The sequence below is a fragment of the Streptomyces sp. NBC_01016 genome (assembly GCF_026341035.1).
Taxonomy (GTDB): Bacteria; Actinomycetota; Actinomycetes; order Streptomycetales; family Streptomycetaceae; genus Streptomyces.
On the sequence record NZ_JAPEOQ010000002.1, the window covers coordinates 2,338,409 to 2,453,751 of the forward strand.

At 68.2% G+C, this 115,343-nt stretch carries 82 protein-coding genes and 9 pseudogenes (1 of these 91 cut by a window edge); 39 read left to right on the forward strand and 52 right to left on the reverse strand.

What is annotated here, in order from left to right; translation table 11 throughout:
* Positions 1-473 precede the first annotated feature (473 nt).
* Both OG746_RS37440 and OG746_RS37445 read left to right on the forward strand, forming a co-directional pair.
* Positions 474-935: a hypothetical protein gene (locus tag OG746_RS37440; RefSeq protein WP_266722884.1), complete on the forward strand. Its 462-nt coding sequence runs from the start codon at positions 474-476 to the stop codon at positions 933-935.
* Positions 936-992: 57 nt separating this feature from the next.
* Positions 993-1,643, forward strand: a complete 651-nt coding sequence (locus OG746_RS37445) for a prepilin peptidase (protein ID WP_266722886.1) — start codon at positions 993-995, stop codon at positions 1,641-1,643.
* A gap of 60 nt (positions 1,644-1,703) precedes the next feature.
* Here the strand turns inward: OG746_RS37445 and OG746_RS37450 are convergent, their stop codons facing one another.
* Complete coding sequence (locus OG746_RS37450) at positions 1,704-2,333, reverse strand: SMI1/KNR4 family protein (RefSeq protein WP_266722888.1); 630 nt, start codon at positions 2,331-2,333, stop codon at positions 1,704-1,706.
* Between the two features lie 200 nt (positions 2,334-2,533).
* On the reverse strand, positions 2,534-3,139 hold the full coding sequence (locus OG746_RS37455) for a TetR/AcrR family transcriptional regulator (RefSeq protein ID WP_266722890.1): 606 nt from the start codon (positions 3,137-3,139) through the stop codon (positions 2,534-2,536).
* A gap of 159 nt (positions 3,140-3,298) precedes the next feature.
* On the opposite strand from OG746_RS37455, the gene OG746_RS37460 reads away from it, so the two are divergent.
* The 3 genes and pseudogenes from OG746_RS37460 to OG746_RS37470 all read left to right on the forward strand — a co-directional run bounded on the left by OG746_RS37460 (position 3,299) and on the right by OG746_RS37470 (position 4,890).
* Complete coding sequence (locus tag OG746_RS37460; RefSeq protein WP_266722891.1) at positions 3,299-3,751, forward strand: iron chaperone; 453 nt, start codon at positions 3,299-3,301, stop codon at positions 3,749-3,751.
* Between the two features lie 225 nt (positions 3,752-3,976).
* A pseudogene (locus tag OG746_RS45705) lies at positions 3,977-4,149 on the forward strand (IS5/IS1182 family transposase); the annotation flags it as partial.
* 111 nt (positions 4,150-4,260) lie between these two features.
* Positions 4,261-4,890, forward strand: coding sequence for a DUF4291 domain-containing protein (locus tag OG746_RS37470; RefSeq protein ID WP_266722892.1), 630 nt, complete (start codon positions 4,261-4,263; stop codon positions 4,888-4,890).
* 101 nt (positions 4,891-4,991) lie between these two features.
* Here the strand turns inward: OG746_RS37470 and OG746_RS37475 are convergent, their stop codons facing one another.
* The gene (locus OG746_RS37475; RefSeq protein WP_266722894.1) at positions 4,992-5,798 is read right to left on the reverse strand and encodes a MarR family transcriptional regulator; all 807 of its coding nucleotides are present in this window, start codon (positions 5,796-5,798) and stop codon (positions 4,992-4,994) included.
* A 601-nt stretch (positions 5,799-6,399) separates the two neighbouring features.
* Between OG746_RS37475 and OG746_RS37480 the strand changes: the two genes are divergently transcribed.
* The 3 genes and pseudogenes from OG746_RS37480 to OG746_RS37490 all read left to right on the forward strand — a co-directional run bounded on the left by OG746_RS37480 (position 6,400) and on the right by OG746_RS37490 (position 8,638).
* The gene (locus OG746_RS37480; RefSeq protein ID WP_266722895.1) at positions 6,400-7,167 is read left to right on the forward strand and encodes a hypothetical protein; all 768 of its coding nucleotides are present in this window, start codon (positions 6,400-6,402) and stop codon (positions 7,165-7,167) included.
* 223 nt (positions 7,168-7,390) lie between these two features.
* Positions 7,391-8,243: pseudogene (locus OG746_RS37485) on the forward strand (IS5 family transposase).
* A complete protein-coding gene (locus OG746_RS37490; protein ID WP_266722897.1) occupies positions 8,240-8,638 on the forward strand; it encodes a hypothetical protein in 399 nt (132 codons plus the stop codon). Before OG746_RS37485 ends, OG746_RS37490 begins: the two are co-directional and overlap by 4 nt.
* Here OG746_RS37490 and OG746_RS37495 read toward each other — a convergent pair.
* Entirely contained in the window at positions 8,635-9,219 is a 585-nt protein-coding gene (locus tag OG746_RS37495; RefSeq protein ID WP_266722899.1) for a GNAT family N-acetyltransferase, read from the reverse strand. The genes OG746_RS37490 and OG746_RS37495 overlap by 4 nt on opposite strands.
* A 339-nt stretch (positions 9,220-9,558) precedes the next feature.
* Here OG746_RS37495 and OG746_RS37500 point away from each other — a divergent pair, with 339 nt between their 5' ends.
* Both OG746_RS37500 and OG746_RS37505 read left to right on the forward strand, forming a co-directional pair.
* Positions 9,559-10,395, forward strand: coding sequence for an IS5 family transposase (locus tag OG746_RS37500; protein ID WP_266725662.1), 837 nt, complete (start codon positions 9,559-9,561; stop codon positions 10,393-10,395).
* A gap of 37 nt (positions 10,396-10,432) precedes the next feature.
* Positions 10,433-11,851 (forward strand): ATP-dependent nuclease, encoded by a 1,419-nt coding sequence (locus tag OG746_RS37505; protein ID WP_266722901.1) that lies wholly within the window; start codon positions 10,433-10,435, stop codon positions 11,849-11,851.
* Positions 11,852-12,611: 760 nt separating this feature from the next.
* On the opposite strand, the gene OG746_RS37510 is transcribed toward OG746_RS37505, so the two are convergent.
* Both OG746_RS37510 and OG746_RS37515 read right to left on the reverse strand, forming a co-directional pair.
* On the reverse strand, positions 12,612-14,882 hold the full coding sequence (locus OG746_RS37510) for a GmrSD restriction endonuclease domain-containing protein (protein ID WP_266722903.1): 2,271 nt from the start codon (positions 14,880-14,882) through the stop codon (positions 12,612-12,614).
* A 607-nt stretch (positions 14,883-15,489) separates the two neighbouring features.
* Positions 15,490-16,098 (reverse strand): tellurium resistance protein, encoded by a 609-nt coding sequence (locus OG746_RS37515; RefSeq protein WP_266722905.1) that lies wholly within the window; start codon positions 16,096-16,098, stop codon positions 15,490-15,492.
* 230 nt (positions 16,099-16,328) lie between these two features.
* Here OG746_RS37515 and OG746_RS37520 point away from each other — a divergent pair, with 230 nt between their 5' ends.
* The 10 genes from OG746_RS37520 to OG746_RS37565 all read left to right on the forward strand — a co-directional run bounded on the left by OG746_RS37520 (position 16,329) and on the right by OG746_RS37565 (position 40,104).
* Entirely contained in the window at positions 16,329-17,735 is a 1,407-nt protein-coding gene (locus tag OG746_RS37520) for a hypothetical protein (protein WP_524540520.1), read from the forward strand.
* Positions 17,732-18,220, forward strand: a complete 489-nt coding sequence (locus OG746_RS37525) for a hypothetical protein (protein WP_266722908.1) — start codon at positions 17,732-17,734, stop codon at positions 18,218-18,220. Before OG746_RS37520 ends, OG746_RS37525 begins: the two co-directional genes overlap by 4 nt.
* A gap of 35 nt (positions 18,221-18,255) precedes the next feature.
* The gene (locus tag OG746_RS37530) at positions 18,256-18,930 is read left to right on the forward strand and encodes a vWA domain-containing protein (protein ID WP_266722910.1); all 675 of its coding nucleotides are present in this window, start codon (positions 18,256-18,258) and stop codon (positions 18,928-18,930) included.
* Positions 18,931-19,154: 224 nt separating this feature from the next.
* A complete protein-coding gene (locus OG746_RS37535) occupies positions 19,155-20,012 on the forward strand; it encodes a protein phosphatase 2C domain-containing protein (RefSeq protein WP_266722912.1) in 858 nt (285 codons plus the stop codon).
* Entirely contained in the window at positions 20,009-20,962 is a 954-nt protein-coding gene (locus OG746_RS37540) for a hypothetical protein (protein ID WP_266722914.1), read from the forward strand. The genes OG746_RS37535 and OG746_RS37540 overlap by 4 nt, the downstream gene beginning before the upstream one ends.
* A 140-nt stretch (positions 20,963-21,102) precedes the next feature.
* On the forward strand, positions 21,103-22,260 hold the full coding sequence (locus tag OG746_RS37545; protein ID WP_266725664.1) for a serine/threonine-protein kinase: 1,158 nt from the start codon (positions 21,103-21,105) through the stop codon (positions 22,258-22,260).
* Between the two features lie 138 nt (positions 22,261-22,398).
* Positions 22,399-25,560: a DEAD/DEAH box helicase gene (locus OG746_RS37550; protein ID WP_266722916.1), complete on the forward strand. Its 3,162-nt coding sequence runs from the start codon at positions 22,399-22,401 to the stop codon at positions 25,558-25,560.
* A 251-nt stretch (positions 25,561-25,811) separates the two neighbouring features.
* Positions 25,812-31,067 (forward strand): DNA methyltransferase family protein, encoded by a 5,256-nt coding sequence (locus OG746_RS37555; RefSeq protein WP_266722918.1) that lies wholly within the window; start codon positions 25,812-25,814, stop codon positions 31,065-31,067.
* A complete protein-coding gene (locus OG746_RS37560) occupies positions 31,064-37,795 on the forward strand; it encodes a DEAD/DEAH box helicase (RefSeq protein ID WP_266722920.1) in 6,732 nt (2,243 codons plus the stop codon). Before OG746_RS37555 ends, OG746_RS37560 begins: the two co-directional genes overlap by 4 nt.
* Complete coding sequence (locus tag OG746_RS37565) at positions 37,792-40,104, forward strand: UvrD-helicase domain-containing protein (RefSeq protein ID WP_266722922.1); 2,313 nt, start codon at positions 37,792-37,794, stop codon at positions 40,102-40,104. Before OG746_RS37560 ends, OG746_RS37565 begins: the two co-directional genes overlap by 4 nt.
* A 64-nt stretch (positions 40,105-40,168) precedes the next feature.
* On the opposite strand, the gene OG746_RS37570 is transcribed toward OG746_RS37565, so the two are convergent.
* The 5 genes and pseudogenes from OG746_RS37570 to OG746_RS37590 form a co-directional block, all read right to left on the reverse strand.
* Positions 40,169-40,570: a hypothetical protein gene (locus OG746_RS37570; RefSeq protein ID WP_266722924.1), complete on the reverse strand. Its 402-nt coding sequence runs from the start codon at positions 40,568-40,570 to the stop codon at positions 40,169-40,171.
* A 9-nt stretch (positions 40,571-40,579) separates the two neighbouring features.
* The gene (locus tag OG746_RS37575; protein ID WP_266722926.1) at positions 40,580-44,890 is read right to left on the reverse strand and encodes a putative T7SS-secreted protein; all 4,311 of its coding nucleotides are present in this window, start codon (positions 44,888-44,890) and stop codon (positions 40,580-40,582) included.
* Positions 44,887-45,327 carry a hypothetical protein gene (locus OG746_RS37580; protein WP_266722928.1) on the reverse strand — a complete coding sequence of 147 codons (441 nt, stop codon included), beginning with the start codon at positions 45,325-45,327 and terminating at the stop codon, positions 44,887-44,889. Before OG746_RS37580 ends, OG746_RS37575 begins: the two co-directional genes overlap by 4 nt.
* A complete protein-coding gene (locus tag OG746_RS37585) occupies positions 45,324-45,680 on the reverse strand; it encodes an SseB family protein (RefSeq protein WP_266722930.1) in 357 nt (118 codons plus the stop codon). Before OG746_RS37585 ends, OG746_RS37580 begins: the two co-directional genes overlap by 4 nt.
* Positions 45,681-45,777: 97 nt before the next feature.
* Positions 45,778-45,900 (reverse strand): annotated as a pseudogene (locus tag OG746_RS37590) (transposase); the annotation flags it as partial.
* Positions 45,901-45,926: 26 nt separating this feature from the next.
* On the opposite strand from OG746_RS37590, the gene OG746_RS37595 reads away from it, so the two are divergent.
* Complete coding sequence (locus tag OG746_RS37595; RefSeq protein ID WP_266722932.1) at positions 45,927-46,235, forward strand: hypothetical protein; 309 nt, start codon at positions 45,927-45,929, stop codon at positions 46,233-46,235.
* Between the two features lie 54 nt (positions 46,236-46,289).
* Here the strand turns inward: OG746_RS37595 and OG746_RS37600 are convergent, their stop codons facing one another.
* Positions 46,290-46,814, reverse strand: a complete 525-nt coding sequence (locus OG746_RS37600) for a hypothetical protein (protein WP_266722933.1) — start codon at positions 46,812-46,814, stop codon at positions 46,290-46,292.
* 265 nt (positions 46,815-47,079) lie between these two features.
* Here OG746_RS37600 and OG746_RS37605 point away from each other — a divergent pair, with 265 nt between their 5' ends.
* Positions 47,080-48,315, forward strand: coding sequence for a transposase (locus OG746_RS37605; protein ID WP_266722934.1), 1,236 nt, complete (start codon positions 47,080-47,082; stop codon positions 48,313-48,315).
* Between the two features lie 34 nt (positions 48,316-48,349).
* On the opposite strand, the gene OG746_RS37610 is transcribed toward OG746_RS37605, so the two are convergent.
* Positions 48,350-50,677 carry an NACHT domain-containing protein gene (locus OG746_RS37610; protein ID WP_266722935.1) on the reverse strand — a complete coding sequence of 776 codons (2,328 nt, stop codon included), beginning with the start codon at positions 50,675-50,677 and terminating at the stop codon, positions 48,350-48,352.
* Complete coding sequence (locus tag OG746_RS37615) at positions 50,670-51,623, reverse strand: DUF6801 domain-containing protein (RefSeq protein WP_323179733.1); 954 nt, start codon at positions 51,621-51,623, stop codon at positions 50,670-50,672. Before OG746_RS37615 ends, OG746_RS37610 begins: the two co-directional genes overlap by 8 nt.
* A 389-nt stretch (positions 51,624-52,012) precedes the next feature.
* On the opposite strand from OG746_RS37615, the gene OG746_RS37620 reads away from it, so the two are divergent.
* On the forward strand, positions 52,013-52,243 hold the full coding sequence (locus OG746_RS37620) for a hypothetical protein (RefSeq protein ID WP_266722938.1): 231 nt from the start codon (positions 52,013-52,015) through the stop codon (positions 52,241-52,243).
* A gap of 410 nt (positions 52,244-52,653) precedes the next feature.
* Here the strand turns inward: OG746_RS37620 and OG746_RS37625 are convergent, their stop codons facing one another.
* From OG746_RS37625 to OG746_RS37635, 3 genes are all read right to left on the reverse strand, one after another.
* A complete protein-coding gene (locus tag OG746_RS37625; RefSeq protein ID WP_266722940.1) occupies positions 52,654-53,754 on the reverse strand; it encodes an integrase core domain-containing protein in 1,101 nt (366 codons plus the stop codon).
* Positions 53,755-53,763: 9 nt separating this feature from the next.
* Positions 53,764-54,027, reverse strand: a complete 264-nt coding sequence (locus OG746_RS37630) for a hypothetical protein (protein ID WP_524540521.1) — start codon at positions 54,025-54,027, stop codon at positions 53,764-53,766.
* A gap of 112 nt (positions 54,028-54,139) precedes the next feature.
* Positions 54,140-56,290 (reverse strand): ATP-binding protein, encoded by a 2,151-nt coding sequence (locus OG746_RS37635; protein WP_266722942.1) that lies wholly within the window; start codon positions 56,288-56,290, stop codon positions 54,140-54,142.
* A gap of 212 nt (positions 56,291-56,502) precedes the next feature.
* Between OG746_RS37635 and OG746_RS37640 the strand changes: the two genes are divergently transcribed.
* Positions 56,503-56,631: a hypothetical protein gene (locus OG746_RS37640; RefSeq protein ID WP_266722944.1), complete on the forward strand. Its 129-nt coding sequence runs from the start codon at positions 56,503-56,505 to the stop codon at positions 56,629-56,631.
* A 177-nt stretch (positions 56,632-56,808) separates the two neighbouring features.
* Positions 56,809-57,019, forward strand: a pseudogene (locus OG746_RS37650) (transposase); the annotation flags it as partial.
* A gap of 137 nt (positions 57,020-57,156) precedes the next feature.
* Here the strand turns inward: OG746_RS37650 and OG746_RS37655 are convergent.
* Together OG746_RS37655 and OG746_RS37660 are read right to left on the reverse strand one after the other, a co-directional pair.
* Positions 57,157-58,251, reverse strand: coding sequence for an integrase core domain-containing protein (locus tag OG746_RS37655; RefSeq protein WP_266722946.1), 1,095 nt, complete (start codon positions 58,249-58,251; stop codon positions 57,157-57,159).
* A pseudogene (locus OG746_RS37660) lies at positions 58,227-58,668 on the reverse strand (transposase); the annotation flags it as partial. The gene OG746_RS37655 and the pseudogene OG746_RS37660, both read right to left, overlap by 25 nt.
* A gap of 121 nt (positions 58,669-58,789) precedes the next feature.
* Here OG746_RS37660 and OG746_RS37665 point away from each other — a divergent pair.
* Positions 58,790-61,777 (forward strand): AfsR/SARP family transcriptional regulator, encoded by a 2,988-nt coding sequence (locus tag OG746_RS37665; RefSeq protein ID WP_266722948.1) that lies wholly within the window; start codon positions 58,790-58,792, stop codon positions 61,775-61,777.
* Between the two features lie 191 nt (positions 61,778-61,968).
* Positions 61,969-62,574 (forward strand): hypothetical protein, encoded by a 606-nt coding sequence (locus tag OG746_RS37670; RefSeq protein ID WP_266725640.1) that lies wholly within the window; start codon positions 61,969-61,971, stop codon positions 62,572-62,574.
* A gap of 219 nt (positions 62,575-62,793) precedes the next feature.
* On the opposite strand, the gene OG746_RS37675 is transcribed toward OG746_RS37670, so the two are convergent.
* From OG746_RS37675 to OG746_RS37740, 14 genes and pseudogenes are all read right to left on the reverse strand, one after another.
* Entirely contained in the window at positions 62,794-63,894 is a 1,101-nt protein-coding gene (locus OG746_RS37675) for an integrase core domain-containing protein (RefSeq protein ID WP_266722950.1), read from the reverse strand.
* Between the two features lie 865 nt (positions 63,895-64,759).
* Complete coding sequence (locus OG746_RS37680) at positions 64,760-66,190, reverse strand: DUF6177 family protein (protein ID WP_266722952.1); 1,431 nt, start codon at positions 66,188-66,190, stop codon at positions 64,760-64,762.
* Positions 66,187-70,200: pseudogene (gene eccCa / locus OG746_RS37685) on the reverse strand (type VII secretion protein EccCa). The gene OG746_RS37680 and the pseudogene eccCa overlap by 4 nt, the downstream one beginning before the upstream one ends.
* A gap of 110 nt (positions 70,201-70,310) precedes the next feature.
* On the reverse strand, positions 70,311-71,561 hold the full coding sequence (locus OG746_RS37690) for a MinD/ParA family ATP-binding protein (RefSeq protein ID WP_266722953.1): 1,251 nt from the start codon (positions 71,559-71,561) through the stop codon (positions 70,311-70,313).
* 10 nt (positions 71,562-71,571) lie between these two features.
* Positions 71,572-72,906, reverse strand: coding sequence for a type VII secretion integral membrane protein EccD (gene eccD / locus OG746_RS37695; protein ID WP_266722954.1), 1,335 nt, complete (start codon positions 72,904-72,906; stop codon positions 71,572-71,574).
* A gap of 43 nt (positions 72,907-72,949) precedes the next feature.
* A complete protein-coding gene (locus OG746_RS37700; protein WP_266722956.1) occupies positions 72,950-73,252 on the reverse strand; it encodes a hypothetical protein in 303 nt (100 codons plus the stop codon).
* Positions 73,253-73,273: 21 nt separating this feature from the next.
* Positions 73,274-74,134, reverse strand: coding sequence for an immunity 49 family protein (locus OG746_RS37705; RefSeq protein ID WP_266722958.1), 861 nt, complete (start codon positions 74,132-74,134; stop codon positions 73,274-73,276).
* Between the two features lie 30 nt (positions 74,135-74,164).
* Positions 74,165-74,509, reverse strand: a complete 345-nt coding sequence (locus tag OG746_RS37710) for a hypothetical protein (RefSeq protein WP_266722959.1) — start codon at positions 74,507-74,509, stop codon at positions 74,165-74,167.
* Between the two features lie 415 nt (positions 74,510-74,924).
* Positions 74,925-75,458, reverse strand: coding sequence for a pentapeptide repeat-containing protein (locus tag OG746_RS37715; protein WP_266722961.1), 534 nt, complete (start codon positions 75,456-75,458; stop codon positions 74,925-74,927).
* 91 nt (positions 75,459-75,549) lie between these two features.
* Entirely contained in the window at positions 75,550-77,784 is a 2,235-nt protein-coding gene (locus OG746_RS37720; RefSeq protein ID WP_266722963.1) for a hypothetical protein, read from the reverse strand.
* Positions 77,785-77,786: 2 nt separating this feature from the next.
* A complete protein-coding gene (locus OG746_RS37725) occupies positions 77,787-78,209 on the reverse strand; it encodes a DUF6507 family protein (protein WP_266722965.1) in 423 nt (140 codons plus the stop codon).
* A 76-nt stretch (positions 78,210-78,285) separates the two neighbouring features.
* Positions 78,286-78,594: a pore-forming ESAT-6 family protein gene (locus tag OG746_RS37730; RefSeq protein ID WP_266722967.1), complete on the reverse strand. Its 309-nt coding sequence runs from the start codon at positions 78,592-78,594 to the stop codon at positions 78,286-78,288.
* Between the two features lie 22 nt (positions 78,595-78,616).
* A complete protein-coding gene (locus OG746_RS37735) occupies positions 78,617-78,946 on the reverse strand; it encodes a hypothetical protein (protein ID WP_266722969.1) in 330 nt (109 codons plus the stop codon).
* A gap of 383 nt (positions 78,947-79,329) precedes the next feature.
* Complete coding sequence (locus OG746_RS37740; protein WP_266722971.1) at positions 79,330-79,920, reverse strand: 5-formyltetrahydrofolate cyclo-ligase; 591 nt, start codon at positions 79,918-79,920, stop codon at positions 79,330-79,332.
* On the opposite strand from OG746_RS37740, the pseudogene OG746_RS37745 reads away from it, so the two are divergent.
* A pseudogene (locus OG746_RS37745) lies at positions 79,894-80,259 on the forward strand (transposase); the annotation flags it as partial. The gene OG746_RS37740 and the pseudogene OG746_RS37745 sit on opposite strands and share 27 nt — an antisense overlap.
* 136 nt (positions 80,260-80,395) lie before the next feature.
* Positions 80,396-80,854 (forward strand): SMI1/KNR4 family protein, encoded by a 459-nt coding sequence (locus OG746_RS37750; RefSeq protein WP_266722973.1) that lies wholly within the window; start codon positions 80,396-80,398, stop codon positions 80,852-80,854.
* A 428-nt stretch (positions 80,855-81,282) separates the two neighbouring features.
* On the opposite strand, the gene OG746_RS45710 is transcribed toward OG746_RS37750, so the two are convergent.
* The 3 genes from OG746_RS45710 to OG746_RS37765 all read right to left on the reverse strand — a co-directional run bounded on the left by OG746_RS45710 (position 81,283) and on the right by OG746_RS37765 (position 82,946).
* Positions 81,283-81,570, reverse strand: a complete 288-nt coding sequence (locus OG746_RS45710; RefSeq protein ID WP_524540522.1) for a hypothetical protein — start codon at positions 81,568-81,570, stop codon at positions 81,283-81,285.
* 309 nt (positions 81,571-81,879) lie between these two features.
* Positions 81,880-82,359 (reverse strand): hypothetical protein, encoded by a 480-nt coding sequence (locus OG746_RS37760; RefSeq protein WP_266722975.1) that lies wholly within the window; start codon positions 82,357-82,359, stop codon positions 81,880-81,882.
* Positions 82,353-82,946, reverse strand: coding sequence for a TIGR03086 family metal-binding protein (locus tag OG746_RS37765; RefSeq protein WP_266722977.1), 594 nt, complete (start codon positions 82,944-82,946; stop codon positions 82,353-82,355). The genes OG746_RS37760 and OG746_RS37765 overlap by 7 nt, the downstream gene beginning before the upstream one ends.
* 116 nt (positions 82,947-83,062) lie before the next feature.
* On the opposite strand from OG746_RS37765, the gene pdxR reads away from it, so the two are divergent.
* Positions 83,063-84,514 (forward strand): MocR-like pyridoxine biosynthesis transcription factor PdxR, encoded by a 1,452-nt coding sequence (gene pdxR / locus OG746_RS37770; protein WP_266722979.1) that lies wholly within the window; start codon positions 83,063-83,065, stop codon positions 84,512-84,514.
* Between the two features lie 100 nt (positions 84,515-84,614).
* On the opposite strand, the gene OG746_RS37775 is transcribed toward pdxR, so the two are convergent.
* Complete coding sequence (locus OG746_RS37775; protein WP_266722981.1) at positions 84,615-85,229, reverse strand: TetR/AcrR family transcriptional regulator; 615 nt, start codon at positions 85,227-85,229, stop codon at positions 84,615-84,617.
* Positions 85,230-85,395: 166 nt separating this feature from the next.
* On the opposite strand from OG746_RS37775, the gene OG746_RS37780 reads away from it, so the two are divergent.
* Positions 85,396-86,169: an SDR family NAD(P)-dependent oxidoreductase gene (locus tag OG746_RS37780; RefSeq protein WP_266722983.1), complete on the forward strand. Its 774-nt coding sequence runs from the start codon at positions 85,396-85,398 to the stop codon at positions 86,167-86,169.
* A gap of 219 nt (positions 86,170-86,388) precedes the next feature.
* Here OG746_RS37780 and OG746_RS37785 read toward each other — a convergent pair whose 3' ends face one another.
* The gene (locus tag OG746_RS37785; RefSeq protein WP_266722985.1) at positions 86,389-87,123 is read right to left on the reverse strand and encodes a dienelactone hydrolase family protein; all 735 of its coding nucleotides are present in this window, start codon (positions 87,121-87,123) and stop codon (positions 86,389-86,391) included.
* 625 nt (positions 87,124-87,748) lie between these two features.
* On the opposite strand from OG746_RS37785, the gene OG746_RS37790 reads away from it, so the two are divergent.
* From OG746_RS37790 to OG746_RS37800, 3 genes are all read left to right on the forward strand, one after another.
* Positions 87,749-88,201 carry a hypothetical protein gene (locus OG746_RS37790; RefSeq protein WP_266722987.1) on the forward strand — a complete coding sequence of 151 codons (453 nt, stop codon included), beginning with the start codon at positions 87,749-87,751 and terminating at the stop codon, positions 88,199-88,201.
* Positions 88,202-88,528: 327 nt separating this feature from the next.
* Complete coding sequence (locus OG746_RS37795; RefSeq protein ID WP_266722989.1) at positions 88,529-89,800, forward strand: VWA domain-containing protein; 1,272 nt, start codon at positions 88,529-88,531, stop codon at positions 89,798-89,800.
* Positions 89,800-90,579 (forward strand): hypothetical protein, encoded by a 780-nt coding sequence (locus tag OG746_RS37800; protein ID WP_266722991.1) that lies wholly within the window; start codon positions 89,800-89,802, stop codon positions 90,577-90,579. Before OG746_RS37795 ends, OG746_RS37800 begins: the two co-directional genes overlap by 1 nt.
* 105 nt (positions 90,580-90,684) lie before the next feature.
* Here OG746_RS37800 and OG746_RS37805 read toward each other — a convergent pair whose 3' ends face one another.
* The 5 genes from OG746_RS37805 to OG746_RS37825 are packed head-to-tail and all read right to left on the reverse strand — an operon-like array spanning position 90,685 to position 98,181.
* Positions 90,685-93,699: an alpha-mannosidase gene (locus OG746_RS37805; protein ID WP_266722993.1), complete on the reverse strand. Its 3,015-nt coding sequence runs from the start codon at positions 93,697-93,699 to the stop codon at positions 90,685-90,687.
* 46 nt (positions 93,700-93,745) lie between these two features.
* Entirely contained in the window at positions 93,746-95,065 is a 1,320-nt protein-coding gene (locus OG746_RS37810) for a sulfatase-like hydrolase/transferase (RefSeq protein ID WP_266722995.1), read from the reverse strand.
* Positions 95,062-95,967, reverse strand: coding sequence for a carbohydrate ABC transporter permease (locus OG746_RS37815; protein WP_266722997.1), 906 nt, complete (start codon positions 95,965-95,967; stop codon positions 95,062-95,064). The genes OG746_RS37810 and OG746_RS37815 overlap by 4 nt, the downstream gene beginning before the upstream one ends.
* Positions 95,964-96,887: a carbohydrate ABC transporter permease gene (locus OG746_RS37820; protein ID WP_266722999.1), complete on the reverse strand. Its 924-nt coding sequence runs from the start codon at positions 96,885-96,887 to the stop codon at positions 95,964-95,966. Before OG746_RS37820 ends, OG746_RS37815 begins: the two co-directional genes overlap by 4 nt.
* A gap of 7 nt (positions 96,888-96,894) precedes the next feature.
* On the reverse strand, positions 96,895-98,181 hold the full coding sequence (locus OG746_RS37825; RefSeq protein ID WP_266723001.1) for an ABC transporter substrate-binding protein: 1,287 nt from the start codon (positions 98,179-98,181) through the stop codon (positions 96,895-96,897).
* Between the two features lie 186 nt (positions 98,182-98,367).
* Here OG746_RS37825 and OG746_RS37830 point away from each other — a divergent pair, with 186 nt between their 5' ends.
* Complete coding sequence (locus OG746_RS37830; protein WP_266723003.1) at positions 98,368-99,585, forward strand: ROK family transcriptional regulator; 1,218 nt, start codon at positions 98,368-98,370, stop codon at positions 99,583-99,585.
* Positions 99,586-100,115: 530 nt separating this feature from the next.
* Here the strand turns inward: OG746_RS37830 and OG746_RS45475 are convergent.
* The 6 genes and pseudogenes from OG746_RS45475 to OG746_RS37855 form a co-directional block, all read right to left on the reverse strand.
* Positions 100,116-101,330 carry a YncE family protein gene (locus OG746_RS45475; protein WP_524540551.1) on the reverse strand — a complete coding sequence of 405 codons (1,215 nt, stop codon included), beginning with the start codon at positions 101,328-101,330 and terminating at the stop codon, positions 100,116-100,118.
* A pseudogene (locus OG746_RS45480) lies at positions 101,330-102,599 on the reverse strand (alkaline phosphatase family protein); the annotation flags it as partial. The gene OG746_RS45475 and the pseudogene OG746_RS45480, both read right to left, overlap by 1 nt.
* A 747-nt stretch (positions 102,600-103,346) precedes the next feature.
* Positions 103,347-104,438: pseudogene (locus OG746_RS37840) on the reverse strand (integrase core domain-containing protein).
* An 80-nt stretch (positions 104,439-104,518) separates the two neighbouring features.
* Positions 104,519-106,345, reverse strand: a complete 1,827-nt coding sequence (locus OG746_RS37845) for a TerD family protein (RefSeq protein WP_266723006.1) — start codon at positions 106,343-106,345, stop codon at positions 104,519-104,521.
* Positions 106,346-106,433: 88 nt separating this feature from the next.
* Positions 106,434-106,709 carry a hypothetical protein gene (locus OG746_RS37850; protein WP_266723007.1) on the reverse strand — a complete coding sequence of 92 codons (276 nt, stop codon included), beginning with the start codon at positions 106,707-106,709 and terminating at the stop codon, positions 106,434-106,436.
* Positions 106,710-106,713: 4 nt separating this feature from the next.
* Positions 106,714-106,842, reverse strand: coding sequence for a hypothetical protein (locus OG746_RS37855; protein WP_266723009.1), 129 nt, complete (start codon positions 106,840-106,842; stop codon positions 106,714-106,716).
* 342 nt (positions 106,843-107,184) lie between these two features.
* Here OG746_RS37855 and OG746_RS37860 point away from each other — a divergent pair, with 342 nt between their 5' ends.
* Positions 107,185-107,841, forward strand: a complete 657-nt coding sequence (locus OG746_RS37860) for an alpha/beta hydrolase (protein WP_266723011.1) — start codon at positions 107,185-107,187, stop codon at positions 107,839-107,841.
* 475 nt (positions 107,842-108,316) lie between these two features.
* Positions 108,317-108,796 (forward strand): SRPBCC family protein, encoded by a 480-nt coding sequence (locus OG746_RS37865; protein ID WP_266723013.1) that lies wholly within the window; start codon positions 108,317-108,319, stop codon positions 108,794-108,796.
* 612 nt (positions 108,797-109,408) lie between these two features.
* Here the strand turns inward: OG746_RS37865 and OG746_RS37870 are convergent.
* The 3 genes from OG746_RS37870 to OG746_RS37880 all read right to left on the reverse strand — a co-directional run bounded on the left by OG746_RS37870 (position 109,409) and on the right by OG746_RS37880 (position 113,300).
* Positions 109,409-109,765: a hypothetical protein gene (locus OG746_RS37870; RefSeq protein WP_266723015.1), complete on the reverse strand. Its 357-nt coding sequence runs from the start codon at positions 109,763-109,765 to the stop codon at positions 109,409-109,411.
* A 93-nt stretch (positions 109,766-109,858) separates the two neighbouring features.
* On the reverse strand, positions 109,859-110,866 hold the full coding sequence (locus tag OG746_RS37875) for a LacI family DNA-binding transcriptional regulator (RefSeq protein ID WP_266723017.1): 1,008 nt from the start codon (positions 110,864-110,866) through the stop codon (positions 109,859-109,861).
* Positions 110,850-113,300, reverse strand: coding sequence for a glycoside hydrolase family 3 N-terminal domain-containing protein (locus tag OG746_RS37880; protein WP_266723019.1), 2,451 nt, complete (start codon positions 113,298-113,300; stop codon positions 110,850-110,852). Before OG746_RS37880 ends, OG746_RS37875 begins: the two co-directional genes overlap by 17 nt.
* Before the next feature lie 247 nt (positions 113,301-113,547).
* Between OG746_RS37880 and OG746_RS37885 the strand changes: the two genes are divergently transcribed.
* Positions 113,548-114,891 carry an extracellular solute-binding protein gene (locus tag OG746_RS37885; RefSeq protein ID WP_266723021.1) on the forward strand — a complete coding sequence of 448 codons (1,344 nt, stop codon included), beginning with the start codon at positions 113,548-113,550 and terminating at the stop codon, positions 114,889-114,891.
* Positions 114,888-115,343 carry the 5' portion of a carbohydrate ABC transporter permease gene (locus tag OG746_RS37890; RefSeq protein WP_266723022.1) on the forward strand. The gene runs 447 nt beyond the window's last position, so the window shows 456 of its 903 coding nt (coding positions 1-456); its start codon is at positions 114,888-114,890; its stop codon lies beyond the right edge, outside the window. The genes OG746_RS37885 and OG746_RS37890 overlap by 4 nt, the downstream gene beginning before the upstream one ends.

Below are 115,343 nucleotides of genomic sequence, written 5' to 3' on the forward strand. Positions count from 1 at the left end.
CGACCGATGGGAGGGCGCCCGGCGGTCATCCACCTCAACGCACCGTCCCAGGGCCCGCACGCCGAGGGGATCCCCGCACTGTCTGGCCGGGCTGCGCGGCGGAGGCCGACGCCACGTCGCAGTTCGCCCCGTGATGTCGCGGCGGGAAGTCCGTCAACCGAGAGACGTGCGGCTGAAGTTGGCAACCGCCCGCGGGCGCCGTTGGGATCACCCGATGTGGTGGTCGCGCTGACGGCAGCGGTCGGCGGCCGGGCGGCGTGGACACAATCGCAGTGAGTCGTCCCTCCGCGGTGTTCTCGTCCCGCCGGGGCCGCACATGAAGGACAGGAAGGAGCGGACAACTGATCCTGCGTACCGCCCCGCCAGCGCGTCCCGGAAACGAACCTGCCTCGGCGTTCGTACCCTCGCCGACGCCACGCGTGCCGCCCCCTGGCCATGCCATGCCAACACCACTGCTGCGCACGGAGGCCGGGATGCCGCACTCCGCCGTTCACCGACCGTACCGACGCGACGTCCGCCGACTGCTCCTCGCGACCCGGCGCCTCCTCCAAGCAAACGAAGACGATGCCCACGGAGGACTCGCCGCTGTCCTGGCACAAGCTGCTGACAGTTTCGATGACGCCGACCCACTGCAGGCGCCGGCGTCGTGGATCGTCCGCGAGGCGGCGGCCCTCCTGCTGCGGCATGCGGATCCCGACGGGCCGACGCGGCTGACGGACCCGGACCTGCTGCGCCATCTCTCCGTCCTGGACGGCCTCGCTGTAAAGGCGCTCGTGCGGCTGCTCGACGACGTGACCACCACGCTTTCGGTGCGCCCGGTCATCGAACTGGCCCTGCCGGAACCACCTCAAAGAGACGCGACGGAACAGGGCCACGTGGAGCGCGGCGAGTCCGACCCTGACCGGTCGGGGGTGCAGCGTGGACGAGCAGGGTGAAGCGTCGGTAATCGGCCTGCGGTGCACCTCGCCGGTGACTGGGAAGCGGAGGTCGGCATGCTCGTGATCCTGGCAGGCGTGTACAGCCTCATCGCCGGGCTAGCGGCGCCCAGGGCGGTGGACTTCGCCACCGGCGGATCCAGCTCTGCGCAGTCGCCTGCACGGCGGGGGCCGGGCTATGGCCTGGGGAGCGGCGCGGTGTTGTGCGGGGTGTGTGCCAGTACGGCATACACGGTCGGCTGGCGCCCGGAGTTGGTGCTCTGGCTGGTGGTCGCTTGGCTACTCGTCGTGCTGGCGTGCGTCGATCTGGCGGTGCGCAGGCTGCCCGACGTGATCACGTTGCCGTTGGCGGCCCTGGTCGTTGCCGGCCTCGCGCTGGCCTCCCAACTCCCGCGGACTGGTGGCTCGTTCGGTGCCGCCATACTGGGCGGTGCCCTGTTGGCGGGCAGCTACTTCCTGCTGTTTCTGGCCGTGCCGGACGGGATCGGGTTCGGTGATGTGAAGACCGCGCTGACGACCGGCGCCATCGCGGGCTGGTATGGCTGGCACCCCTTCGTGGTCGGGGCGTTGACGGCGCCACTGCTGGGTGTGGGGTACGTGCTGGTGGTGCGGATGCGCCGTGCCGCCCAGGGCGCGGTGGCGTTCGCGTATGGCCCGTTCCTGGCCCTCGGGGCGTGGGTCGCGGTGCTGGTCGGGGCGGTCAGATAGCCGGTGATTGTCACGCGCACTACGCGGTAGCGCCGGTTCGTGGGCTTTGCCCCGCATGTCTCACCTGGCAAGCGGCCGCCACAATGCCCGCTCATCAGGATCAGTGGGTGTACCCCACGTCAGCGCTCCGTCGATCAACCCTGGCTTCGCGCCGGTGGCCAAGGACGGCACTTCGAGGACGTCGGCCATCTCCTCCAAGTAGCACGACAGTGACTCGAACTCCACAGCCCGCTCGGCGTACTTGCTCCACGACCACAGCTTCCCGGTTTCCGCATCCAGACAGAGGCCGAAGAGGCGATCTGTGTCTGAGCAGAACGGGACCCACGAAGCGCGCCACAGCAGAAACTCCTCACCTGGCTCACTGCGACGGTTATTCAACTCGTCCTCATGCTGCTGCATCTCCAGCATGCTCCGGTACTTTCGGATCACCGAATCGAACTTCATCGGCGCCCAGTTACCCAACAAGAACCGCACCCACGGGCCGGGCAGCACTCCCGAACAGTGGCGCCACAAGGCCCTGAGCCCCGCCGGGATACGCACGCCCAGTTCCTGCTGCAGGGCATCGATCTCTGCATCGGACGCTCCGGGAAGGAGCTTGTCCGTGGTCGCCGGAGCGTGCTGATGCAGCCACGACTGACTGGATACGGCGCCAGGCGTCAGCGACCTGGCGTTCCTCCATGGCTTGCGCATGCCGTATGTCATCACTCACGGCCGACACGTTATCCAGCGACACCGCTTGAGTAGCTGTATCTCTACCGCTCATGGGGTGTGCAGGTCGAAGGAGGGTCCTGGTTGAGTGGCCTTGCGGTGGAACACGCGTGCCCGCCTTGCGCGGGGACGGTGTTGTACGGCTGCGACCTGTCCGACCTTCAGATGGGGGCGGGACCGATTTACGCGGTCGAGGCTTCCCGGCCGGTTCCGTAGGCGGCCATGAACATATCCAGCAATCCGTCGACCGCCTCCTCGTCGATGGGGCGGGTCGACAGCAGGCTGCGGTAGTACAGCGTGCCGCACAGCACCTCGGCGGCGAACTCCAAATTCGCTTCCGCGATCAGTTCACCGGCGCGCTGGGCACGGACGATTCGATCGAGTGTGCTCTGCTCCACGGTGGCCAGGAACCGCTCGTGCAACGTCGCGCGCAGCCGGGAGTCGGCCTGAGCCTCGGCGATGACGGCGCGGTAGACGGGGCCGATCGGTGGGCCGGAGAGGGCGCGGCCCGAGCGGAGGAACTGCTCACGCAGATCCGCACGCACATTCCCGATGTCGCGGTAGTCCAGGTCGCTGGTCCACACGCGGCTGAGCGCGTCGAGCAGCAATGCGGGCATGGACGGCCAGCGTCGGTAGATCGTGTGTTTTCCGACCCCGGCCCGTCGGCCGACCGCCTCGATGCTCAGACCCGCGTAGCCGACCTCCGCAGCCAGATCGAGTGTTGCCTGCAGCAGCTCGTCGGTGCGCGCGGCGCCTCGGCGCCTCGGTGTGGCGGGCGTATTGGTCATGCCACCACCCTAACGGCACGAGGCGTGCCGTTGACAATGGCGCGGGCTGCGCGCCATAGTCACACTCGATCGGCACGGCCCGTGCCGATAGCGAGAGGGTGGCATGCCGCCCCGCGCGACCAAGTGCCGGCACGTCTGGCCTTCGCAGGGAGATCTCCTATGAGCAGCACCGAACTCAGCGCGCACGAGGGATTTACGGCCGAGGAACGAGCCGCAATGAAAGACCGTGCCCGCGAGTTGAAGACGGCTGCGCGCCGCAGCTCGCGTGCGGACGAGGCGGCGGAGGCGAAGCGGGACGTACTCGCGAAGATCGCCGAGATGCAGGACTCCGACCGGGTCATGGCTGAGCGCGTCCATGCCGTCATCACCGCCAGCGCCCCGACCCTCGCACCGAAGCTCTGGTACGGGATGCCCGCCTACGTGCTGGACGGCAAGGTGGTGTGCTTCTTCCAGAGCGCAGAGAAGTTCAAGGAGCGCTACGCGACGCTCGGGTTCAGCGACCAGGCGAAGCTGGACGAGGGCACTATGTGGGCGGCCGGTTTTGCCCTGACCGAGGTGACGGCCGAGGCGGAGGCTCGGATCGGTGCGCTGGTGAAGCAGGCGGTGAGCTAAGAAGCCGTATCTCAAATGACCATGGATGGTGCGGGGCGAACAGGCCTCCCGCCGGGGTGATCTTCCCGCTGTACACGCATGAAGGCTGACACCTCACGTTGTTATGCCGTCAAGGCTCCGGGAAGAGTCTTTCAAGCACGGCGCGGTCGTAGAGTCGCTGGTGCCACTGGTTGGCGTGGGTCCTGGGCTGGTGATCAGGGCGGGGGGCTCGGCCGGTCCCGCCACGGTCCTCGTCGGCGCAGGCCCGCCAAGCTCCACGCCGACAAGAGTTACGACTACGGTCACCTGCGGAAATGGCTGTCTCGTCGCGACAGCCGGCACCGCATCGCCCGCAAAGGCGTCGAAACCTCGCAGCGACTCGGCCGCACCGCTGGACCGTCGAACGCGCCATGGCCTGGCTGCCGGCTGCCGCAGACCCCACCGCCGCGACGAACGGAAGGCCGACCACTTCCTCGCCTGCCCCCTCATCTGCTGCCGCAGACTCGGTGGCCTCCCGTCGCGGTAATTCGATGGCGTGCGCGAAGACGTGTGATCAACCTGGTCCAGTGACAGAACCCAAGCACCGGATCCGAGCCCTGCACACGGATCGCACGATCACCGTCTACCAGGCGTACTCGCCGGTGATCGGTCTGGCGGCCGCCCGGGGCGGCCGTTTCCCAACGGAGTGGCAGCGGGACCGGATGACGTGGATCAAGCCGTCGTTCCTGTGGATGATGTACCGCTGCGGGTGGGGCAGCAATGAAGGCCAGGAGAGTGTCCTCGCAGTCGAGATCACCCGGGAGGGTTTCGAGTGGGCACTGCGACACGCCTGCCTGTCCCACTACGAGCATGGCCTCCACACCGACCGCGCCACGTGGAAGCGCCAGCTGAAGCGAGCCCCCGCCCGGGTGCAATGGGACCCCGAACGCGACCTGTACCTTCAGCCGCTTCCGCACCGATCCCTACAACTCGGTCTCACCGGCGAAGCCGCACATCTCTATGCCGACGAGTGGATCGTCTCCATAACCGATGTCACACCGCTGGCCCGCATGATCCACGCCCATGTACGAGCCGGAGAGCTGGACGTCGCCCGGCGACTCCTGCCGGGCGAACGTCCCTACCCAGTGATCGACGAGGCACTGGCCCACCTGCACCGATAGGTCGATACCGCCAAATGAGATGACGTTTAAACAGGTCGTGCACACGCAGGAGTTCGTTGGGGCGGGGCCCAAGGCCCCGCCCCAACGAGTCTTGTGATCCGTTAGGCGTCGGAGTTGGTGGTGGGTGCGGCGGGACGGGCGAGTCGATAGGTGCGCGGCCTGTCGCTGACCTGTTCGGCGATGTGCTGCTTGGTCAGTGTGACCAGGGCGTTGGCGATGGCGCCCGAGGACTTCTCGATGATGCGGCTGATCCGGGTGGCGGTGAACGCCTCTTCCGGGTGGGTCTGCAGGTGCTCGATCACCATCTGGCGTAGCCCGCCGGGCGCCAGCCGTCGCTTGCCGTCCGCTTCGGCGGGCGGAACAGGGGCACGACCGGTCGTCGTCGGCGCCAGCGGCTCGGCCGCAGATGCCTCCTTGCCGGGCTGTGCGGCGCTGCCCTCGTGAGCGTCATCGCTCACGGGCTCGCACTCGCGGGCGTCGCCGTCCACCTTCGAAACTGAAAGCGCCCCGAGGGCAGCAGAGTTGGTCGAGTGCGTGGAGTTCTCGGCCGGAACGAATTCCAGATCGATGCTCTCGTCGTGGGGCGCGGGGGCATCAACTGCGGATTCGTGGGTGGTGGCGGCCGGGTGCCAGCGGTCGGGAGTGCGTCCGGTGCCTGAGTGGCCGCCCCGCTTGCGCTCCGCCAGCCCGGCTTCCTCCAGGACGGCCAGGGCCTTGCCGGTGGTGGAGCGGCCCAGCCCAGCAGCGAGGGAGAGTTCGGCGGTGGTGGCTCCGTCGGGGTGGGCCGCCAGTTCGGCGTGGACGGCGGCGGGTGCGCCGCTCAGTGAGGGCAGTGGCTCGGGTGCGTGCGTCGGGGCGGGGTGCAGTACGTGTACCGAGGCGGTGGTGGGGGTTTGGGTGTCGGACATGGTGGGGCCTCAACTTCCGGCAATTCGATATGGGTTGGGTGAGGTCCCCGGCCGGGGTGCGGTGCGTGCGGCACCGCGGTGTCCGATCGGGTGCGTGCGCTGCGCGGAGATCCCGATCGGAGCCGGTCCGATGCCGGAGGGTTCACCGATGGTGAACCGCTCGGCAGTGGGCCGGTTCGACCATGGACGCTCCATGGGGTGTTGGCTGTCAAGCACAGTCGGGAAAGACTCTGTGCTGGTCAACCAGGCCGGGTGTGGCTCATGGACGCTTGTTGTGCGTGGCTCGAGAAGAGTGGCCGCTCGGCGTCGGTGGGAGTCCTGGCCTGCTGATTGAGATGTGCGTTCTGGTCGCTGTCTATGGAGCTGACGGCGGGATTCTCGAACAGCGGCACGAGTCTTGGCGTAAAGAGGAGTTGGGCATGACGCAACGGCACAACGTGATCTGGGGTGGCATCGACGTCGGGCAGAACCACCACTGGATGTTGATGCCGGTTCCGGGCAGGTGCGGAAGGGGCTGACGGTAGGCTCGATGCCCGCGTTCCCGACCCGGTCGGCGGCGCGCGGACGGGGGACGGCCCGCGAGCACTCAGGGAGCGGTGCAGTGGATGTACTGACGTTGGTGTCCGCGCTCGTGGCGCTGGCCGGCGCTGCCACGACGGCGGTGCTCGGCTACTGGACGCAGCGACGCCTGCGTCTTGTCGAACAGCGAAACCTGATGGACTCCTACGGGGCCTCGCTGGCCTGGGCCGCATACGACCTGCAGTCCAGGTTGTACAACATCCTGCGCGGCCATGAGACCGATCGCTCGCAGGGCCCGCATCACGGATTCGTGAGTTCCTTCCATGTGCAAGGCACGCCGAAGCAGCGGGAGTTCGTGCGCCGGAGCACTGTGTTCGTGCTCGCCGAGTACCTGGGGTGGGTGGAGATTCTCCGGCAGGACATCCAGTTCCTCGACCTCGGACAGTCACGGGCCAATCGGAACGCCGTAGAGATCATCTCGTCCATCAGCACCGCTCTGAACCGAACTGTTTCTGCGGGCGACGACATACTGCGTCTCTGGCGCGCCGAGCAACGGGCCATCGGAGAACTGATGGTGCACCCGCATGGAGAGCCAGGCCGTCGCAAGTGCCTGGGCTACGCCGAGTTCTGCGAGAAGCTCGAGGCTGATGACGTGTTCCGCCGGTGGTTCACTCCGCTCCTCGAGGACATCGACCGGCTCGCTGAGGACACCGCGCAGGCTGCACCCCGCCTCGCAGAGCTCCAGCAGAAACTCATCAACCTCATCGACGTGCTGGATCCGAAGGCAGAGCGATTCCCGCAGTTTCGTCAACGGACCAGCGCGGACCTGAGGGCCGGAAGGGGTGATTGAAACGCTTGCTCCAGGAGCCCAGTGCGGCCCCCGATCTGCTGGAGCTTCTGTTCGTCATGGTCGGTCAGTTGGTGTGAGCGGGCTCGGCCGCAACGCGTCCGAGGTGTGACTTCACTCCTGAGAGGTCGTTAAGTCCGATCTTCCTCAGTTCGTGATCGCTCGATCGTGGTACTGATCGTCGCGCAGGCCGCCTGCTAGGCATGTCCATGTTGAGATGCGAGGCATGGAGCGAGAGCCGTACCCGAGCGACTTAGCGAACAAGCAGTGGGCGTTGATCGAGCCGATGATCACGGCCTGGAAGCAGGACCGGGTGGCGCGGTCGGCGACCGGGGATCCCGGGGCCTGCGATCCGAGGGAGGTCGTGAATGCGATCTTCTATCAGAACCGGACGGGCTGCCAGTGGCGCTATCTGCCCCATGACTTCCCGGCCTGGTCGGCGGTTTTCTACTACTTCACGTTGTGGCGCGAGGAGGGGCTCGACCAGCGGATCCAGGGACTCCTGCGCTGCCAGGTGCGGGAGAAGGCCCGGCGATTAGGACCCGTCCCTCGTGATCATCGACACCCAGTCTGTCCGCGCGGCCGCGGGCGTCCCGAAGACCACGACGGGACTGGACGCCAACAAGAAGGTGTCGGGCCGCAAGCGGGGACTGGCCGTCGACGTACTGGGGCTGATCATCGGCGTCGTCGTGCTGGCCGCCTCCGCCCACGACAATGCCGCCGGCACCGCCCTGCTCGACCAGGCGGCCGAGCAATGTGGGATGCGCCTGGAGAAGGCCCTGGTGGACCAGGGCTTCAAGGACGAAGTGCTCATCCACGGCGCCCTGCTGGACATCGACGTCCAGGTCGTCCGCCGCAACCCGGACGACCAGGGCAAGGGCTTCGTCCCGCAGCCCAAGCGGTGGATTGTGGAGCAGGTCAACGGCACGTTGATGCTCCACCGGCGCCTGACCCGCGAGTACGACCACCGGCCCGACACCTCCGCCTCGCGCGTCTACTGGGCGTCCATCGCGAACATGGCCCGCCGCCTCACCACACCGAGTCCTGCCTGGCGCGACAGTCTCGGGCTGGCCGCGTGAACGTCATCGAGCTCCTGGCGGACCTCCAGGCCCAGCACGACGAGACCACGGCCCGGGCCGGTGAACTACGCGACCGGATCGAGCACTTGACCGCCACTCTGGCCGAGACCGAGGCCCGACTCGCGGACCTGGCCACCACCCGGAAGGTCATCGCCGAACTCGCCCCGGCCGGGACCGAGGCCGACCCACCCGAGACGAACACCGCCTACCAGGCCATCGTGAACGCCTTCAACCAGCACCCCGGCCAGGCATTCAGAGCCCGTGAGCTGCACGAACTCCTCGGCATGCTCACCGACGAGGCGACCGTCAACATCACCCGCAGCCGCCTCGGACGCCTCACACGCCAAGGCTTCCTCACCCAACCCGGACGAGGCCGCTACCAGAAAAGGACTTAACGCCGCACTTCACGGGCTGGAATCGTCACGGCCGTCGGCCGCCACTCTCGCCTGAGCAAACCGAACACCCACGAGTCGGAGACCTCGCCGTTCACCACGCAGTCCTCCCGCAACGTCCCTTCACGCACGAACCCGATCTTCTCCAGGACCCGGGCAGATGCCGCGTTGCGCGTATCGGCCTCGGCCTGAACTCGATTCAGGTCCAGCGTGTCGAATGCCCACTCCAGCACGGCGTGCGCGGCCTCCGTCGCGTAACCGTGGCCCCACATCGCATCGTCGAGGACGTAGCCCAACGACGCGCTGCGGTAGTCCTCGTCCCATTTGGTCAGACCACACCAGCCGACGAAGGCCCCGTCAGAAGCACGGTCGATGGCCACCCGCGCCCCGGTACCTTCGTCCGCCATCTTCCGGCACATCGCGATGAAACGCTCGGCGCGGGCAGGTTCGGTCCATGGCGGGGAGTCCCAGTAGCGCATCACGTAGGTGCTGCTGTGCAGCGCGAAGAGAAGGGCCGCATCAGCGTCGGTGAAGGGCCGAAGTCGCAGGCGAGCGGTGTGCAGTACGGGGGTGTCCAAAGTCATGCACACCATCTTGTGTTCTCACGCGCGAGCAGAACACCGAATATCCGATCCCGGTCCGGCCCTCACGCAACTAGAAACGGACTTAACGTCCTCTGAGAGGACGTTCGTGTCATTTACGTGATGGTTTGGGGTAGTTCTGTAGCGCCGGGATTAGCTGCATACAGGCAGAACAGGCGATTTGCGTCCGCGGCGTCGACGGGTGTGACCTTGCGATTCCCCCCGATAGCAGCCGATACCTCCTGTCCGGCTCGAAGAACCTGCCGAATACGGCTTTTGCCTCGCTCGATCGAGCGATATGCCCGGGTAGGGACCTCGTGCATGGGTATCCCCATGACCGCTTTGCAGCCGCGCCTGCCGTACCTGAGTGATCTCTCCGATGCCCGCTGGGCGTTGATGGAGCCGGCCTTGTCGGCCTGGCGGGCCGAGCGCCAGAAGACCTCGCTCAACCTCGGCGGCAAGGTCACTGACCTGCGAGAAGTCATGAACGCGATCCTCTTCCTTAACCGGACCGGCGTCCCCTGGCGCTACCTTCCGCACGACTTCCCGCCGCACACCACCGTATTCGGCTACTTCAGCGCCTGGAGTGCAGACGGCACCATCGAGAAACTCGGCCTCCATCTGCACCGGATGGTGCGTGAGCAGGCAGGACGCACCGCCGAACCCACCGCTTGCGTGATCGATGCGCAGAGCGTCAAGACCGCGACCAGCGTTCCCGCCGACACCCAGGGAACGGACGCCGGGAAGAAGATCGTGGGCCGCAAGCGCAGCATTGTGGTCGACACTCTCGGCCTGTTACTGCTGGTCATCGTGACCGCGGCCAGCGTCTCGGACAACGAGGCCGGCAAGCAGCTCCTCACTCAACTCGCCGCCGACCACCCCACGATCACCAAGGCGTGGGTCGACACCGGCTACAAGACCAAGGCCATCGAGCACGGCGCCGCCCTCGGCATCGACGTCGACGTAGTCCCGCGAAATGAGCAGGTCAAAGGCTTCTCCGTGATCGCCAGGCGCTGGGTAGTCGAGCGAAGTTTCGGATGGATCATGATGCACCGCCGGCTCGCCCGCGACTACGAGACCAAACCCGCACACTCCGAAAGCATGATCCGCATCGCGATGATCTCGACCCTCGCGAAACGAGCAACCGGCGAAACGCCCATAACCTGGCACAACCCGTGAACTATCCAGTTTTCAACTGGAACGTCCTCTCAGCGTCGTGACAAAGGGCGACGGCAGCGCGTCCGACGAACGGCTGGTTGAGGTGCGGGAGATCGAGTCGCGGATCCAGGACAACCTCCAGGAGTCCTTCCCTCGTGCCCGTGTGCGTCTCGACATCCCGCCACCGCGGCTGCGGTCCCTGTTGGACGAGGCGCAGATCGACGTCGACGACGGCATCAGCGGACCGTTCAAGACGAAGGGTGACGGCCTGCGCAGGTCGGTGGCGTTCGCGATGCTGCGTTCGTACGTGGACCTGAAGGCCAAGCGCCCGGCAAGGTCGTACACCGCTCAGCGGCCCAGCATCCTGCTGTTCGAGGAGCCCGAGGTCTTCCTGCACCCACAGGCGCAGCGCAAGCTCTTCGAGACCCTTGCCGCGTTCTCCGAGTTCAACGACGTGCTGGTCACCACGCACTCGTCGGCCTTCGTCCAGCCCGGGAAGCTGCGAACCTTCGTGAAGGTGGTCAAGGACCACGCTCGGCGGCCGCCCGCCAGCCGGACCTGCGTCGTCGACCTGGCCGACATGAACGCCCGCGACCAGTTCGAGATCATCACGCACGAGAACAACGAGGCGGCCTTCTTCGCCAATTCCGTGCTGCTCGTGGAGGGCCCCAGCGACCGCACCCTCGTCTCCCACATCGCGCGCACGCTCAGCCCGCAATGGGACTTCGACAAGCAAGGTGCCGCCATCGCCGTGGTCGAGGGCAAGGGAAGCATCGAGCGCTACCGGAAGTTCTTCCAACGGTTCGAGATGCGAGTCGCGGTCATGGCGGATCTGGATGTAGTCATTTCCGGGTTCGAGAAACTGGGCGCCAGCGCCGAGTGCCGCAAGTTGAAGGGCCGGGTCATGGACAAGGTCAAGCAGCTGGTGGCGGACGTGGACACCAATCCCTCCGACAAGAACAAGAAGGTGAAAGGGATCCGTACCAGCGGCAGCGCCCTTGAACTGTGGGAGCGTGCGCGACGCAAGAGCGAGCGGCACGCCCAGGGCCTGTGTACGTTCACGGAGTTGGACGCTGCGGTCACGGAGTTCTTCGCGCGCTCCGAGGAGGGCGCACAGCGAAGGACCCTGGAGAAGGCCGAGGACCCGGAACTGCGTCGGATGAAGGCCGATCTCCTGCGGATGCTCCGCCAAGAGGACATCTACGTGTGGGAACGCGGAGCCATCGAGGCCTACTACCCGGATCCTGAGGCGAACGAGTCCAAGAACAAGAACGACCGTGCCCGCCGGTTCTGTCAGCACTACACGACCGCCGAGGACATCCGTGGGCTTCCGGTCTTCAAGGCATCCGCCGAGTGCGAATTCGACCTCATCTTCCAGGCCTTCTTCAGGACATCGCAGGTGGACCCGGGAGAAGCGGATGTTCCCCGGCAGACCCCGGTAGACGGCCCCGGCGCCTCGGCCTCCATCCGCGATTGAGGGCGCGGCAACCGGTCGGCCAAGGGCGTTCCACGGCCGGGCGGAGGCCCGTGAATCACGCACACCTCCACCGTGAGCGGCCCCGTCTCCACCGCATCCATCGGATCGAACCGGAGAGCGGTCGGCCGGCGCCCAGTATCAGGTGTCTTCGTCGGGTGATGCGCAGCGAACCCCGTCCGACATCACAGGCAAAGCGCCGTCCCACTGTTCCCTACCGGCTCGCAGGCGTGCTGCTGCGGCTGTGTCGAGCCAGGTCTTGGGTGCCATTCGCCGGCCTCGCTGAGACGCGGGGTACGGAGTCGTGGAGGGCGCGCGGCATCGCCGGTGCAGCTCATGGCCAGAGTCCGCTGTATCTCAATTCCGACGTTAGGTTCGAGAACCGTTCCCTCGGTGCCACTGACAGCTGACGAGCCGACACCAATCTGCCCGCCCGTGCTTTGCCGGCGCAGGGCTTTGAGCTGCTCTGGGTTATGTAGAGGCCGCGGACTGCCCTGAGCCGGGTGGAGCCGAGCCGCTCGGTTTCACGCTGCAGGCGCTGCTCGCAGTGCGACTTCGATGGGCAGCACGTGGTCGAGCGCTGAGTAGGCGTTCCTCGTTGTGCCATGTGACCCGCTGGCATATCGCCCGTAGCTGTCGGCGACCGACCCGGCCCAGGTCCCGATCTCGGAGGTGACCCGCTCGATCATCGGAATGAGCGGTGCGTCCCGCGGTCGGCGTGCGGGAGTCCAGAGGTCTCGGGACGGCTCACAGGGTTCGTCCGCTACCCCCAGTGCTGCGTCTGGTAGTTGACCATGTCGTCGCCGTGGAGCTGCTTCGATGCGTTGCCGATGCGTACCCAGAACTCTGTCGCCGTCCGTCCGCCGTCCGGTTTGGCGAATACGGGTTTCCCGGAAGCCGCGACGGAGACGGCGCACACCTCGTTGCCGTCGACGGTTTCGTAGCGGATCCGCACGAGGCCGGCGGTCTGCTGGGAAAGGTTGGTGTCCAGAAGCTGCCGGAGCCAGAGTTCATAGCCGTCCTGGGTGCCCCGCGGTCCGAGGGTCTTCCAGTCCGAACCGAGACCGAGAACGTTTCCGTTGTCGTCGACACCGATGAGTAGAGCGCCGCCTTCGGCGTTCAGGAGGGCACACACGGTCTTGACGATGACGTGCTCAAGCTTGCGGTCGAGCTGTCCGGCCCTGATGCTCCATCGTGCCGTGGACTTGAACTCGACGGTCTGGGACTCGCCGGCTTCGATCAGGTCCGCGACTGTTGCAGAGGGTGAGTTGGGCCGGTCGTTCCAGAGGCGGCTGAATCCGTCGCGGATGACCTGGGCCATGAGCCCTCGGCGTCGTTCCAGGAAGGTGGTGTAGTCGAGCTGTTCCCAGCCGATGGGTAGCCCGTGCCAGTACGTCTGCTGTTTCAGTCGCTCAGGCCCCAGATCGCGGGTCATGGCTGCCCAGTAGTGGTGCGGGTTGTCGGCGCCGATCTTGACGTTCTCCGGCCAGTCCATGAACGCCATGTTGGCAATGGCATTGACCTGCCTGCCATGGGTGATGCCCTGGTTGGCCAGAAAGGATTTCGGGAACAAGTGGTGGCGCTCCACCGATCGTGGTGTGACCACGTCGGGTGTCATTACATCGCGGATCTTCAATCTGCTGAACAGCAGCTCGGCATCGAGCAGGTTGAGGGCGGCGTAGTACGCGTACAGCGCTGGGGACCGGGACGCGGACGTGTCCAGGCGGTTAGGTAGGGATATCTCCCAGTAGTCCCCGGTGAAATTTGAGCGCACCATCCGGTCGAGCTCTGCGCGGAAGGCGTCGGGGGAGCCGGGCTCAAGCGCGGCGATACGGGCCAGGTCGGCTTCTAGCTGGCTCTCTGGGGAGGTGGTGTATCGGCCGGTGGTGTGGGCCATGAAGAACCAGCGGCTGATGACGGCGCGCAGGGCGGGGTAGTCCAAGGCGAAGCGACGGCGTCCGATCAGCCACAGGATGTATGTGAAGATGACCGCGTTCTCCGACGTGATCATCCTGCGGCTCCGGAATCCTGCCGCGGTCAGGCACTTCAGGTACTCGTGCCAGTTGGTCAGGTCGATGACGTCCTCGTGGGCTTGCCGCAGGAGTTCGAACTGCGCCGTGCGACGCTCGGGACTCACGCTCCCGGTTTCCAGGTCCTTGCCGCGCAGCATGCTGTACACGTGTTGCAGTCGGCCGCGGTTGAAGGCGAGTCCTACCCCGACCCGCAGTAACTGGTCAGGGCTGGGTTCCAGGAACGGGTTCCTCGGGCAGGGGCCAGTCACGGTGGGGTCGACGGCAGCTCGGCAGAAGGCCTCCAGTTCGCGGCGGCCCTTCTCCCAGTGCACCGACATCAAGGTGAGGATGAAGTCGGCCTGGTTGAGTTTCACGCCTTCGGAGTTGATGCGGACGAAGACCTCCGCGACCTGTTCCTCGTCGGCGGTCGCTCCGAGTTCGATCACTTGGAAGCGGAAATCTCGAAGGTCGCGGACTCGGTCGACTCGCTCCTCCAGCAGGTCCTGCTCGCGGTCGCTGAGTTCGCTGTCCCTACCTTCGGCGAGGCGGTTCAAGAAGGTGCGCACGGTGGACTTGTAACTGCCGTTCCACAGCGCTGTGATGTCGGCGATGAACTCGGGGTCCTTCTCAATGGCTGCGTCTGTGACCTCGAACGTCTCGTCGGCTGGGCGAAATGCAAGGCGGATGCGCCGATTCTCGAACGTCTTGGTGATCACGTGCTCCCCGGTCAGCACAGCGAACAAGGACGTCAGACGCTGCTGTCCGTCGACGACCAGCAGTCGGGGGACGCGGTCGTTGTCGCGGCCGCCGATTTGCCGCGTCCCAACCTCGGCGCCGGTCTCCCAGAACATCAGCGTGCCGACTGGATAGCCCCGGTACATCGAGTCGAACAGGTCCCTGATCTTGGCAGTCGACCAGACGAACGGACGCTGGATGTCCGGGAGGGCGACGCTGCCGTGCTTGATCTCTTCGATCAAATGAGACAAGACGTAGCCGGTGTCTCGGTACAGTGTGGCCGCCATGCGCACTACCTCCAGTGACCGGAACGGGGACAACGCCATCATCCTGTGACGGCGGCCGTGTACTGCTTTCTATCAACTACCGCTTTATGTACGCCGGTTCTACGTCGAGTTGGAGATTCGACGCGATGACGGAGCTGACAGAACCATTGTGCCGCTGGGTGTGAAAGAGACGTTCTGCCGGTTGGTGCCGCGGACAGATCCTGGCCTCAGGACCGTACTGCAAGGCGGTACGCAAGCCTTGACCGCTGCCCACACACTCCGGACCACCCGATCTGCGAACGCCAAGGTTTCTGGACCTGACGGACTGTGTCTACGTCAGCACAGTGGTGCCGCCCCACGGCGACGCCTGTGATCAAGCGTCAATTGCACGGCGAACTATTGGCGCTGGGGATCAAGGCGGCTGCTTCCACGGTATGGGGATCCTGCGGGATGCCGGGATCGACCCGGCGCCCGAACGAAGTTACGCCGCAGCCGCTGAGCCGAGGCGTGGAACAACAGCGAACCCGGTTCAGGAGCGGTCTGTCGGCCATCGTGAAGATGGGCCGGGGGATCTCACTGGAGTCGGCGCCAGGCTGGGCCGCCGAATACTGCCCGTCGTGGCCGCTGCTCAACGAGCCGGTTTCCTCCCGTACCGCCACTCGAAGCCGAACCCGTATGCGGTATCGATCTGTTGCTGGTGTGTGCGGAACAGGTGGGGAGTGAACCACGCGACCTCCCGCCGCAGATCCAGGGACTTGTCTCCTGGCGTGAGCAGGGCGATTGCGCATGCGGTGGCGCCCTTCGGGGAGTCGTCGAGGTGAATGCGCCATTCGCCGTCCGGGGCGGTGACCGTGACCACTCCGCGTAGGTGGCGAAAGTCGACTGCCCCTTCGTAGACGTACACGTAGACGAGCAGCTTGGAGAACTTGCTCCGGTGCTCCAGGCTGACTCTCAGGGTCTCGCCGTCGGATGACGACCCACTGCGGTCGTCCTGGTCGAGGCTGACATAGGGCCACTCGGAGAGCGATCCGAAAGCCTCGCCCAGGGGTTGTATCGCGATGCCCAGGCCATCACGGGTCCGCACCAGGCAGCCGAGGTCGAGGTCCGCGTCGGAAGCCGCCGACCAGTTGAGGTTGACCTGCAGTGTTCCCCGGCTCGTGATCCGGGCTCCCGGGGTGGACCTGGTCAGCTCGACCGGGTGGCGTGCAGCGGCGCCTTCGTTCCGGGGTGCCTCCACCGTGCGTGGCGTTTCACGTGACCGCGACCGTGCTGCTCCTGGTCTCAGCTGGATGACCCCACGTTGCCGCCCGTCTCCGCTCATGCTCCGCCCCCGCCCGAACTCGCTATTCGTGTACACCACGCTGACTGATGGGAATGTGGTCTATTATTGCGCACTTGGTGAAGAACTCGTGAACTTCACTGATCGTGGATACAACGGGACGGCGCTCTGCCGGACCAGGGTGGGGTATGTCCGTGGGGGGACCTCTCGACAAGAAGGTGACGGCTCGTCACCTCGAAGATCTCGCGCAGGAGGGGGTGTTGGCGCCATGCGCTGACAGCCTGCGCGAGTTGGCCGACGCGCTCGACTCCGACGAGGAGGGTGCGCTCGACGCCTGGGCCGAACTGGACCTGATGCGGCACTTCGCCAGGGCCGAGTGCGTGGCAGTGCCAGAGCCCGACCGGCGGGTGCGGCATGCCGCCCTGCTCGACTGGGTCCTCGGAGGGCTGGTCTTTCTGCCACTGCTGTTCACATGGACCGGCCTGGCGAAAGCGTCCAACGCCTACGAGGCACTGACAGGCGTGGACCCCAAGGCGGCCGGGCGTCCGTTCCTCCAGCTGTGGCAGACCGGCTTCCAGGGGAACCTGAACGGCTTCTTCCGTTTCGGGCATGTGGCGGTCGCCGGTTCTGTCGCGCTCGGCGCGCTGCTCGGGCTCGTCCTCCTGCACGGGTGGCTGCGCCGGACCGTCGAGCGCCGTGAGGAGGAGGCGGAGGAGCGCACCCGTGCGACTCTCGCCCGCCTCGTACCCACTCTCACTCGCGCACAACTCCTGCTCAACGCGCACCGGTTCGCTTCGCCGCAGCGTTTTGCCGCCGAGCTGAATTCGGCTGCCGGCCGCCTCCAGCGCATGCACACGAAGGCCATCGCCACCCAGGAACTCCTGGTGCGTGCCGCCGAGTTGGTGGGCGAGACCGTGGACAGAGCGGATCGGCGCCTGGAGCAGGCCGACGTAGCCGTAAGGCCGCTGAAGGAACTACTCGCGGACATCGAGGCTTCGGTCACGAACAGCGGCACGACGATCAAGGCCGCGGTACGCGAACTCGACGCACCGCTCACAGAAGCCGGACGCCAGCTGACCGATGCGATCAGCGGGCAACGGAAGGCCCTGGACGAATCCTTCGAGGATCTCCGGACGGCCGGCAACGAGATGCGCGACGCCCTGGTCCGGACGACATCTCAACTGGAGGTGGCGATCACCGGCAGCGGGGACGGACTGCGCTCCACACTCACGGAGGCGGCCCAGCGGATCGAGGACTCGGTGACCGGACTGGCCGCGACCCAAAGAGAGTTCACCACCGGTCTCGAGGTCGTCTCCGATGTCAACGGCCGACTGATCACCGGACTTGGGAAAGCTGCCCAACGGACCGGCGACGCCGCAGACGCCTCGCGCGAAGCCATCAGCGGCGTCGCGGCGCGCAACCAGGAAGTGCGCGACGCAGCCGACCGATTCGCCATGGTGGCCGAGTCCCTGGAGCGCGCCGTCCTGGCGGCAGCGTCCGCTCGGACGCGTTCCGAGCAAGACGGGACGCTCACAGCGGAGACGGTGCATCAGGCCGAGGATGAGGCTCGGGTCGCGATCGGCCCCGGCCAATGAGCCGCGCTGCCCGTAGGGGCTTCCGGTTCAATCCGGTGCACCTCGCCGGCTGGCTCTTCGCGGACATGCTTCTTGTGCTGGCGCTGGTGTCCATGGGCGACCGGGGCGACCCGCTGGCCGCGACGGCGACGCGGCCGACGCCCGGTGCGACGTCCCCCTCCTCGCCGAAGCCGACTCCGACCGGCGCACGGTCCGTCGAACGCAAACCGGTGAAGATCGACGTCAGGACCGCCGACGGAGCCACCGACGCCATGGTGACTCAGCTCAAGGAGAAGACCGAGCGGTACGAGGGACGGACAGCGGCCTTCGTCATCACCTTCGGCAACGCCCCGGAGACCACGGCCGGCCAGGCCTACGCGAAAGAGATCAACAAGGCGCTGAAGGTCGCTCAGCCCGACATGTTCCGAGGCGCGACGACCCGCAATTTCTGGAGTGGCGGCCCGGCAGGCTCCGCTGACCTCGAGATCTACTTCTTCACCCGCTGACGGCCCGACCGGCCTGCTCATTCACTTGGAGTGTCATGCAAATCCTGCCCTTCTACCTGGTGTGCGACGAGTCCGCGTCGATGTCCGGTGAGGCCGTGGACACCATCAACAAGGCGCTGCCCGAGCTGCACCAGGAGATCAGTGAGAACCCGACCGTTGCGGACAAGACCAGGTTCGCGCTGATCGGCTTCTCGGACAAGGCGGCCGTGCTGCAGCCGCTCGCCGACCTGAGTGAGCTGACCTCGCTGCCGTCGCTTTCCGCAGGCGGAATGACCTCCTTCGACTCCGCTTTCCGGGTGCTGAAGGACTCCATCGAGAAGGACGTCACCGCACTGAAGGCAGAAGGGCACGAGGTCTACCGGCCGGTGGTGTTCTTCCTCTCCGACGGCCTGCCCACCGACTCCGATTGGGAGTGCGCCCTCGACACCTTGAAGGACCAGTCGAAGTTCCGTTACGCCCCGAAGATCATTGCGTTCGGTATCAGCGACGCCGACCCCGCGATCATCGCCCGTGTCGCCAACTTTCGGGCCTTCATGCAGAACAAGGACTCCGTCTCCCCGGCCTCCGCGTTGCGTGAGTTCGCCAAGAGCCTGACCCGGTCCATCGTGACGTCGGCGACCAGCATGGCCGCACAGGGCGACAGCGGATTCGACCTCCAAGTGGAGGAGAAGATCGCGGACTTCACCACTCTCTCCCTCGACAAGCTGTGAGCGAACCGATGCACGACACCGAGACGATCGGCCTCTCTCCCTACTCGGGATCGGCGCCAGCGCCCCCGGGGCCAGAGGAGGAGACACCGGCGGCGGAGCCCACGGCCGAGACGGAGCCGCTCCCGGCAACCGATTCCACCAGCCCCGGCCGCCCCGTTTCCGGCCTCGGGGCTCCCCCGCACACAGGGAAGCGCCCTCCGCGCTACCCGCCTCGTCCGCTGCGGATGCCGGCCCTGCACGACGGCGACGAATTCGCGGCGTTCACACCCCATGTCCTCCTGGACGGATGCGAAGAGGGACACCTCGTGGTGCGGGCCGCCTCCATACGCGGTGACTCGCACAACTGGGAGGGCACGTGCCGACAGGATGCGATGCTGGTCGCCCGGATCGGCCCGCCGGACGCGGAGATGCTGCTGCTTGCCGTGGCGGATGGGGTCGGATCGGCGGCGTACTCGCACATCGGCTCTTACCAGGTGTCTCGGGCAGTGGCCGTTCACCTGGGTCGTGACGCGGCAAGTCTGTTCAGCGCACTCCGTGCGGGAGACTCGGCGGAGCTCGGAGCCCTCGCCAACAAGGCCGTCGCTGCTGCGGTCACCGAGCTGCGGTCGAACTGGGAGAAGACGGCGGCCCGTGGCCACCGCGACTATGACGACGGCGACTACGCCACCACCCTGCACCTTCTGCTCGTCCCCACCGACCCCGCCGTCCGGGAACGGGTCCTGTTCGGGGTGGGCGACGGCGGTCTGTTCCTGCACCACGCCGGACAGTGGCTGCTGGGCGACACCTCCGAAGCCTCGGCCGACGGAATCCTCGATACCAAGACCGAGGCCCTGCCTCACGCCTATCGCAGCGTCAGGACCCGTCTGTTCCGGACCGTTCCGAGCGATGTCCTGCTCCTCGGCACGGACGGAATCACTAACCCCCTGACGCAGAAGGACCCTGAGTTCGCACGGATCCTTGCCGATGCCTGGTGCTCCGGCGAGATCCCCTCCATGTCCGACTTCCTGTGGCAGGCGCAGACACGCGCGATGTCCTACGACGACGACCGGACTGTGATCTGTCTGTGGGAGGAGTCAGCGTGACGGCCGTGGACGGCAGAGACGTCGAGCGTTCCTCGCTCGACCTCGGCGACCGGCTGAACAGCGGCGGCCAGGGCGACGTGTTCCCGGTCGGCGACGGAGCGCTTCTGTTCAAGGAGTACAAGGACCCCTCCGACGTCGATGGGGCCGCGCTCGCCGGCCTGGTCGACTTCCGGGAGGCGCTCGCGGCCACCGACCGGGAGCGGCTCGATGAACTGGCCGCCTGGCCGCTGTGCCGGGTCGTGCACGGTGGGCGGCCGGTGGGATTCCTGATGCAGCGCGCCCCGGAGAGCATGACCTGGGTGAACTCCGCCGGTAACAACCGACTGCTGGAGATGCAGTACCTGCTCAGAGAGGCGAAACCGGGCTGGAGGCAGGTAGTCCAGCCGTTGCCGCAGCAGCGCCGGGATCTCGCTTTGGCCTGCGCCGAGGCCATCACCTGGTTCCACTCCGCAGGCCTGGTGGTGGGGGACATCTCGCAGGCGAACACCCTCTGGTCGCTCGTCCCCGCCCCGGCGGTCTACTTCCTGGACTGCGATGGTTTCCGGCAGGTCGGCCGCAACCCGGTCCTGCCCCAGGCCGCGACCCCTGACTGGAACGACCCGCTCGCCGCGTCCACCGAGGCGACGGTGGACACTGACGCCTACAAGGCTGCGCTGATGGTGGTGCGGATCCTTGCCCGGGATGCCTACGTCCTGCCCACGCAGACGCCTTCGTTCGTCACGGGCTGTCTGGACGGCCGACGTGAGACGGCGGTGCGAGCTCTCTTCACCCAGGCGAAGGGCGCACAGGGAACGCGCCCCAAGCCCGCCGAGTGGCGAACGGCCCTGAGCGACCGCGGCGTGATCAAGTTGGCCGCCGTTACGCCCCGGAAGCGCCCTGCGATCGACCAATCCATGTTTGACGTCGTACGAGACAGAACACCTATCCACCTACCACGGCCCGGCGGATAGGCAGGGATTGGAGAGTCCGGGAAATTCACACCTCGGTGACCCGGCGCAACAACTTGTTGTATGTGCCAGAGGTTGCCAATATTTAACTCGTTCTCGGGACGGAGAACAGGGGGCTGGGGGGCCTTGTGTGTACATGGCTGGTGGGGGCAGGGCGGGGTGGCGCGCTGCCGGAGCGAATAGGGCCTTACGCTGTCGAGCGGCGCCTGGGGGCCGGAGGCATGGGAGAGGTCTACCTCGCCTACTCAGTCGCGGGCGATCCGGTCGCAGTGAAGGTGATTCGGCCCGACAAGATCGACCCGCATGCGCGTGCCCGGTTCGAGCGCGAGGCGTCGATCGCACGCACCCTCTCGGGCACGGGTCGGGTGGCCCGATTCGTCGATGCGGACCCGTTCGCCGAACAGCCGTGGCTGGCGACGGACTTCGTCCCCGGCCGGCCACTGGACGACCTCGTGAGAGAGCAGGGTCCCCTGTCCGAGGACCTGGTGGCGAGCCTGGGCGCGCTGCTGGCCGAGGGCCTCACAGCCGTGCACGCGACGGGTCTGGTGCACCGGGACTTGAAGCCGAAGAACGTGATGATCGGAGCCTTCGGCCCAGTGATCATCGACTTCGGACTCGGTTCCTTCCTCGACGTGTCCAAGGGATCCATGTCCATGGCCGGCACCATCATCGGCACGGTCGGCTCCATGCCTCCCGAACAGGCCTTGGGCGTAACCGAGGTGACGCCGGCGGCTGACGTCTACGGCTTGGGTGTGGTGCTTCTATACGCGGCGAGCGGGCATCAGCCGTACTCGGGGGAGGGGTGGCCGGCGGTGCTCGCACAGGTGGCGAATCCCGAATTGGAGCCCGATCTGTCCGGGCTGCCAGACGAGCTCGCCCCGGTCGTGAAGCCGATGCTGGCGCACCGGCCGGAGGAGCGCCCTCAGCTCGCGCAGGTGACGCGCCAGTGCGCCGATCTGCTGCACCGGCTGGGGACGAGCCCGGCCCGCGCCCGGCGAGCGCTGATCCAGCGGACGACGCCGCAGGACCATCCCACGGTGGTCCTGCCCCAGCCCGACCCGCGGATGCTGGACCGTCTCGATGACCTTGAGCAGCTCCTGCGGCAACAAGAGGATGGCGCGGAGGAACCCGCGGTCACGCCGTCGACATCGCACCCGGCATCCGCAGGCGGGACAGGGCCGGAGCCCGCAGAGGAGCCGCCGTCGCGGGTGCCCGGCCGCCCACCGGCCTCTCGTCGAGTCGCCGGCGAGCTGCGCAAACGCTATGCGAGGCGTCGCGAGCTCGCGTGGCCGAGTCGCTGAACCATTCCTGAGGCCCAGGTGGTTGTTCGCTCATGCCATGAGGCGGACCATGCGACGAAGACACCACCACGAGCAGGCGGCCGCCAGAACCGAGTAGCCAGTCCCAGACATGAGCACGCAGCCCGTGAGGAGTAGCCCGTGAGTACGGTGCGGCACCCCGAGACATCCGGTGTGGACCATGCCGGCCAGAGTCCGACGCACTCAGCCGGTACGAAACCGTCCTTCGCTCCCGGTGCTCAGGTGCGCATCCGGGACGAGCAGTGGCTGGTGAAGTCCGTCTCCGACTCTCGTGACGGGCTCATGGTCGAGGTCAGCGGGGTGTCCACGTTCGTACGAGGCACGGACGCCGTGTTCTACGAGGGGCTCGACGACATCAAGGTGCTGGACCCGCGCCGGACGCGGCTCATGTCCGACGGCTCGTCCCGGCATGCCAAGGCTCGCCTCTACCTGGAGGCGGTCATCCGTAAAACGGCGCTGCCGCAGACCGAACACGGCCTCGCGCTCGCCGGGTCCTTCCTCATGGACCGTCAGGAGTACCAACTGCGCCCGGCCGAGCTGGCATTATCCATGCGCAATCCGCAGCCTCGCATTCTGTTAGCGGACATGGTCGGCCTCGGGAAGACCCTCGAAATCGGCATCCTGCTCTCCGAGCTGATCCGCCGGGGCCGCGGTGAGCGCATCCTCGTCGTCACGCCGGCTCACGTCCTCGACCAGTTCCAACGTGAGCTGTGGACCAGATTCTCCCTGTCACTGGTACGCCTCGACTCGACCGGTATCCAGCGGATCCAGCAGGAGATACCCGCGGGCCGCAACCCGTTCGCGCACTTCAAGCGGGCCATCATCTCCGTCGACACGCTCAAGTCGGCCACGTATGCCCACCACTTGGAGAACATCACCTGGGATGCGGTCGTCATTGACGAGTCGCACAACCTCGTCAACAGGAACACCCGCAACAACCGGCTGGCCCGCCGTCTCGCCGAGCGCACCGACGCGCTCATCCTGGCCTCCGCCACCCCGCACAACGGTGAGGCCGAGTCCTTCGCCGAGCTCATACGCATGCTCGACCCCGCTGCGATCGCCGACCCCAAGAACTACAAGGTCGCCGACCTCGAGCACCTCTATATTCGGCGTACGAAGACCGACCGCGAAGTCAGCGACAGCCTCAAGGGTGAGAACTGGGCGGAGCGCGGCGACTCCCTGCCGGTGCCGGCCGCCGCCACCCCCAAGGAGGTCGCCGTTCTGGAGAAGCTCGCTGCCGAGTGGACTCCGGGCGACACGAACCGCTCGTCCATGTGCGCTGATCCGCTGGTGGCGTACAACTTCCTGAAGGCGTTCCTCTCCTCGCACGTAGCTTTGCGGAAGTCCGTTGCCAACCGCCGTACCTATCTTGACGATCCGAAGCGGGCCAGCGCCGCGGCGGACGACTCCAGCCGCCGAGCCGCCCTGACCGCCGAAAGCCGGGCTCTCACCGAACTCGAAATGCTTCTCGCGGACTTCACGGACGAGGACTCCGCCAAACTCGATGTGCTCGTGCACACCCTGACGGGCCTCGGCGTCGGGCCGGGCTCCGAGCGCCGCGTCGTCGTCTTCTCGGAACGCGTCGAGACCCTGAACTGGCTCGCCTTGGAGGTCCCAGCCCGTCTCGGCTTCGAGAAGAAGTCCGCCGGAAGCGACAGGACCAACGACCGGGCCCGCCCTTGGAAGACCTACGGCGGCGCCGTCGAGGTCATGCACGGAGACACCACCAACGACCAGCAGCAGAACGAGATTGTCGACCGCTTCGGCCGCGCCGACGAGCCTGTACGTCTCCTGTTCACCGGGGACATCGCCTCCGAGGGTGTCAACCTGCACCACCAGTGCCATGACCTCATCCACTACGACCTGCCCTGGTCTCTGATCCGCATCGAGCAGCGCAACGGGCGCATCGATCGCTACGGGCAGGGGACGAGCCCCGAGTTCCGCGCGCTGACCCTGACCGCCGACGTGCCCTGGCGGCGCGACGAGGAGAGCGGCGAGATGCTCACCCTCGACGACCGTCTTGTCGGCGCCCGCCTGCTGCGCCGCGAGGCCCGGGCCCATGAGATCGAGACCGGCGAGGGAAGCGCCGAGGCGGTCACCGGCCTGTACGACCACAAGAAGGAAGAGGATCGCCTCACGCGGGACCTCATCAGGGGCAGCACGGTCGGCGCGTCCATCAAGCAGTCCCACGAGGAGGCGGGCGGCGCGCTCGCCGACCTGCTGGGCCGGGTCAACGCCCTGATCGACGCCCCGACGAACGCCACGGCCACCACCGGTGCGCCCCCGGTGCCAGAGGCCGACGTACCGTACGTGTTCGCCGACACCAAGGCGTACTTCCAGGCCGCGATGGATCTCATCTACCCGCAGGCCGAACGCGAGGCACTCGACTGGCGGCCGGAGACGACTGGCGGTCGCATCGAGTTCACCCCGCCCGACGACCTGCAGTACCGCTTCCGCGAACTGCCCAAGTCGTACCTGGAACAGGAGAAGATCCTCACCACCCAGAAACACGACGGCACGCTGCGGATCACCTTCGACAAGGACTACGCCGCCGCACGCCTGAAGGCGGCCCGCGCCGCCAAGCAGCGCAGCAGCGGCGAGGAAACCACCTCACAGTGGCCGAACGTCAGTTACGTCTCCGACATCCACCCGGTCATGGACTGGGCGACGGACAAGGTGCTGGCCAAACTCAAGTACGACGAGGCGTTCGTCCTCGCGTACCGGCGCGACGGGGCGAAGGCCGCGCGCATCGACGCCGACCTGCCGACGGCGCTGACCGGGCCGGTCTACCTGCTCCAGGGCGCTTACTCGAACGCCGCGGGCAAGCCGACCGTCGTGGAGTGGATGGCGGTCACCGGCCTCGCTCAGAACAGCCCGCGTGTGTGGCGCATGGATTCGGCCTTCCTAGCTGCCTGCGGAGTCGGCCCAGAGATGCCGGGGCGCGACAAGCCTGTCGACCGTGACCTCCTCCAGTCGCTCGTCGCCCCGGCCGTCGACGAGGCGGAGCGGCACCTGCGTGAGCGCCGCTCCGTGTACGACAGGCAGGTAGACGCCTATCTCATCCCGTACGAGGAACGGGTGCGGGACTGGGAGCAGCACGCGCTGTTCGCCGTCGGAAATCAGCAGCGTCGCCGTGAGGAAGTCCAGGAAACTGCGGACCGCCGCCGCGACCTCGTTCGCCGTCTGCGCACGGCGGGCGACCCGATGCTGCGCGTGCTGGCGGTGCTCGAACCCCTCCACTCCTCCGACGCCGCTGAGCAGATAGAGGAGTCCGCGCGATGAGCTACGCCTACGACTCCTTCGCCAACCGCGGCGAATACCTCTCCGCGCACTACTTCAGCGAGGAGCTCGAGAACACCCTCAAGGGGAAGAAGGCTGGCGAGGAGGGTTTGTTCACCCTCTGGACCAACCGTGAGACCGACCCGCACGACGAGCGACTCACGCCACGCGAACTCCTGCCGAAGCTGCGGGGCGAGTACACGGCCACCGTGCGCCCGTACTTGGCTGCCCGTGCGCAGGACTCTCGGGACGGCGTGCCCGGCAGGACGTACGACGATGCCAGCGGCGAGTGGGCGCAGCGCATCACCGCCTGGCACACCGACGTCCTCGCCGCGCTCGGCTACAGGGGCCGCGCCGACCGGTCGGTCACGGTGCACAGCGCAGGCAAGGAGTACGAACTGCCCGTCGCCTGGCACGGCGACGGCATCGTGGCCCTCGACTGCGGCTGGGCTGCCGGTCTCGACGACGCCCTCGAATCCGATACCGCGGGCCGCCTCCTCCACCCGTTCAAGATCAGCGAAGGACCGATCGAGACGGGTGAGAGGCTTGCCGGCTGGCTCTTCCAGAGCGAACTCCACGAGCGCGGCGGCGAGCCACCCCGCTTCGTCCTGCTCCTGTTCGGCGGCGTTCTCGTCCTCGCCGACCGCAGCGCTTGGTCCGAAGGCCGCTATCTCGCCGCCGGTCTGGATGCCGCCCTCGCCCGCAACAACACGGCCAAGGGCGGCGAACTCGCCCTCTTCGCTGCCCTCTTCAGCCACGACATGCTCGCCCCGCGTGCCGACGGTAAGGGCCGCCGCATCGATGATCTGCTCAAGGCGTCCCGCGACAACGCCGTCGGCGTCAACTCCGAGCTGCGCAAGGGCCTCCAGCGTTCCGTCGAGATCATCGCCAACGAGGTCCTGGCCCGCCTGCGCGAGGCGGAGCTCACTCCGCGGGACATCGAGGACCTGACGAAGGGGCCGTTCGCCAAGCAGCTCACCCGCGAAACCCTGCGCTACCTCTACCGCATCCTCTTCCTCTTGTACGCCGAGGCCCGCCCCGAACTGGGCATCCTGCCCGCAGACGACTCCACGTACGAGGCCGGATACTCGGTCGCCCGCCTGCGTGAACTGGTCGCGCGCGAGCGGAAGCTGGTCGATGAGGAGAGCAGGCGCGGCTTCCACCTGTACGCGTCCCTCGACGTCCTTTTCAACAAGGTCAACTACGGTCACCGGCCGTACGGCACCGAAGCCGACGACTACAAGTCGGTTGACGAGCGCAGTGAGCAGCGGGGCCTGCGCTTTGAAGCGCTCCGCAGCGAACTCTTCGAGCCGAAGGCCATCACGCTCATCGGCTGCGGTGTCCGGGACCCGCGTCTAGAGGACTCCGAAGCGGACTCGAAGCGACTCGACCTTCGGCTGCGCAACGGGGCTCTGCACGAAGTGCTGCGTCTGCTCACCATGAAGGAAGCGGCGGCCAAGGGGCGTCAGGGCGGATTCATCTCGTACCGCAACCTCGATATTCCGCAACTTGGCGCCGTGTACGAAGGGTTGATGTCCTACACGGGCATCATCGCGGAGGAAGAGCTGGCCGAGGTCGCCAAGCCCGCCGTGAAGAAGAGTGATGGCAGACAGTACGGCGACCCGGAGAAGGGCTCCTGGCTGGTTCCGGCCGAGCGGCGCCGCCACTACTCAGAAAACACACACGTCGTGCATTCCGTGCAAGATGCCGAACTTCACGGCCTGCGCGGGCCGAAGAAGTACCCCAAGGGCACGTTCGTCTACCGGCTGGCAGGCCGCGACCGCGAGACCTCGGCGTCGTACTACACGCCCCGGTCGTTGACGGAGGTCACCGTTGAGCTCGCGCTGAAACACCGCATCACCGACGAGACACGAGCGAGTGAGTTGCTGAAGTACACCATCTGCGAGCCCGCGCTCGGCTCGGGCGCGTTCCTCAACGAAGCGATCAACCAGGTCGCCGCTGAGTACCTCAAGCGGAGGCAGAACGAGCTCGGCGTCAGCCTCGACGCGTCGCAGGCTCTGGACGCGCTCCAGAAGGTCAAGGCGTACATCGCGCTCCACAATGCGTACGGCATTGACCTCAATGCGACCGGTGTCGAGCTGGCGGAGGTCTCGCTCTGGCTGAACACGATGCATCCGGGGATGCGCGCGCCGTGGTTCGGCCTGCACCTGCGGCGTGGCAACTCGCTGATCGGAGCCAGACGTTGGGTGTACGAGGCGGACCGGTTGAAGAAGGAGCGGATGATCGGCGCGGTGACGCCGACGAAACTGCCGTTCCGAGCTGAGGGCGGTGGTGAGCAGCCCTTGCCGGACGGGGCGGTGCACCAGTTCCTGCTGCCCACGTCCGGGTGGGGTGCTGTGGCCGGCGCCAGCGGGGACGCGAAGAAGCTCGTCGAACAGCTGGCGGGTGAGCGGGTCGGTGCGCTGAAGTCATGGAAGCGGGGCATCGCCGCGAAGCCCAAGACGACGGGCGGCACGCGCAGTCAGCTGGCTCGGTTGCAGGCCGCGGCGCGGCGCGTCGAGTTCCTGTGGAAGCTCGTCGCGAAGCGCATGGAACTCAGCGAGCAGGAGATAGCGCGGACGATTGACGTGTGGGGCGTCGGCGGTACGGGGGAGGGGGAGGAGTACGCGTTTCTGCGTCGCGACAAGGAGAACGCGGACAACAGTGGCCTGCCCCTGACGAAGGAGCAGGTCTTCAAGGACCTCTTTGAGGCGGAGGGTTCCCCGTACTGGCGACTCAAGCAGGTCATGGACGCGTGGTGTGCGCTGTGGTTCTGGCCGCTGGAGAGGGTCGGACTGCTTGACGGCACGGACCCGGAGTATGCGCATGCGCCGGTGGTATCGGCGAAGGAGGGGACGGACCTGGACGAGCTGCTGTCGGTGGCGTCCGGGCGGGGCACATCGCAGACGCCTCCGCAGTATGTGGAGAGTCGGGCACTGTTCGCGGTGGACGGCGAGCAGATGTCCTTCGGGGATGCGACGAGTGACGGCGAAGGAGAGGACGAGTCCGGTCTCGTCGAGAAGACAGAGATCAAGAGGAAGCGACAGACAGGCGCCGGCGCGAGGATGGCCAAGGGGCCGGCCCACCGTCGCAGCCTCGTCCCGCTCACAGACATTGACGACTGGCTCGCCTTCCTCGAGTCCATGCTGGGCACGAAGGACGTGCAGGAGGGCACGATCGTGTCGTCCGTCGAATCGCTCAAGGAACTGAAGCACCTTGAGGAGCTGATCCAGACCCAGCCCGAGATGGACATGGACGACGGGCGGAAGGCGGTGGAGCAGCGGTACCCCTGGATGCGGGTGGTGCGCGACATCGCGGCGGAACAGGGTTTTCTGCACTGGGAGTTGGACTTTGCGGGAGTGTTCGCCAGTGGGGCGGGAGGCTTCGACCTTCAGGTGGGGAATCCGCCCTGGGTACGGCCTCGCTGGAACGAGTCCCTGGTGCTGGCGGAACGCGAGCCGTGGTTCGAGTTGGAGGAGCGGGCCTCCACTTCGGCGAAGGCAGAGCGCCGGGATGAGCTGCTGAAGTCGCCGGCTGCGGCCACGTACGTGCTGGGCGAGATCACGGACAACGTCGGGCAGGTCGCGTTCTACGGGGCGCCGCAGGTGTATCCGCTGCTGGAAGGTACACAGCCTGATCTGTACCGGGCCTTCATGTGCCAGGTGTGGGACCACGCTTCGGTATGCGGTACGACGGGATTCCTGCACTCGGATACGCACTTCACCGGGGACAAAGAGGGCGCGCTGCGGGGGGCGGCGTATCAGCGGTTGCGGATCCACGGGGATTTCGTGAACTCCGGGCAGCGGTTCTTTCCTGTCCCCGTGGGGCACGCCACGCACTTCGGCGTGCATGTCTATGGTCGCCCTCAGGCGATTTCCTTTGATCACCTTTCCTGGTTGGTCTCGGCAGACGCTCTGCGCTTCTCAGCGAGCCAAGACGGTTCGGGAGAGGCTCCGGGAATCCGCTACCAGAACGGGGAGTTCGACGAGCGCCCCCACCGGACGCGCGTCGTGCACGTCAACACGGAGCTGCTCACCGTGTGGAGGCGGCTGTTCGGTGACACGGGCCCGGTGGAGGAGGCACGCCTGCTGTTTCCGGTGAGTACGGCCGAGGCGTCCGCCATTGGAGCCTTGGCGAACTATCCACTGCGCCTTGCAGATTTCAAGCCGCAGATCACGCCCGGCTACCACGAGAGCGGGGCCAAGAAGGATCGCCTGATCGACTACAACCGGCCGGATCCGAACACGGGTGAACCCTACGAGCCGGAGCGTTGGCGCCACGTGATCCTCAAGGGAACGCAAATCAGCGTTGCCACACCCGTGTTCAAGCGGCATGACGCCAACTCCAACGCGGCCTTCGGCGTCGATCTGGTCTCACTGCCTTCGGATTTCGTACCGGACACCGAGTACGTGCGGGTGCCAGGACGTGCGCGGGAGTACCTCAAGGCGCAGGACCGATGGATCGATCACCAGGCGCTCGAACGGATTCGGGTGAACGACAAGGCGGCGGGGCGGGCACGTGCGCAGGTGGCAGAGGTGATGAGGATGCCGCCGACGGACGCTGATCTGGAGAAGGTGGATGCAGTGCTCGTGGCTGGAGCGCGAAAGCCGTATACGGCGTTCTGGCGAGTGGCTTGGCGGAGGATGATTTCGTCAAACTCCGAGCGAGCCCTTTTCGCTGCTCTGCTTCCGCCTGGTGCTGCGCATGTGAATGTTGTGTACTCGATGGCCATGAGCAGCGATCGGCATACGGCTCTCGTGGCCGGTTTCTGGTCGTCGCTTCCGTCTGACTACTTCCTTCGCATCACAGGACGCAGCGACTTGCTTGACCGGAGTGCTCGGACGATGCCAGCTCCGACCATGAACGGATGCCACCCTCTCGCCCCCGCCCTCCTCCTCCGAACCCTCCGCCTCAACTGCCTCACCACCGCCTACGCCGATCTCTGGCGGGACCTCTACGACCCAACTTGGTCGGCGTACGAGCCGTGGGCGCTCAACTGGCCGAGTATGAGCACCGAACTCCACTCCGTGACGCCGACCTGGCAACGCGACACGCCTCTCCGTACCGAGTACGCCCGTCGCGCCGCACTCGTCGAGATCGACGCCCTGGTCGCCGTCTGGCTCGGGATGGATGCGGATGCTCTGATCGCCGCGTACAAGGGGAGGTTTCCCGTGCTCCAGAAGTACGAGGCGGCCAGCTGGTTCGATGCCGAAGGGTGGAAGCTGGCAAGCAATGCCCGAACCATCGGCCAGCGTCAGACCAGGGAGACCTGGACTCAGTTCGAGGCCTATCGCGAAGCGGTCGGCGGTCCGTCTCCCGAAGGTGTGCTTCCCTCCAACGTCGCCGGGGCTCCCACCGTCACACCTCCCGACGGGTACACCGCCCCCTTCTACAAGGCCGACCGCGAACGCGAAATGCGTGCTGCCCACGCCGATTTCACGAAGCGCCTCGACGATGCCGTCGCCAAGGGGCTGTGGGATCCGGTCGCGATGGAGGTGCCGACCCGGTGAGGCCGACGCTCGAAGCGCAGGGGCTGAAGGAGAGTCTGCTCCAGTACCTGTCCACGACGTACGGGCTCGCCGACGAGGGAGCCCGTAAGGCGCTGCACATGTTCCTGGGGGACGAGAACACGGGCATGTTCCGTGGCCCGTATCTTCGCCTCCGCACCCCGTTCACGCGGGCCGATGACGGCTGGCAGCAGCACTTCGACTGGTGGCGCGGTGACGGCTGGACCCCGTACGCGCACCAGGCCCGCGTGTTCGCCCGCCTCACCACCAAGAACGACCACACTCCACAGCCGACGCTGGTCACCACGGGCACCGGCTCCGGCAAGACAGAATCCTTCCTGTATCCGGTCCTGGACCACTGCGCACGCGAGCAGGCGGCCGGGAACCACGGCGTCAAGGCGGTCTTCCTCTATCCGATGAACGCCCTGGCCACCGACCAGGCGGCCCGTGTCAACGAACTGCTTTGTGAGCAAGCAGAGTTGAGTGGTGTGCATGCCGGTCTCTACATCGGCGACAAGGCTGCGACACACTATGACCGTGTCTATACCCGCCGCCAGGACATGCAGTTGTCGCCGCCCGACATCCTGATCACGAACTACAAGATGCTCGACCTGCTTTTGCAGCGTGGCGCCGACGCACCGCTGTGGGAGGGCAGCGACATCCGGTACGTGGTCGTCGACGAGTTCCACAGCTACGACGGCGCCCAGGGCACCGATGTGGCGATGCTGTTACGGCGCCTGGCCGCCGCCGTCGGCGCGACACGGCCGGGCCGGCCGCTCGGCACGATCACACCAGTTGCCACCTCCGCGACGCTGGCCTCCGGCGCTGATGCCGACGGGGTGCGCCAACTGCTCTCCGTGGCCACGAACGTCTTCGGCGCCGATTTCACCGAGGACGCGATTGTCGGTGAAGACCGGCAGAGCGTCGAGGAGTTCATGCTCGACGACTCGATCCCGGACCCGAGGTTCCTGCCGGGTCAGGTCCCGTCCCCCGAGGCGCTCACCACGCTGCCGGACCCCGACGCAGACCCGGGAACACTGGCCGAACTCGCCGAGGCGGTCATCGGCCGACGCACCACCGACCCCGTCGCGCTGGGCGCCGCACTGAAGCGCAACCGACTCACGTATGCCGTTCTGACGGCCTTCGACGGCACGGCCCGGACGTACGACGAGATCCTGGACGTGATGCGCCGAGGCCTGGCCAAGAGCTGGGACGAGGCGGTCACCACCCGCCCGCACATTGCCGCCCTCGCGCTGACCCGTTTCGTTGCCCTGCTCTCTGCCGCCCGCGATCCGGATGCGCCTGCCGGGACGGTCCGGCCCCTCGTCCAGGTGGAGCTGCACCAGTGGGCGCGGTCCGTCACCCGCGTGCTGCGGGGCGTACTGCCGTGGCCACAGGCCGAGTTCGCCTGGGACAGTGACAGTGCGCAGGCCCGGAACCAGCAGCGTGCCACCCCCGACACCACCGCCTCCCGCGACGCGCGGCTGTTCCTTCCCGCCGTCTACTGCCGCGAGTGCGGCCGCTCCGGCTGGTCGATCCTCGCGCCCGAGTCGGACCTGGAGGAGCTCAGTCTCGAACCGCACAAGATCCGCCGGGCGTCCGTCACCGCAGACAAGGCGAAGATCCGCACACTGATCGCGGCCACCGACAACGAGGCCCGCGAGGGCAACGGCCGTTCGGCGATCGACCGTTCGCAGCAGAAGTCGCTGACCACGGGCGGTGCCGGCGTCCTCATGGTCCTCGACGGCTCGTCCGACAGGTTGCGCCTGCCGGATCCGGGCAGCGACTACGACGCCGAGGGAAGTCCTCGGCCCGCCACCGTCGACTCGGCGTTCGTCCTCGTTCAGCTGGGCGACACCGCCGAGCGCGCCGCCAAGGACGACTGGTGCCCGGCCTGCGGCACGCACAACACGATCCGCTTCCTCGGAACGGGCTCTGCCGCCCTTGCCGCCGCCTCTGTCACCCAGTTGTTCACCGGCGGGGAGATGGACAAGGCACAGCGTGAGACGAAGACGCTGATGTTCAATGACTCGGTGCAGGACGCCGCGCACCGGGCCGGGTTCGTCGCCTCCCGTTCGTACACCTTCTCCCTCCGGGCGCTGTTCACCAAGCATCTGAGCGAGCAGCGGCCCACCGATCTCCATGATCTGGTCGCCGACGTTGTCGAGGCCACCACCGATCGCGAGATCCTTGCCGCGGTCGTCCCGCCGGACCTGCACGACGACGGCGGCGTGGCACGCCTGCTGTCCGGGAAGGGGCGCGGAGGCGACAGGAAGACGTGGGATCTGATCGGTGAGCGGTTCGCGTTCGAGGCCGTGATGGAGTTTGGTCATCGGTCCCGCAACGGTCGCACCCTGGAGCTGACCCGTACGGCTGCCGCATGGGTGGATGTCCCCGACGCGCAGGCCGCCATCGAGATCGTCCGTGCCGTGTACGAGGAATCCGCGCGCCGCGGGCTGCCACTGACCGAGCACGACGACACCCGCTACCAGGCGTTCCTGCGTGGCCTGTTGGAGCGCCTGCGCATGCGAGGCGCGGTCGGCCACCGGTGGCTGGGCAACTTCCTCGACGAGGCGGGCACCAGCCGTTTCTTCATCTGGGGTGGGCGTCCGCGCGGAATGAAGGCCTTCCCGCGCGGTGTCTCCGCGCCGAGCTTCCTGCTCGCCAGGCCCAAGGCCAATAGCGAGTTCGACTTCGCGGCCGGGCGCCTTTCCTGGTACCAGACGTGGGCGCAACGCTGTCTGGATCTGACGCGCGAGCAGGCTGATGAGTTCTGGGTGCGGCTCCTGCCCCGGCTGGCCGATGCCGGGCTGCTTTCGGCGCGTACGCCGCGGGACACCGCGGCCCGACTGTACGGACTGCAGCCGGGCGCCGTCCGGCTCCAGCTCCTTGCCGACAAGGAGGTCAACGAGGCATACGTGCGCTGCCCCAAGTGCTTCTGGGAGCAGACCGTGCACCCCGGCCTCCTGGACCAGTACCACGATCAGCCCTGCCCGGCCTACAGGTGCTCCACCGGGCGTCTGATCGCCGGTGACCGGTGGCAGGAGATAGTCGACCGGCACGACCGTAATCGTAACTATCGCGAGGACTATTACCGCAGCCTCTACCGCCGCGCCGGCACCTACCAGATCATCACCGCCGAACACACCGGCCTGCTCTCGCGCTCATCGCGTGAACGCGTGGAGGAGGCGTTCCGCAAGGGCGAGGGATTCAACGACCCCAATGTGCTGTCCTGCACGCCCACTCTGGAGCTCGGCATCGACATCGGTGACCTGTCCGCCGTCGTGCTGGGGGCCATGCCACGCAGCCCCGCCAACTACGCGCAGCAGGCAGGCCGCGCCGGGCGGCGCACCGGCAATGCGTTCCTCCTGACCATTCCGGACCGCTCGCGCCGCGACCTGTACTACCTGGAGCGTCCGCGGGAGATGATCGACGGACGGATCGTGCCGCCGGGCTCGTACCTGTCGGCCATCGAGATCCTGCGCCGCCAGTACACCGCGCACCTCCTCGACCTCGCCGCGCGGGGACGCCTGTTACGAGAGGACGGCAAACCGCTCGCCCCCCTGCCGCGGCGAGTGGACGAGCTGTTCGGGCCCTCCGGATACCTCGCCGATTTCACCGACGCCGCTCTCGCAGGCGGCGAGGCACTCGCCACCGGATTCCTCGCGCTCTTCCCCACCGGTGTGAGCGAGATGGCGGCCGAGGAACTGAAGCGGTACGCGACGCGCGGCATCCGCAGCGCAGTGGAGAAGTCCGAGCGGGAGTGGGAGCGACAGAACCAGAAGCTGCGCGCCCGCATTCGCGAGATCCGATCCGCGATCGAGGAACTCAAGGACGGCGACGAGGAACAAGCGCGAACAAAGGCCGAGTTGGGCGCCGAGCTGGAGGCCACGGGGAAGAAGGGCGCCGCACGCCAGCGCCAACCCGCTCAGACCCTGCTGTGCGACATCGGACTCTTGCCCAACTACGCGCTCATCGACTCCACCACCTCCCTCATCGCCACCGTCTACTGGCCTGAGGGCACCAAGGGCGACGGGCGGGACGCGTTCAAGTCGAAGGCGTACACCTACGAGCGGCCGCGTGGCTTCGCCCTGTCCGAACTCGCCCCCGGTAACACCTTCTACGCCGAGGGCTACAAGCACCGCGTCACCGGCATCGACATACTGTCGGGCGACACACAGGACTGGCGACACTGGCGGTTCTGCCCCTCCTGCGGATACGTCCGCACCGAACACGCCGAGCGGGACATCTCGCCGTGCCCGCGCTGCGGCGATGACGCCATCGCCGACTCCGGCAGTCTGTGGCAGATCGTCCAGCCCACTGTTGTCACCGCCCGTGACAAGCGCGACGACGCGCGCATCGGCGACGAGAGCGACGACCGGGACCGCCGCTTCTACACGGTCATCGACATGGTCGACGTTCGGCCCGAGCACTTTGTGCAGGGCGCGTCCTGGCGGCACACGAGCCAGATCTTCGGTGTCGACTACACCAGGCGCGCGGTCATCCGCCGCGTCAACACCGGGCCGCTGCGTGTGGGGGCGCAGGAGGACAACCAGCTCGCCGGGAAGCGCGTGCGCATCGCGCCGTTCCAGGTGTGCACGAGTTGCGGTGCGGCCAGTGCCGACGGGCGGCCGGTCTTCGACGACGACCGCGACTCCGTCGACAATTCCGCCAACCGCCAGCGCGAGGTCAAGCATCACACCCCCTGGTGCCCGCACCGGCGCGGGGCCAGAAAGGTGCCGCAGGAACCGGTCCTGCTCGCCCACGAGTTGGAGACCGAGGCCCTGCGCGTCCTGCTGCCGGCGGCGACCGTCCTCGTCGAGGAGCGGATCCATTCCTTCCAGGCCGCGTTGCGCCTGGGCGTTGACGGGACCTTCGGTGGTGACCCGCAGCACCTGGCCACCACCCTCGCGACCATGCCGGACCAGGACACCGGCGAGAAGCGCAACTTCCTCGTCCTCTACGACCGTCTCCCGCACGGCACCGGATACCTCGACCGGCTGACCGACCCGACCGCCTTCCGCCAGGTCCTGGAGGACGCGCGGCGCATACTCGTCGAATGCCCCTGCAACGACGAAGGCCGCCCAGCCTGTCATCGCTGCCTGTACCGGTACACCGACGAGCGGCACTCCGAGAAGGTCACGCGCCTCTCCGCCCTGGAAATCCTCGACGAACTCCTCGGCACCGACACCGACGCCTGGTCCACCAAGTCCGTCACCAACACCGACCGGATCGGCCTTGACGGACAGGTCGAATCCGACCTCGAGGCCCGCTTCCTCAAAGCGCTGCGAGGCTGGGCGGGGCAGCGCGCCGACGTCGTGCTCGACGAGAGCGGCGACAACAGCGGCTATCTGCGCCTCGACGAAGCCGGTACGGTCCACGGCTGGCGTCTGACCGCCCAGCGAAACGAGGGCTTCACCCGCACCGACTTCACCTTTGAACGCACCGATGGACCGACACAGAAGATCACCGTCTATCTGGACGGTCACCGCTACCACGCCACCGCCCGGCACAACCGGTTGGCCGGGGACGCCCAGAAGCGCAACCAACTGCGGGCCTGCGGACGCGTCGTCTTCCAGCTCACCTGGGACGACCTCGACGCCTTCGAGCGGATGTCGGGCACGGCGGAGCGTGCGGCGGGACGCGAGACCGCCGAGTCGGTGTGGCCGCCGTACTCGTACAGCGCACAGGGCCTCGCCAAGCAGCTCTACGCCGAGCGCGGCGGAGACGACCTGGATGCCACGGCCTTCACCGACCCGATGAGCATGCTCCTCGCCTACCTGCGCAGCCCGGACGACGCGGCGTGGGGCATGCGGGCGTCGGCCGTCGTCGGCGGACTGCTCGGAACGGACCGAGAACTTCTGGTCGGCAGCGGCGACCGTGAGCAGAGCCGCGACACGCTCGGCACGCTCCTGGCGGCCTGGGGCGACACCGATGGCATCGACCCGGCGCCCGTGCAGGGCACCGGCACCCTCAACCTGTTCCAGGCCTGCGACCGCTCCCTGCTACCGTTCGCCCTCCTCGTGGACGCGGCCACCGGCCGATGGTCGGCGCTGGCCTGCCTGGACGACACCGACCATGAACAACTCGGCACCGCAGAGCACAAGTTGCGTTGGCGGTCCTGGCTGCAGTGGTCCAACATCCTGCAGTTCCTGACGTACGACTACGGGGACGGTGTCCAGCTGACCACATCCACCGCCGCCGACTTCGATACGGCTGTGCTCCGTGCGCTCGGCGGCGCAGGCGAACTCGAATCGCTGGTCGTACGGCACGGAGCCAGCGCCGACACCGGAAGCGTGGCCGCGCACCCGCCGACCGGTGAGCCCACAACCGACACGCATGTCGAATCGACCCTGCGCGACACATTGTGGGACCAGGAGATCCTCGAACTTCTCGACGAGGACGAGCCCGACGCCCCCCTCGCCCACCTTGCCCACCGCCTCGCCGACAGCGGGAAGAAGGCCCCGACGTACGGCTACGAACTCGGTGAACGAGGCTGGCTCGCCGACTTCGCATGGCATGACGCCGACCACGGGTTCGCCGTCATGGCGGACCCGTACGACCATGAGGACGAGGAGAGCCGAAAGACCTGGCAGGCCTACCGCGACGCAGGGTTCACCGTCCGCACCGCCGACGAGTGGCTCATCGACCTCAGTGCCCTCCTCGCCGGTCTCCCCGACGCCAACACCGGTTCCGCCACCGACACGAACGAACAGGGTGCCGCACGATGACCGCCCGCATGAGCCTCTATCAGAAGGCCGAGAACGAGCTCTACAAGATGGACTCGTCGGTCAAGACGAAATTCTACGACTTCTGCCACCGCTTCCGGATGGACCCCGATCACCCGAGCCTCGACCTCAAGCCGCTCAAGGGCGACGGCCGCATCTTCCGCGCGAAGATCGACCGCTCGCACCGCGCCCTGCTCGCCCGCGCGGGAGCCGGCACGGACGGCGTCCAGCAGTGGCTGATCCTCGCGGTTCGGCACCGCAAGGATGTCTACGAAGAACTCTCCGTCGCGATCAACCGGATCACCGGTGAGATCGAGTTCGTCGACCTCGGTGTTGTCGGCCAGAGCGTCCTACAGCGCGCGGGAGTCCGGCTCACACCCGCACCGGAGGAGCAGGCTCCGCAGGAGGCACGGCCGGAACCGGCCCTGGCCGCACCGGAGTCGGGGCCTATGGCGGCCGCTCCGCTCCTGACCGGCTACGACGCCGATGACCTGCGACGCCTCGGAGTCGCCGACGCCCTGATCGATGTGGCCCTGACGGTGTCCACCGATGCCGAACTCGACCACCTCATCGCCGGCGCACCCAGGTTGACCGCCGAAGTGCTCACCGGCCTTGGCTCCGGCATGAGCGTCGACGAGATCGAGCGCGAGATCACAGGACCCGCGGCCGCCGACCTCGAACCGGGCTTTGAGAACGACATGGCCGCGGCCCTCATCCGCACGCAGGTCACCACCGTCGACGACGACATCCGGAACGTCCTCGCAGAAGGCGACTTCCGCGCCTGGAAGGTCTACCTCCACCCGACCCAGCGCAAGGCGGTCGACCGGCACTACAACGGCCCTGCGCGGGTGAGCGGCGGCCCCGGCACCGGCAAGACCATCGTCGCTCTGCACCGGGTCGCCCGCCTCGCCGCCGCCCTCCCGGCCGGGTACGGGAAACAGATCCTGCTGACGACGTACACCAAGAACCTCACCGCCGACCTTCGCTCGCGTCTCACGTCGCTGATGGGCCCGTCACTGCTGGACCGCGTCGACATCAAGCACATCGACCAGCTTGCGCAGGGCGTCCTCAACGAGAATGTCGCCCCCGGCGCACAGCGCAGCCTGATCGCGGACGACAAGGCCAAGGAAGCTCTGGCAGCGATCCTGTTCGAGCACGGCGAGCAACGCTGGGACGTCGACTTCCTCTTCGACGAATGGGAACAGATCGTCCTCGGCCAGTCCCTCGGCACTCGTCAGGACTACTTCAAGGCCCGCCGCGCAGGCATGGGCAAGGCCCTGTCCCGCTCCGAACGCGCAGCCATCTGGAAGCTGGTCGATCAACTCACTCTGCGCCTGAACGCCATGGGCCGCGAGACATGGTCGCAAGCCGCAGAACGTGCCGCCCGCTACGAAATGGAGCGCGCACACAAGATCCGTTCCCGAGGCGAACGCAAAGAGGCCATCAGCGGCGGCGACCTGATCCACCTGGACGACAACAGCTCCGGCGTGCGCTACCTGCGCCACCGGTACCAGCACATTGTCGTCGACGAGGCTCAGGACCTCAGTCCCGCACACTGGAAGATGCTGCGCGCCATGGTCGCCGCGGAACCGGACGACCTGTTCATCGCAGGCGACACCCACCAGCGTATCTACGACCGACAGGTCACTCTCTCCACTGTCGGTATCAACATCCGTGGCCGCTCCTCGAAGCTGACCCTCAGCTACCGCACCACCCAGGAGATCCTCGATCAGGCCGCGAAAGTCGTCAGCGACGACTCCTACGACGACCTCGACGACGGCACCGACACACTCGACGGCTACCATTCCCTGCTTCGCGGCCCCGTGCCCGAGCTCGTCGCCTGCACCGACTGGACCGACGAGATCACCAAGCTCGCCGAGACGCTGAAGCAGTGGAAGGCGGAGATCACCGCGCCTTCCGAGGACGGCACCGTACGCGACGCCAGCGGCACCATGGCCGTCTGCGTTGCCGACAGTGAGATGGCGGGCCGTGTCGCTGCAGACCTGGAGATGAAACACAGCATCACCACAGCGATCCTCACCAAGGACGGCCCCCAGGGGGGCGGTGAGGTCCACATCGGCACGATGCATCGGTTCAAGGGCCTCGAATACCAGAAGCTTGCCGTCATCGGCGCCAGCGACGGAATTCTTCCGCGCAGTGCCCTCATCGAGAAGTATGTAGTGACCGACCCCAAGCGCTACGAACGCGAACTCAAGAAGAGTCGCAACCAGCTCTTTGTGGCAACGACGCGTGCCCGCGATGCCCTACGCGTCTCCTGGCATGGCAAGCCGAGTCCGTTCCTGCCGGGGTAGCAGGTGACGTGAACGCGGCCACGCGGTCAGTCGAAACGGCTGCTCTCTCCAGGAGCGGATGGCTTCAGGGGGCCCCGGCGCCACGCTCTGGCTCGTTGGTGCCACTGTCGGGAGTCATCAGCAAGGTAAGGCGCCGGATCAGCGCCTCGGCGTCTCTTGCGGAGAGTCCGGTTCGAGTCTCGAATTCGGACCTGCCCAAGTGGTGAAGCGTCGTCGTGGCCGCCGAAAGCGTCTTCAGGAACGTGTCTGCCTGGACCGCGAGGGATTGAGGCGAGGCGACGGATTGCATCCTTTTGGCTTTGCGGATTGCGCGTACATCGTCGACGAGTGCGCGCGCGTCAGCGATGACTCGGGCATCGTCGATGATGTACGACGCCTGGACAACCTCCTTGAGGACGTGGAAGAGGATGCTTCCCTCGCCAGTGGAGAGGTCCAGGGTCGGCCCGCCGCGAACGTTGATTTGCATGGGTGTCAGCTACTCCAGGTCTTCAAAGTATGTGTGTCCCTCCTGGGGTGTGAAAACGGAGCCTCCGTGAGGACTACCGGGGTCCTCAATAACGACGGCTCCAGTGTCTGGGTCCCAGTAGGCCGTTCTTCCGCTGTTCAGCCCGTATCGCGTCTCGACCCCGTCGATGTCACCTTCAAGGACGTTGGAGACGTAATTTGCCAGCTTGTCTTGGGGGATGTTCTTGACGTGATGATCCAGTGCGCCGTCGCTGAATCTCTCGTTTGCGTGCTGCGCAATGCTATTCGCCTCAGGCAGCGGGTCTTCGCACTTGAGGCCCAAGGCATCGATCCACGCGAGTGGATTGGCGACGTACGCGTGGTGATTTACGGCGGGCCGGAGACCGAGCGGGTCAGGGCTGAGGTATCGGGCGGTTTCGGGGTCGTAGTAGCGCTGATTGTTGTAGTAAAGGCCAGTTTCGGTGTCAATGTACTGGCCGGGGAAGCGTAGGGGGCAGTCGACGATGTCGGCCGTCGTGACAGCGGGGAAGGGCGCGCCCCACAAGGTCGTGCGCTGTTGCCATTCGATCTCGCCGTCGGGGGTGACGAGTTCCGTCGGGGTGCCGACCAGGTCGGTGACGATCGCGTGGAAGCGGGCGTTGACATCGGCCTGGGTGAGGGTTTGGGCCAGGGGGCGGTGGGTGCCCGGGGTGTAGTCCCAGGTGGTGACGGTGCCATCGGTGGTGGCTTGTTCGGCGAGGCGGGTGCCGTCCCAGGTGAAGTGGACGGATTCGGCGCTTGTGCCGGTGTCGTCGAGGCGGTGTTTGGCGATGCGACGGCCTGTTGGGTCGTACGTGTACCGCCAGCGCGTGCCGTCAGGGGTGGTCGCTCCGGTGAGGCGGTCCTCGGTGTTCCAGGCGTAGGTCCAGGTGCGCTTCTGGCCGTTGAGGAGCCGGCGAGTGCGGCGGGTCAGGCGGCCCTGGGTGTCATACGTGTAGTGAGTGCGGCCGGCGCGGTGGAGCAGGGTGCCGGTCGTCTCGCGGAGGCCGTCGGAGTCCTCGGTGACGGGGGTTGCGGCCGAGGAGAGGTTGCCGGTGGAGTCGTAGGCGTACGACTCGCTCCAGCCGGTGGCACGGACCACGGTGGCCCGGCCGGTGGGGGTCAGGTCGAAGCGGCGGGTGCTGGTGGCCGTTCCGGATTCGGTGATCTCGGTGAGGTAGCCGTCCGCACGGTAGGTGTAACTGCGGTGCTGGAGTGGGGCAGTGTCCAGGTCGTGGGTGTGCAGGGACTGGGTGCTGAGGTGGCCTGCTGCGTCGAAGGTCTGAAGGAAGAAGGCGCTGTCGTCGACGGTGCGGGTGATCTCGTTGCCTGCGGCGTCGTAGCCGAAGTCGAGGCGGTGGCCGGTCGAGGTGGACAGCGCCTCGGGGTTGTTTCCGGCGCCGTAGGTCCAGGTGGATACGTGGCCGCTCGGAGTGGTGCGGGAGGTGCGGCGACCGAGTTCGTCGTAGCCGTACGCCGTGGTGCGACCGTTGACCGTCTCGGACTGGACGCGACCCAGTGGGTCGTGCGTGTAGGTGACAGCTGCGTCCGGGTTGGACATTGCGGTCAGCTGTCCGCCGGGTGTGTAGTCGAACGTGGTGCGGCGGCCGTCGTCCGTGAGACGTGCGGTGGTACGGCCGAATGCGTCGCGCTGGAAGGTCTCGGTCTCGCCTGCGCCGTTGGTGCGTGAAGCCAGACGGCCCGCTGCGTCGTGGGTGTAGGTGAGGGTGCGGCCGTTGAAGTCGGTCTCGGCGCGCAGGTGTCCGGCCGCGTCGTAGGAGTAGCTCCAGTTCAGCCCGGCCGGGTTGGTGACCTGAGTGAGACGCAGTTCGGTGTCGTACGTGAACGTGAACTCGGCGCCATCCGCGTCGGTGCGGTTGGCCGGCAGGTCGAAGTGTGTATAGGTGTGGTGGGTGGTGTGTCCGGCGCGGTTGGTGTGGGTGAGGAGGTTGCCCTCGTCGTCCCAGGCCCACGTGTCGCATGTGCCGTCGGGGTGCTGGCGAGACAGGGGCCTGCCCTCGGCGGACCAGGTGGTGTGTGTGGTGCAGCCGCGGGCATCGGTGACGGTCGCCGGGCGGCCGAACGCGTCGCGGGTGGCTGTGGTGGTGTGACCGTCCGCACCGGTGATGGTGAGGGGCAGGCCTGCCGCGTCGTTGGTGACGCGGCGGGTGTGGCCGAGCGCGTTGGTGACTGCAATCAGGTGCCCGAGGGCGTCGTACGCATAGGTGGTGGTCGCACCTGTCGGGTCGGTGGCCGAGAGGCGATTGCCGTGGATGTCGTACGTGTAATGCCAGGTGGCGCCGTCCGGCTGGGTGACTTGCACGGGCTGGTGCAGTGTGTTGTAAAGAGCCGTCGCGCGGGTGCCGTCGGGCAGTAGTACCCCGGTGAGATTGCCGTCCGTGTCGCGTTCGTAGCGAGTGGTGTTTCCGAGCGAGTCGATCACCGCAGTGAGGTGGCGGCCGTCCGGTGTCCACTGCTGCGACGTCGCGTTGCCCAGCGGATCGGTGGTGCGCAGCAGCTTGTTGCGCTCGTCGTACTCGTACAGCGTCGCGTGGCCGAGGGAGTCGGTGTAGGTGGTGCGGCGCTGGGCGGGTTCGTAGCGGAAGGTGCCGGACCACATGCCGTCCGGGCCGAGGGTGCGCAGGACGCGGCCGGCGTGGTCGTAGACGTAGGCGAAGGTGGTGTCGTTGCGGTCGGTCCAGGACGTGACACGGTCGGCGTCGTCGTAGGTGAAGGCTAGTGGTGTGCCGGAGGAGTTGGTCACTCCGGTGAGGTTGCCGAGTGCGTCGTACTCGTACGTGACGATCAGTGTGTCGGCCATACGCAGGGCCGTGATGCGCGGCAGGTCCGGGTGGGTCTCGACGGTGACGTGGTAGCCGCCGGAGTGGCGCAGCGCGATCGGGCAGCCGGTCTCGGTGTCGTAGTCCAGGTCGATGCGACGGCCGGAGCGGTCCTCGATCCCGGTCAACGGGTAGCCGGTGTGCGGATGTTCGGCGAAATGGAGGGTGCGGCCGGTATGCGGGTCGGTGAGGCGGAAGTCGCTCTCGTCGTCGCGGTGCAGGGGCCATTGCGCGCCGTGGGTGGGGTAGGCGGTCTCGCCGGTCTTGGGCAGCGGGTAGGCGAGCAGCACGCCGTCCGCCGCGGCGAACACGACGGTGTCCTCGTCGACTTCGAGGTGCTGGTCGAGAGTGGCGGCCCAGGAGCGGCCGAACCAGCCGCCCGCTCCGTAGTTGGACAGGTGGGTGCGGGTGAGGACGAGGGGGAGGGCGCCGGGGAGGGTGAGGTCGGTGTGGGTGAGGGACATCTCGCCGGTGGCGATGTCGATCGGCTCGCCGGCCTTGCACTTGTCGCCGTCCGCGCGGCACACGTCGTCGGGGCGGGTGTCGGTGTCCTCGCGGCCCTTGCCGTCGCGGCGCAGATTGGACACCCGGTCGGCGATCCGGTCCGCGGCACGGGCACCTCGCGTGGCGGCGGCGCTGGCGCCTCCGGTGACCAGGGCTGCGGCGGCGTCGGGCAGGATACGGCCGACCCAACGTGCGGGTTCACTCTTGAGCGTGTCCCAGTCTGCGACGGACTTGGCGAACTCGACGGGGTGCTGGGCCCCGTACACCATGCTGTCGGTGGCGCTGGCCAACGTCATGCCCCAACGGGAGGGATGGACGAGGATATTGGTCAGCTGCCCCATGCCTTCGAGGCCTTCGTAGCCCCCCTTGAGGATGTTCTTGCCGCCGCCGAGCAGCTTGCTGAACCAGCCGGGTTCGTCCGGCGCCGCCTCGGCTGCCGAGTCCAGGTGCTTCTTGGCACGGTGCGCGGCCTCTTCGACCTGCTCGCGCAGCTTGTCGACCTGGGCTTGGCAGTGGTCCATCGCCGCTACTCCCGGATCGGTCTCCGGCGGGCGGGTGGGAAGCGGGTCGGCGTCGCGGTCGACGGCGGCGTTGTAGTCGTCGACGTCCTGCTGGTGGGTGTGCGAGGCGCGACGGGCGTCGGCTGCGTCCTCGATGATCGGCCGCACTTTGTGCTGTGCCTCGGCGAGCACGTCGGCGTAGTCGGTGACCGCTTTGGCGGCCCGGTCGAAGGACTCGTGCGCCGTGTCCAATGTGTCGGGGATGTGGCGTACGGCGGAGCGGAAGTCCATCGCCGCGGCGCCCTGCCAGTCGTCCGCGTCCACGGTGCGCAGCCGCCGCTTGGCGTCGGCGAACGCACCCGCGTAAGCGCGCAGCGTCGCCCGCAGGGTCTCCAGCTGTTCGACATCGCCGGGTATGAGGTCCTTGGGCGTGCTGTCCGCGGTGATCGTGCCGCTCATCCGAACGCCCAGTCCTCGAAGCCCTGCTGCCAGCCGTCGGCGCCTTTCTCCCAGCCGGGCTTGTTCCCGGGCAGGTCCGGGTGGGTTTGGTCGTACTGCCACTGGCCGACCGGGCCGGAGGGCAGCGAGGCGAGGTTCTCGTCGGTGGGCGTGAAGTTGTCGATGCCCAGCTCCTCGGCCTGTTCGTAGCCGGCGATGGTCTCGTTCAACTTGTCGACGATGTCCTCGGAGTACTTGATCAGCTCGCCCATGCCGTAGTCCCAGGACTCCAGGAAGCCGTCGACCGCCGAGGTGACAACTTCTGATCCGGCGTGCGTGGCATGGGAGGCGATGTCGCTCTTCTTGGCGCGGACGTCCTTGGCCGCGACCATCGACTCCTCCAGCGGTGCCACTGTGCGCTGCAACGCGGAGATCTCGACCTTGTAGCCGTCACTCACCGGGGATCGCTCCCCTTGCTGGGTTCGGCGCTGTCCGCGGGATCGGGGCGCAGTGGGTCCACAAGCTCGGCGGGCAGTAGCTGCGGTGCGCTTCCGGCAAGATCCACGACCAGTCCGTGATCCTCGGGCAGCAGTGTCATCAGGTCCGCACCCAGAGTGGAGAACCACTCGCACGCCCCGGCGTAGCGGGCCAGCTCCGCCACGGACGAGAACACCGCGACCAGTGGCCCCTCCGGCCCCTCGACCGCAAAGAACCCAGGCTCCTCGCCCCGCTGGAAGTACCAGCGGCCCCGCAGGAGCGCCTCACGTATCTCGCCGGGCAAATCCGCCTCGGCCGTCCCCCGACCTGCCATGCGCAACATCCAATCATGGGCGCATGATGTGTCGGCGTGCCGGGTCGTCCGGAGGCAGCGGCCCCGCAGGCCGGGATGGCCGGCCGGCGGCTTACGGCAGCAAGGTGCGGCCGGCGGCGGAATCTTGCACGCTCGCCGCGGTGACCAGCACCGCCAGAGGCAGTCCGAGGGTGTCGGTGATGATGCTGTGTTTGCATCCGACGATCTTCTTGCCCGCCTCGGATCGGCGGCGACAAAACGGGCGCGGTGCAGAACGTGGTCGGCCAGAACATCTCCAATGTTCACCAGCACGCCGCGCCTCACACGACCACAGACCCCGCCGCCGTGCGAGACCTCTTGGCTGCGTTCCGCGTACAGGTCGACCAGGCGTCACTGGAGAATGCCGACGTGCTGCGCGCCATGACCACCCGCAACGACACTCAACTCGCCGACCCAGCTGAACACGCGGAAGGTCTGCGGGGCGTCGCCGGGGCCTTGCCTGCGCTTGTGGTCGGGACGGCCGTGCAGCAGGGAGGGGAGGCGTTGGCCAATGCCATTGCAGGGCTGGTGAGTTGAAGGGTTTCGGGTGCGGATCCTTGCAGTGATGCTCGGTTCGTCGTGACCCATGGGTCAGCGTGCGTCGTCGTTCCCGGGGTGTTTGCTCAGGAACTCGTTGGCAGCCTCGACTGCTTCCCGGTTGAGCTCTTCACGCGAGATGCCCCAGTTCTCTTCCCAGCCGTCCAGGTTGTGCGCGCAGTGGACGAGCGGTTCCAGGTCTTCCGGATATCCAAGGTCGTAGGCGATGTCTGCCCGGATGAGGTGTGTCCCGGTGGCCGGGTCGAGCGACCCGTCGGCGATCTGGCCGGTGATCCAGTGCGCCATCGCCCACTTCGCGGCCCGGGGATCGGCCGGCGGGTGGAAGACCAGCCCCAACTCGTCCAGCACCTCGTCGTAGAGCTCGGATGCTTCGGGCTCCTCGTTGCGAAGGAGGCCCGCCAGCAGGGCGAGTGAAGGGCTCTCGACGCCGGCGATCAGGGCGTCCAGCCCGGCCTGAATGAGGCGGTCGGATCCGACATGCCTTCCGAATGCCCTCTCGCGTGCGAGGTGACTGAGCTGCTTGAGCGCCTCGTCCTGCGTCATCAGGGCCTTCTTCATCGGTGTCTGGGTGCGGCAGCCTCGCATCCCCGCCGCGTCAGCGCCAACGGTTTCGGGCGTGCTTCCTCTGAGCTTGACTCTGTCGGGGATCTTGGAGTCTTCCGGTGCGGCAGCATGATCTACGGGCATGCTCGGGGAGTTCCGCCGACCGATGTAGCTGTCGAGGCGCCCGTTGTCTCTGCGTCCCCGTTCCGGTGAGCACGTTCCGCCTCTGACCGCGCGGATCGCGCGGGCAAGCAACCCAGGTGGCACGACGGCGATATGGGTGCGGGACCGGCTGGATGGGCTGTGGCGCGACGAGGACTTCGCGGACTGGTACCCCAGGGACGGGCGCCCGGGGCTCTCGCCCGCTCAACTGGCCACCGTCTGTGTGCTGCAGTTCGTGCTCGGCCTGTCGGACCGGCAAACCAAGCCCGTGACCAGGATTCTTGCCACCGGAAACGACGCCGTCCGGCTTCTGGAACACCTCTACCTTCACGGAGCGGACCACATGTCCGGCCCTCGCATCCAGGCTCTGCGGCAGATCATGATGCAGAACTATCACCGTGATGCTGCTGGGCACCTACGCTGGCGCACCGCCGAGAAGGAAGGCGGGGCGGGACTGCCGCCGTCGTCGAGGGCGATCATCTCGCCCTACGACACGTCGGCCCGCTATGCACGGCACGGGCACATCATCAGCTGGAAGGGGTTCGCCGCTCATCTGACCGAGACCTGTGCTGCCGACGGCCCCAACGTGATCACGGATGTCGCCACCACTGCGGCCACCACTCACGACAGCCAGGTCCTGCCCGGCATCCACACCCGCCTGGCACGCCGCCAACTGCTGCCTGCCGAGCACCTGGTCGACGCCGGCTACACCTCCCTACCCCACCTGGAACAAGCCGCCCGTGAACACCAGGTCACCGTCTCCGGGCCGTTGAAGAGCAATCCCACGCACCAGCATCGCCGCAACGAGGGCTTCGCCCGGGACGACTTCCATGTCGACTTCGATCGTCAGCAGGTCACTTGTCCCCAGGGGCAGGTCAGCGTGGGCTGGCACGGCCCCTACCCGACCTCCTCGCCCACTGCGGCCCCGCTGATCGTGGCCAGGTTCACCATGAGCCAGTGTCGTCCCTGCCCGGCTCGCGCCCAGTGCACCAGCACCGCCGACAGCGCTCGCACCGTGGGCTTTCTTCCGCGCGAGCTCCGTGACCTGCAACTCCGCGTTCGCGCCGAGCAGCAGACGCCCGAGTGGAAGGCCCGCTACGCGGTCCGCTCCGGAGTGGAGGGCACGGTCAACGAGTTCGCCCACGGCCACGGTATGCGGCGCTGCCGCTACCGGGGGCAGGGAAAGGCCCACGTCCAGCACGTCCTGACGGCCATCGCCATCAATATCGAGCGCCTCGGCGGACTGTCACCGGCTGAGGAATCCCCCAGGCCCTGCCAGCCGACTGCCTTCCAGAAGTACCTCGACCAGCACGAGATTCCTCGCCCGAAGTTCTGGCGAACCCTGGGAAGTTGACTCCGCCGACACCAAGATCCCCGACAGAGTCAAGCTAAGGGTGCGGCGCTGTGGCTTCGGCGGCTCCGCCCACGGGCGAGGACTGCTTTTGCCCTCCCTTCGGCCCGGAAGGTGGCGTTGCCGGGAGGGGCGTCGCCAGGTGGCCCCGGAGCCGCTCATGGCGGAACTGGTACACGGCACCCGCCCGCCGCAGTACGTCGCGTGAACAGGCATCCTCCAGGAACGCCACCGGCCGCCACGGAACACGCCCCTTCAGGGGAAGCCAGATACGAACCAGAGCAACCCACTGACCATACGCCGTCATGCAGAGGCAGTAGCCGAACCCGCCGCCGAACGCACCTTCCAGCCCGAAGACGAGCCCGATCTGGAAGCTGCGGAGCGGAGTCTCGGTGAAGCTGGCCGTCACACCCGCGATGAGTCCGAGCGCGAGCGCCCAGACGACGAGTTGGGCGATCGCGTTCTCGCGGTTCTGCCTCAGCAGGTCGACGCAGCCCACAGACTTCTTCACGTCGATGGGCGTCTCCAGCCAGGTCATGAGCGCGAGCGCGGTCCCGGCTGACAGCCCGATGGTGAGCGGGAACTGGGCTGCCGCCACGAGCCCGCCGCCGAGCCCGTCGCCCAGCGCCAGCAACGGCAGGAGCAGCCGGTCGACGAGCACGATGAGCAGCGCGACGACGAATCCGATGCGGGCGGCCAGGAAGGCCTTGAGCAAGAGTCCGTGGAAGAACTGTCTGTCCCAGTCTTCCCTGTCGTGGCCGGTCAGGCGGACCTGCACGGGAGGGCGCGGCTCCGACTGTGGCACGGAGTTGGCGCGCCAGTAGGCGTATCCGAAGGCCGGCCCGGACACGAGTCCGTGCAGCAGCCCGACGACCAGGCCGCGCAGGATCGCGAACCCGAGTCCGTGCGACGTGGCGATCAGGTTCACGGGAATGTTCCCGATCCCGGTTGCCAGCGCGAAGGGGAGCCCTGCCAGGAATGAGATCACGGCCGTCCGCGCGCGCAGGCTCATCTCCGTGCCGAGCCGCCACCACGCCAGGTCAGGGCCACCGGTCTGGTTCAGATGGTCGGCGAGGTACCCGAGCCAGCGGCGGGCGCGCCGCGGGCTCCACTGCCGGGGAGGCGGGTTCGGGTCGCCGGGGCGCCGGCCGTAAGCTGCCGGAATCAAGCTGCTCAGGAGGTGTTCCTCGATCTCCTCCCGGGATGCGAACTCGAGCAGGTCTTTGGGGGTGCGCCCAGGACCGTCGCGTCTGTCGCCGTCCCCCGTGGCGGCCCTCTCACCGTAGATGTCGCGAATAAGAGAGACCATCAGGGGCGTGGTCAGGACCCCACGCAGGTTCCTGTGGGCCGGGGTGTCGGGACGGTCGCGCAGTCCCGCCAGTACGTGATTCCACTCGGACTTGATGGTCGGGGCGCTGCCGAGCACCAGGAAGCTCTCCGCGTCGTCCGGAGTGAGAGCGGTCAGTTCGATCGCGGCGGCGCGGTGGAGGCCTCTGGTTCTGTCGGACGCGGCGGCGTACGAATCTGTACGGCTGGTCAGAACCAACGGGCCGTCGTACGAGTTGAGTTGGTCGATCGCAAGAGGCCGGAGTTCTTCGGCGATCTCGTCGAATCCGTCCAGCACAGGGAGGATCATCGTCTTCTCGACCAGGGCGGTGGCGACCGTAGTCCCGCCGTCGGTGATGGTGTCCATACCGGTCGTGTCACGAGTCAGCCGACTGCTCAGCCACTTCTCCAACTTCTCGTCCTTGGGATTCCACGCCCCCAGACTGAAGAACTCCGGAACGGGCTCACCGGGCAGCGGGTTCTTCAGCAGTTCCAGGACGAGTCGCAGGCCGAGGACGGTCTTTCCCGAACCGACGTCGCCCAGCACTACCAGCCGGCCGGAGGGCACCTTCCTGTACGTCTTGGTGATGTCTCCCGAGGCCTCGCGCAGGTCCAGTGGTTCGGCCGTCCCCTCCGGGGCGTCGCAGATGTGGGCCCAGTGGTCCATCCGGGCCTCGTCGGCCGTTGTCCAGCGCACGGGCAGCAGCCGCGCGTTCGGATGCCCGACCTTCCGCTGCCGGGTCTCGTTCCGCCAGCGGACTTTGACAGCTTCGGCCAGCCTTCCCGCGGCCCTGCGGAGTTCGTCCCGCGAATCCGGCTCGTCCCGCGGCCGCGGCTCGCTCGCCGGTATCTGCTCCTGCCCGGCTGTCATAGGCGGGGAGAAGTGGACGTGCACCCCGCCGGTGAAATCTCTGCCCTGGATCACCGGCCCGTGGATGACGGCGCCGTCGCTCACCTTGTTCACATGCGACCCGGAGGGCTCGTCACCCTTCTCCTTGGGCTCGGGTGCCCCGCCGTCGGTATGAGCCACGTCACTCATCCCGACCCTCCGCGCGGCTGCGGTGTCGGCCCCACCAGCCGATCCCGGCCGCGACCGCGCTCACCACGAGGAAGGCCGCGATCGCGCCCACCGGCACCGGCCAGTGCGCGCCGCCATTCGTGGAGGCGTCGGCCGCGACGGTGCCCGGTGCGCCGGGCTGAGAGGGCTTCGGTGTACTGCTGGGTGAACCGGAGGGGCTCTGTCCCTTTGCCGATGAGGAAGCCGACGCGGACGCCGAACCCGAGCCGCCGGGGTCGGCCTTTCCCGGCCCCCCTGACGATCCCGACGCTTCCGTCTTCCCGTGTCTGCCCGGCGTGAGCGGTGCCCCCGAAGCGGTTGGGCCCATCGAGGCGGGTATCACCTTGAAGGTCGCCAACAACCCGCTCTGCCCGCTGTTGAGGTCGCACGATGTATCGATCTTGCCTGCGGGTGTCTCGTCCCCGTCGGCGTTCCGTGGAGTCAGGTGAAGGTCGATCGAGCCAACGATGATCTTCGCAGGGCCCGAGCGGTGGAAGACGAACGAGGGGATGGTACCGCTCGCCGGGACGGTCAGCGCATCGGAATCCCTGACCGCCGTCCTGGCCACCTTGAGCCGCATGGTGACGGGGAGATTGCCCTCCGGTGCGGCGACAATGGCGTGCACCTCTGCCGTGCCCTCGACCGTGGCCGCGCCGACGAACCGGAGTGTCCTGATGACGTTGGAACCGACCGTCGCCGCCGTCCGGATCGGCTGCAGCGGGGTGGGTCGTCCGACCGTGTGGGTGTGCGAGGCGTTCCACACGACCGTCGCTGTCATCGGCTCGTCCCCGATCACCGGAAACGGGCACGTGTAGCGCAGCGAACTCGGATCCGGCGCCGCGACCGCGGAGCCGGATCCCAAGACAGCGACAAGGACGACAAGCGCCGCTGTCCAGCCGTGTAACGCGGCCCTGGGCAGGATCTTCATGTGGCGGCTCCCGTGAAAGCGTCGGTCACCAGCCTGGGGCGATGCTGCGGAGACTGGGCGAACGGGGACCTCATATGGTGAAACGGTTCCATTGAGTCGTCAATAACCTTCTGTGCCTGCCGAGTTGAGATGATGTGATGAGGTCGTGATGCATTCGCGTGCCAAAGTTGCCAGGAAGCGGGGCGAGTGGACATGGTGATGCGCTGTCACGGTAAATAGGGGGGGGCGGCTCCTGAGTTCGGAGGTTTTCTGTGGAACCGATTGCAGCCGATCTACTCATGGCCTTTGCGGGCAGTACAGCGGGGGCGGCGGGGCAACAGGCGTGGCAGTCACTGCGGGCGCTGGTGACGCGTGACCCGGGGGAAGGAGCGCACGGGCAGAGAGAGTTGATGGCGCTGGAAGGAGAGCCCGGTAGGCTCGAGCGCGCACAGGAGTTGGCTGCAGCACTGACTTCACGGGCCGCGCAGGATTCCGAGTTCGCCCGGCTGCTGGAGGCGTGGCGTCAGGACGCCAGGCCAATGCGGACCGGCGCGGGCGATGTGCGGAACGAAATCTCCGGCACCGTGCACGGGCGCGTCGTGACGGGTCGGGACTTCAACGGACCGGTCACCCTCAACTGAGGGCTCGCGGCCCCGCGCCGCCCCTGACGGGGCACGATCAAGCGTCAACGAGATCTCGCGGGCGCGAGTGAAGCTGTGGCGGAGCCTTTGCGGGCGTTGTTCGCCGCAGTTGCCCGGCCGTTGGCAACTGAGCTTGACTTTGTCGGGGATCTTGGAGTTTCCCGGTGCGGCAGCATGATCGACGGGCATGCTCGGGTAGTTCCGCCGACCGATGCAGCTGTCGAGGTGCCCGTTGTCCCTTCGCCCCCGTTCCGGTGAGCAAGTTCCACCTCTGACTGCGCGGATCGCGCGGGCGAGCAACCCGGGTGGTACGACGGCGATATGGTTGCGTGACCGGTTGGACGGGCTGTGGTGCGACGAGGACTTCGCCGACTGGTACCTGTGCGTGCCGATAATTGCGTCCATGCAGGTCAGGAAGCATGTTGGTACTCGTGGAGTACGCCGCCGAGACGATCGTGTCGGCGAACGCGAAGCGGCTCGAGCTGTGGTGGATTGAGCGGTTCCGGCACGACTCGGAGGGGTGCGGCAGCCTGCAGTGTGCGGTGGGTGCGGTGATGGTTGTAATGCTGTTCGTACTCGCGGAGCGCTTGCCGCAGGTGGGCTTCGTTCCAGAGCAGGGTGCGGTCGAGGAGTTCACGGCGCAGGCTGCGAACCCAGCGTTCCATGATTGAGTTCATGCGTGGCGTGCGGACGGCGGTGAGCACGGTGCGCATCCCGGCCTGAGAGAGGATCTCGTCGATGACGGCGGGGTATTTTGCGTCGCGGTCGCGGATCATGAACTTGATGGCGGTGAGCTGTCCGGCGTCTTCGAGGTCCATGACCAGGTTCTTGATCGCCTGGGTGACCCAGGCGTGGGTGGGATGCGCGGTGGTGCCGAGCACACGGACGTTTCGGTGGGCGTGGTGGATGGCGGCGAGGATGTACTGACGCTGTCCGGTGAGGGTGACGGTCTCGATGAAGTCCATCGCGAGGATTGCCTCGGCCTGGGAGTGCAGGAATGTGGCCCAGGTGACGTTCGAGCGATGGGTTGAAGGATCGATGCCTTCGGTCTTGAGGATTTCCCAGACGGTGGAGGGTGCCAGTTTGATGCCGAGGAGTGTGAGTTCGCCGTGGATACGCCGGTAGCTCCAGGTGGGGTTTTTCTCGGCGAGGCGGAGTATGAGGCGGCGGACGGAAGTGACTGTGCGGGGGCGGCCGGGACGCGGGTTGCGGCTGAGATGGACGTGACGGCTATTCATGAAGTCGCGGTGCCAGCGCAGGACAGTGTCCGGGGAGACGATGAGTCGTAGCCGGCGCAGGGCGGTTCGTGGCAGCGGGGCGAGGAGAGCGGCCAGGAAGGCGCGGTCGGCCTCCTGAAAGCCGGGGCGTTGGCTGCCGAGCCGGCGTTGCAGGACGGCGAGCTGGTGACGCAGCGCGAGGATCTCGACGTCCTTGTCGTGGTCGCTCATAGGGATCAGCCGCAGGGCGGTGAAGGCGTGGGAGACGGCGATGCAGGCCAGGCGTACGAGCATGGACAGTGATCATTGCCGACCGCTGTCGTCGGCGCGACAACAGGGCTGAACTGCACCGCCGTAATATTCGGCACCCACAAGGGCGGCGAAGCGCTCCGGCAGGCTGTTGCGGACGCGGACGTCCTTGGCGCGGTCGGCCGCGGCCAGGGCCGCCGGGAGTGCGTCGAGGGTCAGCTCGGTGCAGTAGACGGGGCTGTTCGGCTGCTGGCGCCAGGAGTCGGCCGGCGTGCCGGCGTCGTAGGGGTCGAAGCCGGTGTCGTCCACGAGCTGCATGGCTACGCGCCGCGCCTCCTCGGAGTCGCCGGCGACGGGGATGGCGATGCGGCCCGGAGTGCCTGCCGGGACACGCTTGCGAAAGTCGAGGGGCCGAATCGAGCCCGGTAACTCAGCCGGACTCAGGCCCGTTTGACTGATTGGAGACGCTGCGCAGGACCTCCATCACCCCCGCGTGGACCGAGGAGACGTCCGCTCCGCTCGCGTACTGCTCGGTGTATTCGTCCGGGCCGAGGGCGGCGCGGACCGCGTTCTCGCAGGTGCGTCGGTGCTCGGTCATCTCGGGGGAACCCAGGTGCGGGGTGCCGAGGATGTCCCAGGCCCGGTCGACGAGGCCGAAGAGGCGGGCCGCCAGATCGGGGTGCTGGTCGCCGGTGGCCGCGACGGCCAGGGAGTCGAGAGTGATCGCCATCCCGTAGAGGTCGTCCAGGCGCCACTTGGCCTCCAGCGACGACAGGAGCGAGGCGATCGCCTCGGCCGGACTGCCCTGGGCGATGCAGTGGTTGCCCCAGACGTAGTCCGCGTAGGAGCGGATCCAGATCTCGCCGAGGGGATCGGTCAATTCCCGCAGTCGGTCCACCCGGGCCCGCACCCCGTCGGCTTCGCCGAGCATCATGTGTGCGTAGCCCCAGGTGGGCAGGGCGGACAGCTCGATCATGGGAGGGCCGGTGCGGGCGGCCAGTTCGTGTGCGGCCGCGTACAGCGGCAGGGACTCGGCGGGCGAGCCACGCAGGGTCATCGCGGCGGCCTGGACCCACATCGCCCCGGCCAGGGCGGGCTTGTCGTCGTACTTCTCGGCGAGGATCCGGGCCTCCGCCGCCCGGCGGGCCGTGGTGTCCAAGTCGCCCTGGCCCAGCGCGACATAACCGCACGACCACAGGGTCCGCGCCGCGGCGCGCGGACGGTCGGGCGCGAGGGCGAGTGCCGCCTCGCTGTAGTACCGTCCCTCGCGCAGATGGCCGCAGCCGAACCAGAAGTAGAGCAGGTCGCTCGCCATCTCCAGGGCCGCGTCCCGGTCCGTGCGCAGACAGGTGTCGAGGGCGGCGCGCAGATTGGGCAGTTCGGTGCGGGTGTCGGCGTGCCACCGCGCCTGGTCGGGCCCGATCCACGCCTGGTCGCCGCGTTGAGCGAAGTCGCGGTAGTAGTCGCGGTGGCGCAGCCGCACCGGGTCCGACTCGCTGACCCGTTCGAGCCATTCGGCGCCGTACTCGCGCACGGTGTCGAGCAGCCGGTAGCGGGGCTCCGCCTCGCTGTCCTCGGCCAGGACGACGGACTTGGCGAGCAGCCCGTCCAGGACCTCGGTGAGATCGCAGTCGGCGAGGGGTTCCGAGCTGCACACGAAGTCGACGGCCTTGCGGTCGAAGCTGCTGGGGAAGACGGAGAGCCGGGCCCACAGCAGCCGCTCCCGCGGGGTGCACCACTCGTGGCTCCAGCCGACGGTGGTGCGCAGCGCGCTGTGCCGTGCGGGCCGCCGCAGCGGTGTGGCGCCCGGCAGCCTGTCTTCGGCGCCCAACTCGGCCGCCGGGTCCGGCGGTTCGGCCCCCGCGTTCGCCGACAGGACGGCCATCCGCCGGCCAAGGCGGTGCACGAGATAGTTGACGGACGTGGCGCGCAGCAGTCCCGAGGCGAGCTCGATGGCGAGTGGCACCCCGTCCAACAGGGTGCACAGCCGGGCGAGTTCCTCCGGGGCCACCTGGCCGGGCGGCTCCTCGTCGGGCCAGGCACGGACGCGCAGTAGATCGAGAGCCTCGCCCTCGGGCCCGGTGTCCATGGGGCCGACGTCGACACGACGCTCGTACGGGATGTCGAGGGCCTGCCTGCTGGTGGCCAGGATGCACAGTCCCGGCGCCTCGGCGAGCAGGGTTCTGGCGAGCCGGGCGCACGCCTCGACCAGGTGCTCGCAGGTGTCCAGAACGAGCAGCAGCTCGCGGTCGCGCAGATACTCCGTGAGGACGTCGATCAGTGGCTGATTCGTCTGGTCGGCGACGCCCAGGACGCCCGCGAGCGTGTGCTCGAGGAGGTCGGGGGAGAGGACGGGGGACAGTTCGACGAGCCAGGCGCCGTGGCCGAAACGGGGAGCGGTCCTGGCGGCGGCCCGCAGGGCGATGCGGGTCTTGCCGATGCCTCCGGGCCCGGTCAGGGTGACGAGCCGTGAGCTGCCGAGCGCGTCGAGCACTTCACCCAACTGCCTTGCCCTGCCGATGAACTGGGTGGTCTCGATCGGCAGATTGCCGTACTTCGGCCTGTCGCTGTGCGTGGCCATCACGCGAACCCACCCCTCCCAGCGGGACACCAAAGGAGCCACTGGTGCACCGCTTTCCAGACACGGAGCGTTGCACACCCGGCCACCCCCTGCCACCCGAACGGAGGACAGAGGGTAATGGCCCAGGTCCGGCGCGGCCGTGTTCCCGCCCCCGCGGCGCGAGCCGGATCCGTATGGCGCGCAGGCGCGTTGACGCCGGACGGGCTCGGCGTGTGCCGTCCGGCACGGCATCCGCAGCGTTCCAGGCGCTGCGCATCGCGCTGACCATGCCCGCCGACGCCCCGGCCTGGTACTACGAAGGCATCGTCACGCCGACCCCGGCCGCCGACGCCCAGGGGTAGCGGCTGCGGGTGCCGGTCGGGCTGCGGGGCGCGGGGGGTGGGGGCCCGGCGTTCCACCGCCCTGCGGTCGCACTCTCGACGGCGGAATCAACGGCTTCGCGATCTCCCACAGGCCACCAGGAACTTTCCAACTTCACTTATCCTTGCCCGTGTTGAGGTACTACTCCGCCTCACCACATACAGCGGGTGGTGCCGCCGGCGCCGGTTCGCCAGCAGGGTGGAGGCCACCGTCGACGAGGTGACCGAGAGGTGCTGGCCGCGATCATCTTCGTGGCCACCTCGGGCTGCACGTGGAATCAACTACCGCCCGGCTTCGGACTGTCGGGGTGACTGCCTTCCGTCGTTTCACCGAGTGGACCGAGGCCGGGTATGGGCCAAACTCCACCAGAGGCTCTGTTCTTATGCACGGCCACGGCAGAATCACCCGACCCGAGCTGTGCGTGCCGATAATTGCGCCCTTGCAGGTCAGGAAGCATGTTGGTACTCGTGTAGCACTGCGCCTGCCGAAAATTCCATCCGCGCAGCTCAAGAGGCATGCTGGTACTCGTGCAGGATTCCGCCGAGGCGGTCTCTCCGGCGTACCTTCAGCCGGGTGGTCTGTGTGTGAATGAGGGGTTCGGGGACGGCGTGCAGCGGTGCTGCCTGCTGTAGCGCTTGGTGGGGCCGGTGAAGGTTGTAGTGCAGCTCGAACTGGCGAAGTGCGTGGCGCAGATGGCGCTCGTTCCAGATGAGGGTGCGGTCCAGGAGTTCGTGGCGGCAGGTCTGGACCCAGCGTTCCATGATGGCGTTCATGCGCGGGATCCGGACGCCGGTGTGCACGACCTCGATGCCGGCGGTGCGCAGGATTTCGTCGAAGTGGGCGGGGTGCTTCGCGTCCCGGTCCCGGATCAGGTACGCGTGGGTGGCCTGTGCGTCAGTGAGGTCCATGGCCAGGTTGCGGGCGGCTTGGCTGACCCAGGCCGCGGTGGGGTGTGCGGTAGTGCCGAGGATCCGGACGCGGCGAGTGGCGTGTTCGATGACGGCGAGGATGTACTGACGCTGCCCGGTCAGGGTGACGGTCTCAAGGAAGTCGCAGGCCATGAGGGCATCGGCCTGGGAGCGCAGGAAGTTGGCCCAGGTGGTGGCGGCCCGGTCGGGTGCGGGGTCGATGCCCTCGGACTTGAGGATTTCCCAGACGGTGGAGGCGGCGACCTTGATGCCGAGGGTGGCGAGTTCGCCGTGCACCCTGCGGTAGCCCCATGAGGGATTCTCACGGGCCAGAGGTAGGACCAGTCTGCGGATGGAGTGGACCGTGGGCGGTCGGCCCGGCTTCTTGGGCCGGCAGGTGCGGGTGTGGCGCCGCTTCATCAGGTCGCTATGCCGGCGCAGCACGGTGTCAGGCCGGATCAGTAGGCGTAGTCGGCGCAGGACCTTGCGGGGTAATGGCACCAGCAGAGCGGCAAGGAACACCCGGTCTTCCGGAGCAAGCTTCACCCGGTCCGCGCCGAGTTGTCGCTCAAGGACGGTGAGCTGGTGGCGCAGGGCGAGGATCTCCGTGACCTTGTCGCGGTCGCTCACCGGCAGCAACCGCAGCGCGCCGAACAGGTTGGTGATGGTCAAGTAGACAAGACGCAGCAGCACAAGTGTTCATCCTGCCGCACCGCCGGGCAAGCTTCTGAGCTGCATGGACGACCTTTTCGGCAGGCGCAGAGGCGGCGGGCCATCAGGTCGGCCATGGCGAGGTGGATCATGGCTTCGGATCGGTGCGGGTGGGTCTCGTAGTCACGTGCGAGGCGGCGTTGGAGCATCAGCGAGCCGTAGGTCCGCTCGACGGTCCAGCGTTTCGGGATCGGTGTGAACCCCTTGGTCCCGGGCTTGCGTTGGACGATTTCGAGGTCGATGCCGAGGGTGGCGGCGTGCTCGATGAAGTGTTTGGCGGTAGCCGCCGTCGACCCAGGCCTTGCGCAGGCCGGGATGGTCGGCGGCGGCTTGCGCCAGCAAGGTGCGGCCGACGGTCGAGTCCTGCACGCTCGCCGCGGTGACCAGGACCGCCAGCAGCGTACTCACCTGCGTCTTCCTCCGGTACGTTCACTCTGAGTGCACCCGGGCCGACGCGGCGTTGGTCGGGGTTGGATCGGAACACGGGGGAGCTGCTGTGGACTTCGGGGTGTTGGGTCCGATGAGCGTGCGGTGTGCGGGGGTGCCGCTGGAACTCGGGACGCCGAAGGCGAGGGTGCTGCTGGCGGTTCTGCTGGGCAGGCCGGGCCGGCCGGTCGCGAGTGACACGCTCGCGGAGGCGCTCTGGGGCGAGACGCCACCGAAGAGTGCCGCCAAAAACGTGCAGACCTATGTGTCCCGGCTGCGGCGGTGCCTGGGGGAGCCGGAGCGCATCACCAGACAAGGGTCGGGGTATTTGCTGCGGACCGGCCGCGACGAGTTGGACGCGGCGCGCTTCGAGGATCTGGTCGGGGCGGCCCGCGCGGCGGCGGACGGTGATCCTGACCGTGCGCACCAGCTCTTCGACGAGGCGCTGGGGCTGTGGCGGGGGCCCGCGTTCGCCGGGTTCGCCGACGTCCTGGGGCTGGCCCCGGAGGCCGCCCGCCTCGATGAGCTGCGGCTGGGCGTGCTGGAGGAGCGGATCGACGTCGGGATGCGGCTCGGCCGACACCGTGAACTGCTGGGCGAGTTGACCGCTCTGACCATGAGGCATCCCCTGCGCGAGCGCCTGTGGGGGCAGCTCATGCTGGCGCTGTACCGCTGCGGGCGGCGGGCGGACGCGCTCGAGACCTATCTTCAGGTCCGCTCCGTGCTGTCCGAGGAGGCCGGTCTTGAGCCGGGTCGGTCGCTGCAGGACCTGCATCGGACCATCCTCGGCAACGAGCAGATGCCGACGTCGGAGTCGGGCCCCGCCCCGGTATCACCGGAGGCACAGCTCCTGGCCGCCGTGCGGGAACGCCGCACCACGGACAGCGCCAGGATGCTGCCGCCGGCGCTCGCGGATTTCAGCGGCCAACACGCAGAGCTGGAACAGATCGAAAGGGCGCTCCGCAACGACCGGGCCGCCCACGCGCCAGCCGCCGTGGTGGCCGTGTCGGGGCCGGGTGGTATCGGCAAGACGGCCCTCGCGGTGCAGGCCGCGCACCGCCTCAGATCCGCCTACCCAGATGGGCAGTTGTTCGCGGTACTGGACGGTGTGCGCAGCCAGCCGGCCGACCCGGCGGCAATCCTCGGCCGTTTCCTGCGCGCACTGGGGGTTCCCGCCACCGCGGTGCCGGACGACGCGGACGAGCGTACGAGCCTGTACCGGGGCATTCTCGCGGAACGCCGGGTCCTGGTGGTCGTGGACGACGCCCTCGACGAGGCACAGCTTGCCCCTCTGATGCCGGCCGGCGGCACCTGCGGGGTGATCGTCACCGGCCGGGTGCGACTGGGCGGGCTCGGTGGCGCCCACCGCATCGAACTCCGAGTGATGTCCGAAGGCGACAGTCTGGCCATGCTGCGCGCCGGCACCGCGGACCGGCTGGACTCGGCGAGCCGGGAGGAACTGTCCGATCTGGTCCGGCTGTGCGCGCGGTTGCCGCTCGCCCTTCGGATCGTCGGCGCGCTGCTGTTGTCCCGGCCGCACTGGGGCCCGGCGGATCTGGTGTCACGGCTGGCCGACGCACAGCGTCGGCTCGATATGCTCCGCTACCGCGATCTCGAGGTGCGGACCAGTTTCGGGCTGAGCTACGAAGGGCTCCGGCCGGAGGCGCGGAGACTGTTCCGGCTCCTCGGCCTCCTGGAGGCGCCCGATTTTCCGCTTTGGGCGGCGGCCGCGGCGGTCGACGGCGAACTGCTTCCCACTCAAGACCTCCTGGACGAGCTGATCGACGTCCACCTGCTCGAGGTCACCGGAACACCGAACGGCCAGGCACGGTACGGATTCCACGACCTGATCCGCGTCTACGCGAGGGAATGTGCCGAGGCCGAGGAGGAGGCGACGGCACGCGACGAGTCCGTCGTCCGTGTTCTCGGCGCCCTGCTGGCCTTCACGGACTTCACGGACCGTGAACACATGGGACAGAACATGTTCCGGCGGGAGGCGCCTCGCTGGCGGCCGGAGCGGGTCGAGGCCGCCCTGCCCCGCGCGGTGGTGCCGATGCGGCTGTTGGACCTCGAGCGCGTCTCTCTGGTGACAGGTGTCCGGCAGGCCGCGGCCCTGGGCAGGGACGAGCTCTGCTGGGAGCTGGCCGTGGGCGGACACGCATTGTTCGAGGTGGAGCGCTATTTCGACGAGTGGCAGGAATGCTACGACACGGCCATGCGGCAGGCGGACATCGCCGGAAACGTGCGGGGCCGAGCACGCCTGCTCGTCTCCATGGCCGGGCTGCTCTACACCCGACGCTGGTACGGCCCGGCGGAGAAGTCCAACTCCGAGGCCATGATCCTGTTCGAGCAGATCGGGGACCATCAGGGGTATCTGGAGGCGCTGAGCAACGCGCCGTTCTTCCTCGTGCCCAACGGGCGTCTGGCCGAGGCCATCGCGACGGGCAGAGAGGCCTACGAGCGACTCACGGCCGGCGGCCAGGCCGCAGCGGCGCTGCACGCGTACTCGCAGGTCGGCCTCGCACACCTCCAGGCCGGCCGACCCCAGGCCGCGGCGGAGGTGCTCGCAGAGATCATCGACGAGGCGCGCAAGCACCGCATCCTGACCTTGGTCGCACGGGACACCTATTGGCTCTGCCAGACCCAGCTCGCGCTCGGCCGACTGGCGGAAGCGGCAGCCGCGGTCAGCGAACTGAGCAGACACATGCGGGACTTCGGCGCATCCGGCCCCTTCTACCTGGCTCACGCCCGGGGCTGCGTCCAGCTGGCCTGTGGTGAGTACGCCGACGCGCGCCGCCACCTCACCGAGGCCGTCGAGGTGGCGCGCGCGCTCGATGACCCGATGTTCGAGACCCGGAGCCTCATCGACCTGCTCGACCCGCGCCTGTATGACGGCCATGAGGCGCGGGCCGCGATCGGCCAGGGAGAGCACGCGGTGGAGGTGGCCCGCCGTATCGACTACCCATATCTGCTCGCCGGCGCGCTGGAACAGCTCGCCGGGCTGCACGCCTTGGCGGGCGACGGCACTGGTGCGGCGAACCTGGCCGCGGAGGCAGCCACCGTACGGGCGGACATCCGCTGAGCGAACGTGTGAGCTGTCGGTCGCGTCGTATTCCTCGCGTGTGCCGGGCGTATTCCGCGGTGCGCGAGGATCCGGCACGCACTTGAGAAGTCATCGCACGTTCGGGCTGCCGTAGACGGGCAGCTCTCGTCACCAGTGAGGTATTTGCCGTGCAAAAGCGACGTACCGTGCTCGCGGCCACTCTGATCACCATGGGGCTCGCGGTCTCGGCCTGCAACAGTGACGACGACTCGTCAGCTGCGCAGGAATCTCCTGCGGCTTCGGCGTCCGAGTCGGCTCCGGCTCCGGCCTCGTCCGAGCCTTCCAGCGCCGCCCCGGCGGCCGAGAGCGCCGACGCCGCCGCGGGTGACGCGACCGCCCCGGGCACGAAGTTGAAGGTCGGCGACAAGGCCGTCCTCCCGTTCAGGTACACGGCCGAGAAGAAGGGCACCGTCGCTGTCACCGTCACCGCGATCGACAAGGGGACCGAGGCCGACATGTCCGCCTTCGGCGCGAAGGCGAAGGGTATGACCCCGTACTTCATCAAGATGAAGGTGGAGAACGTGGGTGGCACCGATCTGTCGTACGCGTCCTTGAAGCTCGACGGAGTGCTGGAAGGCGGCGGGCCCACGGGCGTTCTGCTGATCGGTGAGGTGCCGGGCAAGTGCGACCGCGAGACGGCACCCGCCGAGTTCACCACCAAGGGTGCTTCCTACGAGACCTGCTCGCTCAGTGCCACCAAGACCGGTCCCGTCACCGGAGCCTCGTTCGACGAGGGCGACGCGTACCGCACGAGCCCGGTCGTCTGGGCCCGCTGACGAGGCGCAGCGGGCGCCGAGGCGGTAGGTCTTGCGCCCCCCCTCGGCGTTGACGCCGCTCTCTACCTTGCAGCTGCACCGAACCGGCCATTCCCGGGTGTGAACCGCCGGCGGCGACCGGCCGCCTGGAACGAAAGACCGCCTCGCGATCCTGGCCCGGGGCGTGCAGGCGTCGGAAGCCGTCGCGCGTGTGCGTGCCGAAAAATACGTCCGTGCACTTCAGCAGGCGTGTCGGTGCTCGTGGATTACGCCATTGAGGCGGTCGTGTCGGCGAATATCCAGGCGGTCGACTTGTTCCGGGTCGAGGGGTTCGGGTAGGGCGCGGAGGGGAGCGGCGGCCTGGAGCGTTCGGTGCGTGCGGTGTTTGTTGTAGTGCTGCTGGTATTCATTCAGTGCGTGGCGCAGGTGGTGTTCGTTCCAGATCAGAGTGCGGTCGAGGAGTTCGCGTCGCAGGGTTCGTACCCAGCGTTCCGTGATCGAGTTCATGCGGGGGATTCGGATGCCGGTGACCGTGGTGGTGATGCCGGCCTGGTCGAGGATGCTGTCGATCAGTGATGGGTATTTGGCGTCGCGGTCGCGGATGAGGTATTTGACCGCGGCGAGTTGTCCGGCGTCCTCCAGGTCCATGACCAGGTTTTTTATGGCCTGGGTCACCCACGCGTGCGTGGGGTGGGCGGTGTTGCCCAGAATGCGGACCATTCTGTCGGCGTGCTGGATGGTGGCGAGGACGTACTGGCGTTGGCCGGTGAGGGTGACGGTCTCGATGAAGTCCATCGCGAGGATGGCCTGGGCTTGGGAGCTTAGGAAGCTGGCCCAAGTGACGGTGGTTCGCTGCGGGGTTGGGGCGATGCCCGCGGTCTTGAGGATTTCCCAGACGGTGGACGGTGCGACCTGGACGCCGAGGAGGGCGAGTTCGCCGTGGACGCGGCGGTATCCCCAGGTGGGGTTCTCGGCGGCGAGGCGGAGTACCAGGCGGCGGATCGAGGCATGGGTGCGGGGGCGGCCGGGGCGTCGTTTGGCACTCGCGCGGGCGTGGTGGTTCTTGAGCAGGTCGCGGTGCCAGCGCAGGATGGTGTCCGGGCTGACCAGTAGCCGGAGTCGGCGCAGTGCCGCGCGTGGGAGCGGAGCGAGCAGGGCGGCAAGGAACGCGCGGTCCGCGGCGTGGAGGCGGATGCGCTTGCCGTCGAGTTGTCGCTGCAGGAGGCCGAGTTGGTGGCGGAGGGCCAAGATCTCGGCGTCCTTCTCGCGGTCGGTCATAGGCAACAAACGGAGGGCTGCAAACGTCTGGGTCATGGCGAGATAGGCCAGGCGAAGAAGCATGAGTAGTGATCATGTCGGATCGCAGACGCTCCCGTCCTCGCTACGATGGCCTGCGCGGAAGTATTTTCCGGCACGCACAGCGTCGCTCATGGGCGGTGAGCGTGTGACGCTGGAGCAGAAGGCTGCCGACTTCGGTGTCCGGGGGATGACGTTGTCGACGTGGATGCGCGTGCGAAATTGAAGGAAGCCCACCGATGTTGGCGGAGGGGGGCGGCGGAAGTGGTGCTCGTTCCAGGTGAGGGTGCGGTTCGGGAGTTCGTGGCGGCAAGTCTGAAGCCGGCCTGCGCTCGGACAGCTGCGGACTCCGGTGGCCCATTCATCCGCCGGTCATCCAATGCTCCGACTCGTGCGTGCTCTGTGGGCATTTCCTTGATCAATTACGTTCGCCAGGCGGACCCAGCCAGGGGGTGGGACGTCCGCGAATACGTCAACGGTGGAGGGCCGATTTGAAGGCGTTGTCCAGAGCTGGGCCCGTCGCCCTCCGCCCATTTCAAGTGCCATCCTGCTGGGGTAGACATCGCGACAAGCTCCCTCGACTGCAGGGATCAGCCCCTGGTTCTCCAGGTCTCGTCGCACGTTGACGAGGGCAGTAAAGAGATTCCAGGCCGTGTGCTCCGAAGTGTGCTGGTTCCAGCTGATACGGACGGTGTAGCCGGGACCGGACATGGCGGCGAACAGATGGCCGGCGATCTCGTCCTCCGGCGAAACGAGTGTGACGGTCTTCTGGTACAGAATCTCGACTTCATCGGCCATAGGGAGCCTCGGGAGCTGTCGTGAACGGATGGGGGGCAAGACGTCGATCTCAAGAAGTCGGGTCCCCATCGAGTTTGGGCGCGGAGCTCCAGCGGTGGCCGACAGGTCGTGGTTACCGCAGCCCCGCTGCGCTGGTGCGGCTCTTGAGGTGTTCGGTCAGGGTGCGGAGCGTTGCCCAGGCGTCGGCGCTGGTGCCATCTCCCAGCGGATAGTGGAGAGATGGCGCTGCGGCGGTGCCGAGTTGTACCGGCTTGATCGCGAGCGGTGGGCGGCGGGCGTAGGCGAGGCCGATGGAGCGGACGTCGGCGGCGCCGAGGGTGAATGTCACCGGGAGCGGTGGGGCGGTCAGGAGCGGTGGCACGGTGAGGTCGGAGCTGGCCGCGCGGAGGGTGGTGAACATCGTGGACAGGTTGTGGGCTTCGACGAGTTCGGTGGCGAGGGGCTCGATGGCGTCCAGAGGGACGGTCTCGTCGGCGCCGTAGCCGACCGTGAGGGTGATGTCCTCGGTGATGCCGGTCGTGGTGCGTGTGGTGCGGTGGGTGGCGATGGCCGGGCGGTCCGGGGTGCCGGTGGCGAGGGTGTGGGTGGGTTCGGGGGCGCGGTCGCGGGCCAGGTCGGTCAACTGGCGGGTCGACCAGGGGAGGTTGATGGGTTCGGCGGTGCCCCATCCGGCCGGCGGTGTGCCCACCAGGTGGCGCCAGGCCGTCTCCAGTGCGGTGCCGAGCGTCAGGTCTGCGTCCGGTGCGTGGACCGTGCGGAAGGACACCGTGAGTTGGTGCTCATCGGTGGGCTCGGTGCCGGTCGTGAAGGCGGTGGCGAGCTTTCCGTCGCCGGTCGGTGTGAACGTGCCTTCGCGCCATGTGAGTTGGGCGCCGGACAGGCCGTCGTAGTAGCCGGCTTCCGGGTGTTGGATGACCCAGCGGTTGGGGGCGCCGCCGAGAGCTGTCCGTAGGGGCAGGGTGAGGCGGACGTGGGGTGGCGTCACGATGTGCAGGGCCCGGTTGGCTGCGGTTGTGATGCGCAGGACGTCGGCGAGCCAGGTGGTCAGGCCCAGGACGGGCCGGTCTGCGATGACGACCGCCGTGGAGTCGGTCAGGGCGTCGACGATGGGGAGCGCACCCGCTGCGGCGGGCGTGGGGGTGATGTCGGCTGGTGGCGTCTGTGCTGTGTCTACGACGGCCGTGGCGTTCGTGCTCCGTGGCCAAGTGGTCCCGCCCAGCAGCATCGTCAGGCGGGCGGCCACCGAGGCGGCGAGTGGCTCGGCTTCGGGGACGGCGCTGGATGCGCGGAGTTCGGTCCACCAGAACGGCGGTTCTGGCGCGGCGAGTTGATGGCCGAGGAGGCGTTCCGCCTCGCCGGCCGTGTGGACGAGTACCGGTGCCTCGGCGGAGACCAGGGGGCGGCCTGCCGTGGTGCACAGGTGGATGACCGCGTCGTCGTCGGTGGTCGTCAGGGTGAGGTCGGGGCCACCGGCGTGCAGGGCTGCGAGGAGTGCCGCGGGGTCGGGCATCTTCGGGGTGAGGGCGATGATGTCCTGGGTCACGCCGGAGTCTCCTCGTGCGATTCGGCTTCGGGCGCGAGGGCGGTCTGGATGAGTTGGTGGCGGCGGCCGCGGCGGGCCAGGGTGCCGCGGCCGGGCGGCTGGGGAGATGCGTAGAGGCCGGGCAGGAGTTGACCTTCGCTGCGGTCGCCGGTCATGACCAGGGCGGTGGCGCCCGTTTCGCGCAGGGCCATGAGGAACGGGTCGTACAGGGCGCGCGAGGAGCCCGCGACGCGGCGCGTCACGACGAAGTGCAGACCGATGTCCTGGGCCGAGGAGATGTACGGCAGGAACGGGTCCAGGGGGTGCTGCCCGGCGGCGGTGAGGATGTCGTAGTCGTCGACGAGGATCACGATGCGCGGGCCGGTGAATGACGGTTCCGTGTCCGTCGCGTCCGGGTCGGCGGCCTCCGGGAGGCGTTTTTCCAGTTCGGTCGAGATGCCGGTGGCGAGTGCGTTCGCCAGCTTGGCGTTGTGGGCGTAGCCGCCGCGGTACGGCTCGGGGATCGCGCCTCGTAGGCCGCGGCGCGGGTCGAAGACGCCGAAGACCAACTCCTTGTCTCCGTAGCGGTCGACGAGGGAGCGGGAGATGAGGTTCAGGAGGTTGGTCTTGCCTCACTCGTTGTCGCCGAGGATCAGCAGGTGCTGGTCGGTGCCGAACAGGTCCAGGACGGCGGGGGAGAGGGTGTCCTGGTCGAGGCCGATGGGTACCGCGTGCGGTTCCACCGTGGTGGACGGCAGGCGTTGCGCGGGCAGACGCGTAGGCAACACTCGTACAGGGGCAGCGAGTTCGCCGTGCCAGGTGGCGCGGATGGTGCGGGCGCCCTCTTCCAACGCGGGGCCGATGTCCGTGGTGGTGGTCTTGGCGTCGATGCGTGGCAGGGCCGTGTGCGCGAAGAGTTTGCCGTCAGTGAGGGCGCGGCCCGGGGTGTCCGGTGGCAGTGTCTCGGAGAGTTTGCGGTCGATGGAGGAGTCGGCGGGGTCGTTGAAGCGCAGTTCGATGCGGCTGCCGAACATGGACTGGGCGGCGATGCGGACGTCGTTCCAGCGGAGCATGCCGGCCACGATGTGGATGCCGTAGCCGCTGCCGCGCTTGAGGAGGTCGGCGACGGCGTCGTCGAGGTGGGCGAACTCGTCGCGCAGTGCGCCGTAGCCGTCGATGAGCAACACGATGTCGGTGGAGCCGAGTTCGGGCAGGCGGCCCTGGGCGCGCAGCGTGCGCAGTTGGTCGACGGAGTCGATGCCGTGCTCGCGGAACGCGATCTCGCGGCGGTCCAGCATGGCGCGGACCTCGGCGACGGTGCGCGCCGCGCGTTCGTGGTCGGCGCGGCCCGCGATGCCGCCGACGTGCGGCAGGTCCGCCAGCGCGCTCAGGCCGCCGCCGGCCAGGTCCAGGCCGTAGAGGGCGACATCGGTGGGGGTGTGGGTGAGCGCGAGGGAGAGGGCGAGTGTGCGCAGCAGGGTTGTTTTGCCGGACTGGGGGCCGCCGATGATCGCGGTGTGTCCGCCGGCCGTGTTGAGGTCGTGGATCCAGGGGCCCTGCCACTGGCGGGCCGGGTCGTCGAGGATGCCGAGCGGTGCGCGCAATCCGCCTTCTGCTGTGGCGAGTTGGAGGCCATCGGTCGAGGCCTGGATGGGGCCCGCGGCCGTGTCCAGGGTGGCCGCCTCAGGGAGTGGGGGCAGCCAGATGCGGCGCACCGGCTGTGCGGCGGCGTCGGTGAGTTGGGTGACCGCGGTGGACAGGACCGTGGGTCCCGTCTCGCGCTCCCGCATCGTCGCCGGCTCGGTGTCCTTCGGTGAACTCCCCGGCGCCTGTGGTGTGTTGAAGGCCGGGTACGGCCATACGTGAGGTGTGTCGTCGGCCGTGGTGTCGTGGAGCGCGGGGCCGCGGTAGGCGCCGGAGACGTAGCCCGCCTTGAACCGGGTGTACGTGGAGGTGTCGACCTTGAGGTAGCCGAAGCCCGGCAGGGGCGGCAGGTGGAAGGCGTCCGTGGTCTCCAGGACCGTACGGGACTCGTCGGCGGAGAAGGTGCGCAGGCCCAGGCGGTAGGACAGGTAGGTTTCCAGGCCCTTGAGATTGCCGCCCTCGATGCGCTGGCTGGACAGCAGCAGGTGCACGCCGATCGAGCGGCCGATCCGGCCGATGGACAGGAACAGGTCGATGAAGTCGGGCTTGGCGGTGAGGAGTTCACCGAATTCGTCGATGACGACGAAGAGGTGGGGGAGTGGTTCGAGGGCGGGGCGCTCGTTCGCGCGCAGGGCGCGGTAGTGGCCGATGTCGGCGATGTTGCCCGCGTCCTTCAGCACCTGTTGGCGGCGCTTGATCTCGCCGGCGAGGGAGGTGTGGACGCGTTCGACGAGTCCTGCCTGGTTCTCCAGGTTGGTGATGACACCGGCGACGTGCGGCAGGCCGGTGAACGGGGCGAAGGTGGCGCCGCCCTTGTAGTCGACGAGGACCATCGCCAGGTCGTCCGGCGCGTGCGTGGCGGTGAGCGCGAGGACGAGGGTGCGCAGGAGTTCGCTCTTGCCGGAGCCGGTGGCGCCGACGCACAACCCGTGCGGGCCCATGCCGAGTTCGGAGGATTCCTTGAGGTCGAGGAGGACCGGCTGGTGGCGGTCGTCGAGGCCGATCGGGACGCGCAGGAAGTCGCGCTCGCCGCGCGGTGCCCACTGGCGGGGCAGGTCGAGGGCGGCCATGTCCTCGACGCCCAGGAGGTGCGGGAAGTCGACCGGGCCGGACACCGGGGCGCCTTCGGCCGCGGATTCTGCCGACAGCCGCAGCGGCGCCAGGACGCGCGCGAGTCCTTCGGCGGCGGCCGGGCCCGCTTCGTCGGCGAGCCCTGATGTGCGTACGGGCTGCTGGGAACGCAGATCGTCCACGACGATCCGGTCCTCGTCGACGGTGATGCGCACCGAGACATGGTCGGGTTCGTGTCGCTGGTCGGCCAGCAGGTGGATCACGGTGACACCCATGGCATGGAGCGGGACGGCCGCGTCGGGGCGGGGCAGGTCGGTCGCGTTCTCACCAAAGGTGTCATGGACGACCACGAGCCGGTCGGTGAGGTCGAGAGCCCGCCTGTCGGCCAGGCCGCGGCGTACCTCGGCGGCGTAGGTGGCACGCTGTTTGAGGTCGGCGCCGAGCACCTGGGCCAGTTGGTTCAGGTCGGGCGCGATGCGGCGCGCCGGGGTGGCTCCGTCCTGGGTGTGTGGGTCGAGGGCGTGCGGGAGCCACTTCGCCCACTCCCACTCCTCGATACGTTCCCCGGGTACGGCCAGCGCGAGGGCCGCGTCGTCCGGGGCGTGGGTGGCCGCCACCTGCATGAGCAGGCCTCGGGCGATCCGCAGAACTCCCTCGCGGTCGCCGATGACGCTGACGTTGCCGGCCCGGTCCAGCGGAACGGTCAGGGGGTGGTCGGGTGTGGTGGCGTAGCGGGCCTGGAGGGCGCGGGCCTCGTTGAGCATGAACGGGTCGGGCGGTGTCATCGCCGTCCCGGACGTGTTCTGCCCGACGGCCAGGTCCTGTACGGGGACGTCGCCGACGCCGATACGTGCCTGGAGGAAGTCGGCGTCGGACCGGCGTCGCTCCCACAGTCGGGCCGGGTCACGCACGATGTCGTGGAGGGCTGCCGGGTCCGGGTGCAGGAAGCGGGCCGCGCGGCGACGGTCACGCTCGGCGTCGGCCAACTCGGCCCGCAGCCCCTCCAGATACTCCAGGTACCGCTCGCGCTGGGTGCGCCGCTGGCGCTGCGCTTTGCCGCGCTGGGAGAGAAACAGGGCCACCGCGCCGAGCAGCGCGATGACCAGGACGACGGCGCCGAGCCCGGCGAACTGGCTGGAGCGGATCACCGTCATCATCACGACCGAGCCCATCACACCCGCCATCGGCAGCAGCGCCGTGGCGGCGCTGCCCGTCTTGCCCTCGGGCAGATTCGGCGGCGGCTCGATGGTGCGGGTCTCGGCGGGCGGCAGCGGGCGGTGCGAGCGGGCCGGGCGGTGGACGAGGTGCTGGGTCACCGGGTGCGCACCGCCCGCCGGTTCAGATGTTGGATCATCGGGCGTGCACCGCCTGCCGGTTCAGGTGTTGGGTCATCGAGCGTGCACCGCCTGCTGCTTCAGGTGTTGGGTCATCGGACGCGCACCGCCCGCTGCATCGCCTCGGCGGACAGTTCGGTGGCGGCACGCCGGGTGGCCTCGCCGAGCCGGTCGGTGCGGATGGGGCCGCCGCCCGCCAGATGGCGGTCGTAGGGCAGGTGCACGACGGTCACGCCCGTCTCGCGCAGATGGGCCATGGCGACCTTCAACTCCAGGCTCGGATCGGTGCTGTTCGTGGTGAGCGCCACGATGGTCGAGGCGAGCGCGTCCTGTGGCAGTTGGGCCAGCCAGTCGAGGACGATCCGGCTGCCGTTCACGCCCTCCGCGGTCTGGGGCGCGACCACGATGCGTGCGTGGGCGGTGGCCATCGCGGTGCGGGCGATCTCGCCGGGCAGTGACTCGCAGTCGACCACGGTCACCGCGAAGTAGCGGCGCAGCGAGAGCGTCACCTTGCGATACGTCGGGATGTCCAGCGGTGCGACGCCGAGGCGTCCCTGGCTTGCGGGCAGCAGCCAGCCGCCGTCCCCGATGGGCGCCAAGTAGCCGGTCACGTCGGTCAGTTGCATCGACGGGGTGAGGATCTGGGCCAGGTCGGTGGCCGACCAGCGAACGGTCTCCGCCCCGAGGCGTACCGGCAGCGTGCCCAGCGCGGAGTCCGCGTCCAGGGCCAGGACCGGGTCGTGCCGGTAGTGGCTGAGGGTGCGCGTGAGGAGCGCGGAGGTGGTGGTCTTGCCCGCGCCGCCACGGATCGACGTCACCGCGATCACGCGCCCCGTGGTCACCGGCTGTTGCAACAGCCCGGCGAGCCGGGTCTCCTCGCCGACGTCGTGCGCGGCGGACGAGGCCAGTTTGCGCAGGCCGCGTCCGGTGCGCCGGGCCAGCGAGTCGCCGTGCTGCGGTGTGCCCAGTGCGTATGCGAGGCGCGGGTCGAGGGTGGGTACGGACTCGGGGGATGCGACCGGGGGCCGGGGCGGGCCGGGCGGTGGCGCGGCGGGGGAGGGGGCGGTGGGGTGAGGCTGTGCGGGTGCAGGAGGGGCCGGTGGTGCCTGGTGAGGCGGGTCGACCGGGGGCGGCGCCGCTTGCGGCATCGGCTGTGGCATCGGCTGTGGACCGGCCGGCTGCGCCGCCGGGCGGGCCGAGGTACGCGGCTGCCCTGGGTGGGGGCGCTGCTCGTCAGGTTGGCGCACGGGCAACGGCAAGCGGCCATCGTCAGGTGCGGGTTGCTCGGCGGACGCGTTGAGCTCCCGCAGTACGTCGTTCTGCCACCGGCCGGATGTCGTCATCACCGCCCCCTTACGCGAACGTGCCGAGCAGCCGCCCGTACACCCCGAACACCCCGAGAACCAACGGGAACAGAGCGATCACCCCGACCGACTCCAACACGTCCCCGACCTTGCGCAGCCGTACGCGCACGTGCTCGGCCGGCTCCACGGCGAGGACACCGAGCGGCACCAGCGCCAGGACCACCAGCACGGCGAGCGGCCCCGCAACGCCCTGCTCTTCCAGCCACAGCCACGCAAGCCGCGCCACGACGACACCCGACGCCAGCAGCAGCGCGACGACCTCGGCCACCAGCGGGTAAGCCCTGGCCCGCAGCGCGAGAACGAGGGCAACGGTGACCGCGAGGAGTACGGTCCACACCGTCACCGTCCGGACGACCAGCACCCCGGCGAGCGCTCCGGAGGTCGCCATCACCACCGTCGCCAGGGCCAGGCCCCGGTGCGTAGCGGCCATGGCGGTCCCCACCTGGAGCCGGCTCACCGAAGTTCCTGCCGAGCGCCGGTCGTCGAGCCCGGAAAGCCCCGACGCCATCAACGCAAGCCGTGGCAGTACTCCCGATGCCACCACCGAAACCACGGCGAGCAGCGCCGCAGCACGAGCGGAACCGACGGCCTGCTCCCCGCCGGACTGCACGGCGAGCGCGATCTCCCAACACGCCCCGACCCCGGCCAGAGCACCGGCACCGACAAGAGCACCCCGCCCGAAAGGAGAGAACCCCCCGAACAGCAACAACGCCACGATCATCACCGCGGCCACGGTGCCCCACCGCACCGCTGCGGACCACCCGTTGGTGTCTCCGAACGACCACGCCGCCACGATCCCGACAGCGGCACTCGCGCCGATCAGCGCCGTGGCGAGTCCCTTCCGCCCGGACCGCCCGAGCAGCACACCGGCTACTGCAGCGACGGCCGCGGCGATTGCCAGCGCGCTCCCGACGGTTCGCGCTTCGTAACCGTCGCGGGCGATGAACGACGCGGCCACCGCCCAGGCGACACAGGCGCCGGCAGAGACGATCCTCCGCGCCCGCGCGCCCCACCGCCAGGCCCGCACATCCAGATCGTCGGCCGCCTCGTCGCTCACGTCATGCACGACGGGAGCGGACGGCGCGTGCTCGATGCGTACCAGCCGCAAGACGGCACCATCGGGTACCCCCGCGGACTCCAGCGTGGCGTCCTGCTCCAGGGCGCTGCCGTCGGCCGTCACCAGATGGCGGGCCTGCGGCCGTTCACCGACCCGGTCGTCCAACAGCCGCATCACCTCAGGAAGGAGCAGCCCGATCGGCTCTTGCGACGGCAGCACCAGATCGATACGGCGCCGCTCACCGACCAACGTGATACGGCTCAACACCGTACGGCTCACAACCCCCTGAGATATCACGCGTTCGAACCTATCATCGGGCGGAATCCCCACTCTGGGGCGTTGCGGAGCCGGAAACAGAAGGAGCTGACGGCGTTGACGCGGGCGTGGACGTCCCGTATCCGCTCTTCCCGATCACCCGATGCGAAATGAACGACCAGCCCACACACCCGGCACACAGCACCGCGGCAATCACGACACCGGCGAACGCCTTCCCCAACCGCTCGTCCACGGTGCGTCGTCGCCGTCGCGCACCGAACAACACGGCATCGCGCAACCGCCGACGGCGCACCGCCACCGACTCGAGAAGCTGACTGTCGTAATCCTGGGCTGGCATGACTCAATTCCGGTGGGAGTCTCAGGTCTCGAACTCGCCTGCCCACGCCCCCTGCAGGAGAGCTCTGGGAAGGTAATCGGATTCTATGTCGACGGGGAAACCCGCATCGTTGGCGAGGCACGCCATGGCGAGTGGCCCGACGGCGACAGCTCCTGAACTGAGGCGGGAACGATCCTCGTCCGCCGACCAGTACTCCCGGTGCCACTGCACGGCCTGAGCAAGCGTGCTGCTGAATCGAATGTGGTCCCGGCGGAGGAGTTGATGCAGCAGCTCCATCGGGGGCCACGTAAATTTCGACAACAGATCAGAAGGAGCGATGCGTGGCACAGATGGTGTCGTGCCCCGGGCCGCGGCCACGAGCCTGTCACTCAAACCTGGCCGACCGAGCCAGTAAGCTTGGAGCGCTTCAATCCAGTCATAGATGTATTCGTCGTACTCGGCGCCCGATGCGCGGAGCAGAGCGACTGGAACCTGGCACAGCCTGGTGAGACGGTCCTTTTCGCGGCAGATCACGCAGAGCCAGAACGCGGTGGTCCAGTTGGCTGCGTTGACATGCGGCTGTGCGCCCGTGGCAGGGATGGTCCGCAACTCGCGTGCGATGCGCGCCTGCACCGTTCCACTACTGACCACGGCGGCATCGAAGAGCGCGGCGCCCGCTTGCATAGCGGTGACCCAGGCATCCCAAGTCTCGAACTGATCTGCCAGCGGGTCCTTGATACAGCAGGTCTGTGCGCGAGTCAGGGCCGAGTGCAAGGCGTCGCTGACTGCCTCGGGTGCCTCGTCAAGGTCTTCAAGCGCCCATGTCACGTTGCGATTGAGCACCAGCAGGTCTGCCGCCAGATTCTCCCGGGGAAGAATGTGGCGAGAATCAACGTGGGGCATGCCATGTCCATCCACTATTTGGTCCGTCTGTCAGTGGAACCAGTTCGTCACGTCAGGGCCCAGGCCGTTCTCGTCCGCGTCCGGTTCAGCGAGGCCGTCAACGGTAGCTGCCCCGAAGTAGGTCGGTTCTCCGGGTTCCGGAGGCATGCCAAGCAGGTCCGAGAGATCGTTCAGCGCGGCGGTGAGCCTGGGGGCATTGTTCGCACGAACCGTGGGGTGGGGCCGTCCCGAGAAGTCGTATTGGCCCCAAACGTCATGGTGCACGGACAGCTCGGCCGAGAGACCGGTGGGGGCGGTGCACAGGGACAGGTCGACCAATCGGTATTCGGTCCGGGCTTCGCCCCCTTCGTTGATCCACGTGCCCGTGCCCAGCACTTCGACGAATGAGATATGAGCGGACGGGGGGAGCATGGGCGGCTGCCACGCACCCGTTCCGGAAGGTTCTGGTCGCCGAGCGATGTCTTGGCGAGGTCAAGCGTGGTGGTGATTCCGGTAGTTCCCATGCCTGTGACGTTCCAGACGTATTGCAACTGGATTGGAGTGAGGAGCTCGTGTCGGGTCAGCACCTCAGTCACCCGCGCGCCGAGCAACAGTGCAGTCTCCAGGCCCGGTGCATCGAATTCGTCGAGATCCCAGTACCAGGAACCGCGTTCCTTTGGTGAACGCAACAAGGTCGACATGGATGGCCTTTCCTTACGGTGCGCCGTTGTCGATGCGCCACCCGAACAACACCGCGTCACCTAGTCTGAGTCGGCGCATGGACACCGACTCACGGTGCTGGCTGTCGTAGTCACGGGTGCGCAGGCTTGGAGATGACCTGGATTTCCGCACCTTGGTGCCGAAGCCAGTTCTGCAGGTCGCTGCCTGCAAGCTTGTGGGACTGGTCCCCATCCATAAGTTCGACCGGGCCGAAGACAGTCCCCGTAGCACCGCGCAGGACGGTACTTCCATCGAGCGTTACTTTGAAGGAGTTCTCGTCGAAGACAGCGTCACTCAGGTCTGCCCCACGGAGGCTGACCTCCAGTAGTGACGAACCCATGAAGCGAGTACCGCGGCAACTTGCACCCGTTGCGTCAACGCCGTACAGGGACGCCTTGATCAGGTTTGCCCGGTCGAGAATGGCGCCACGTAGCGTCGCCTCGTCCAGATTTACTCGGACGAGAGAGCTTTCCGTGAGGGTGGCTCGGTCAAGGTCGGCGCCCTCGATATCGGAACGATAGAACTCGCATCCGACCAGGTGGGCGTCGGTAAGACGAGCCTCCGTAAACCAGGATTCGGAGAAATCTCCGCGAGAAAGATCCGATCCACTCAGGTTGAGGCCCACCGCATCAAGACCGCCTACATCGCTCTGAAGCCATTCGCGCAATCGCTGCGCTGCGGCCGGGTCTTCGGGGAACCTCGCTGGTGCCCAGCCCCTACGGGTACCAGATGACATTGTCTTCCCAGCCGTTCGTCTCGATGATGGACTTGATGTCGTCGATTGCAGCCTGGTTCGCGTTCCGCACGTCCAGGATAACCATGCGATTCTTCTCCACGATCTGCTCGGAGAGCTTCGCAACCCACTTCGTGTTCTTGGCCGGGTTGTACGCGCCCCGGAAGGGTCCTGCCAGCAGCGCCGGGTCGTGAACGTTGTTGAAGGGCGGCCACTCAGAGTGGACACCTTTGATGTCGTAGTGCCGTCCGGTGCTGGGCGAGTAGAACTCTCCGCGGTCGGCTTCAGCCGGACGTCTGATGTCCGAGGGCAAGCGCCCTTGTTCGCGAAGATCCAAGCCGACACGCGCCTCGTCCTTCGACGGTTCGGAAATCCCACCATTCTTGTCGGGGTCGCGCTGCAGATGATCGAAGTCGTCGGGACTCCGTTTCTCCGCGTCCTCCAAGTGCCCCCAGTGTGCGGCCTTTTCATCAGGAGTCAGTGCGGGCAGCGGTTCATTGATCCTCTCAGGAGCGGTGTCACCAACTGCGGCACTCTCATGGGTCGTGCCGGGCCCACCCTCCGTTCCACCATGCCGCGCAACGGCATCGCTGTCCGGCGTTGCGCCGCCAGGGCCATCCGCTGCGTGACCGGGACCATGTACCGCGTCGCCGTTGCGGCCAGCCCCCGGCGGGGGCTCCTCGGTGCCGCCCGTGAAACGTGCCTCGGTGCTCCCGGCAGTGTCCCCGGCGGAAGGGGCCGAGTTCTGTGCGTTGCTGTGCCCGATGCTCGCTCTATCGCCGGACGTGTGTGTGAGGCCGTCTCCCGCCTGAGCGGTGACGAGCCCCGGGGCGTGCATGCCGGGTACCGAAGTGTGTGGTGTGGAGTCCAAGGCGGCGCGATCAGCGGCCGACATCTCGACCTTGGCTGCACTACCGTGCAGGCTGCCGTCGGCGTCGAGGAGGTGCCCTTGGTCGGTCAGGTAGACGACCTTGCCGGTGGCGTTGTCGACGTACGGGATCGCCGTTTCGGGAATGCTGGGCGAACGGAATGCGTCGGCCTGGCGAATCAGGTCGACCGAGGCGCCGGTGCGGAGGTTCTTCAGCGCGGTGAAGGTGTCGCCGACCTTGACGAAGGCGAACTTGCCCGCCTTCCCCACGTACGTCATCGGGTCGACGATCCGCGCGGCCTTGCCGGTGATGGACAGTGCGCGCGCGACCGCTCCCGCCTTGCCCGCGCCGGAGGCGGCGCTGCCGGCGCCGCCGGTGAAGATGGCGGTGACGGCGTTGAAGGTGACCGCACCGGCCGCGCGGGACGGGTTGGTCTTCCAGGTGTCCCAGGCGACCAGGGCCTTGCCGGTCTCCTTCATCGTGGTGCGGGACTCGCGCAGCCAGGAGGGGAGTTTGTCGTCGGGGGCCGTCCAGTAGGCGGTGGCCACGGGGGCAGCGCCGAGCATGGCGGTGGAGGTGATGGCCAGGGCGGTTCCGAGTTGGGCCAGGTGTTTCCAGGCCTGGCCTGCCGCCGCCCAGCCGTCGGTGCCGACGAGGGTGCCCAGGCCCGTGATGGTGCCCCACACGCCGTCGACGATGAAGCCGTCCCACACGTAGCTCTTGATCTGGTGCCCGAGCCAGGCCAGGCCCTCGTACTCGCGCTCGGCCGACGAGCCCCACGGGGTCTCTTCGGCATGGTCGAGGTCGTCGGCCTTGAAGCCGTACATGTTCTTGGCGTGCGAGCCGTCGTCGGTGGTCAGCGCCGTGCCGCCGATGAGCGCCATGATCTTGTTGTAGGCGGCGCGTTCAGCTGACTGGAACGCGGCGACGGTGTGGTTGACGTCGTGCCACAGGTCGTTGTTGTGGTCGACCTTGTCCTGGTCCTTGCGCCAGTCCTCGTCCCCGGACACCGAGTTCACGAACGCGGTCGCGTCCGCCTTGAGCGTGTCCAGCTTCTTGACCAGAGGCTGGACCTCGGTGCTGTAGGCGGACAGCGCGGACGACACCTGCTCCAGATCGTCGGCGAACGCGTCCGTCTTCGTCTTCACCGGCAGCGTGGTGGCGAACAACTGGTCCGCCTCCGGCGCCTGGTAGAACGCGGACAGGCCCTGGAACTCGGCGTGCACGTCCGCGCCCGCCGAACGGAACTCCCCCGCGTGCGTATTCAGGTTGGTGACATCGGTGTCCAGGGTCGCCAGGTCACCGATGAAGTGCGGGATCCCGGACGGATCGATCAGCTGGTCGCTCACCGCTACCGCCCCTCCGTACGACGCCCGGTCTCACCCGCGCCCGGCCCCTGAGCCTGACCCGCCCCCGGCATGTCGATCTTCGGCTCCTGGGCTGCAGCTTGCTGGGCGTTCGCCGCCTGCTCACGCGCACCGTGCATGTACGCGGCGGTGGCCTCGGCCGCGCCGTTCAGCGAATTCTCGGTGCGCTTGGCGATGTACAGCAGGTCCCGGTTCCAGTGCTGCGCGAACTGGGCCAGCGCCGCACCCACCACACCCGCCGTGCTGGTGTAGGGGCCGTACTGGCTGGTGAGCGTGCCCGCGGCGGAGGAAGCGGACTCCAGATCCTTCTGCATCGCACCGCCGGCCTTCGACATGTCCTGCGCGGCGGCGCCCGACTTGGACAGCACGCCCGACACCCCGGCCGGGTCGATGTCCCACCCCGTCACGACCATCCCCCTCATCCCCGTTGACGGCGCGCGCCAGAGCCCGCGCCGGTACTCACATCACGTAACTCGGCGTGCGTCAGCCGATGCTGTTCACGGCCGAACGCGCCCTGGCGAGGGTGGACTGGGCCGTGGCGTCGTTCTTCTCCAGCGTCGTGCGGACCAGCTGGATGATGTCGCGCACCTCGTTCGCGGCACGGTTCCAGCGGACTTCCTTGCCGTGGTACTCGTCCGAGACCCCGTCGGCCTGGTAGTCGGCCATCGCCGTCTTCACCGCGCGGTCGCGGTCGCCGAGCACGGTCTCCAGGCGGCCGATGATGCCGTGCAGGCTGCCCTGCACCTCGGCGGAGGCGCCGGTGTCGTACGAACGTCGGTCCTGCGTCGCCATGATGGTCAAACCCCCGTGTGTCTCAGCCGCTGAAGCGAGCCGCGTCGAAGTTCGCGGCGCCCATGTTCTGCTGCGCGTTGTCGGACTGCTCCTGGTCACCCGTACCGAACGCGGTGTCCATCCCGGACTGACCGCCCAGGATCGCGGACAGCGAACCGTTCAGCGCAGCCGTGATGTCGTCCGCGTTCGCCTTGAACGCGTCGAACATCGCCTTGCCCTCACCGTTGAACTTCCCCTCCAACGGCTGCGCGGCGGCGATCAACTGCTGGATGAGCGCACCCAGATCGTCACTCGACCCGCTCGTGCTCTTGCCCAGCGTCGACAGAGTCGTGGACCCCATGTCGAACTTCATCGCTCCCCCTTGGTCACTCGGGCTTGGCGCGTCGCTGTGCCATGCGCGGCACGTGAGCACCGTACGTCCCATAGTTCACCGAACATCCTCTCGTATGCCGTATTGCGGGGGCAATGTGGTTGGAGAGCAGTGGCGTGAATTGTGTCCTGCGGGCTGGGTGCGGCGGGGCGAGGAGTCTCAGGCTCCGCTCCCGCTGTGTCCGTCACACGACCGTTCGATGCCTCGTTGAGAACGCAACAGGCCGTGATGGAGGGCGTGCGCCCCGGGCGGGCGGTATCGCTGAGGACGTGACGTGGGAACGCGTGGCTGAGTGGCCTCTACTTCAGGGCGACGGGCAGTCAGCCATTGTCGACAGAGCATCGTTGCCCCTGGAGTGGTCGGCCTCAGCTGTCGCCCGCGGGTGCCCGCGCTGCCAGTACGGGAATCGAGGCGGTCTTCGCCGCGTCGAGGTGTTCCCAGACCAGACCCGAGGGCCGGTGAGGCGCGGGACACGTGATGATCTCTTCGGGGGTGACGATGAGGTCCACGCCGAAGTCGTGTTCCGTGGCGGGAAGCTCCTCGTCCACCACCTGGAGGGAGTGGACGGTGGTGACGACGATGGTGCGCTCGCTGATCAGTCCTGCTTCCATCAGGAACGCGAACTCCAGGTCGGAGTAGCCGGCGCCCTTGTCTATGCGGACGCCGGCGCGGTTCACGGCCACGCTGCCCACGACCACCATGTCGACCGGACGCAGGTCGCTCACGTCCACCTGCGGGGCGATGGTCGCGTCGACCTTACTGGATGCCGCCTCGGCTGGAGGAATGGTCAGAGCGGCGGGGTCGAGGAGGTAGAAGGGGCGTGGGTCAGCGAGCTTGGGCACGGCCATGTAGACCGTCTTTGCCTCGTCGAGTGCCTTGGCGCGTACGGCAAGTTGAGCCTTGTCCGGGACCGCCTTGATGGTCCGGGCGGTGTGTCGCTGAACGGCGGGAACCACAACGACGTCACTCAGCTCCTGCCCCTGCTCGACAAGGTCCCCGCCGTGGCGGGAACGGTCGGACGGCCGCACAAGCGGCCGGGCTTGCTGTTCGCCGACCGCGGCTACGACCACGACATCTACCGAGACCCGGTCCGCGCCCGCGGCATCGTGCCCGCGATCGCCCGCCGCGACACCCGACACGGCACCTACAGCTAGGTCGTGGAGAGGATTTTCGCCTGGTTGCACGGCTTCCGCCGCCTGCGGATCCGGTGGGAACGACGGGCAGACATCCACGAAGCATTCCCGAAGCTCGCCTGCTGCCTCATCACCCATCGACAACTCAGGGCCTTGCGCTGATGTCGGGATGCAAGGCTGTTGATCGCCTCGTGGCTGCCCGGGGCTCATGCCATGATCCGGCCTCATGAGTGACCATTCGCTTTCACCCGCCTGGCTGGCCTCGTGGACAGACAGAGTCTCCGGGACCCTCACGGCTATGACAGGCGAGTTCGAGCGGCGGCATGGCTTTCCCCCTGGCGCCAACGAGGTCCGGCCTGCCGACAGCGACGATCAAGCCGCTGCTCGCGCGCTTGCCCAAGCGAGCCTCATCCCGGCCGACCTGGTCACCTTCTACGACAGCATCGGCGACGTCACCTGGGCGGACGTTGGCAACGGCTACTTCCTCGACCCAGCAATTGACGTCCTTCTGCAACTCCAGGAGTACGGCGCTGTTGGCATCGGCGCGGACCAGAAGGTCCACGGTCTGGTCATCGGCTCGAACGGAGGCGGCCTGTCCTACGTCGTGGGCTCTGATGGGGCGGTCCATCGGACGAGGATGGCGTCGCTCGACGAACCGGAGCTCGACGAGGTAGCCGATGACTTGCGGCAGTTTCTGGAACTGCTGGAGCGATCCCTGACGCGGTTTGTCGCTGACGGCGAGCCGGGATCACTGTAGTTCAGCCCGCGAGACTCATTGTGTTAGCCGCTGTCAAGCACCTTCGTCGGCCTCGGCACGCGGCAGCCACCGGCCGCGCAGGCCAGGCACGGTAACCAGCAGTAGTCAGAGATCGTCATCCTCAACCACACCAACGGCACCGTCCGCCCGGGGCCGAGGCTGGCCACCTGGTGGCAGCAGGCGGAGGCATATGTACAGCTGTGGTCACACCCCAGCCAGGCCGCCCAGCCCGGCCAGCGGCCCCGCGAGTGAGTTCGCGGGCTGAACGTTCCGTGCAGGGCTGGTCGTGCCCACCCCGCCCTGCGCCACGGCACCTATGCCCGCCAGCCCGCCCTCGCCCCGCCACGGAGGCCGCCATGACCGAATACCTCACCAGTCGCATCAAGGGCACCGCCGCGCGTGGCAAAGTCCACACCCCGCGCCCCAGTTCACCGCCAACTCCTGGCATCGGGAGTGAGGTACCTCCGGGCCCGGGCGACGTCCTCCTGCACAACGCGCTCGGCTACCGGAGGCTCAGCCAGCACCGCCGCCACCAGCACTCCGCACTGGGCACACTCGCCGGTGGTGGAATCCACGCTGACCAGCGACAAGTCCACCCTGCCGCGCTGGGCGGCTTCGGCGACCAGGCCCTCCAACAGGGCCTCGAAGACACCGGCGTCCCGCCACTGCCTGAAGCGGTTGTGCACGCTGGACCAGGCGCCGAACTCGGCCGGCATATCCCCGCCACAGCGCTCCTGAACGGAACTTCCAGATCACGCCCTCGAACTGCTACCGCAGCCTGGCGGGATACGGCCGTACTCGCCGACCGGCAGATACGGCTCGACGTACTCCCACTCCTTGTCACTCAGTTGCGCGCGTCATACCTTCCGGACTACCGGATCTGCCCTCGCCGCGGAGGCGAAACTGTAGGGTCTCGTTTCTTCCGGCCTTCATCGGTACCCTGACCTGGGGTCTTAGGTCTGTCTCACTCGTGGGTCGGTCTGATTCCGTCTCGTGATCTTGGCCCATGAGCCGAGAACCCGTTGTCAGCCGCTCTGCCGTGGCGCCTCTCGAGCGGCACGGCACCGATCGTCCGGCATCAGCCACGCCTCCGCATCCCGCCGGATCCGCACCGCCTCGAAGCTGTCGTACTCCCGGATCACCGACCTGATCGTGCCTCGCTCGCGGTACTCGTCCATGATCGCGACATGCTCCGGCAAGCGTACGAACTCCGCCAGAGCCTGCCGCCCGGTCCACACCGAGACCGATCCGCAGCGCCGGGCCAAGGGCACGACCCACAACCACATGCCGATCGCTCCGTCGAGATGCGGCCAGCAGCGCCGCAGCGCGAAGCCGCGACGCGCGATGCCGGGCAAGTCTCGGTAAGCGTCGCTGGTGAAGTCGGTGACGCTGACGATGAGCGGGCCGCTCCGGCGACCGGGCATGCCACGGGCGACGCCCTTCGCCTCGGCGCGGTCACCAAAGGAGTCTCCGGCCGGCCCCTGGCACCAGCGGCTCCTCAGCATGGCCCGGGCGTCCAGGACGGATCGCGGCCAAGCAGGGCCAGCAACCGGTCGCCCGGCGGGGCGTCGTCGGGGACGGCTATCCGTCGGCGGAATGCGGCACCGGCCCCGCGGCCCTCGTCCGGGACCAGGGCGGCGACGCGCACTGCGGCGGTAGTGAGTTCGGCGGAAGGTTCCCACGGGGCGCCGATCGTCACCGCGACGTCCCAGGCGTGCGCCACGTAGTCGAGCAGGTGGAAGCCGATCGCCATCCGTCCGGGGACAGCAAAGCCCTCGCCCACCTCCGGCAGCGCGAACCGCCGCTCCAGCACGTCGTCTTCCGCAAACGCCGCGGTGACCTCGCCCACCGACGCCTCATACGCTCCGGCCGGGTCTTCACCGAGGTCGCCGTCGCGCCATACGGCCCACGGCTCACCCGCGCCGCGGGCGGAGGCGGCGAACCCCTCGTTCTGGCTGACCAGATGGCGAACCAGGCCGTACAGGGTCCAGTCCGCGCACGGCGTCGCCAACCTCAAGTGGTCGGTCTTCACCCGGGAGACCACCTCCCCGGTCAGCAACAGCGCCTGGCGGTCCAGTCGTCGTATGTCCATGGCCGGAGCGTAAGATCCCTCAGCGGTTCAGTTCCAGAGCCAATAACCTGCTAAACGGTTGAGCCAATTCCCGGGCCGAAAGCCAACAACAGCTGAGCCGAAAGCGAAAAGCCGAGATGGACGTACACGTCAGGCTCGACGGGAAACGAGACCTGTCCGGCCAGATCTATCGCCAGCTGCGCACCGCGATCCACGACGGACTGCTACGGCCCGGCGATCCGCTTCCCCCGACCCGGGAGTTGAGCCGCCGCCTCGCGGTGGCCCGCAACACCGTCGGCGTCGCCTACGAACGGCTCGTCGCCGAGGGCTACGCGGACAGCAGGGTCGGCTCCGGGACCTATGTGCGTACGACGGGCCTGCCCACGCGCGAGGCCGCGACCGCCACCGACACCACCGGCTCGGGACTACGTCCCCGCGCCCTGTGGGCGGGCCTGTCCCCATGGGCAGCCCCGGAGATCACAGGACCGACCACGGCGACCCACGACTTCCGGGTCGGCCTGCCGGACGCCCGGCTCTTCCCGTACGACGCCTGGCGTCCCCTGATCTCCCGGGAACTGCGCCTCTCGGCGACCGGGGCGGTCGGATACGGCGATCCATCCGGCCACGCCGGGCTGCGGACCGCACTCGCCCGGCACATCGGACTCTCCCGCGGCGTGCGGACCGGCCCGGACGACGTACTGGTGACCACCAGCACGCAGCAGGCCCTGGACCTCATCGGGCGGGTACTGCTCGAACCGGGTGACCGGGTAGCCGTAGAAGAGCCTGGCTACCCGCCGGCCCGGCTGCCGTTCCTTGCGCAGGGCGCCGAGGTCACGGGCATACCGGTGGACGCCGAGGGCCTGCTCGTGGACGCCCTCCCACCTGACACCCGCGCCGTGTACGTCACCCCCTCCCACCAGTTCCCGCTCGGCATGCCGATGTCCCTGCGGCGCAGAACGGCACTGCTGCGATGGGCGCGGCAGCACGGCGCCGCAGTGATCGAGGACGACTACGACAGCGAATTCCGGTTCGGCGGCCGGCCGGTCGAGACGCTGCACAGTCTGGACCGGGACGGACACGTCATCTACGTGGGGTCGTTCTCCAAGGTGATGCTGCCCTCCGTGCGCGTCGGCTTCCTGGTGGCGCCCGCCCCGTTGCGCACAGCACTGCGCACCGCCAAGTACACCGCCGACTGGCACACAGCGGTCCCCACACAGGCGGCGCTCGCCCGCTTCGTCGACGACGGGTTGCTCGCCCGGCACATCCGCCGGATGCAGCACACGTACGCGACCCGGCACCAAGCCATCACCCGCGCGCTCACCGATCACTTCGCGGACTTGGCCGAGCTGGTGCCGTCCGCCGCGGGCCTGCACGTGACGACGTTCACCCAAGGCCACCTCGCCGACCCTGACGCCCTCGCGGACCGAGCCGCCCGGGCCCGGGCATCCGGCGTAGCGGTCTACACCCTGGCGGAGGTCGCCGCGAACCGCTCCGCGCGCCCGGGCTTCGTCTTCGGCTACGGCTCGATCAGCGCGTCGGACATCAAGCCGGGCCTTCACTCCGTACTCGGCCCGCCCAAGGACTACTGAACGCGGAAGGAAGCGCCTGCACACGGTTCAGCAGTGACGTAAGAACTCATCGGTGTCGATCACGGGAACCCTGCCTGTGTGACTCCCGAATTCGGATCCTTCATCTCTCGGGCACGGGGGAGACCTCGGGCCAGCAGCGCATCGCCTGGTCGATGACGGTGTTCAGCGCGGCGAGCGAAGCCCCGTCGCGGGCCTGGAAGGAGAGCCCGTTGAGGACGGTGGCGTAGAAGGCGGCCAGTCGTGCCGCGTCGGTGCCGACGGGGAGGTCGCCGTCTGCGATGCCGCGCTCGATGCGGCCCTGGATGGCTTCGCGGGTCTGCGTGCGCAGGCGGGCGAGCGTGTCGGCGACGTCCGCGCTGTCGGGAGTGGCGAGGGGGGCGGCCAGGATGACGAGGCAGCCGCGCGGGGTGGCCGGGTCGGTGTACGCGGCGGCGTTGTCGCGGAGTGCGGCCTCGACGGACTCGCGCGCCGTGGGCTGTTCGTCCAGGGCGCGCCGGGTGTAGGAGCCCTCGGTGGCCGCGTACAGGGCGAGGGCCTCGCGGAAGAGTTCCTCCTTGGAACCGTACGCGGCGTACAGGCTGGGGGACTTGATGCCCATGGCGGAGGTCAGCGCGGCCATCGAGGCGCCCTGGTAGCCGTGTTCCCAGAAGACACGCAGCGCCTGCTCCAGGGCCCGGTCGCGGTCGAAGCCGCGGGGGCGTCCTCTGCTCGCCATCGCTTCACTCCCTGCCGCCGTCGGGGCGCCGGAGGGGGCCGGCGCCAATTTCTGTAACGCTCGGCAAATATAACCCTTGACCGGCCGGATCCTGGCGCGCATTATTTCTGTGTCGATCGGCACAGAATGCGGATCGGCGCCTGCCGACAACTCCAAGGGGTCCCGCATGTCCACTTCCAGCAGCCCGCGCTTCGACGGCAAGGTCGTCCTGGTCACCGGGGCGGGCTCCGGCATCGGCCGGGCCAGTGCACTCGCCTTCGCCGCACGCGGTGCCACCGTCGTGACCGCCGGCCGCGACACCGGCGCGCTCGCCGAGACCGTCCGGCTCATCGAGAAGGACGGAGGAACGGCGGACGCGATCCGCACAGACGTGACCGACTCCGCCTCGGTCCAGGACCTGGTGTCGACCGTCGTCGCCCGGCACGGCGGCCTGCACATCGCCCACAACAACGCCGGCGTCCTCACCGCGCTCGGCCCGGTCGCCGAGGTCGACGAAGCCGAGTGGGACACGCAGTTGGCCGTGAACCTCACCGGCGTACTGCTGAGCATGAAGCACGAGATCCGGCACATGCGCGCGCACGGCGGCGGCGCCATCGTCAACACGTCCGCGAACATCGGTGCCCACCTGCGCTATCCGGGAATGGGTGCGTACGCGGCCTCCAAGGCCGCCGTCTCCGCGCTGACCCGGGCCGCCGCCCTGGACCACATCAAGGACGGCGTCCGCATCAACGCCGTCAGCCCGGGCGCCTCCCGGACACACATGTCGATGCGGCCCGGCGAGACCGAGACAGACCGTGATGAGCGCCTGGGCGCCACCATCCCACTGGGACGCCCGGCGGATCTCGACGAGATCACCGCCGCCGTCCTGTGGCTGGCCTCCGATGCGGCGAGCTTCGTCGTCGGCCATGATCTGGTCGCCGATGGCGGCGCCAGCGCCTGACACCGAACCCGCTGGGGAGGGGCAGGGCCGCCTATTGGGACCTCAGCGCAACTCGCGCGGGCAACGCCACTGCCACGAGGGACGATCTCCGCAGCCCTCACGCACGCCCCGATCAAGCGCACCTGTGAACGCCCCGTGCAGCGAACGGGAGACGGCCAGCCGCACGTGAGGGCGGCTGACCGTCGAAGCAGGCGGGGGCCCAAAGGCAGGCTCTGATCCCTACGCGCCGTTCAGGGTGCGCTTCAGCAGGGGCAGCAGCCGCTCCCAGTGCAGCTTCAGTCCGGCCGCGTTGAAGGCCTCGGTGTCGGCCATGGTGAAGCCGTGGACGGTGCCGGGGTAGATCTCGGAGGTGTACGCGAGCCCTGTGGCATCCAGCTGCCGGTTGAGGTCGCCCAGCGCGTCGGGCGTCAAGTCGCCCTCGGCGTGGCCGAGATGGACCTGAGCGGTGACGGTCTCGAAGAGCCCGGGTCCGTCGGCGCCGACGGGCGCGTGGAACGCGGCGAGGGCGCCGACCCGCCCAGGATGGGCCGCGGCGGTGCGCGCGGCGTACAGCCCGCCGATGCAGTACCCGGTCACCCCGAGGGGCCCGGCGGCGACCTCGGCCTGGGCGCCGAGAAACCCGAGGTAGCCCTCGGCGTCGCGCAGGACACGCTCGAGGGTGTGCGCCTGGATCAAGGGCATCACCGCGCCCATGACCCGCTCCCGGTCCCGCGCCCCGACGAACTCGGGAAGCTCGGTCACCGGCGCGGGCCCGTGCCGGTAGAAGACGTTCGGCACGAGCACGTAGTACCCGTGCTCCGCCAACTCCTCGGCCATCTCCCGCAGTACGGGCCGAATCCCGAACCCGTCCGGGTACATCAGCACGCCCGGGTGCTTCCCACCGCCCTCGGGGAATGCGGCGAACCCGTCGGCCACGCCGTCCGCGGTCGGAATCTCCAGTGTCTTGACAGTCATGAACCCTCCCTTCGTCGTTGCCAGTTGAACCTGTGGTCAACACGACGAAGGTGGAGCTCGTGCAACGGGGCCCGCGTCGGCCCGTAAGGCGCTCAGCGGAGCACCGGGTCACCGATCCGTGCGTGGCGCGAAGCCGTCCCGGTAGTCATGGACGTGGAGCCTAGACCACAGGATCAGCCTGACGCTACGGCTTACACGGGCGGGCTACGTGGCCAAGGCCCGTCGGCTCACCAGGGGTTCAAAGACAGTCTCTGGAGGAGCGCGGCCGTCCTTCGGGTCGCCCCGGGCTCGCGGCGGCCACTGCCGAGACTTCATGGCAGGTATCTGCGGCGGTGGCCGGGCGCATCGGCAACCAGTGAGCATTCGGGCGTAGTTGGAGACGCCGCGGCGGCGCGGTGGGGGTCACTCGATTCGGTGGTCGTCCACGCATCGACGTTCAGTGAGTGGGTGGCGGGGACAAGGTGGCAGTGAGCCGTCTCCGGGGCTCTCGGGCTGGCGGTGCCGGGTGCGAAGGAGTGGGCAACTGAATCCGCGGGTCGCGCCGTCCGCGCATGCGATGACGACGTGCGCCCCGTTGTCGCTGGGGCGGGCCACGTCGACATCACTGCTGCGCACGGAGGCCGGGATGACGCGCTCCGCCGTTCACCGACCGTACCGACGCGACGTTCATCACCTGCTCCTCGCGGCCCGCGACCGTCTCCGGGCAGGGGAAGACGATGACCGCGTAAGCCTCGCCGCTGTCCTGGTGCAAGCTGCTGACAGTTTCGATGACGCCGACCCACTGCAGGCGCCGGCGTCGTGGATCGTCCGTGAGGCGGCGGCCCTCCTGCTGCGGCATGCGGATCCCGACGGGCCGACGCGGCTGACGGACCCGGACCTGCTGCGCCATCTCTCCGTACTGGACGGCCTCGCTGTAGAGGCGCTCGTGCCGCTGCTCGACGACGTGACCACCACGCTTTCAGCGCGCCCGGTCATTGAACTGGCCCTGCCGGAACCACCTCAGACAGACGGGACGGAACAGGACTACGACCGGCACGGTGAGCCCGGCCCCGGACGGTCGGGGGTGCAGCGTGGATGAGCAGGGTGAAGCGTCGGGAATCGGCCTGCAGTGCACCTCGCCGGCGACTGGGAAGCGGAGGCCGGCATGCTCGTGATCCTGGCAGGCGTGTACGGCCTCATCGCCGGGCTAGCGGGCCTGCGCGCTTCTCTGCACTTCACCCGGAGGGGAGGCTGCGGACAGGTGCGAAGGCTGGGGGCCGAGCGAAAAGAAGGCGCACGGCCGTGAGTGACCGGCGCCCGGTCTCCCTTCGGCGATCGTGTCGGGCGACGCCTTGAGGTCCCCGTTGAAGTCCCCGTTGAGGTCCCCGTTTTGGTCTTCTCCCGTCATGATCCATAAGATCCGCCGATGATCATCAGACAACGGCTGGCGGTGGGCCTGTGTGCTCTGTTCGCCGCCCTCGCCGTCGGCGGCCTGCCGCCCACCCAGGCGTATGCCGATGGAGCCGACGAAAGACCGGTGCCTCAGGTCGAACTCGTCCTGGACGCAAGCGGATCCATGCGCGCCCGCGACATCGACGGCGGCTCCAGGATGGCCGCGGCGAAGCAGGCGTTCAACGAGGTGCTCGACGCGACACCCGACGAGGTGGAGCTCGGGATCAGGACGCTCGGGGCCAACTACCCTGGAGACGACCGGAAGACGGGCTGCAAGGACACCGAGCGGCTCTACCCGGTTGGCCCGTTGGACCGTACCGAGGCCAAGACGGCCGTGGCCACGCTTCAGCCCACCGGTTGGACGCCGATCGGTCCCGCCCTGCTCAAGTCCGCCGACGACTTCACGTCCGGCGCCGGCGCCAAGCGCATCGTCCTCATCAGCGACGGCGAGGACACCTGTCAGCCGCTCGACCCGTGCGAGGTGGCCCGCGGGATCGCCGCCAAGGGCATCGGTCTGACCATCGACACTCTCGGGCTTGTCGCCGACGCGAAGACGCGTGAGCAGCTGTCCTGCATCGCGGACGCGACCGGCGGCACCTACACCGCCGTGCACCACAAGAATCAACTCTCCGACAAGGTGGGACAGTTGGTCGACCGGGCGGCCGATCCGGTGACCACACCCGTGGCTGTCGACGGCGCCGCCCAGTGCGCCGACGCGCCGCAGCTCAAGGCCGGCCTCTACACCGACCGTGAGAAGTTCGGCGAGCACCGCTTCTACCGCGTCGACGTCGAACCGGGACAGGAGTTGCGCGCCTCGGTGAGCGTTGCGGCCGACCGTGCGGTCAACCAGGACTACGGTGTGCTGCTGCGCGCACTCACCACGCACGGCCGGGAGATCGTGCGCGGGCAGGAGGCGGGTGATGGGCGCACCGACGTCCTCTCGACAGGCCTGCGTTACCCGAAGCCCGAGCGCGACGACGACACGGACGAGACACGGGCGGAGTCGGTCTGCCTCCAGGTCTCGCACTCCTTCTCCGCGCCCGCCTCGGTGAAGACGACACCCGGCCTGCCGGTCGAGCTGACGGTCGACCTGGTGGACGGCCCGGACCAGGGATCCGACGTGGCCGCGTTCGGGCTCGGCAACGGCTGGTGGCTACTGGCCGCCCTGGTCGTGGTCGGATTCCTCGCAGGTGTGATCTGGGGCTGGCTCTCGCGCTGGCGTGTCGCTGTTTGGAGGACGAACTGATGCAGTTCGCAACGTTGTTGGGGCGTAGGAGACAACTGGCCGGCGGTCTCCTGGGCGCCGCCACCGCACTGCTGGCGCTGGCCGGACCTGCCGCCGCGGACGAGAGTGACGGCACCGCCCAGAAGGCCCCGACGGAGGCAGGCACGTCGTTCCGTACGGCGGCGCAGACGCAGCAGGACCAGAAGGCCACGGCGAGTGCGTCGACGGGCGACTACCTGTACTGGTCGTTCCCGGCCGACGCCGGTCAGCGCCCGACGGTGAAGGCGACCGTCGAGCTGCCCGAGCCGCAGGCCCGGCACGGCGCGCAGACCTGGCGCATCGACGTCTACGACGGGCTGCGGCGCCGCCAGCCCTGCCAGTACGGCATGCAGGCACGTGCCGTTGAGGCCGGGGCCGACCGCGTGGAGCTCGCCTGCACGCTGCGTACGGTGCGGGTCTTGGCGGATGCCTGGAGCAACGACCCGCTGCCCGGCACCTACTACGTCCGCCTCACGACGGCCTCGCTCGCGGACGCCGACCTGGGCCGGCCGGTGACGGCGTCGATGGAGGCCCACTCGAAGGACATCGGCGGCGCGGCGGCGGTCGACGGCAGCCTGTCCACCCCGCTGGTCCCGGGCACGACCGCCTCCGCCGAGCAGGCCGCACCGGCGGACGGCTGGGCCTCGGCCTGGTGGACGAGCCGCTGGCTGTGGACGGCGGCGGGCGCGGTGCTCGCGGCGCTGGCGGGCATCGGAGGCTACGCGCTGACCCGAGGAGGAGGCCGCCCGGCGGGGGTCTGACAGGCCTCGGAAGCGACGCGCGACGGGAGGGCGGCGCCCTCGGTGCGGTCGGCGTTGATCTTTGGCGCGCGGCGTCAGGGGCATGGGCCCCTGACGCCGGGACGGTTACGCCTTGCGCAGTCGCAGCGTCACGATCTCGAAGGGATGGAGCGTGAGCTCGATCGGCTCGTCCTGCTCCCACCAACGTACCTGTACCGCACCGTTGTCGAGGCTCGCGGAGTCGCGCTCCAGGAGGTCGGTCGTCCAGGCGCGTGCGACGGCCTCCGACACGTCGACACGGGTGGTCGCCCGTCCGCCTCGTGCTTCGTAGAGACGCACGACGAGGTCGCCGGATCGGTCCTCGGCCAGCTTGACGGCCTCGACGACGACCGCGGGCGAGGTCACCGATACCAGAGGCGCCACCGCGCCCGCGCCGGTCACCGTGCGTACCGGGAGGTTCATCCGGTAGCCGGTGTCGAGGGCTTCGAGGACGGTGGGGGCCGGCCGCACTGCGGTGCGCAGCACATGGGTGCCCTGGTCGGCCTGCGGGTCAGGGAAGCGGGGTGCGCGCAGCAGCGACTGCCGTACGAGGGTGACGGTCGAGCCATCGGCGGCCCAGCGGCGGGTGATGTCGTGCCCGTACGTCGAGTCGTTGGCGACGGCCACGCCGAAGTCGGGTTCGCCGACGTGCACCCAGCGGTGGGCAGATGTCTCGAAGCGGGCCGCGTCCCAGGAGGTGTTGGAGTGCGTGGGGCGCTGCACGTGCCCGAACTGCACCTCGGACGAGGCGCGGTCGGCGTGCACGGCGAACGGGAAGGCCAGCTTGAGGAGCTTTTCCTGCTCCTTCCAGTCGACACGGGTTTCCAGTTCCAACTCGCGTGCGTTCGCCGCCAGTTGGAAGATCTGGGTGAACGTCGAGTTCTGGAAGGAGCGCCGTACGACGAGGCCTTCGGCGGTCGGCTCGACGGCGTCGGCCTCGCGCAGATCGGTGATGTTGTGGCGGTAGTGGACGTCGACGTCCCAGGCGTCCCACTGGTTGGGGGTGTCGCGGCAGACCTGGAGCAGCGCGGCGGCCTCCCCCTCGGCGATCAGTTCACGTCCGCAGGAGAGGTCGACGAGGGAGACGAGCAGGCCTGCCGTGTCGAAGGCGGCTCGGACGATGCCGTTGTCGAGGACCCAGCCGTCTTCCCCGACCGTGGGTGCGGTCCAGGCCGGGGCGCCGCCGGGAGCGGCGCCGAGCGCGGGGGCTCCGGCGGCGGCGACCGGCGCACCGTTGAAGACGACGGGGGTCTCGCCCGGGCCGGCGAGCGTCCGCTGCGCCTGTTCGATGACACCGTCCAGCGTCCGTGCCAGGGCCGCGTAGTCGCGTTCCGCCTCCTGGTACACCCAGGCGATCGAGGAGCCGGGCAGGATGTCGTGGAACTGCAGGAGCAGGACGGTCCGCCAGATCTCGTCGAGCGACTCGTAGGGGTAGTCGGCGAGGCCGCGCCACGCGGCGGTGGCGCTCCACAGTTCGGCCTCGCGCAGCAGGTGCTCGCTGCGGCGGTTTCCCTGCTTCGTCCTCGCCTGCGAGGTGTACGTGCCGCGGTGCAGTTCGAGGTACATCTCGCCGGACCAGGTGGCGGGCGCGGGATGGGTCTTCTTGGCGAGTTCGAAGAAGTGGCGGGGGGTGTCGACCTCGACGCGCGGCGAGCCCTCCAGGGACCGGGTGCGGGCGGCGGCCTCCATCATCTCGCGGGTGGGGCCGCCGCCTCCGTCGCCGAAGCCGAACGGGACGAGCGAGACGTTGGACAGCCCCTTCTCGGCGTACTGCCGCTCGGCGCGCGCCAGTTCGGCGCCGGAGAGCTCGGAGTTGTAGGTGTCGGCGGGCGGGAAGTGCGTGAAGATGCGGGTGCCGTCGATGCCCTCCCACCAGAACGTGTGGTGGGGCATCCTGTTGGTGTCGTTCCAGGAGATCTTCTGCGTGAGGAACGCGTCGGCGCCCGCCGCTCGGGCGATCTGCGGCAGCGCCGCGCTGTAGCCGAAGGAGTCGGGCAGCCACACGTCCTGGGGCTCGAAGCCGAACTCGCGCTGGAAGAAGCCCTTGCCCTGGACGAACTGGCGGGCGAGCGCCTCGCCGCCGGGCAGGTTGGTGTCGGACTCGACCCACATGCCGCCCACAGGGACGAAGCGGCCCTCGGCGACCCGCGCGTGGATCCGTTCGAACAGCTCCGGGTAGTGCTCCTTGACCCACGCGTACTGCTGGGCGCTGGAGCAGGCGAACACGAAGTCCGGATTCTCGTCCATGAGGGCGAGCACGTTGGAGAAGGTGCGGGCGCACTTGCGGATGGTCTCGCGGGTCGGCCACAGCCAGGCCGAGTCGATGTGCGCGTGGCCGACGGCGACGACCCGGTGGGCGCTCGCGCTCGCGGGTGCGGCGAGCACCGCGGCGAGCGTCTCGCGTCCGGCGGTCGCGGTCTCGGCGACGCGGTCGGGATCCACGACGTCGCACATCCGCTCCAGAGCGCGCAGGATCTCCGCGCGGCGCGGCAGCGACGCCTCCAGCTCGCTCATCAGGCCGACCAGCGTCCACACGTCGCGCAGCAGGGCATCGACGGTGAGGTCCCGTTCGACGAGGTCGACCCGGCGCAGCGTGTAGATCGGGTCGGTGCCGGCGGTCTTCTTGTCGCCCAGCGGAGTCGGCAGGTAGAAGTGGTGGCCGCCGACATCGGGGTTGGAGGCGCCCTCGATGTACAGGTCAACGGGTCCCGGGCCGAGAGGGATCGCGTTGTTGAGCGGTTCGAGGCCCTTGGCGATGGTGCCGTCCGGGCGGTAGACGAGGCCCTCGGCCTGGAAGCCCGGCTGGCGGTCCGAGAAGCCGAGGTCGACGACGAGCTCCAGAACGAGGCCGGGCCCGCCCCAGTCGGCGGGGATGTCGCCGGTGACGTGGAACCAGGTGGTGCCCCACGGCCTGCTCCACGGTGTACCGGGTGTGATCGGCGCGTACTCCTGCTTGACGGCCTCGGCGAAGGGGACGGGCTCGTCGGGCACGTCCCACGCCGTCACGTCGAGAGCGAGGTGTCGGCGTTCCAGGGCCGGGGCGATGCGCTCACGGACGAAGCGCTCGACGCGCGACTCGATCTGCGCGGTGCTGTCGTGCATCAACTCTCCATAAGAAGAAGGCTGTTGGACGTGTGCGGGAGGGGGGCTACACCGTGGCGGCGGCCGCGCGGCTCCAGTCGGCGCAGCGCTTGCCCCACCGCTCGACCTCCGCGCGCATGTCCTCGAAGCGTTCGGGGTGGGTGGGAGCCAGGTTGTGCTCCTCAGCGGGGTCGGCGTCGAGGTCATAGAGGCCTTCGGCCACGGCGACGGCCTCCTCCATGCTTTCGCAGCCGTTCAGGACGGCCTTCCAACGCCCCAGGCGACCGGAGAGCTGACCCTCGTACTTCCAGAAGTGCCAGCGGTCCGGTCCGGCCTCGCCCGCCGCCAGTTCGGCGAGCACCGAGCGGCCGTCGAGGTTCTCGTCGATCGGCTGTGTGCCGTCGACGGCTTCGAGGACGGTGGGCAGCACGTCGGACATGCAGCCGACGACGGCGCCGTCGCCGCCCGACGGGAGGCCGGCGGGCCAGGAGATGATCGTGGGTACGCGGACGCCGCCCTCGAACAGCGAGCCCTTGTGGCCGCGCAGACCGCCGGCCGAACCGCCGTCGTAGGAGATCTCCTCGCCGTCGAGCCAGTTGCGCTCCTCGATGGAGGGGCCGTTGTCGGAGGAGAAGAGAACGAGTGTGTTCTCGCGCAGCCCCAGGCGGTCCAAGGTGGCGAGGATTCCGGCGATCGCGTCGTCCATGGCCTTCACCATGGCGGCCATCATCTGCCGCCCGGCCGGCAGGTGCGCGAACTGGGCCACGTACTCCGCGGGGGCGTGCATCGGATAGTGCGGTGCGTTGAACGGGACGTAGCAGAAGAAGGGGTTCTCCGCGTTGCGCTCGATGAAGTCGGCGGCGCGGTGACCGATCACCGTGGTGAGGTACTCGCCGTTGTACCAGACCTCGTCCTCGCCCTCCCACAGGTCGTGCAGGGGGTTGTGATCGCCCCAGTAATAGATGTGGGAGTAGTAGTCGACGCAGCCGGCGAGGAATCCGAAGTGTTCGTCGAATCCCCGCTTGAGGGGCCCGTACTCGGGGTCGACGCCGAGGTGCCACTTGCCGAATATCCCGGTCGCGTAGCCGCGCCCTCGCAACTCGCTCGCGAGGGTGGGCTGCTCGGGCAGGCCGACGGTGCGCCGGGTGCCGCCGAGGATCGCCTCGACTCCGGCGTGCGCGGGGTGGCGCCCGGTGAGCAGGGAGGCCCGGGACGGAGAGCAGACAGGGGAGTTCACGTACCACTGCGGCAGGCGCACGCCGGAGGCGGCGAGACCGTCGAGGGCGGGTGTGTCGAAGTCGTCGGCGCCGAAGCAGCCGAGGTCTCCCCAGCCAAGGTCGTCGGCGTAGATGACGACGACGTTCGGGCGGTCGGTCGGTGTTGTCATTCCTTGACGCTCCCAGCAGCCATTCCGGCGACGAGTCGTTTCTGTGCGAAGGAAAAGAGCACGATGGTCGGGACCGTGGCCACCGTCGCGGCGGCCATGATCATTCCCCAGTCGCTGGCGTACTCCCCGAAGAACGAGGAGAGCCCCACCTGGACGGTCTTGTGGTCGTTGCTTGTCATCAGCACGCTGGAGAAGAAGTACTCCTCCCAAGTCGCGATGAACGTGGTGATGACCACGGTGGAAATGCCGGGCAGCGCGACCGGCACGATGACCCGGAAGATGACGCCGACTGTCGAGCAGCCGTCGATGCGTGCCGCCTCGTCCAGGGCGAGCGGGATGGTGTTGAAGTAGCTCAGCGTCAGATAGATCGCGAGCGGCAGTGTCATCGCGACGTAGACGAGGGTCAGACCCACGTACGAGTCCAGTAGGCCGAGCTCGCCGAGCGCGATGTACATCGGCGTGATCAGCACGACGAAGGGCAGGAGCTGCGTCGCGAGGACCACCATCAGGATCGAGCCGCGCAGCCGGAAGCGGTAGCGGGACAGCCCGTACGCGGCGAGGCAGGCGAGCACCACGGTGCAGGCGGTGCTCGCGACGGAGACCAGGAGGCTGTTCGCGAGGTAGCGGCCGAAGTCGGAGTCGGCGAACAACCGCTGGTAGGCGCCGAAGCCCAGGCCGTGCAGGTACTCGCCGACCGGCACCTTCGCGGCGAGCGCCGTCGAGGGCCGCAGGGAGGTGAACACCATCCACAGCACCGGAAAGACGATCACCAGCAGGATCGCGAGGGTCGGAACGACCACCAGCAGGTCGCGGGCCCGGCGGCCCGAGGCGCGGGGGCGGACGGCCGCTCGGCCGGAGGCGCCGGCCGTCGTGGTCGGCCGTGTCGTGACGTCGGTGGTCATGCGGACCGCCCCTCTCGTTCTCCGGTCATCCGCAGGTACACCATGGCGAACAGGGCCATCACCAAGGTCATGACAATGCCGATCGCAGCGCCCTCCCCGAGGTGATTGGAGACGAACGCCGCCGAATACAGGCGGGTGGCGAGGACCTGGGTGTACGTACCGGGGCCTCCGGCGGTGGAGAGCCACACGTAGACGAAGTTGTTGAACGTCTGGATCACGGTCATCAGGACGACGACCACCATGACGGGGCGCAGGCCGGGCAGGGTGATGTACCGGAAGGACTGGAAGCGGCCCGCCGAGTCGAGGGCGGCGGCCTCGTACCGCTCTTTGGGTATGGACTGCAGGCCCGCCATCAACACGACGATGACAAAGGGCAGTTCGCGCCAGACGATGATGGTGGCCACGGCCCACCACGCCGTGCTCGTCTGCGCGAGGAACGCCTCGCCGTGCGGCAGGATGTGCAGGGCGACCAGGAACTGGTTGAGGACCCCGGTGTCCGCGTCGAAGATCCACTTCCAGCAGGCCACCGCCACCACGGGCGGCACCATCCAGGGGACCAGGACGAGGGTGCGGCTCAGGCCCCGCATTCGCCAGCGCTCCAGGACCGGGCTCTGCAACAGCAGGGCGAGTCCCAGGCCGATCGCGAGCCGAGCCACCACGGTGACGACGGTCAACCAGACGACCGTGTTGAACGTGGCGGAACCGGTCTCCGGATCCTGGAAGAGCTTCACGAAGTTGTGGAAGCCCACCCACTTGGCATCGCTCGGCAGGTCGTAGGGGGTCAGTTTCTGGAAGGCCAGCACCACGTTGTAGATGCCGGGGAAGAGGAAGAGGACGCCGATGACAATGAGCGCCGGGAGCGTCAGCGCGTAGGGGAGGCGGTTGGCCGAACGGGGAGCGTCGGTCGTACGGGAAGCCATCGGGCGCTCAGTCCTCCAGTGCCTGGTCGAGGCCGTCGAGGATTGTGCCCGCCGCGTCCTCGCTGGATCGCTGGCCGGAGTAGACGGCCGAGAAGTTCTGGTCCACCACCTCCTGGAACGAGGTGATCGTCGCGCCCGACCCCAGATAGCGTCCGAACGAGCGGGCGTGCGGCAGCTGGTCGGTGTAGGCCTTCTGCGACGCCGGTACGTCCACGGTCTCGAGCGTCGTCTTCGACGCCGGGAGCTGGTCGTAGGTCTTGAACGTCGTGGCGCTCATCAGGTACTTGACCACCTTCCACGCCGCGCCGGGGTGCGCGGTGTTGCGGTTGATCCCGAGCGCGCGGCCGCCGAGGTGCGTGGCGCCGGTCTTCAGCCCCTCGGGCATCACGGCGGCCCTCAGTTCCGTGCCCGACTTCTTGGCCTGCTGCCGCAGGGGTGCGAAGGTGGACGGCGGCAGATAGCTCATCGCGCAGCTGCCGCGGGCGAGGCCGTTGACGATGGTGGGGTCGCTGTAGTCCTGCACCGCCTTGTTGCCGGCGGGGGTGGCGCCGGAGCGGAACAGGCCGGCGAAGTAGTCGATCGTGCGCGTCAGTTGGCGACGCGAGACGCCGGTTTTCCAGTTGCCGTCCGCGTCCTTCTTCACGAGCGTGCTGCCGTGCGACCAGAGGAAGTAGTTGATGGCGAACCACTGGGCGCTCGTGACGGACCCCGAGCCGGGGAAGCAGAACCCCTTGGTCGCGCCGGAGCCGTGTGCGCTGATCCGTTTGGCGTCGGCGGCCAACTCCTCCCACGTCGTGGGCGGGTGGGTGATGCGGGCGTCGGCGAGCGCCTTTGGGTTGTGGACCAGGGCCATGGTGTCCGCGGTCCAGGGCATGGCCCAGGTCTTGCCCTCGAATCGGGTCGCGTCCGTGGCGAGGAGGCCGCTCGCGCCGGCCGGCGGATCCTTGTCGAGGTAGGAGTCCAGCGGCAGCAGGATCCTCGGCCTGGCCAGGAACTGGACGTCGCTGTAGCCGATCTGGTCGATGTCGGGGCCCGAGCCCGAGTTGGCCTCGCGTGCGAACTGCTGCACGTTGTTCGGGCTGAGCGTCTCCAACTCGACCTGGATGTGCGGGTGGCGCTCGTTCCAGGTGTGGATCGCGGCAGCCAGTCCCTTGGTCTCGCTCTCCGGGTCGAACTGCCGCAGCACCAGTTTCACCGGGCCGGAACTCGAGTCCGATCCGGAGCCGGAGCAGGCAGTGAGCGGGGCGACGAGGCAGAGCGCCAGGGCGGCCAGTGTCGGTTTCGGCAGTTTCATGATGCCTCTCCCTTGAAGATCATCACTGCGCGGCGGATGCTGGAAGCTAACACAATCAATTTGATTTGCACGAGCCCCAGTTGGTGCTTCCCGCCCCGACCTGCTGGTTTCTCATCTAGGATCTGGCGCACCCCGCGCACCGTTGCGGATCAAGGATGTTCGGCCCCCGTGGAGGTGCAGATCAGGATGGAACGACGTGGCTCCAACCTTCCGCGCGTCGGCGACTACAACCAGCTGCTCGTGCTGGACCTGGTGCGGCGCGGCGCGTGCATCAGTCGCGTCGAACTCACGCGGCGCACCGGCCTGTCGGGGCAGACCGTCTCCAACATCTGTGCGCGGCTCGTCGGCGCCGGACTCATCGAGCCCGCGGGGCGCACGGAGGTCGAGACCGGGGCGCGCAGGACGATGTTCAGGGTGGTGCCCGGCGGCCGGTACTCCGTCGGCCTGCACATCGACCCGGCCCGGATGACGGCGGTCCTGCTGAACCTTGCCGGAGAGGTGGTGGACCGGGCCTCCATCGCCACCCCGACCACGGACGGCCCCGAGGATGCGCTGGACGCGATCGTCGCCGCCGTCGACGACCTCGCGCGCCGCAACCGGGTCCCACGCCAGCGCCTTTCGGGCCTCGGTGTCTCAACCCCCGGTCCGGTCCTGGCCGATGCTGTCGTCGGGCCGCCCAATCTGCGGGGCTGGGGCGTGGTGCGCCTGCGGGAGGAACTGGAGCGACGCACCGGCCTCCCCGTCGTGTTGGAGAAGGACACCATCGCCGCGGCCACGGGTGAACTCTGGGCGGGCGGCGGCGCGTTCACTGATTTCGCCTTCGTCTACCTGGGCACCGGAATCGGCGCGGGCGTCGTTCTGGACGGCGAGGTGAAACGCGGCTCCTCCAACAACCTCGGCGAGATCGGCCACCTCAGCGGCGACCCCGACGGCCCGCGATGTCCCTGCGGCGGCCGCGGCTGCATCGCGCTCACCTGCGCGCCGGCCCATTTGGTCGCGGCCGCCGTCGATCTCGGCGCACTCGCCCCTGTCGATCTCCAGGACCATCTCGGCGTAGAGACCGCACTCACTCGACTCTGCGCGCTCGCCGACGCCGGTGACGCGAATTGCACAGCCATCGTCGAGCGGTCGGCGCGAGCCATCGGCCGCGCGGCGGGCCAGCTCGCGAACGTCCTGGATCTCGCCACGGTCGTGCTCGGCGGACCCAACTGGTCTGCCCTGTCCGCCATTTACCTCAGGGTGGTCCCTCCCATCGCCGCGTCCTTGCTGACGGTCGGCAACGTCCACGGTGTCCAGGTGTGCGGCACGACGCTGGGCGAGGACGGCGGGGCGATCGGGGCGGCGTCTCTGGTGATGTCGTCGATGGCCTCCGCACGGTCGGAGCGGTTGTTTCTTCCTGGGTGATCGGCGGTGCCGTCGGGGGCGAGTGGACCGGGGGAGCCCTGCCGGCTCCCCGCCGACGCATTCCGGCGCGACGCCGAGGGACGTGTCCGGCACATGCAAATCGTGTGCCGCTCGAGAACTCATCGCTGCTGGTCAAGCGGAACTCTGCGCCTGCCGAGAACTCCCCGCGACGGATTTCTCAAGTTTGTCCCTGTGCGTGCCGAAACCCCGTCCAGCCAGGTCGGGCCGCTGAGTGGTGGTACTCGTGGAGGATGCCTCCGAGGCGGTCGCGGCGGCGGATGTCGAGGTGGGTGTGCGGGATGGGGTTTGTGCTTGATGCCGAGGGTGGTGAGCTCGCCGTGGATGCGGCGGTAGCCCCAGGACGGGTTTTCGCTGGCCAGGCGCAGGCCGGCTCATCTGCCGGACGCCCTGACGATCCTCCGCGCGCCTGGTGTCATGTCCGCCACCCACACCCCATCCGGCTGTGCATCGACGTGACGAGCGGGGTGCGGCGCGTACCGCGGCGGACCCCGCTCGGGGTCGGGCGATCGCTAGGCGATCACCAGGGAAGTGGGCTCGTTGCTCAAGCCCAGGGGTGTGGTTGCCGAGACCGTGTTGGTCGTCGTGTCCACGCGGATGATCGTGCTGGACGTGTTGTTGGCGACCCATAGGTCGGTGCCGTCGCCGATGATGCCGGTGGGTATGTGGCCGACCGTGAGGGCGCCGGTCACGGTCGGGCGGGACGTGTCGATGATCGACAGGGTGTCGTCGTTGGCGTTGGTGACGTACGCGTGCGAGCCGTCGCCGGTGAAGGCCACGTTCCACGGGGCGAGGCCGGTGGTGATGCGTTTGGTGACCCTGCCGGTGGCGGTGTCCACCACGGCTACCCGGTTGTCCATCGGCAGGGTGACGTAGCAGGACCTGCCGTTGGGGCTCAGCGTGGCGCCGCGGGCGCGGGACAGCTCGCGCAGGACGGTCAGCCGATGGCCGTCCGCCGCGTCCAGCACGTACAGGCCGTTGCTGCAGGGAACGTACAGACGGGAGCCGTCGGGTGACACCGCGACCGTGTACGGGGCCTCACCGGCCTGGTACGTGGCGGTCACCGTGTCGGTCGCGACGTCGATCACCGAGATGTCCCGCGAGCCGCCGGAGCCGGTGTCCGGGCCGGTGTCGGCCACGTATACGCGGGTGCCGTCCGGCGAGGCGGCGAGACCGTGCGGGTACACGCCCACGGTGATCTTCTTCGTGATCTTGTTGGTGGACCGGTCGACCACCGCGACCGTGTTCGTGCCGGAGTTCGCCACGTACACCTTGCCCGCGGCGGCCGTGATGCCGTACGGGTTGGTGAACCCCTTGACCGCGGCGATCAGGGTGCCGGACGACCGGTCGAGGATCGCGAGTCCGCCGCCGAGCGACGCGACATACACGGCGGGCGTGGTCGTGTCCGCCGCGGCGTCCAGGTGGCTTTGGCTGGACACCGCCTCCATGATGCCGGGGAAGTTGGTGCCCTTGCCGCGGTCGGGATAGTCGTCGCGGGCGCTGGTGCGCACCTCGTCCAGGCGGCTGGGCGAGTCGCGCAGGGCGCCGCCCCGGCGCCTGCCCGGGTTCTTCTGGGACGGCATGGGGGACGGTGACTGCTGCTGGTGCGGCGGCGTCTGGCCGGTGCCGGGAAGGGACGGCGCGGGCAGATTCCCGGCCTCGTACTCCGCCAGCCAGAACGACGGCAGCGTAGGCGGCATGGGCGGGAACCGCTTGTTCACCTTCATGCCGAGCGCGGACGTCAGGTCGCCGAAGGTCTCGCGCCGCCAGTCCGTGATGTTGGCCGCGCGCACGCCGGTGACCTGTTCCAGGAACTGCAGGACGGACGTATGGTCGAACGCCTCGCTCGCCACGTGCCCGCCGCGCGTCCACGGTGAAACGATCGTGCAGGGCACCCGGAAGCCGCCGCCGATGGGCAGCCCACCCACGAACTCGTGCGGCGTGCCGGCCGGCGGCGTGGGCGGCGGCACATGGTCGAACAGCCCGTCGTTCTCGTCGTAGTTGATGATGAAGACGGTCTTGGAGAACAGGTTCGGGTCGGACGCGACGGCCTCGAGCTTGCGCGCCACGAAGTCCGCCGCGGCGGCCGGGAGATACGCCGGGTGGGAGGACTGTTCCGACGTCGGGATGATCCACGAGACGGCGGGCAGCCGGCCGCGCTTGACGTCGTACTCGAACTGATCCGCCGGGCCGATCCGCATGCCCCGCGTGTGCAGCGGCGAGCCGGGTCTGGCGTCCTGGAACGTCTGGAAGAACTCCAGCGGGTTGCAGCCGTAGTCGTCCTCGTCCTGGTAGACGCGCCAGCTCACCCCCGCCTCCTCCAACTGCTCGGGGTAGGACTTCCAGCGGTACGGCTGCGGCACGGTGTTGTTGATGATCGGGCCGCCCGCCGTGCCGTCCGGATCGATGGTGCCGGACATGAGGTAGAGGCGGTTGGGCCAGGTGGGGCCCATGAGCGAGCAGAAGTAGCCGTCGCACAAGGTGAACGCGTGGGCCAGTGCGTAGTCGAAGGGTATGTCCTGCCATTCGTAGTAGCCCATGGTGTACGGCCCGACCGCGTCGCCATCGGCTCGCCGGTGAGCGGGCAGCCAGTTGTCCATCTTGCCGTTGTTCCAGGCCTCGTGCTGCACGGACCAGGCGTGGCTGGTGGAGGGGATGGCCTGGGCGCTCGTACGGTGCGTGTCCAGGTGCCAGGGCAGCAGGTAACCATCCGGATTCTTCGGATCCGGTTGATAGAAAACGGACTTGCCGTCCGGGAGTCTCAGCGCCTGCGGGTCGTCGAATCCGCGGACCCCGGCCAGCGAGCCGAAGTAGTGGTCGAACGAGCGGTTCTCCAGCGTCAGGATGACCACGTGCTCGATGTCGCTCAGGGAACCGGGCTTGCCGGTCGCGGCTGCCGCCGCTTGCAGATTGGGCGGCAGGTACGAGGCGATGAGCGTGCCGGCGGCGGTGCCTGCCAGGGACCCGAGCAGTCGACGGCGTGTGATCTCGGGCATGGGTGAGACCTTTCTGGCACGACAGTCGGGACGCGTTCCCCGAGCGGACAGCAGGACTTTCGATTACTCGGCCGAATGCGGATGCCTGACCTGCTCCGGTCCGCGGCTGCGGTGACGTGGGAAACGAGAGATGACTTCGATGACCATTGCACGGATGTGCCGCGAGGGGCAGTTGCGTGATCGGACTTTGCGGGCTTTTTGCGCACAGGCTGAGGGCCTGTCACCTCGTGTTGTATGCGGGTCGCGGGAGTGGCCGTAACGTGCCGTTCCGGTAGGGGACTTGACGGGGCGCTCCTCTGCGGCGGCCTCGCGTTCCGCGACCGCTGCGGCGTCGATCGGAGTCATCCACTCCGGGGTCCGGCCCCCTTTACTCGGGTGTACGGGTTCTAGCTGATCCGGGGGTTTGCTCCGGCACCGGGATGGTGCCCGCATAGATGAAAGGCCCGGGCGTGAGCGTCACGTCGACGTGAAGGAAGAATCCTGAGGCGCGTGCGACTGAACTTGCCTCACGGTGAAGGAAGTTGCCAGGATCGGGGCCAGGGTTCGGGCATCGGGGGAGGGGCGGCGATCGTGCGTGCGTGGGTGGTCAGGGCAGGGCGGCGCGGCGAGCGCGAGGCGGAGGCTCTGGAGCAGGGGTTGGCGATCGCCGGCTGGCAGGGAGTGCCGGATCTTTCCTCGTGTGCCGGACGCGGTGACGTCCGTCGTCTTGTGCAGCGTTGCGCCTGCCGAAAACCTCATCCGTCGAGGTCAGGCAGCATGTCGGTATTCGTGGAGTATGCCTGCGAGGCGGTCGTGTCGGCGTATGTTCAGGTGCGCGATTCGGTCGGGGTCGGTAATCGGTTCTGGTAATGCCCGCAGCGGGGTTGCCTGATTCATCGGCTGGTGGGGGCGGTGCTTGTTGTGGGCCTCGAACTCGCGTAGAGCGTGGCGCAGGTGGTTCTCGTTACAGATGGGCGTGCGGTCGAGGAGCTCATGGCAGCAGGTCTGTACCCGGCGTTCCATGATCGAGTTCATGCGGGGTGCGGATGCCGCTGAGGACGATCGCGATGCCGGCCTGGTTGAGGATCTGGTCGAACAGGGCGGGGAGCTTCGCGGCGCGGTCTCGGATCAGGTACTTGACCTTGGTGCTTGCTTGTTCGAGGTCCATGGCGAGGTTCCTCGCGGCTTGGGTGACCCAGTCAGCGGTGGGGTGGGCGGTGGTGCCGAGTATGCGGATGCGGCGGGTCGCGTGTTCGATGACGGCGAGCATGTACTGGCGCTTGCCGGTCAGGGTGACGGTCTCAATGAAATCCGCCGCCAGGAGGGTGCCGGCCTGGGAGCGGAGGAAGGCGGCCCAGGTCGTGGTGGTCCGGTCTGGGGTCGGGTCGATGCCCTCGGCTTTCAGGATTTCCCAGACGGTGGAGGCGGCGATCTTGATGCCGAGGGTGACGAGCTCACCGTGGATACGGCGGTAGCCCCAGGACGGGTTCTCGCGGACCAGGCGCAGGATGAGCAGGCGGATGGAGCGCACGGTGCGCGGCCGACCCGGCCGATGCCGCAGGGAGGCATTCGCGTGGTGTTGTTTGATCGGGTCGCGGTGCCATCGCAGCACGGTGTCGGGTCGCACGAGCAACCGCAGGCTGCGCAGGAGCCGGCGCGGGAGGGGGTGGAGAAGCGCGGCGAGGAAGGCCCGGTCTGCTGGTCTGAGCTTCACCCGGTTGTCCCCGAGTTGACGTTGCAGGACGGTGATCTGGTGGCGCAGGGTGAGGATCTCGGCGTTTTGGCTCGGACGCTCATGGGGAGCAGTCGTAGCAGGGCGAAGACGTTGGCCATGGTCAGGTAGGCGAGCCGGAGCAGCACGTCGATCGTCATGCTCTGATGGTCGGCGATGTCAGCGGGCTGGGTGGCCTGCGCGGACAGGGATTTCGCCAGGCGCAAGGTCAGTCGGCGATGTCGACTCCGTAGCCGCGCGCGAGGGCGTCGAGTCCGTGGTCGTAGCCCTGTCCGACGGCGCGGAAACGCCAGAGTGGGCCGCGGCGGTAGAGCTCGGCCAGGACCAGTGTGCGCTCGCTGGTGGCGGCGTCCAGTGTCGCGCGTGTCAGTGGGGCGGCGCTGTCGCCGGGTGCCGTGGCGACTTGGACGGCGCCGACGTCGCCGAAGGACGGGCCGCCGGCGATGGCCGCGGCGATCACCACCCGGTGTGAGGACGGGGGCAGGGAAGCGACGTCGACGGTGATGGTCTGTTCGGCCGGGCCGTTGGTGAGCAGGTGGACGGTGCCGCCGGGGTTCTCCGGGGCGCCGTAGAACACAAAGTCCTCGTCGAAGGTGACCTGTTCGTCCTCGTCGAGTACGAAGGCTACGACATCGACCTCACCGTGTTCCCAAGGCGCCCAGGACGCGGTGACATGCCACGGCGACGTGGGGGTGGGCAGGTCGATGACGCCACCGCGGGGGAGGACATGGGGTGTAGTGGCGCCGACAGGCGTCTCCGCTGTCCTGCATGCGGCCACGTCGGCATCGGCGCCGGGGAGGGGGACGGTGGCGGTCATGGCCGGATCGACGAGCCAGCGCTCGTCGTGCACCGAAAGCCCCAGTTCCGTGATGCGGGGCATACGTCGGTCGTTGTCCCCGCCGGGGAGGACGACGACGTCCGTGACGCTGCGCGAGAGATTGACCGCGGCGGAGCCGCCGAGTTCGACGACGAGGCTGCGCGCGCCGGCTGCCTCGGTGTGTGCGGCGCCCAGGACGAGGACGCGGCGTCCTGACAGGGGCCTCGCACCTGACCCGATGGGGGCGGGCTCGGCCTGGCGGGGGGCAGGGATGACCGGTGCCGGTCCGGGCGCCTGATGCCCCGCTCCGGCTTCTACGTCGCTGAGCAGCTGGAGGAAGGTGTCCTCGTCGATGACGGGTACCCCTTCGGTGGCGGCCCGTCGTGCCTTCGCCGATTCGGTCGTGGGTTCGTTGCTGACCAGGACGCTGGTGTGGTGGCTGACCGAGCCCATCATGTTGAGTCCGGCGGCAACGCCTCGGCCGATCAACTCGGCCCGCGCACAAACGGTTTCCCCGGTGATCGCGACTTTCATGCCCTGCCTCAGCGGTGAGCCCGGAGCCAGCCGGCCGGGATTGCGGTAGGCGCAGGGTGTCTTGGGCGGCGTGGGTGTGAACTGGGACTCGGCACGGGGCGGGCAGTTCACGAGGGGCAACTGCAGTGCGAGCCGGGCCGCCTCTTGCAGCGATGCTCGCAGGATTCCGGCCAGGACTCGCGTGTCGTCCAGCGCGTCGTGCGCGTGCCGCTGCGGTACGCCGTAGTGGGCGGCCAGGGTGCCCAGCTTCATGTCGGCTGTCGGTGGGTCCACTTGCCGGTTCAGGGCGAGGGTGCACAGCCGCTGCGAGACCGGCAGCCACGTGCGGGCCCGGGCGAACTCGTAGGCCAGGAAGTCGTAGTCGAACTGTGCGTTGTGGGCGACCAGAACACGGTTCTGCAGCATTGCGCCGATGCGCTCGGCCACCTGGTCGAAGGTGGGCGCGCCGCGCAGCCGCTCGGTGGTCAGCCCGTGCACATCGACCGGCCCCGGATCACACCCCGGATCGAGAAGTGTGGAGAACTCCCCGGTCTGTTCGCCGTCCCGGCCGATGGTGACCACGGCGACCGACAGCACCCGGTCGCGCCGGGGTATCAGCCCGGAGGTCTCCACGTCGACGAGGGCCCAGTCGTGGGCGTAGCCGTCCATGGGGGTGAGGTCGAAGGAGGGCGAGGCGAGACTCATGAGGCAAGGATGAGCGGGCATACACGGCACCTTCAACCTTCATGCACTTTTGTCTTCATATTGCAATTGTGTTCGTGGCGCTGCCAGATCAGGTGGTGGTGCCGGCGCAGTACGGTGTCGGGTCGGACCAGTAACCAGAGTCGACGCAGGGCCTGGCGTGGCAGGCGGGGGTCAGCAGGGCGGCGAGGAACGCCCGGTCCGCGGGTGTGAACTTGGTTCGGTCCGTGCCGAGTTGTCGTTCCGGGACGGTGGTCTGGCGGCGTAAGGCGAGGATCTCCGTGTCCTTCTCGCGATCGTTTATTGGTAGCAATCGCAGTGCGGAGAACAGGTTGGTGAGGGTCAGGTAGGCGGGACGGAGCGACACGAAATCATCCTGTCGCACCGTCGATGACGTTCCTGATCTGCATGGATGACATTTTCGGCCGGCGCAGGCGCAGGCGCAGGGCGAGGATTTCGATGTTCTTGTCGCGGTTGTTCGCCGGGAGCAGCTGCAGCATGGCGAAGGCGTTGGTCGCGGTCAGATAGGTCGATCGAAGCAGCGCGGTCGTTCATCATGCCGGGCTGTCACGGCGCGATGACGGGGTGAGTGGCCTGCGCGGATGGGGTTCTTGGCACGCACACCGCCGGATGACAGAGGAACACCTGGCTATGGCCGTCCCGGACCAGAAAGCGCGGGCTCATGTCACCATCACCGTCACGGGGCTGATCTGACCGGTCGCGGTGTTGAAGGGCCGGCCGGTCCTTGGACCGGTCCGCTCGACCAAGCCGTTGCAGGGCGGGCGCCGAATGATCAGTAGCGAGCATTCCACGGTCATGCCGTGGAGTAGGGAGGGTGACGCATGGCTGATTTCGGACAGCCCGCCACTGTGGCGAGTACTAGCGGTGCGTTGGTGCGGTGTCGAACCCCGCCCAAGGCGCGGGCCGCGGTGCTGTTCCTGCACGGCGGCCGTGCCGATGGCCGGTCTTCGTCACGGTCCTGGCACCTCGCGGCGCTGCGCATGCGGCCCTTCGTGCGCGCGGCCGCGGCGGCCCTCGCGGATGCCCCCGTCCTCTTGGCGCGGGTGCAGTACCGGGTGCGTGGCTGGAACGGATCCGACGCCGATGCCCTGCACGATGCGAATCGGGCACTGGACGAGCTGACCCGGCTCGTCGGCGACGTGCCGGTGGTGCTCGTGGGTCACTCGATGGGCGGCCGCGCCGCTCTGCGCGCCGCACGAGCTCCCCAGGTCGGGGCCGTTGTGGCGTTGGCCCCCTGGTGCCCGGAGGACGAACCCGTCGCACACCTGAGGGACAAAGACGTCCTCGTACTCCACGGTGACCACGACCGCGTCACCGATCCGCAGGCCTCGGCCGAGTACGTCCGACGTGCGCGAGCGTCAGGCGCGCGGGCGGACATGTCCCTTGTGCCCGGTGGCGACCACGCGATGCTGCGCAACAGCAGGCGGTGGCACCGCACCACCGCCTCGGCGGTCGTGGACTTCACCTCCCACGGGTAGTCGCGGTGGAGCCCTTCGTGGGAGACGGACACCGTCCGGCACAACGCCGTGGTGGCGCCGGATGGTTTCGACGGTGGATGCGGTGGAGGGCCTGCTGGGGCTGCGGTGTCGGGGGATGGTCCTTTTGCTGGCGATGAGTTGGTGGTGCGGGCGCAGCAGCGTGGTGGGGGTGACTGCGAAGACTCGAGGCCAGTGCTCCTGGGGGACCAGCCGGGAAAGGACAGCCAGATTCGGTCGGCGGGCTCGTAGCGGAACCGGGCGATCTGGCGGCGCAGCACGGCGTTCTCGTGCCGCTCTTCGAGCGGGACAGGCTAAGGGTGTCGGCTCGGTGTCACGACCGGAAGGTCACGACGTGGTGTCTCGTGTGGTTCGGAAACTCATCGCCCCTGTTCAGGTTGCATATCTGTACTCATTGATGCACGCGACGGCTTCCCCCTGCCAGCGGCTGACGGGGCCATGCATGTAAGGGTGAGGCATGACGACAGAGCGATTTGATGTCACCCGGCAGATTGCCGTACCCCCGTCGGCGATCTTTGAGGTGCTGCGATCCCCGCAGGGCCACGTGGGTATTGACAGCTCAGGCATGCTGCAGTCCGCGGCGGGCGATCCGGTGAGTGCGGTGGGGGACGAGTTCGTCGTCCACATGGACCGGGAGGCTCTCGGGGACCTTCCCATGGGGCGGTACGACGTGACGGTGATCATCACTCGCTACGAACGTGACGCGCTCTTGGAATGGACGATCTCAGGCACCATCCAGCCGCCCATCCGCCACCTCTACGGGTATCGCCTCGAACCCAACGAGAAGGGCACGCTCGTCACGTCCTACTACGACTGGAGCCAGATCGACGACAAGTACCGTGAGGCGGGCGTCTTTCCGGTCATCCCGGAGGCTGGTCTGCGGGCCACGCTGGGAATCCTTGCTCGCACTGTTGAGAATGGGTCGTTCGCCCGCTGACGGCGCCTCAACCGTGTCCTGTGGTACTCGAAAAGTCATCGCTGCTGCTCAGCCCGCATATTGGTACTCGTTGATGGTGCCGCCGGGGATACGGGTTCGGGGAAGTCTGCAGCCTTCGAGGTTGTGGACGGGGGTGGTCGGCTCGGTGGCCTCGGGAGGTCGCTGGTGCCGGGCACGGTGCGGTGTAGGCCGTGCCGGGCGAACTCGGCCAGTGCCCGTGTGGCGTGGGCCTCGTTCAGGACCAGGACGTGGTCGAGGGCTTCGCGGCGGATGGTGCCGATCACTGGCTCGCAGTGCGGAACGCCCTGGCGTACAGGCGCTTCCCCGGCACGGTGTCCAGATGGAAGAAGTCCGTGGCCACGATGCCGTCGGCCTGCGCGGTCAGGACATCGCGCCAGGTCGGGCCGGTGCGGCGTGGGGCCGGGTCGAGACCTGCGGCGTTGAGGATCTTTCACACGGTGGAGGAGGCAATGGGGTGCCCGAGCTGGGGGAGTTCTCCTTGGGTTCTCCGGTGCCCCACCGCGGGTTCTCGTGTGCCAGTTGCAGTACCAGGTGCTTGAGGGGGGCCGCGGTGGGCGGGCGACCGGTGCGTGCGTGCCACGTGCTGTGGTCTCACTTCGCGGCGGTCAGCTGGCGATGCCAGGCCGGCGGCGTGCCTGGGATGACCGGGAAGACCCGGCTCCATCGGTGACGGGGTATCAGGGTGGACAGCGCCGCAAACCACAGCCAGTCGGAGGGCTCGTGGCGAACCTGGATCTTCAACTGCCGCCGCAGCACGGCGTTCTCGTGCCGCACCACCCGCACTTCCGCGTCCTTCTCGCGGTTGCTCATCGGCAGCAACCGCAGTGCGGCGAACATATTGGTGACGGTCAGGTAGGCGGGACGAGGCAGCACGAGTGCTGATCCTGCCGCACCGTTGGAGACGCTTCTGAGCTGTGTGGACGACATTTTCGGCAGCCGCAGAGTCATCGAGGGATGGCCCGCTGTGACCAATCCGGGCAGCGCTGCTGTCCGTTGGCCTCCTGGGGGCGACATGGACGGGCGGCGCAGGGGCCGGACCGGTCAGCGCGGCGGCCCCGTGGACGACCGGACGACGAGTTCCGTGGCGAGTTCGATGTGGTGGGACTCGACCCGCTCGCCGTTCGCCAGGCGCAGCGCGGTGCGCAGTGCGATGCCGCCCATCTCGCGCAGTGGTTGGCGCACGGTGGTCAGGGGCGGTGACACCATCCGGGCCAGGAGTGTGTCGTCGAAGCCGACCACGCTCAGGTCCTCGGGGACGCGCAGGCCGCGGGAGCGGGCGGCCTCGATGATGCCGAGGGCGATCTCGTCGTTGCCCGCGAAGAGCGCCGTCGGTGGTTCGTCCAGGTCGAGGAGCGCGGCGGCGCCGAGCAGGCCGGTGCGGTGGGTGAACTCGCCGTGCCGGACGTACGCGGCGGGCGTCGGGGCGCCCGCCGCCTCCAGGGCGGCGCGGTAGCCGTGCATACGGGCCTGGTTGCACACGGCCAAGGTCGGTCCGCCGAGATAGCCGACGCGGCGGTGGCCGAGGCGGAGCAGATGCTCGGTCGCGGCCAGGCCGCCGGCGAAGTTCGTCGCCCCGACGCTGTGCACACGGCTGTGCGGCAGGTGCAGCGGATCGAGGACGACCAGCGGAAGTCCGGCCCTGGTCAGCTCCTTGACATGCGCGGCCGTGTACATGCTGGTGACCGCGATCAGGGCGCGCCGTCCGGCCGACACCAGGTCACGCGCCCAGTGCGGGGCGGGCGCCGACTTGCTGATCACGACCGAGGCGCCCAGTTCGGCGGCGGCGTCGACGATGCCTTCCAGCGCCTCCGCCGAATACGTCTTCAGGTCGTTGTTGAACTGCACCTCGATCGTCGGGTTCTCGGCGGTCTCGGTGTGCCGGAACACGGGCGCCAGGTAGTCGTGTTCATGCAGCAGCTCCAGCACCCGGGCGCGGGTCCCCGGCGCCACATCGCTGCGGTCGTTGACCACTTTCGACACCGTCGCGACGGAGACCCCCGCCTCGCGGGCGATGGTTGCCAGGGTGGTGCGTCTAGCGTGCGGTGGCATCGGCCTCTTCCAGGGTCACATCCACCGGCGTGGTGAGTCGCCGGTCGTGGCCGACCTCCCGGGTGGGGCCCGTCAATCGTACGACAGCCAGGCAGGGCAGCTCCTGTGACGAGGCGCCGACCTGCACCTCGATCGCGCCTGGCTCGACGATCCGGGTGAGATCGCGGCCCGTGAACGCGGTCCGGTCGGCGTGCACCCGGAAGCTCACCCGTGCGCTCGCCCCGGGGGGCAGGTCCACCTTTGCGAAGCCGGTCAACTGCCGTACGGGGCGGCTGACTTGTGCGACGGGGTCGCGCAGGTACAGCTGGACGACCTCGCGTCCCGGCCTGGTGCCGGTGTTGCGCACCCGCGCCGACACCGTGAACTCGCCGTCGGTGGGGATGTCGCTCGCACTCACGCGCAGGTCACCGATCTCGAACGTGGTGTACGACGCCCCGTACCCGAAGGGGAACAGCGGCGTCGGGTCGACGCTGCTGATGCCCTGCGTGTGCGCGCCCAGCGGCGGCTGCAGATAGGTGCCGGGCTGGCCGCCCGGGCGGCGCGGGATCTGCACCGGCAGCCGGCCCGCCGGCTGGACGCGTCCGGACAGCACACCCGCGATCGCCGCCGCCCCCTCCTGCCCCGGCATGAAGGCCTGGACGAGGCCGGCGGCCCGCGGGTGCACCTCGCCCAGGGCGTAGGGGCGGCCGGAGAGCACGACCACGACCACGGGCGTCCCGGTGGCGAACAGCTCCGCCAGCAACTCGTCTTGTACGCCCGGCAGTTGCAGGTCCTCGACGTCGCAACCTTCGCCCGACGTGCCGTTGCCGAACAGGCCCGCACGGTCGCCCACCACCGCGATGCACAGCTCCGCCTCGCGGGCCGCGGCCGCCGCCGCGGCGAAACCGGACCGGTCCCGCTCGCGCACGTCGCAGCCCGGCTCGAAGACGACCTCGGAGTCCGGGAGTTCGGCGCGCAGCGCCTCCACGACGGTCGGTGCCGAGATGCCGAGCGGCAGGTCGGGATGGCGGGGCAGGACGTGGTTCGGGAAGGCGTAACAGCCCATCAACGTACGCGAGTCGGCCGCGCACGGCCCCACCACGGCGACCCGGCCCGGCGCCGCGCGCCCCGCGTCCGCGTCGACGAGCGGCAGCGCGCTGCCCGCGTCGAGCAGGACGACCGATCGCTCGGCCAACTCCCTTGCCAGCTCTCGGTTTTCCGGGGAGTTCAGGTCCCTCGTCGCGGCGGAGGCGACCGAGAGCTCGGGCGTCCATGCGGGGTCGAGGAGGCCCAACTCGACCTTCTGGGTGAGCAGTCGGCGCACTGCCCGGTCGAGCAGGGACTCCTCGAGCTCGCCCCGCGCAACCCGTTCCTCCAGGTGCCGGCCGAAGGTGAGTGTGTCCGGCAGCTCCACGTCGATGCCCGCGTCGAGCGCCATGGCTCCCGCCTCGTCGAAGTCGGCCGCGACGCCGTGCAGGCCGGCGAGGAACGCGAGTGACCCGTAGTCGGAGACGACCGTCCCGGTGAACCCCCAGTCCTCGCGCAGCAGTTGGGTCAGCAGCCACGGGTCGGCGCCGGCCGGTACGCCGTCGATGTCGGAGTAGGAGTTCATGACGGAGCGGGCGCCGCCCACCGCGATCGCGGTCTCGAACGGCGGCAGGATGACATCCAGCAGTTCGCGGCGGCCCATCGGTACGGGGCCGTGGTTGCGGGCGCCGCGGGCCGCCGAGTATCCGGCGAAGTGCTTCAGGGTGGCGACGACACCCGCGCCCTCCACCCCGGCGACGTACGCGGCACCGAGCATCGACACCAGGTAGGGGTCCTCGCCCATGGTCTCCTCGACCCGGCCCCACCGGTAGTCCCGCACCACGTCCAGGACCGGTGCGAGTCCCTGGTGCACGCCGAGCGCCCGCAGGTCCCGCCCGATCGCCCCGCCGATGCGGCGCACCAGGTCGGGGTCGAAGGCCGCCGCCCAGGCGAGCGGCGCGGGGTAGACGGTGGCGCCGTACGTGTTGAACCCGGTGAGGCACTCCTCGTGGGCCAGGGCCGGGATGCCGAGCCGGCAGCCCTTGACGACGGTGTGCTGCTGCGCGACCAGGAGCGCCGCGCCCTCCTCCGCGCTCACGGGACGGCTTCCGTATACGCGCGTGAGGTGGCCGAGCCCGTCGCGCGCCGCCTCCTCGAGGGAAACGAGCCCCGCATCCTTGAACAGGTCCTCCAGGGGTGCCACTTGAGGCCGTTCGCCCTCACGGTCGTTGCTGTTGGGGCCGTCGCCATCGTCGCCCGCGTCATGCCCCATGAAGTTGCCGAGCCAGCGGCTGCCGAGCTGTGCGACCTTCTCCGCCACCGTCATCTCGGCGAGCAGCGCGTCGACCCGCTCGGAGGCGGGCAGCGCCGGGTCCTGCCAGCGCTGCGCGGCCTGCCCCGTCGTCGCATGTGAATCAGCCGTGGACATCCGCATCCTCCTGTGTTTTTGTCCGCGGCATCTCGAAATGTTTTCGAAGTCTGCTGCGGTGCAATGAGGGCCCTGCTCGTCCGACGTTATGCGGAAGTCCCTTGTCTCACAACGTTGTTGCGCATGTCTTGACAGCCCTGTGGCTGCTACCTAATTTGCAGTCACAGGGCTGAAAGTCAGCTGGATTTCGAAAAGTTTTCACAGCGGCTCATGAGTGGCCGGTGGCTCTCGAGTGCGGAGAACAGACATGGAAATCCCCATCTCACGGCGTCCCGTCTCAAGACGGAGCGTCCTCGGCGTCGCCGCCGCCGTCCCGCTCTCTGCGGCGCTCACGGCCTGCGGATCGTCAGGGCCGACCAAGGACGGTGCGAACGGCAAGGCGGGAGCCACGTACTGGTACCTGAGCGGACAGCCCGACGAGGGCGTCAGGGCCGATGCGGTGAAGGCCTTCAACAAGGCCCACCCCAAGAGTCAGATCGCAGGCACCTCGTTCCAGAACGACGCGTTCAAGACGAAGATCAAGACCGCGATCGGTGCCGGGAAGGCGCCCACCATCATCAAGAGTTGGGGCGGCGGGACGCTGCGCAGCTACGTGGAGGCGGGCCAGGTCGAGGATCTGACGCCGTGGCTCGACAAGCACCCCGAGGTCAAGGAGAAGATCTTCCCCACGGCGTTCCCCGCGGCGACCGTGAAGGGCAAGATCTACGCGATGCCCGTCGAGCGCGTGCAGCCCATCTTCCTCTACTACAACAAAAAGGTCTTCGACAAGGTCGGTGTGAAGCCGCCGCAGTCGTGGGACGACATCATGGCGCTCGTGCCCAAGTTCAACGCCGAGGGCATCGCGCCGTTCTCCCTCGGCGGGCAGTCCCGGTGGACGAACATGATGTGGCTGGAGTTTCTCTTCGACCGTATCGGCGGCCCCGAGGTGTTCCAGGCCATCTTCGACGGCGAGAAGAATGCCTGGTCCAACCCCGCGGCCATCGAGGCGCTCGGCATGGTGCAGGACCTGGTCAAGGCCAAGGGCTTCATCAAGGGCTTCTCGTCGATCACGGCGGACTCCAACGCCGACCAGGCCCTCCTGTACACCGGCAAGGCCGCGATGATGCTGCACGGCTCCTGGTCATACGGAATCCAGAAGAACGACGGCGGTGACTTCGTCTCCGGCGGCGGCCTGGGCTACATGAACTTCCCGCCGGTCAAGGGCGGCAAGGGCGATCCGAGCAACACCGTCGGCAACCCCGGCGAGTACCTGTCCATCTCCTCGAAGGCCGGCGCCAAGGAGAAGAAGATCGCCGAGGAGTTCTTCGCCAAGGGCACGCTGCAGGACGCCGAGGTGAAGGCGTGGATCGACGGCGGCGGCGTCCCGGTCAAGCTGGGCACGGAGAAGTTGCTCGCCGCCTCCAAGGACTCCGACTTCCTGCAGTTCACCTACGACATCGCCACCAAGGCCAAGTCGTTCAGCCAGTCCTGGGACCAGGCGCTCAGCCCGACGGCGGCCGAGACGCTGCTCGACAACATCGTCAAGCTGTTCCAACTGTCGATCTCGCCGCGGCAGTTCGCCGCCAACCTCAACGAGGTCATCGGGAAATGACCTCGCTCACCACCCGCCCGGCCCGTCGCGGTCCGCGCAGCGTCCTGCCGTGGCTGACCGCGCCGGCGCTCGTGGTCTTCGTCGGGTTCGCCGTCGTCCCGCTCGTCGGTGTCTTCGTGCTGTCCTTCACCACCTGGGACGGAATCGGCGCCATCCATCCCTCGGGCCTTACCAGTTGGCGGTCGGTGCTCAGCAACCCGGGCCTTCCGCATGCGGTGTTGGTGACCTTCGGGGTCATGATCGCCTCCTGGGCGTTCCAGACCCCGGTGAGCATTCTGCTCGGCACCTTCATGGCAGGACGACAGCGCTACCGGGCGATCCTCGGCGTGGTGTACTTCGTCCCGCTGCTGCTCAGCTCCGCCGCGATCGCCGTCGCATACAAGGCACTGCTCAACCCCACCTTCGGACTGGGCGCGGGCCTGGGGATCGAATGGCTCAGCAAGGACTGGCTG

Bases quoted from the DNA above. Each gene is read 5' to 3' on its own strand.
- OG746_RS37530 (WP_266722910.1), top strand. From the start codon at position 18,256: ATGCAAATCCTGCCCTTCTACCTGGTGTGCGACGAGTCCGCGTCGATG.
- OG746_RS37585 (WP_266722930.1), bottom strand. From the start codon at position 45,680: ATGGCAGGTCGGGGGACGGCCGAGGCGGATTTGCCCGGCGAGATACGT.
- OG746_RS37815 (WP_266722997.1), bottom strand. From the start codon at position 95,967: ATGACCACCGACGTCACGACACGGCCGACCACGACGGCCGGCGCCTCC.
- OG746_RS37440 (WP_266722884.1), top strand. From the start codon at position 474: ATGCCGCACTCCGCCGTTCACCGACCGTACCGACGCGACGTCCGCCGA.
- OG746_RS37450 (WP_266722888.1), bottom strand. From the start codon at position 2,333: ATGCGCAAGCCATGGAGGAACGCCAGGTCGCTGACGCCTGGCGCCGTA.
- OG746_RS37730 (WP_266722967.1), bottom strand. From the start codon at position 78,594: ATGGCGACGCAGGACCGACGTTCGTACGACACCGGCGCCTCCGCCGAG.
- OG746_RS37805 (WP_266722993.1), bottom strand. From the start codon at position 93,699: ATGCACGACAGCACCGCGCAGATCGAGTCGCGCGTCGAGCGCTTCGTC.
- OG746_RS37865 (WP_266723013.1), top strand. From the start codon at position 108,317: ATGACGACAGAGCGATTTGATGTCACCCGGCAGATTGCCGTACCCCCG.
- OG746_RS37785 (WP_266722985.1), bottom strand. From the start codon at position 87,123: ATGACTGTCAAGACACTGGAGATTCCGACCGCGGACGGCGTGGCCGAC.
- OG746_RS37565 (WP_266722922.1), top strand. From the start codon at position 37,792: ATGACCGCCCGCATGAGCCTCTATCAGAAGGCCGAGAACGAGCTCTAC.
- OG746_RS37615 (WP_323179733.1), bottom strand. From the start codon at position 51,623: ATGAAGATCCTGCCCAGGGCCGCGTTACACGGCTGGACAGCGGCGCTT.
- OG746_RS37535 (WP_266722912.1), top strand. From the start codon at position 19,155: ATGCCGGCCCTGCACGACGGCGACGAATTCGCGGCGTTCACACCCCAT.
- OG746_RS37750 (WP_266722973.1), top strand. From the start codon at position 80,396: ATGACAGGCGAGTTCGAGCGGCGGCATGGCTTTCCCCCTGGCGCCAAC.
- OG746_RS45475 (WP_524540551.1), bottom strand. From the start codon at position 101,330: ATGAAGGTGAACAAGCGGTTCCCGCCCATGCCGCCTACGCTGCCGTCG.
- OG746_RS37460 (WP_266722891.1), top strand. From the start codon at position 3,299: ATGAGCAGCACCGAACTCAGCGCGCACGAGGGATTTACGGCCGAGGAA.
- OG746_RS37445 (WP_266722886.1), top strand. From the start codon at position 993: ATGCTCGTGATCCTGGCAGGCGTGTACAGCCTCATCGCCGGGCTAGCG.
- OG746_RS37600 (WP_266722933.1), bottom strand. From the start codon at position 46,814: ATGAAGAAGGCCCTGATGACGCAGGACGAGGCGCTCAAGCAGCTCAGT.
- OG746_RS37735 (WP_266722969.1), bottom strand. From the start codon at position 78,946: ATGAAGTTCGACATGGGGTCCACGACTCTGTCGACGCTGGGCAAGAGC.
- OG746_RS37790 (WP_266722987.1), top strand. From the start codon at position 87,749: ATGACGCGCTCCGCCGTTCACCGACCGTACCGACGCGACGTTCATCAC.
- OG746_RS37775 (WP_266722981.1), bottom strand. From the start codon at position 85,229: ATGGCGAGCAGAGGACGCCCCCGCGGCTTCGACCGCGACCGGGCCCTG.
- OG746_RS37800 (WP_266722991.1), top strand. From the start codon at position 89,800: ATGCAGTTCGCAACGTTGTTGGGGCGTAGGAGACAACTGGCCGGCGGT.
- OG746_RS37760 (WP_266722975.1), bottom strand. From the start codon at position 82,359: ATGCTGAGGAGCCGCTGGTGCCAGGGGCCGGCCGGAGACTCCTTTGGT.
- OG746_RS37675 (WP_266722950.1), bottom strand. From the start codon at position 63,894: ATGCTTCTTCGCCTGGCCTATCTCGCCATGACCCAGACGTTTGCAGCC.
- OG746_RS37780 (WP_266722983.1), top strand. From the start codon at position 85,396: ATGTCCACTTCCAGCAGCCCGCGCTTCGACGGCAAGGTCGTCCTGGTC.
- OG746_RS37765 (WP_266722977.1), bottom strand. From the start codon at position 82,946: ATGGACATACGACGACTGGACCGCCAGGCGCTGTTGCTGACCGGGGAG.
- OG746_RS37700 (WP_266722956.1), bottom strand. From the start codon at position 73,252: ATGCCAGCCCAGGATTACGACAGTCAGCTTCTCGAGTCGGTGGCGGTG.
- OG746_RS37830 (WP_266723003.1), top strand. From the start codon at position 98,368: ATGGAACGACGTGGCTCCAACCTTCCGCGCGTCGGCGACTACAACCAG.
- OG746_RS37810 (WP_266722995.1), bottom strand. From the start codon at position 95,065: ATGACAACACCGACCGACCGCCCGAACGTCGTCGTCATCTACGCCGAC.
- OG746_RS37825 (WP_266723001.1), bottom strand. From the start codon at position 98,181: ATGAAACTGCCGAAACCGACACTGGCCGCCCTGGCGCTCTGCCTCGTC.
- OG746_RS37870 (WP_266723015.1), bottom strand. From the start codon at position 109,765: ATGACTCTGCGGCTGCCGAAAATGTCGTCCACACAGCTCAGAAGCGTC.
- OG746_RS37630 (WP_524540521.1), bottom strand. From the start codon at position 54,027: ATGCAGCTCGTGGACGACACCGGCTTCGACCCCTACGACGCCGGCACG.
- OG746_RS45710 (WP_524540522.1), bottom strand. From the start codon at position 81,570: ATGCCGGCCGAGTTCGGCGCCTGGTCCAGCGTGCACAACCGCTTCAGG.
- OG746_RS37665 (WP_266722948.1), top strand. From the start codon at position 58,790: ATGAGCGTGCGGTGTGCGGGGGTGCCGCTGGAACTCGGGACGCCGAAG.
- OG746_RS37845 (WP_266723006.1), bottom strand. From the start codon at position 106,345: ATGAGTCTCGCCTCGCCCTCCTTCGACCTCACCCCCATGGACGGCTAC.
- OG746_RS37620 (WP_266722938.1), top strand. From the start codon at position 52,013: ATGGCGCTGGAAGGAGAGCCCGGTAGGCTCGAGCGCGCACAGGAGTTG.
- OG746_RS37670 (WP_266725640.1), top strand. From the start codon at position 61,969: ATGGGGCTCGCGGTCTCGGCCTGCAACAGTGACGACGACTCGTCAGCT.
- OG746_RS37575 (WP_266722926.1), bottom strand. From the start codon at position 44,890: ATGAGCGGCACGATCACCGCGGACAGCACGCCCAAGGACCTCATACCC.
- OG746_RS37520 (WP_524540520.1), top strand. From the start codon at position 16,329: ATGTCCGTGGGGGGACCTCTCGACAAGAAGGTGACGGCTCGTCACCTC.
- OG746_RS37610 (WP_266722935.1), bottom strand. From the start codon at position 50,677: ATGAGTGACGTGGCTCATACCGACGGCGGGGCACCCGAGCCCAAGGAG.
- OG746_RS37455 (WP_266722890.1), bottom strand. From the start codon at position 3,139: ATGACCAATACGCCCGCCACACCGAGGCGCCGAGGCGCCGCGCGCACC.
- OG746_RS37690 (WP_266722953.1), bottom strand. From the start codon at position 71,561: ATGACGACATCCGGCCGGTGGCAGAACGACGTACTGCGGGAGCTCAAC.
- OG746_RS37525 (WP_266722908.1), top strand. From the start codon at position 17,732: ATGAGCCGCGCTGCCCGTAGGGGCTTCCGGTTCAATCCGGTGCACCTC.
- OG746_RS37860 (WP_266723011.1), top strand. From the start codon at position 107,185: ATGGCTGATTTCGGACAGCCCGCCACTGTGGCGAGTACTAGCGGTGCG.
- OG746_RS37475 (WP_266722894.1), bottom strand. From the start codon at position 5,798: ATGTCCGACACCCAAACCCCCACCACCGCCTCGGTACACGTACTGCAC.
- OG746_RS37570 (WP_266722924.1), bottom strand. From the start codon at position 40,570: ATGCAAATCAACGTTCGCGGCGGGCCGACCCTGGACCTCTCCACTGGC.
- OG746_RS37470 (WP_266722892.1), top strand. From the start codon at position 4,261: ATGGCGTGCGCGAAGACGTGTGATCAACCTGGTCCAGTGACAGAACCC.
- OG746_RS37880 (WP_266723019.1), bottom strand. From the start codon at position 113,300: ATGTCCACGGCTGATTCACATGCGACGACGGGGCAGGCCGCGCAGCGC.
- OG746_RS37855 (WP_266723009.1), bottom strand. From the start codon at position 106,842: ATGCTGCAGCTGCTCCCGGCGAACAACCGCGACAAGAACATCGAAATC.
- OG746_RS37495 (WP_266722899.1), bottom strand. From the start codon at position 9,219: ATGACTTTGGACACCCCCGTACTGCACACCGCTCGCCTGCGACTTCGG.
- OG746_RS37820 (WP_266722999.1), bottom strand. From the start codon at position 96,887: ATGGCTTCCCGTACGACCGACGCTCCCCGTTCGGCCAACCGCCTCCCC.
- OG746_RS37875 (WP_266723017.1), bottom strand. From the start codon at position 110,866: ATGCCACCGCACGCTAGACGCACCACCCTGGCAACCATCGCCCGCGAG.
- OG746_RS37635 (WP_266722942.1), bottom strand. From the start codon at position 56,290: ATGGCCACGCACAGCGACAGGCCGAAGTACGGCAATCTGCCGATCGAG.
- OG746_RS37705 (WP_266722958.1), bottom strand. From the start codon at position 74,134: ATGCCCCACGTTGATTCTCGCCACATTCTTCCCCGGGAGAATCTGGCG.
- OG746_RS37510 (WP_266722903.1), bottom strand. From the start codon at position 14,882: ATGGCGGCCACACTGTACCGAGACACCGGCTACGTCTTGTCTCATTTG.
- pdxR (WP_266722979.1), top strand. From the start codon at position 83,063: ATGGACGTACACGTCAGGCTCGACGGGAAACGAGACCTGTCCGGCCAG.
- OG746_RS37795 (WP_266722989.1), top strand. From the start codon at position 88,529: ATGATCATCAGACAACGGCTGGCGGTGGGCCTGTGTGCTCTGTTCGCC.
- OG746_RS37625 (WP_266722940.1), bottom strand. From the start codon at position 53,754: ATGCTCGTACGCCTGGCCTGCATCGCCGTCTCCCACGCCTTCACCGCC.
- OG746_RS37885 (WP_266723021.1), top strand. From the start codon at position 113,548: ATGGAAATCCCCATCTCACGGCGTCCCGTCTCAAGACGGAGCGTCCTC.